Below are 112,789 nucleotides of genomic sequence, written 5' to 3' on the forward strand. Positions count from 1 at the left end.
GCGCCGGCCAGCAGGCTGACCGCGAAAAATCGTGGGAATGGCATGTCGAACATCCCGGCGACCATCGGCAGCATGGGGCGCAAGGGGCCTATGAAGCGCCCGACCAGCAGGCTGGCGATGCCGTAGCGCTGGAAATACGCCTCAGCCCCGGCGATCCATTCCGGGTGATGACGCAAGCCGGGCAGGCGCCGGATGTTCTGGTGGAAATGCCGGCCGAGGAAATACGAGACCACGTCGCCAAGCACGCCGGCGAGAAACCCCAGCAGCAGCGTTTCACTCAGCGACAGTGCGCCGCTGCCGGCCAGTACCGCCACGGCGAACAGCAACACCGTGCCGGGCACGATCAGGCCGGCAATCGCCAGGCATTCCACAAAGGCCACGATGAATACCGCTGCCGCCAGCCATTGCGGGTTGACCGTCAACCAACCGGTCACGCTATCGAGCCATGGGCCCATAAAAACAACTCCATTGAATGTTCAAATGCCCCCTGTAGGAGCGAGCCTGTGGCGAGGGGATTTATCCCCGTTGGGGCGCGAAGCGGCCCCAGAATTCCTTCAGGCAAACCGAGTTATCTGGCTCTGCGACTGCTTCGCAGTCGAGCGGGGATAAATCCCCTCGCCACACAGGCTCGCTCCCACAGGGATTTTCATTGTTCAGGACAGCACAAAATAATCGCGACCTTCGACCTGGCCCCGTCGCAGCGGGTTCCGCGTGCAATAAGCCGCGTAGGCCGCGTCGACGAAGCGGTACAGCAGGTGTTCGTCGCGCCCATGGGGAATGCCCAGGCGGGCGGCCTGGATGACATGGAGGGGTGTCTGGCCGACGTCTTCCACCAGCAGCACCTCATGGTCGAAGCGCTTGGCATCCCAGGCCGGCACCTTCAGGCCCAGGGACTTGCACAGTAGAGTTTGTCCCGCGCAGAGCTTTTGCGAAGGGCGAGGGCGCCCTTGGGCGTCGGGGTTGTTCAGCAGCATTTGCGCCAGGCTCGAAGGTCCGCTTAGTTCATCGACCCAAGGGTAGGCGGATTTGATCAGCACCGCGTTACCCGGACCCTGGGCGCTGAAGTTCAGCGAATCGCCACCGCGGGCGTAATACATATAGATGTGCCCGCCATCCAGAAACAAAGCCTTACGCTTTTCTGTGTAGCCGAGGGAGGCGTGGCTGCCTTTTTCTGCGCAATAGTAGGCTTCTGTCTCGATGATCCGGGCGCTGAGCCACAGATCGCCGACCCGATGACGGATGACTTTACCCAGTAATTCCCGGGCAAGGATTTGCGCGTCACGGTCGAAAAACGCGTCTGGAAGGCCCTTGGGCAGGCTCGCGGAGGTCGAATGAACAGGCAGCTTGGACATGATGGGCAGCGTTTATCAGGGCTGAGTGAGTCGTGATGATAACAATTTGCGGCTTAATCCCGGCTGAACGTCGGCAAATTGCCCTCGATTTCGACCATCCGCCCGTCACCGCTGTTAGTCGGCGGACGCGACAGCTATAATCTGCCGCTTTACTCTTTACCAAGACCTTATCAAAGACCACTCCAGACCATGACTGAGTCCGTTCTTGACTACATGACCCGCTTGGGTCGCGCTGCCCGCGAGGCTTCCCGCGTCATCGGCCGTGCCAGCACCGCGCAGAAAAACCGCGCGTTGCAGGCCGCTGCCAATGCGCTGGATGCAGCCCGCGGCGAATTGACCGCTGCCAATGAGCTGGACCTGGCGGCTGGCCGCGCCAATGGTCTGGAACCAGCCCTGCTCGAGCGCCTGGCGCTGACCCCGGCGCGTATCGACGGCATGATCGTGGGTCTGCGGCAGGTTGCGGCGTTGCCCGATCCGGTCGGCGCGATCCGCGACATGAGCTATCGTCCGTCGGGTATCCAGGTCGGCAAGATGCGTGTGCCGCTGGGTGTGATCGGGATCATCTACGAATCGCGACCGAATGTGACCATCGACGCTGCGAGCCTGTGCCTGAAGTCCGGCAACGCGACCATCCTGCGCGGCGGCTCCGAAGCCATTCATTCCAATCGTGCCATCGCCGCCTGCATCCAGCGCGGCCTGGCCGAGGCCGATCTGCCGGCCGCCGTGGTGCAAGTGGTGGAAACCACCGATCGTGCTGCCGTCGGCGCACTGATCAGCATGCCTGAATACGTCGACGTCATCGTGCCCCGTGGTGGCCGTGGTCTGATCGAGCGCGTCAGTCGTGAGGCCCGGGTGCCGGTGATCAAGCACCTGGACGGTATCTGCCACGTTTACGTGGGCGAGCACGCCGACCTGGCGAAAGCCCAGCGCATCGCATTCAACGCCAAGACCTACCGCTATGGCATCTGCGGCGCGATGGAAACGTTGTTGGTCGATCAAACCGTTGCCAAAGATTTCCTGCCGGCGATGGCTGCCCAGTTCCGCGAAAAAGGCGTCGAACTGCGCGGCTGCGAGCGCACCCGGGCAATCATCGATGCCGTGCCGGCCACTGAAGAAGACTGGAGCACCGAGTACCTGGACGCCATTCTGTCGATCCGCGTGGTCGACGGGCTTGACCAGGCCATCGAGCACATCAACCATTACGGCTCCCATCACACCGATTCGATTGTCAGCGAACACCAGGGCGACACCCGGCGTTTCGTGGCTGAAGTCGATTCTTCGTCGGTGATGATCAACACCCCGACCTGCTTCGCCGATGGCTTCGAATACGGATTGGGTGCCGAGATCGGCATTTCTACTGATAAGCTGCACGCCCGCGGCCCGGTCGGCCTCGAAGGTCTGACCTGCGAGAAGTACGTGGTGGTCGGTGATGGCCAATTGCGCGGACAGGAGCCGGTCTGACTTGGGCGACTTCGACCCGTCAGCCCCGGTAACCGCCAGCGCGCCTCGACCCAGACGCATTGGCGTACTGGGAGGGACCTTCGACCCGGTGCACATCGGCCATTTGCGTGGTGCGCTGGAAGTCGCCGAAACCCTGGCGCTCGATGAGCTGCGCCTGACACCAAATGCCCGGCCACCCCATCGGGGTACGCCGCAGGTGTCGGCCAAGGACCGGCTGGCGATGGTCGAGTGCGCGGTAGCCGGAGTGGCGCCGTTGGTGGTGGACGCCCGCGAATTGCAGCGGGACAAACCGTCCTACACCATTGATACCCTGGAGTCGATGCGCGCCGAAATGCCCGCCGAGACCCAGGTTTTTCTGCTTTTGGGCTGGGACGCATTTTGCGGCCTGCCCACTTGGCACCGCTGGGAAGAGTTGCTCCAGCATTGCCATATCCTGGTGTTGCAACGCCCGGATGCCGACAGCGAACCGCCGGATGCCTTGCGCAACCTGCTGGCAGCGCGCTCGGTGAGCGACCCGCTGGCCCTCAAAGGGTCGAGCGGACAGATTGCATTCGTCTGGCAGACGCCGCTCGCGGTATCCGCCACCCAGATCCGTCAACTGCTGGCCAGCGGTAAGTCGGTACGTTTCCTGGTGCCCGACGCGGTCCTGGCCTACATCGATGCGCACGGACTCTACCGTGCGTCGAACTGAATAGGAGTGCCTCAAGGCACGTGGCAACAACGTGTATTGAAGCGCCCGAACATACGAGCAAAACGAGTTTTATATGACGAGCAACAACGAAAGCAAAGTAAAACGCAAAGGCACATTCAAGAGTGCCCCGCTGCCTGAGAAAGTCCTGGCTGCCGAGCCGCCTAAAGGCGACGAACTGGTCAAGATCGCCGTTGCGGCCCTGGAAGACGTGAAGGCCCAGGACGTGCTGGTCATCGACGTTCGCGACAAGCAGAGCATCACCGACTACATGATCATCGCCACCGGTACCTCCAACCGCCAGATCGGCGCGATGCTGGACAAGGTCCGCGAAGCGGTCAAGGCCCTGGGTATCAAGCCGTTGGGTGAAGAAGGCAAGGGCGACAGCGACTGGGTACTGTTGGACATGGACGACGTGATCGTTCACATGATGACCTCCAATGCCCGCCAGTTCTACGACCTGGAGCGCCTGTGGAAAGGTGCCGAGCAGAGCCGTGCCGCCGATGGCAAGCACCACAGCCCTGAAGTTGGTCACGAGCATTTCACCAAGCTCAACAAAGACCAGGAATAAGGAACGGCTGTGCGACTGCGACTGATCGCCGTCGGTTCACGCATGCCTAAATGGGTGGAAGAAGGCTGGCATGAATATGCCAAGCGTCTTCCGTCCGAGCTGGCGCTGGAACTGGTGGAAATACCGCTCAATACCCGTGGCAAGAACGCCGACGTGGCGCGCTTCATCCGTCAGGAAGGCGAAGCCATGCTGGCCAAGGTCGGGCCCAACGAGCGCGTTGTCACCCTCGAAGTCCACGGCAAGCCCTGGAGCACCGAGCAATTGGCGGTCGAGCTCGATCGCTGGCGGCTGGACTCGCGCACGGTGAATTTCATGGTCGGCGGCCCCGAAGGGCTGGCGCCGGAAGTTTGCGCCCGTGCCGATCAGCGCTGGTCGCTTTCACCGCTGACGTTGCCGCACCCGCTGGTGCGAATCCTCATCGGCGAGCAGCTGTATCGTGCCTGGACAGTGTTGTCCGGCCACCCTTACCACAAGTAGTTCTGCCCTCATGTCCCAACCGATCCGCATTAAGGACCACGAAAAAGACGCCCGTCTGGTGCGTGGCCGCGTCGTGTTCGGGGCCATTGCAGTGGTGCTGCTGATTGGTGTGCTGATCGCGCGCCTGTATTTCCTGCAGGTCATCCAGTACGAATACCACTCGACCCTGTCGGAAAACAACCGCGTCCATGTGCAGCCGATTCCGCCGACTCGCGGGTTGATTTTCGACCGCAATGGCGTGGTGATTGCCGACAACCGGCCCAGCTTCAGCCTGAGCATGACCCGCGAACGCTCTGGCGACTGGCAGCAAGTGCTCGATGTGATCGTCGAGGTGTTGGAGCTGACGCCCGAGGACCGGGTGATTTTCGAGAAGCGCATGCGCCAGGGGCGACGGCCGTTCGAGCCGGTGCCCATCCTGTTTGAATTGACCGAAGAGCAGATCGCCCGGATTGCCGTGAACCAGTTCCGGCTGCCCGGGGTGGAAGTGGTCGCGCAACTGGTCCGTCACTATCCGCAGGGTGCGCACTTCGCGCACTCGGTGGGTTACATGGGGCGGATCAACGAGAAAGAGTTGAAATCGCTCGACCCGGTCAATTACAGCGGCACCCACCACATCGGCAAAACCGGCATCGAGCGCTTCTACGAGCCGGAATTGCACGGACAGGTGGGTTACGAGGAAGTCGAGACCAACGCTCGGGGCCGTGTATTGCGGGTGCTCAAGCGTACCGAACCGATTTCCGGCAAGGACATCGTCCTGAGCCTGGACATCAAGCTGCAGGAAGCCGCCGAAGCTGCGCTCGGTGGTCGTCGTGGCGCAGTGGTGGCGCTGGACCCGAAAACCGGCGAAGTGCTGGCGATGGTCAGCCAGCCGAGTTTCGACCCGAACCTGTTCGTCACCGGCATCAGCTTCAAGGCCTATTCCGAGCTGCGCGACTCCATCGACCGGCCGCTGTTCAACCGTGTCCTGCGTGGCCTGTACCCGCCGGGTTCGACCATCAAGCCGGCGGTAGCGATCGCCGGGCTGGATGCGGGCGTGGTGACCGCTTCATCCCGGGTGTTCGACCCGGGTTACTACATGTTGCCCAACTACGACCACAAATACCGTAACTGGAACCGTACCGGCGACGGCTTCGTCGACCTGGATACGGCGATCATGCGCTCCAACGATACCTACTTCTATGACCTGGCCCACAAGCTGGGGATCGATCGGTTGTCGGCCTACATGACCAAGTTCGGTATTGGCCAGAAGGTTTCCCTGGACATGTTCGAAGAATCGCCGGGATTGATGCCGACCCGGGAATGGAAACGTGCGACCCGCAGGCAAGCGTGGTTCCCGGGTGAAACGCTGATTCTGGGGATCGGGCAGGGCTACATGCAGTCGACGCCATTGCAGCTGGCCCAGGCCACGGCACTGGTGGCCAACAAAGGCGTGTGGAACCGCCCGCACCTGGCCAAGACCATCGAAGGCCAGAAACCGGTGGATGAAAACCCGATGCCGGACATCGTCCTGCGCGATCCGTCGGACTGGACGCGGGTCAACCATGGCATGCAGCAGGTCATGCACGGCGCCCGAGGCACCGCGCGCAAGGCCTCGATCGGCGCGCAATACCGGATTGCCGGCAAGAGTGGTACGGCCCAGGTGGTGGCGATCAAGCAAGGCGAGAAGTACGACCGTTCCAAGGTCCAGGAGCGTCATCGCGACCACGCCCTGTTCGTTGGCTTCGCGCCGGCCGACGATCCGAAGATCGTGGTGTCGGTGATGGTGGAGAACGGTGAATCCGGCTCCGGCGTGGCCGCGCCGGTGGTGCGTCAAGTCATGGACGCCTGGCTGCTGGACCAGAACGGTCATCTCAAGGCCGAATACGCCAGCCCTACTACCGCAGAGGCTTCCGCCCGTGATGAATAACTTCGATCGCATGCTCTCCAGCGAGGATGTGATGCGCCGCCGTGCCACGCTGTTGCAGCGTCTGCACATCGATGGACCGTTGCTGATCCTGTTGCTGACACTCGCCGCCGGCAGCCTGTTCGTGCTGTATTCGGCCAGTGGCAAAAGCTGGGACCTGCTGGCCAAGCAAGCCACTTCGTTCGGTATCGGCCTGGTGTCGATGATTGTCATCGCCCAGTTCGAGCCGCGTTTCATGGCGCGCTGGGTGCCGCTGGGTTATGTGGTGGGGGTGCTGCTGCTGCTGGTGGTGGACATCATGGGGCATAACGCCATGGGTGCCACACGCTGGATCAACATTCCGGGGGTCATCCGCTTCCAGCCTTCGGAGTTCATGAAGATCCTCATGCCGGCGACCATCGCCTGGTACCTGTCCAAGCGCACGTTGCCGCCGCAGCTCAAGCACGTGGGCGTCAGCCTGATGCTGATTGGCGTGCCGTTCATCCTGATCGTGCGCCAGCCCGACCTCGGCACGTCGCTGCTGATTCTGGCCGGCGGTGCCTTCGTACTGTTCATGGGTGGTCTGCGCTGGCGCTGGATTCTCAGTGTGCTGGCGGCCGCCGTGCCCGTGGCTATTGCCATGTGGTTCTTCATCATGCACGACTACCAGAAGCAGCGAATCCTGACGTTCCTCGACCCGGAAAGCGATCCGCTGGGTACCGGCTGGAACATCATCCAGTCCAAGGCCGCGATCGGTTCCGGTGGCGTGTTTGGCAAGGGCTGGTTGCTGGGTACCCAGTCGCACCTGGATTTCCTGCCGGAAAGCCACACCGACTTCATCATCGCGGTGCTGGGGGAAGAGTTCGGCCTGGTGGGCATTTGCGCGCTGCTGCTGATCTACCTGCTGTTGATCGGTCGTGGGCTGGTGATTACCGCCCAGGCGCAGACATTGTTCGGCAAGTTGCTGGCGGGCGCCTTGACCATGACGTTTTTTGTGTATGTTTTCGTCAACATCGGTATGGTCAGCGGCCTGTTGCCGGTGGTGGGGGTGCCGTTGCCGTTCATTAGCTACGGAGGAACTTCGCTGGTGACGCTGCTGTCAGCGTTTGGGGTTTTGATGTCGATCCATACCCATCGCAAGTGGATCGCGCAGGTTTGAATAAGGTGAAGAGTTCAATGCAAGCAATGCGTGGCTGGGCGACTCGATACGCGCCATGGGTCAGCCTGGTAAGCATCCTTGGTACTGCGCAGCTAGCGGTGGCCGGCGATTACGAAGGCTCGCCCCAAGTGGCCGAGTTCGTCGGCGAGATGACCCGCGACTATGGTTTCGCCGGTGAACAGCTGATGGGCGTGTTCCGCGACGCTCAGCGCAAGCAATCGATCCTCGACGCCATTTCGAAACCCGCCGAACGGGTCAAACAGTGGAACGAATACCGGCCGATGTTCATCACCGATGCCCGGATTGCCCGTGGCGTCGACTTCTGGCGGCAGCACGAGGCCGTGCTGGCCCGTGCCGAGCAGGAATACGGCGTACCGGCGCAGGTGATTGTCTCGATTATTGGCGTTGAAACCTTTTTCGGTCGTAATACCGGAAATTTCCGGGTGATCGACGCCTTGTCGACACTCGGTTTCGACTATCCTCCCCGTGCCGAATTTTTCCGCAAGGAATTGCGTGAATTCCTGCTGCTGGCCCGGGAAGAGCAGGTCGACCCGCTGACCCTCAAGGGTTCCTACGCCGGTGCCATGGGCTTACCGCAGTTCATGCCCAGCAGCTTTCGCGCCTATGCGGTGGACTTCGACGCCGACGGCCACATCAATATCTGGAACAACCCGGACGATGCCATCGGCAGCGTCGCCAGTTATTTCAAGCAACACGGCTGGGTCGCCGGCGAACCGGTGGTCAGTCGCGCCGACGTGCGGGGCGAACAGGTGGACGAAGGTTTGACCACCGGTATCGAGCCGACTAAAACCGTCGGAGAGTTGCGGGGGCTGGGCTGGTCAAGTCATGATGCGCTGCGCGATGATATGCCAGTTACCGCATTCCGCCTGGAAGGCGACAATGGCCCTGAATACTGGATGGGCCTGAAGAATTTCTACGCGATTACGCGTTATAACCGCAGCGTGATGTACGCCATGGCCGTACATCAACTGTCTGAACAGCTGGTCCAAGCACGGGGCGTCAAGTAATGCGGGCATTGCCTATGAATAAACCCCTGAAGCTGATGGCATTTGCCGCGTTGGCAGTGCTGGTCGCCAGTTGTTCGACCAGTCGCGCGCCGGCGCAGAAGTCTTCCACCGCCGTGCGCTCGACGCCGGGGCTGGACATCAACCGCGCCCACAAGGATGGCGCGCCATGGTGGGACGTTGATGTATCGCGCATCCCGGATGCCACGCCGACCCTGCACACCGGCCCGTACAAGGCCGCCCCTTACTCTGTATTGGGCAAAACCTATTTTCCGTTGCAAGAGTCCAAGACCTACGTGCAGTCAGGTACCGCTTCCTGGTACGGCACCAAGTTCCACGGTCAGAACACCGCCAACGGCGAAGTCTATGACTTGTACGGTATGAGCGCCGCACACAAGACCTTGCCGCTGCCGAGTTACGTCCGGGTGACCAACCTGGACAACAACAAGACTGTGATCCTGCGGGTCAATGACCGCGGTCCTTTCTATTCCGACCGGATCATCGACCTGTCGTACGCGGCCGCCAAGAAACTCGGCTACGCCGAAACCGGCACCGCGCGGGTCAAGGTCGAAGGCATCGACCCGCAGCAATGGTGGGCTGCCAAGGGCCGTCCGGCGCCTTTGATGCTCAATGAGCCGAAAGTCGCGCAGAATAGCGCCCCGGTGATCACGGCCTCGGCCGGCACCGTCGAGCAATGGACGCCTCCGCCGCAGCAACATGCCGCCCCCGTTGTCCCGGTACAACTGGATGCAAAAAAAAACGCTTCTGCACCAGCGTCTGGCCAGTATCTGCAGGTGGGCGCGTTCGCCAACCCGGACGCTGCCGAACTGCTGAGGTCCAAGCTCAGCGGGATGGTGAGCGCTCCGGTGTTCATCAGCTCGATCGTGCGCAATCAACAGACACTGCATCGGGTGCGCCTGGGGCCGATCGGTTCGCCGGGTGAAATCCAGCAGGTGCAGAACAGTGTGCGCCTGGCCAACCTGGGTTCGCCGAGTGTCGTGACCGAGTAATACGTAGAACTTGATTGACGGTTCATCTGCGGTTTTGGGGGGTGGACCAGGTTGTTGGCTCTTTTAAGAACAAAAACCCGGCAAGGGTTACAGAGTGAGCAGCTGAACACGCGATGGCCCGTTAGAAGGCCGTCTGAATAGTTTTGCCTTCGGGCAAGTTTCCATTAGCGATTTCGAGAGACGGATGAACATCACCACCTTTGCCAAACGCCTGTGCCTTTTAGTCCCGCTGCTCCTCTCGCCTGCCGCATTCGCGGTCGAGATGATGCCGTCGCCACCGCAACTGGCCGCCAAGGCCTACGTGCTCATGGACGCCAGCAGCGGCAACGTGCTGGTCGAGAACAATGGTGACCAGCGTCTGCCGCCAGCCAGCCTGACCAAGCTGATGACCGCGTACATCGCGACCCTCGAAATCCGTCGTGGCCAGATCGGTGAAAACGATCCTGTTACCGTCAGCGAAAACGCCTGGCGTACCGGCGGTTCGCGGATGTTCATCAAGGTCGGCTCGCAAGTGACCGTCAGCGACCTGCTGCACGGCATCATCATCCAGTCGGGTAACGACGCCAGCGTGGCACTGTCCGAACACATCGCCGGCAGCGAAGACGCGTTCGCCGACATGATGAACAAGACCGTGGCTGACCTGGGCATGACCAACAGCCACTTCATGAACCCGACCGGCCTGCCGAACCCGGAACACTACTCGTCGGCTCACGACATGGCAGTGCTGGCCCGCGCGATCATCCACGAAGATCCGGCTCACTACGCGATCTACTCGCAGAAAGAGTTTTTCTGGAACGGCATCAAGCAACCGAACCGCAACCTGCTGCTGTGGCGCGACAAGACGGTCGATGGCCTGAAAACCGGCCACACCGACGAAGCCGGCTACTGCATGGTGTCTTCGGCCGTGCGTGACGGCATGCGCCTGATCGCCGTGGTGTTCGGCACCAACAGCGAAGTGGCTCGCGCCGCCGAGACCCAGAAACTGCTGACCTACGGTTTCCGCTTCTTCGAAACCCAGACTTTCTATCAGAAAGGTGCCGAGCTGGCCCAGGCGCCTGTGTGGAAGGGCTCCACCAATCAAGTCAAGGCCGGCCTGGCTGAAGACCTGACCATGACCCTGCCGAAAGGCCAGCTGAAAAAGCTCGCCGCCAGCATGACCATGAACCCGCAACTGGTTGCGCCAATCGCCAAGGGCGACGTGATCGGTAAAGTCGAAGTCAAACTGGAAGACAAGGTGGTGCACAGCGCCGACCTGATCGCTCTGGATGGCGTCGAAGAGGGTGGTATCTTCCGTCGCATGTGGGATAGCATCCGTCTATTCTTCTACGGCTTGTTCAACTGATAGTGTGCTCCTGCAAGGCCTCGTGCTGATCCGGCGCGGGGCCTTGTCGTCGCCACGGCTTACGCTTACGAGGCCGTTACGCCATGACCGATACCGAAGTAAAGGCGCCTAAGATCGAATTCCCCAACGTTGATTACCCGGTTAAGGTGATCAGCGATACCGGTGTGGGCAACAAAGACAAGATCATCGCGATCGTCCAGAAACACGCGACGATCAACCATGACCGCGTGGATGAACGCCAGAGCACCAACGGCAAGTACACCACGATCCAGTTGCACATCGTCGCGACCGACCAGGACCAGCTGTACAACATCAACAGCGAACTGCGGGCTACCGGTTTCGTGCACATGGTGCTGTGATGTCCGGTACGTTGGGCTTTCGCGAGCTTGGCCAGATGGCTTACGAGCCCGTCTGGCACGCGATGCAGCGCTTCACCAACGAACGCGGCAGCGATGCCGCCGACGAGATCTGGCTGGTCGAGCACCCGCCGGTCTTCACCCAGGGCCAGGCCGGCAAGGCCGAGCACTTGCTGGTACCGGGGGATATCCCGGTGGTGCAGGTCGATCGCGGTGGCCAGGTCACGTACCACGGCCCCGGGCAACTGGTGGCTTACCTGTTGCTGGACGTGCGCAAGCTGGGTTTCGGCGTGCGGGACCTGGTGACTCGCATGGAGTCATGCCTGATCGAGCTGCTTGCCAGCTACGGCGTGACGGCGGCGGCCAAGCCCGATGCACCGGGTGTGTACGTCAATGGCGCGAAAATCGCTTCACTGGGTCTGCGGATCCGCCACGGTTGTTCCTTTCATGGCCTGGCCCTGAACGTGGACATGAACCTGGAACCGTTTCGACGGATTAATCCCTGCGGCTACGCCGGGCTGGCGATGACCCAGCTGAGCGATCACGCAGGATCGATTGAATTTGCCGAGGTAAGTGCCCGGCTGCGCGCGCAGCTCGTCAAACACCTCGACTATGCTGAGCAGACGACCCTCACGGGCGGAATCGACTGATATGACTACTGATGCAGTGCAAACCGTAATCCCGACGCTTGATGTCTCCGAGCGCCCGGCCCCGCGTCCCAAGGTTGAAGCCGGCGTCAAGCTGCGCGGCGCCGAGAAGGTTGCACGCATCCCGGTAAAGATCATTCCGACCACCGAACTGCCGAAGAAGCCTGACTGGATTCGTGTGCGTATCCCGGTCTCTCCGGAAGTCGACCGTATCAAGGCGCTGCTGCGCAAACACAAGCTGCACAGCGTGTGCGAAGAAGCGTCCTGCCCGAACCTGGGTGAATGCTTCTCCGGCGGCACCGCGACCTTCATGATCATGGGCGACATCTGCACCCGTCGCTGCCCGTTCTGCGACGTTGGCCACGGCCGTCCGAAGCCACTGGATGTCAACGAGCCGGAAAGCCTGGCCATCGCCATCGCCGACCTGCGTTTGAAGTACGTGGTGATCACCTCGGTAGACCGCGACGACCTGCGTGACGGCGGTGCCCAGCACTTTGCCGACTGCATCCGTGAAATCCGCAAGCTGTCGCCGAACGTGCAGCTCGAAACCCTGGTCCCGGACTACCGTGGCCGCATGGACATCGCGCTGGAAATCACCGCCGCCGAGCCGCCAGATGTGTTCAACCACAACCTGGAGACCGTACCGCGCCTGTACAAGGCAGCACGTCCTGGTTCGGACTACCAGTGGTCGCTGACCCTGCTGCAACGCTTCAAGCAGATGATGCCGCACATCCCGACCAAATCTGGCCTGATGCTGGGCTTGGGTGAAACCGACGAAGAAGTCATCGAAGTGATGAAGCGCATGCGCGAGCACGACATCGACATGCTGACCCTGGGCCAGTACCTGCAACCATCGCGCAGCCACTTGCCGGTGCAGCGCTTCGTGCACCCGGACACCTTCGCCTGGTTCGCCGAGGAAGGTTACAAGATGGGCTTCAAGAACGTAGCTTCCGGTCCTCTGGTCCGTTCTTCGTACCATGCCGACGAGCAGGCCAAGCTGGTCAAGGCCGAGTTGATGTCGTCCTGATTCGGCCATGAAAAAACAGCCCGCAACGTTCAATTGGCCTTGCGGGCTTTTTTTGTTTGTCTTACAGGGACATCAGTCTTTTCCTGCGACTGTGCAATGCTTGATCCGCTTCTGTTTGTCTGCGTTCCTGACTAATGTGTGTTCGATGTTTTCACGCAGGGAGATCCATGGATGAACGCAAGACCTGACCCGAGGCTGCTTCCTCATACGCCTGTTCCGGCCTTGCCGATGCAAGGGCTGATCGGTGTTATCGCGCCTGCGGGTCCGGCCGCGCTGGACACCAAGAAAGCCATCGCCTGGATGCGCGCTCGTGGGTATTCGCTGCGGATATTCCCCGGGGTGTTCGAGAAGGACGGCTATCTGGCCGGTAGCGACGAGGTGCGACTCAATGACCTTCACGCCGCGTTCACCGACCCAGAGGTCGATGCCATCATTTGCCTGCGCGGCGGATACGGTACGCCGCGGTTGCTTGATCGCATCGATTTTCCGCTGCTGCGCCAAAACGCCAAGCCATTCATCGGCTACAGCGACATCACCGCGCTGCATTTGGCGATCAGCCGCTACGCAGGTTTCGTAACCTTCCATGGTCCGCTGCTCAACGCCGATCTGCTGGGTGAGCGGCTGCCACCGACCGAGTCCTCGTTCTTCAACATGCTCAGAGGGCAGTGCAGGGCCGGTATGGAGCTGGCCCATCCGGTTGGCCGCCCCTTGACCACGATCGTGCCCGGTGTGGCTTATGGGCGCCTCCTGGGCGGCAACCTGTCGATGATTGCCGCGACGATGGGCACGCCTTACGAGATCGATGCCGCGGGTGTCATCCTGTTCATCGAAGACATCAACGAGCCGCTGTATCGCATCGATCGCCTGCTGACCCATCTGCGCCTGGCAGGGGTGTTGCACAAGCTGCGTGGAGTTCTGGTGGGTGACATAGCGGGGGTAGAGGCCCAAGCCCTGGACCGATTGCTCAAGCAGACCCTGGAGCCCTTGTGCATCCCGGTACTGTCCGGCTGGCGCAGCGGGCACTGCAATCCGAACCTGACGCTGCCTATGGGCGCGTTGGTGAAGCTGGATGCGGGGAGCCAGCAGCTGTTTCTGGAGCAGAATGTGGTAAGGCGCTAGAGAATCCAGGCTTTTGTAGGAGCGAGCCTGCTCGCTCCTACAAAAATCATGGTGTTCGCAGGAACTGTAGGAGCCGGCTTGCCGGCGAAGGCGGCCTTGAATCTTGTATCGGGCTTGCGGGCCTCTTCGCTGGCAAGCCAGCTCCTACAAGGTACATGGAGGCGTTTAGCGGTTACGCAATCCTTCCAACAACTTGTGCGTCGGATAACCATCCGCCGGCCAGCCAAACGACTGCTGGGCGCTGCGGATCGCCTTGCGGGTATTGGCGCCGATGATCCCGTCGGCGGTGCCCGCGTCGTAGTTCTGCGCACTCAGCAGGTTTTGTAGTTCGATCCGCTCGGAGCGGCTCAGGGGCAGATCATCCTTGGGCCACGTGCCGCTGATCAACCCTGCGCCATTGAAGCGCTCGGAGAGCAGGCTCACCGCCAGGGCGTAGGACGACGAGTTGTTGTACTTGAGAATCGCGCGGAAGTTGTCGAGCACCAGGAAGGCCGGGCCGCGATAGCCTGCCGGCAACAGCAGCGCCGCGGACAGTTGCTCGGAGCCAGCCGGGAACTGGCCACCGTTGGGCAGCACTACGCCCAGTTGCCGCCATTCGGCGACGCTCTTGCGAATCGAGCCATCGGCGAGGACGTAGTTGAAGCTGCCCGGCAGTTGCACTTCGAATCCCCAAGGCTGGCCTTTTTGCCAGCCGGAGCTTTGCAGGTAGTGGGCGGTCGACGCCAGGGCGTCGGTGGCGCTACCCCAGATGTCGCGGCGTCCGTCGCCATCAAAGTCCACGGCGTGGGTGTTGTAGGTGGTCGGGATGAACTGGGTCTGGCCCATGGCGCCCGCCCAGGAACCCAGCATTTTCTCGGGTTCGATATCGCCTTGCTGGAGGATTTGCAGGGCGGCGATCAATTGCGCATGAGCGAAACCCGGGCGGCGGCCTTCGTAGGCCAGGGTTGCCAGTGAGTTGATCACCGACTTGCTGCCCTGGAACTGGCCGAAGTTGCTTTCCATGCCCCACACCGCGACCAGCGCCTGGCGGTCGACGCCGTAGCGTTGTTCGATGCTTTGCAGGATGCCGGCGTACTGGTCGACCAATGCCTGGCCCTTGCGAACGCGCAGCGGCGACAAGGCGCCATCAAGGTATTCCCACACCGGTTTTGCGAATTCCGGTTGGCTGCGGTCGGCGCGGATCACGGCCGGGTCAAAGCTGACATTGGCGAAGGCGCGGTCGAACAGGTCTGCACGGATACCGGCGGCCAGGGCGTCCTTGCGAAAACCCGCCTGCCATTCGGCGAAGGTCTGGGTTGGCTGGATGTCGAGGTTTTCGCCGCTCGGAACCACGGGCGCTATGACCGCGGGGGCGGTGGCGACAGGGAGGGTCTGAATCGGCTGGGCGTCGGCGGCGGTGGGTTTTTCCGCGCAGGCGACGAGCAAGATGAGGCTGGAGGCAGCAATCAATTGGCGAAATTGCCAACGACGGGAAAGACAAAGGGGCATGCACGGGTCCAGGGAAAACGAATCAGGTACAGACCTTAACATGTTGAGCGGATGCTTGCCTTTCAGGCCGCCAGAAAGTAAGAAGCCTCCCAGTTGTCAGACTGGAAGGCTTCGCGGCGGTAGCTGCCTTTGCCTTTGCCGGCGCGTTCCTGGCGGCTGCGGAACAATGGCTGGGCGACGATGGATTTGGCCTTGTTGGGGCCATGTTTAGATGGCTTTTTGCACATGATTGGCGCTCGCAAGTGAGTGGTTTTTGCGGGGCAAATCATCGGCTCATGCGAGGCTTCTGTCTAGTCCCTACATTGTGTAGGACCTTTCGGACGCCATTCGCTGTAGGAGCGAGGTTTGCCCGCGAACGAACGCGCCTCGGTCAAAAGCCTTACTCTGCAGGCAGCGACAATCTCTGTCCAGCCATCAACAACGTCAACCGACTCAAGCTCATCCACGGCGAACCCGCCGCCTGGCCCTTGATCTGCGCGTCGATGCGCTGGGCTTCGAGCAACAATTGCGCCCAGCGTTGCGCCGAATAGCGCTGCAGGGCCTTGCTCATCAGCGGTTTACGCTTGTCCCAAACCGGCGGCCTGGCCTGGCTGAAGGCCTTGTCCAGTGGCGTACCCTGGCTGTACTGCAACGAAATATTGGCCAGCAGGCGCAGTTCCCGGGCCAAGGCCCAGAGAATCACCGGGGGCTCGACACCCTCACCGCGAAGCCCTTCGAGCATGCGCAGTGCATGGGCGGCCTCGCCATTGAGAATGGCGTCGGTCAAGCCGAAAACGTCGAAGCGCGCACTGTCAGCCACCGCGGCCTGCACGGTTTCGATGGTGATCTGGCCGCCTTCGGCCATCAGCTTGAGTTTTTCGATTTCCTGGGCCGCTGCCAGCAGGTTGCCCTCGACCTGGGCGGCGATCAGCTCGACGGCGTCCTGGCTGGCGGAGAGACCGGCCTGGGACAGGCGTTGACGAATCCAGCTGGGCAACTGGCTGGCATCCACCGGCCAGATCTGCACGAACTGGGTCTGTTGGCCTTCGACCAGCGCCTTGCCCCATTTGGTTTTCTGCGCGCTGCCATCGAGCTTCGGCAGGCTGATCAACAGCACCGTGTCTTCAGCCGGTCGCGAGCAGTATTCAATGAGTGCGGCTGCACCTTTATCGCCGGGCTTGCCCGAAGGCAGGCGCAGTTCCAGCAGGCGTTTTTCGGCGAACAGCGACATGCTGGCGCCGGCTTGCAGCAAGGTACCCCAGTCGAAACTGGCGTCGGCGGCGAACACCTGGCGTTCGTCGAAGCCTTGTTGGCGGGCGGCCGCGCGGATGGCGTCGGCAGCTTCCTGGCAGAGCAAAGGGTCATCGCCACTGATGACGTAGACCGGCGCGAGGGCGCCTTGCAGGTGTTTGGCGAGTTGGGCGGGAGCAAGCTTCATAGGAGGGGGCAAACGGGGCGCCAGAGCGCCCCGTAAGTCTTACTGCCGAGGCAGTTCGATGGGCGACTGACGCGGCGTGTTCGCCTCAGCCTTCTGCGCCGCTTCCAGCGCCGCGGCTTCCGCCTTGGCCTTGGCTTCGGCAGTCTGCTGCAACTGGTCCAGCTGGGCCGGGGTGAATTGCTGTAGGCGCAACATCATGCGTTGAACCAGCTCGCGACGCATTTCCTTGCGGGCGTCGCTTGCTTCCTGGTCGGAACCTACCAGGTTGTTGCCGTCATGGATGAACACCTTCTGCACTTCGAGCTTGTCGCTCAGCAGCTGCAGGTCGCCCTGGCCGCGAATGTCATAGTTGAGCACCGTGCTCAGTTGATACTCGCCAGTGCGACCGGCGCCAGCGTAGCTGAGGATGCGCTGGGATTCCTGCTGGTTGGTCAGGATGAGTTTGTAAGGGGCGCCGTTGTAAACCTTGACGCCGCTGCTTACCAGCGCCTGGCGCAGTTGCGTCACGGTATCGCCGTAAGCGTCGCGGGCGCTCAGGTCGAGTTCCTTGAGCGCCAGGTCGGTAGTGCCGGTACCACGCAGCTGGAAACCACAGGCGCTCAACAGGACCGCGAGGCCTATCACCAGCAAGTTGCGTTTGATCATTGTGTTGCTCCCCTTGAAACCATGTGGGCCAATCAAGCGGCCCGAAAGGTTTGTTCGGCGCCCGGCAGGGCCAGGCGCCTGATCCAATTAGCTGGCGACGATGTTGACCAGTTTTCCGGGCACCACGATCACTTTGCGAATGGTCAGACCATCGACGAAACGCAGCACGTTTTCGTTGGCCCGTGCGGCGGCTTCGACTTCTTCGCGAGTGGCGCTGGCCGGCATTTCGATCTGGCCGCGCAGCTTGCCGTTGACCTGGATGACCAGCGTCAGGCTGTCCTGCACCAGCGCGCTCTCGTCCAGCACTGGCCAGCCGGCATCGATCACCGGGTCGGCGTGACCCAGGCGATGCCACAGTTCGTGGCTGATGTGCGGCGTGATCGGGGCCAGCAACAGGGTCACGGTTTCCAGGCCTTCCTGAACCAGTGCGCGATCCTGTTCGGTGACTTGCGCGGCTTTTTCCAGCACGTTCATCAGCGTCATCACCTGGGCGATGGCGGTGTTGAATTTATGGTTCTGGCCGACGTCATGGCTGGCCTGCTTGATGGCCTGGTGGATCGAACGGCGGATGACTTTCTGCTCGTCGTTCAGGCTGGTGACGTCCAGTTTGCCCGGCAGGCCCTGGGTGACGTGGGCTTGAGCCAGGCGCCAGACGCGCTTGAGGAAGCGGTGCGAACCTTCCACGCCGGAGTCGGACCATTCCGCGCTCATGTCAGGTGGCGAGGCGAACATCATGAACAGGCGGCAGGTGTCGGCGCCGAACTGGTCGATCATCGACTGTGGGTCGACGCCGTTGTTCTTCGACTTGGCCATCTTCTCGGTGCCACCGATTTCCACCGGCAGGCCGTCTGCGATCAGCTTGGCGCTGATGACCTTGGCCTTGCTGTCGCGTTCGAGCTCGACGTCCGCCGGGTTGAACCAGGTGTAGGCACCGTTGGCTTCACGACGGTAGTAGGTCTCCGCGATCACCATGCCCTGGGTCAACAGGTTCTTGAACGGCTCGTTCGAGCTGACCAGGCCTTCGTCGCGCATCAGCTTGTGGAAGAAGCGCGCGTAAAGCAGGTGCAGGATCGCGTGTTCGATGCCGCCGATGTATTGATCCACCGGCAACCAGTGGTCAGCTGCGGATTTTTCTACCAGGCCACCCTCGAAGTGCGGCGAGGCGTAGCGGGCGTAGTACCACGAGGACTCGACGAAGGTGTCCATTGTGTCGGTTTCACGCTTGGCAGGCTGGCCGCATTTCGGGCAGCTGCATTCGTAGAACTCGGGCATGCGCGCCAGTGGCGAGCCAGCACCATCGGGTACGACGTCTTCCGGCAGGACGACGGGCAATTGATCTTCCGGTACCGGCACGTCACCGCAAGTGCCGCAGTGGATGATCGGAATCGGGCAGCCCCAGTAGCGCTGGCGGCTGATGCCCCAGTCGCGCAGGCGGAACTGGGTGCGCGAAGCACCGAGCTCTTTCTTGATCAGCGCGACTTCGATGGCGTCGAAGGCGCCGGCGAAGTCGAGGCCGTCGAACTCGCCGGAATTGATCAGCGTGCCGTATTCGCCGTAGGCGTCTTGCCATGGGGCCGGGTTGGTCTCGCCAGAGCTGGTGCGCACTACCGATTTGACCGGCAGGTTGTACTTGTGGGCGAACTCGAAATCACGCTCGTCGTGGGCTGGAACTGCCATGACCGCGCCGTCGCCGTAGTGCATCAGCACGTAGTTGGCGACCCATACCGGCAGTTTTTCGCCGGTCAACGGGTGCTCGACGAACAGGCCGGTTGGCAGGCCTTTTTTCTCTTGGGTGGCGACGTCGGCTTCAGCGACGCTGCCGCCCTTGCATTCAGCGATGAATGCTTGCAGCTCAGGGTTGTTCTTGGCAGCGAGGGCGGCCAGGTGGTGCTCGGCAGCCACGGCAACGTAGGTTGCGCCCATCAGGGTGTCCGGACGGGTGGTGAAGACTTTCAGGGTGCCGGTTTCGCCGATGGAATCGACGTTGTACGGGAACTGCACTTCCATGCCGCGGGATTTGCCGATCCAGTTGCGCTGCATGGTCTTGACCTGTTCAGGCCAGCCAGTCAGTTCGTCGAGGCTCTCCAGCAGCTCATCCGCGTAGGCGGTGATCTTGAAGTAGTACATCGGGATTTCGCGCTTTTCGATCAGCGCGCCGGAACGCCAGCCGCGGCCGTCGATCACTTGCTCGTTGGCCAGGACGGTCTGGTCGACCGGATCCCAGTTCACGGTGCCGCTTTTCTTGTAGATCACACCTTTTTCGAACAGGCGAGTGAACAGCCATTGTTCCCAGCGGTAGTAATCGGGTTTGCAGGTGGTCACTTCACGCGACCAGTCCACCGCCAGGCCCAGGCTGCGCAGCTGGGATTTCATGTAGGCGATGTTTTCGTAGGTCCACTTGGCGGGCGCTACGTTGTTCTTCATCGCGGCGTTTTCTGCCGGCATGCCGAAGGCGTCCCAACCCATGGGTTGCAGGACGTTCTTGCCAAGCATGCGCTGGTAGCGGGAGATCACGTCGCCGATGGTGTAGTTGCGCACGTGCCCCATGTGTAGCTTGCCGCTGGGGTAAGGGAACATCGACAGGCAGTAGTAGGTCTCCTTGCCTGGCTGTTCACTGACTTCAAAGGACTTTTGCTCGTCCCAGAATGACTGGGCGGCGGCTTCGATTTCACGGGGCTGATATTGTTCGTGCATGGCTACTTTTGAACTGAATAGGGGTGGCCTAATCCTCTTCAATGCGACGCTGGACGGTGAACACGCCAATTCGGCGTTTCGGTGCCCAGACGAGCTGGAAGTGGAGTTACAGGAAGCGCCGTAGCATACATGACCGCACTCTATCGAGGGAAACCCTGATTGCTGCCGCGCGTCTTGCGAAAACCGCTGCGAGGGCCGTTGGTCGCGGCGTCCAGCCGGTTTGTCGATGGAAGCTAAGCTCTAACTGGGGAGTAGGTCTTATCTTCCAATGAGGTGAGGGATGGTTGAGTCACGGCAAAAAGCTACAAAACCGGAGTTGTACGAAAGACTGATCGATCGTTTGGGCATGGCCCTTGATGCAGCCAAAACAGCTGGTCGGCTGCGCGATGAACGCCCTTTGGAACTGGAGTTGCGTGGCCTGAGCCCCGCAGAGTTTGCACTGGTCAAGGCGTACCTCGATCGCAGTGAGCGTGAGACGCAGGGATGCTTGTCTGAAGCAGTGAAGCAACTCGACGCACCACGTTCGGCCAAGATCATCTGGCTCAAGGACAAAATACCTGGCAGAGACGCGGTAAAGGTCCGGTCCCTGCGGTGCAAATAAGGCATAGAGCCATGCTCCACGGTTTTTTGAAGCATAGTCCTTCCGTATTTATTGTCGCATTGCGTCAACCCACTTAGGCTTCGGGCATCTTTAAGGGGATGCCCGATGCCTTTCCGTTATTTCGTGAAACACCTTCTGATGCCACCCGGCGTTCTTATCCTGTTGCTGGTGCTCGCCTGGTGGTGGCGCCGCTCAAGACCGCGGCTTGCCGGTTGCTGCTTTGCCTTGGGCGTGGGGGGCTTCTGGTTGATGAGCCTGCCGGTCATGGTGCAGTGGGGCGCCGGGCTTCTTGAGCGTGAAGCCCCATTGGCTCGCGACGAATGGGCAACGTTGGCCCGGCGCGCCGATGCGATCGTGGTGTTGGGGGCCGGGCGCGAGCGGGGTGACCTGGCCTGGGGCAGCGATCAACCCACCGGGGTGGCGCTGGAGCGCGAGCGCTATGCCGCTCGCCTGGCAAAGGCCTCGGGCTTGCCGATTCTGACCAGTGGCGGTTTGCATTACGGCACACCGCCATCCGAGGCCCAATTGATGGCTGATTCATTGCGCGATGATTTTGGCGTGGCGGTGCGTTGGCAGGAAGGGCAAAGCCGCACCACCTGGGAGAACGCGACATTCAGCGCCGAGGTCTTGTTGCCTGAAGGCATCAAGCGCGTGGTGGTGGTGACCCAGGCCTGGCACATGCCGCGAGCGGTCTGGAGCTTTCAGAAGGCCGGATTTGAAGTGGTGCCGGCGCCAGTAGGGTTCTTGAGCGTGGACAACGCCGAGCCGCTGGGCGGCTGGATGCCGGAGTTCAGGGCGATCTGGCGTAGCGGGCAGTTGCTGAATGAGGCGGCGGGGCAGATCGGGTATTCGCTGTTCTACCGCTGACTCGTTCCTGTAGGAGCCGGCTTGCCGGCGAAGGCGTCCTTCGCTGGCAACCCAATTCCTGCAGGGCTCATCCTTCCTCGGTCTAAACGGTCTTGGCCATCCGGCTGGCAATCAATGCCCAGCCAAACAACAGCACGCACATAATGATCAACGGCCATGACCGCCATTGCAGGTACGGCGTGAGGTTGTGCATCGGCACCACTTCGCCGTACAGGATGCCGCGTTCGAATTGCGGGATCTGCGTGGTGATCTGGCCGAACGGGTTGATCAGGCCGGTCACGCCATTGTTGGTGGCGCGGATCATCCAGCGACCGGCCTCAAGGGCGCGCATCTGCGCCATCTGCAAGTGCTGCAGCGGGCCGATGGACGTGCCGAACCAGGTGTCGTTGCTGATGGTCAGCAGCAGGTCGCTTTGGGCGGCGAGGCCGGCGGCGAACTCCGGATACACCACTTCGTAGCAGATGAACGGCGCAATCTGGTAGCCCTTGGCTTGCAACATCGCCTGGTCGGAAGGGCCGCGGGCAAAGTCCGACATGGGCAGGTCGAAGAATGCGATCAGGCCACGCAGCACATCCTGCAGCGGCACGTACTCGCCAAACGGCACCAGCTTTTGCTTGAGGTAGGTGCCATCGCCTTCGCCGATCACGGTAATGCCGTTGTAGAAACGTCGCTCGTGATGGACCATTTCGCGGATCGGCACGCCGGTGATCATGGCTGAATCCCGATCGGCGGCGAATTTCCCCATCATGTCCAGGTAGCCCTGGGCAGACTCCTTGAGCACCGGGACCGCGGTTTCCGGCCAGATCAGCAAGTCGACCCGCTTCGAACTGAAGCTCATGTCGCGGTACAGCTCCAATTGCGCGTTGAGCTGCGCCGGGTCCCACTTCATGCTTTGTTCGATGTTGCCCTGGATCGCCGCGACGCTCAGCGGCGCCCCGGAGGGGCTGGTCCAGGCGTGTTGCTTGAGCGCCATGCCGGCCACCCACGGGCCTGCCAGCAGCACGACACCCGCGGCGATGAAGCCTTTGCGGCCCGTGCGCACCAGGCGCATGGCGTTGTAGATCAAGGCGGCCGTCAGGGCCAGGGTGAAGGATATCAGCCACATCCCGCCGACAGGCGCGAGACCGGCCAGTGGGCCGTCGAGCTGGCTGTAACCGGAGTAGAGCCATGGGAAGCCGGTCAGGAACCAGCCGCGAAACGCTTCCTGGCCGACCCACAACGCCGCGAATGCCAGGGTGTCCGCCAGCGGTGCTTCGTTGCGCCGCAGCCAGCGCGCCCAGATCCAGGCGGGCAGGGCGAAGAACCAGGCAATCGCCGCCGTGAAGATCAGCATCAGGAAGCCGGCCAGCAGCACCGATGCACCACCGAAGTGATGGATGCTGTAGTAGATCCAGCTGGTGCCGGCGCCAAACAGGCCGAAGCCGAAACACCAGCCACGCCCCAGGGCCTGGCGTGGCGTCAGTTCACGCAAACCGGCATAGAAAAGCCCGACTGCCAGCAGTGCCAGTGGCCAGATATCGAAAGGCGCCAGGGCCAGGGTGGTGATTGCACCGGCCGCCACGGCCAGCAGGTTACCGGGCCAGCCGGGGCGGGTTGTCCAGCGCATTTCAATCCTTAGGTTTTTACCGGGCGATAGGCGTCAGTCGCAGCAAATGAATCCGCCGACTGTCGGCGTTCAGGATGCGAAAACGATAGGTGCCGATTTCAGTGATTTCGTTGCGTTTTGGCAAGTGCCCGAACGCGCTCATCACCAGGCCGCCCACGGTGTCGAACTCGTCATCGGAAAATTCGCTGTCGAAGAACTCGTTGAAGTTCTCGATCGGCGTCAGGGCCTTGATCAGGAAGTCGCCGCTGGGCAGTGGCTTGATGTAGCTGTCTTCTTCGACATCGTGCTCGTCTTCGATGTCGCCGACGATCTGCTCCAGCACGTCTTCGATGGTCACCAGGCCCGCCACGCCGCCGTACTCGTCAATGACGATGGCCATGTGGTTGTGGTTGGCGCGGAACTCACGCAACAACACGTTCAGGCGCTTGGACTCCGGCACGAAAGTGGCCGGGCGCAGCAGGTCCTTGATGTTGAAACTGTCGCCGTTCTCCCGAAGGATCAACGGCAGCAAGTCCTTGGCCAGCAGCACACCCATCACGTCATCGTGGCTTTCGCCGATCACCGGGTAGCGGGAGTGGGCCGAATCGACCACGGCGGGCAGGAACTCGCGAGGTGTCTGGGTCGCCTTGATGCTGATCATCTGCGAACGCGGGACCATGATGTCCCGTACTTGCAGGTCGGCAACCTGGATAGCGCCTTCGACGATGGCCAGCGCTTCGCTGTCCAGCAGTTTGTTCTGGTGTGCATCGCGCAGCAGCTCCAGCAGCTCCTGGCGGTTCTTCGGCTCGTGGGCAAAAGCCTGGGTGAGCTTACCCAGCCAAGACTTCTGCCCGTTGCTCGATCGATCTTCGCTCATAGCGATTACTCTGAATCCTTTGTTGTTTCGGTAGGGGGGACTTCGATTTCGTCGTCCGCGTACGGATCGGGATAGCCCAGTTCTGCAAGCAACGTTCGTTCCAGTGCTTCCATCTCTTCGGCTTCGTCATCATCTATATGGTCGTAACCCAGCAGATGCAAGCAGCCGTGAATCACCAGATGCGCCCAATGGGCCTTGAGCTCCTTGCCCTGCTCGGCGGCTTCACGCTCGACCACGGCCACGCAGATCACCAGGTCGCCCAGCAACGGGATGTCGAGAAACTCGTCTGGCACGTCGGCAGGAAACGACAGGACGTTGGTGGCGTAGTCCTTTTGCCGCCAGGTGTTATTCAGCTCACGACCCTCGGCTTCGTCGACCAGGCGAATGGTCATCTCGGAGTCGGCGGTGCGCTGGCGCAGGGCCAGTTCGCACCATTGGCGGAACGCGGCTTCGCTGGGGGCAGGCGCTTGGGTGGCGATTTGCAGATCAAGCTCAAGCATCGCGTCGGCTGTCCTTTGGCGCTTCATCGGCGGCACGATTTTCGAAGCGCTCGTAGGCTTCGACAATGCGCTGCACCAGCGGGTGGCGCACGACGTCCTTGGGCATGAAATGGGTAAAGCTGATACCCGGAACATCCTTCAGCACTTCGATCACGTGGTGCAGCCCGGACTTGGTGCCTTTAGGCAGGTCGACCTGGGTGATGTCACCGGTGATGACGGCCGTGGAGCCGAAGCCGATCCGGGTCAGGAACATTTTCATCTGTTCGACCGTGGTGTTCTGGCTTTCGTCGAGGATGATGAAGCTGTTGTTCAGCGTGCGACCGCGCATGTAGGCCAGTGGTGCCACTTCGATCACCTGGCGCTCGATCAGTTTGGCGACGTGTTCGAAACCGAGCATTTCGTAGAGCGCGTCATAGAGCGGGCGCAAATACGGGTCGATTTTCTGTGACAGGTCACCGGGCAGGAAACCGAGTTTTTCACCGGCTTCGACCGCCGGACGCACCAGCAGGATACGCCGGATCTGTTCGCGTTCCAGGGCGTCCACTGCGCAGGCGACGGCCAGGTAGGTCTTGCCGGTACCGGCCGGGCCGATGCCGAAGTTGATGTCGTTGCCGAGGATTTCTTTTACATAGCGCACCTGATTCAAGCCGCGAGGGCGAATCATGCCTTTCTTGGTGCGCAGTGCGACGGAGGCGTCGGCAGGGGAGTGGTTGTCCAGCTCTTCGACGGCCGATTCCTGCAGGAACAGGTGAACCATGTCCGGCGACAGCTCGGTACCCTTGGTTTCCCGGTACAGGCGGCGCAGGAGGTTTTCCGCGGAGGTGGTGTGTTTACGCTCGCCGATCAGTTCGAACTGGTTTCCGCGGTTGCGGATCTCGATGGTCAGGCGCTGCTCGATCAGGCGCAGGTGTTCGTCGAACTGCCCGCACAGATTAGCGAAGCGGCGAGCCTCAAAAGGCTCGAGGATGAAACGATGTGGTTCGATGGGTGCGTTCAAGGTCGTATTTAGCCGCCCTGGGGCAATAGTGATGATTCAAGGATAGCGCCAGTGGCGCGGGTGCGAAAGCTCTTAAATAAAGCAACACTGTTCCTGTAGGAGCGAGGCTTGCCCGCGAAGGCCACACCGCGGATTGCCTGACACACCGCGTTATCGTTTTTCGCGGGCAAGCCTCGCTCCTACAAGGGTTCGGCGGGGTTATTGGATCAGTGAGCCCCGCAGCGAATGCGGCTGTGCTGCATCGATGTGCACGTCGGCGAACTGGCCGATCAGGGTTGGATTGTCGCAGCGGAAGTTGACGATACGGTTATTCTCGGTTCGCCCTTGCAGCTCGCCAGGGTCTTTCTTGGAATAATCGGTTACAAGAATCCGCTGAATCGAACCGACCATTTGTCGGCTGATTTCGAACCCCTGCTGGTTCAGGCGATGTTGCAGGGCGTTCAGGCGCTCTTTTTTCAGCTCTTCCGGAGTTTCATCGGCCAGGTCGGCGGCCGGTGTGCCCGGGCGCTGGCTGTAGACGAACGAATAGGAGAAGTCGAAACCGACGTCCTGGATCAACTTCATGGTCTGTTCGAAGTCTTTCTCCGTTTCACCGGGGAAACCGACGATGAAGTCCGAACTGATGCAGATGCCCGGCACGGCAGCGCGCAGTTTGCGCAGTTTGGATTTGTACTCCAGCGCCGTATGGTTGCGTTTCATCGCCGCGAGGATACGGTCCGAACCCGATTGCACAGGCAGGTGGAGGTGTTTCACCAGTTCCGGCACTTCGGCGTGGGCCTGGATCAGGCTGTCGGAGAACTCCAGCGGGTGCGAGGTGGTGTAGCGGATGCGGTCGATGCCATCGACTGCGGCGACCACGCGAATCAGCTCGGCCAGATCCGCCAGGCGACCGTCGTGGGTCGTACCGCGATAGCCGTTGACATTCTGCCCCAGCAGCGTCACTTCGCGCACGCCGTGTTCGGCCAGGTGAATGATTTCGGCAATCACGTCGTCGAACGGGCGGCTGACTTCTTCACCGCGGGTGTAGGGCACCACGCAGAACGTGCAGTACTTGCTGCAACCTTCCATCACCGACACGTAGGCGCTCGGGCCGTCGATACGCGGCTCGGGCAGGTGGTCGAATTTTTCGATTTCGGGGAACGAGACGTCGACTTGCGGCAGCTTGCTGATGCGCGCGGCGTCGATCATTTCCGGCAGGCGGTGCAAGGTCTGCGGGCCGAATACCACGTCGACATAGGGTGCGCGATCGCGAATGGCGGCGCCTTCCTGGCTGGCCACGCAACCGCCGACGGCGATCACCATGTCCGGGTTGGCCAGCTTCAGTTCGCGCCAGCGGCCCAGCTGGGAATAGACACGGTCCTGGGCGCGCTCGCGGATCGAGCAGGTGTTGAGCAGGATCACGTCGGCGTCTTCAGCACGCGCCGTGACTTCCAGGGCCTGGTGTTCGCCCAGCAGATCGACCATGCGCGAGCTGTCGTACTCGTTCATCTGGCAACCGTGGGTTTCGATGTAAAGCTTCTTGGCCATGGATAGAGTCATCACGTGATTCAAAGAACCGCGCATTATAGGGAACATGTACTCAGGTTCCTACCGCTGCGCGTCCGGCGGCTATGCTATAGTTCGCGCCCTCATTTTTATCCCTCGATGTGTTTCGCCTGCCATGACCAAACGTGAAGCTCCAATCTACAAGGTGATTTTCCTCAATCAGGGCCAGGTGTTCGAAATGTACGCCAAGCAGATCTATCAGAGCGATCTGTGGGGCTTCCTGGAAGTGGAAGAGTTCGTCTTTGGCGAGCGCACACAGGTAGTCGTAGACCCGAGCGAAGAGAAGCTCAAGGCCCAGTTCGAAGGGGTCGTGCGCAGTTTCGTGCCAATGCATTCGATCGTGCGCATCGACGAGGTCGAGCGCCTGGGCACACCGAAAATCAGCGAAGCCCGCGGCACGGTCGGCAATGTGATGCCGTTTCCGGTGCCGATGCCTGAGAAGTAGGCAGGACGGGGCTTTTTGTGGCGAGGGGATTTAGCGAAACGTCGCACCGCCCCGTTGGGCTGCGAAGCGGCCCTCAAAGATGGGACTGCTGCGCAGTCCAACGGGGATAAATCCCCTCGCCACAAGGGCCAGCTTTCAATTCAGGGAAGAGGCGCGAACGGCGTCCGCCCATCGGCGCTCTGCAATTCCATCAGGTATTTACGGAAAATTTGCCCCAGCACCTGGGTGGCGACTTCCAGTTCCTGGCGGGGCATTTTCTCGGCGACTTCGTCGGCGGTGTCCAGCGCTTCTTCCGCACCGTTGACCGCCGCCATTTTCAGCACGATATACGCCTGGATGTTATTGGCCGGTACGCCTTCGCCGTGAAAGAACATGGTGCCGAGTTTGAATTGAGCCTGGGCGTGACCTTGCAATGAGGCCTTTTCGAAGTAGTTCAGGGCTTTGTTGAGGTCGCGTGGCGCGTTATTGCCGTCGTAGTAGAACTCACCCAACTCGTATTGCGCTTGGGCATCCCCTTCATCCGACGCTTTCTGGCAGGCAGCCAGTGCCTGGGCCAGGTCTTGCGGCTGGGTATTGAGGGTGCAGCGACCCATCGCTGGGATTAACAACGAGTTACCGCCTGCTTGTGCGAGCGCGAGCAGGGGCTGAAGGAGCAACAGGCAGCCCAGTGAAAGGGCGCGGCCGGTGCGGTTCATGGGAATCGACTTACCTCTGAGGGGCGCGCGGACCCATCGAGGGGATCCAATAAGCGCGCATTATGAAATAAGCAGGGCCAACCTTACAAAGTCTTTACTCGTTTTTCTGCTGCGTGGGAACTATATCGCCCGCTTAACGGGGATTATTAGCAGATGAGCAGGAAAAAGGGCAGGAGAGAAGGCTGACGCCGGCAATGGCCAGCGTCAGCGCACGGCGTTACTTCAGTGCAGCAAATGCGCGCTCGGCGGCATCCAGGGTCAGTTTCAGCTCGGCTTCACCGTGGGCGATCGAGGTGAAGCCGGCTTCGAAAGCGCTAGGCGCCAGGTAGACACCACCTTCGAGCATCAGGTGGAAGAAGCGGCCGAACAGGGCAGCGTCGCTGGCCATCACGTCATCGAAGGTCACGATGTCGTCGGCGCCGCTGAAGTACAGGCCGAACATGCCACCGGCCTGGGTGGTCACGAACGGAATGCCTGCCGCATCGGCACGCACTTGCAGGCCGTCGAGCAGGCGAGTGGTGTAGTCGGTCAGCTCGTCGTGGAAGCCCGGACGGCTGATCAGGCGCAAGGTGGTCAGGCCCGCCGCCATCGCCAGCGGGTTCCCCGACAATGTGCCGGCCTGATAGACCGGGCCCAGCGGGGCGATGCGCGACATGATTTCGCGCTTGCCGCCGAAGCAGCCCACCGGCATGCCGCCGCCAATGATTTTGCCGAAGGTGGTCAGGTCCGGCGTCACGCCGTAGTGAGCCTGGGCGCCGCCGAGGGCAACACGGAAACCGGTCATCACTTCGTCGAAAATCAGCACCACGCCATGCTTGTCGCACAGGGTCCGCAGGCCTTCGAGGAAGCCTGGGGCCGGCGGCACGCAGTTCATGTTGCCAGCGACCGGTTCGACGATGATGCACGCCACGTCCTGGCCGACTTCGGCAAGCATGGCCTCGACCGCATCAATGTCGTTGAACGGCAGGGTCAGCGTGTGTTTGGCGAACGCTGCGGGCACGCCCGCCGAGCTCGGCACGCCTTGGGTCAGGGCGCCGGAGCCGGCCTTGACCAGCAGGCTGTCGGAGTGGCCGTGGTAGCAGCCTTCGAACTTGATGATGCTGTCGCGACCGGTGAAGCCACGGGCCAGGCGGATCGCGCTCATGGTCGCTTCGGTGCCGGAGCTGACCATGCGCACCATTTCCATCGACGGCACCAGCGAGCAGACCAGATCCGCCATCTGTGTTTCCATCTCGGTCGGCGCGCCGTAGGACAAGCCGTGTTCAAGCTGCTTGCGCACCGCATCCAGGACGTCCGGGTGGCTGTGGCCGAGGATCATCGGGCCCCAGGAGCCGACGTAGTCCACATAGCGCTTGTCGTCTTCGTCGGTGACGTAGGCGCCTTCGGCGTGCTTGAAGAACAACGGCGTGCCGCCAACGCTCTTGAATGCACGGACCGGCGAGTTCACGCCACCGGGGATGTGTTTCTGGGCATTGGCAAACAGGGTTTCGGAACGAGACATGATCGGGCTCTCAAATCAGATTTTCAGTAATTCGTTAAAGGCGCGGGCGCGGCGGGTCACTTCAGCCGTGCTCTCGGCGCCAAACAGGCCATGCACCACGGCGAGCAGGTCGACCCCGTGGGCCACCAGCGGGGCGGCGTTGTCGAGGGTGATGCCGCCGATCGCGCAGATCGGCAGATGCAGTTTGCTGCGGGCCTGGTCGAGCAGGTCGAGACTGCACGTCGGGGCGCCGGGCTTGGTGTTGGAATTGAAGAAACGGCCGAACGCGACATAGCTGGCGCCTTCTTTGGCGGCCTGCTCGGCGAGTTCGAGTTGCGCGTGGCAGGTCGAACCGATGATCGCCTTGGAGCCGAGCAACGCGCGGGCCGGCGTGAGCGGCCCGTCAGTCTGCCCCAGGTGCACGCCGACATTCAGGCGCGCGGCCAGTTCGGCGTCGTCATTGATGATCAACCGGGTCTTGTAGCGTTCGCACAGGTCGCGCAGGGCCTCGGCTTCACGCAAACGGCGGGCTTCATCGCTACTCTTGTCGCGGTATTGCAGCAGGGTGACGCCGCCTTCCAGCGCCGCCTCCACGTACGAAAGAAATTTACCGGCCAGCAACTGGCTGTCGGTGATGGCGTACAGGCCACGTAGTTTCATCAAGCAAGCCTCACCGCAGTGCTAATGGATAGTTACGAACAGAAGTCCAGTGGCAGGCGGCGTGGCACGAACTGGCCTTTGCCCAACTGCTCCGCATCGCGCAGGGTGCGCCACGTGTAGTTAAGTGCAGTCTGTACGGCGCTGGCGAGGTTTTCACCTTGGGCCAGACGGCCGGCAAGCGCACTGGCCAGGGTGCAGCCCGAGCCGTGATAGCTGCCGGGCAGGCGTTGGCAGGTGTAGGTTTCGCGCAAGCCGTCGCGGCTGTACAGGCGGTTGTGGATTTCGGTTTCGTCGCCATGGCCGCCGGTGATCAGCAGGTGTTTGACGAATGGCAGGAGTTTTTCAGCGCACTCGTCCGCGGTGCCTTCAGGCAGTTCGGCGAGGATACGGGCTTCGGGAAGGTTGGGGGTGGCGATGATCGAGAGCGGCAGCAGGCGTTCGCGCATGGCGTAGCCGACTTCGTCCTTGCCCAGGCGACCGCCACCGCCGGCGCGCAGCACCGGGTCGCAGACCACCGGCAAGTGCGGGTGCGCCGAAAGCAGTTCGACCACGGTGTCGACCATTTCCAGGGAACCGAGCATGCCGAGCTTGACCGCCGCGACTTCGGAATCGTTGAGCACGGCATTGGCCTGGGCCAACACCCACTCACGGTCGAGGACGCGAAAGTCAGTGACATTGACAGTGTCTTGCACGGTCAGGGCGGTGACGGCCGGAGCCGCATGGCAACCCTGGGCGAGCAAGGCTTCGATATCTGCCTGCAAGCCGGCGCCACCACTTGGGTCGTGGCCGGAGAGACAGAGGACAACGGGGCGAGAGCTGTAGATATTCATGGTGCGCGAGCTTACCACCAAACATCTTTTTTCGAAGCCCGCTGCGTGACAGGCAAAAGATCGTCCGAAGGCGGTGATCTTTTGCTCTTTTTCCTCAGGTAAACAGCTCTATCTCAATAATTACCGCTGGAACGCCCGTTCTAGAGCCTTTTCTGGAAAAATTTCGGTAGTGCTCATTAGCCATCAACGGCTATGCTAGAGTGGATCCAAACCAATAACAGGTATCACCGGTTTTACGTCTGCTCAAAAGGAATGGGGGGCTTCCTGACAGGACCGGACAGGCCACGCTGGGGCATAGATGCGCTATTTGCTGATGTTTATGTTGTGTTTGCCCCTCTTGGCGAACGCCGTTGAGTTCAATGAACTCACCCGAAGCCTTCCCCTCGGGCAAAACCTGCAGGTGTTCGAAGACGTGGGCGGTCAGGCGACTGTCGCGGATGTTCGTGCGCAGGCGGCGGCCGGCAACTTCAAGGCGCATGATAAAGCCACCCTCAACGCCGGTTATTCGCGCTCGGTGTTCTGGCTGAAAATTGATCTGCATTACCGCCCTTCAAATCCGGCTGCGCAACGGACCTGGCTGCTGGAGTTGGCTTACCCACCCCTCGATCACCTTGATCTGTACCTGCCTGATGCAAGCGGCAACTATCAATTGGCCAGGCAAACCGGCGACGCCTTGCCGTTCGCCAGTCGCGAAATCCGCCAGAACAACTACCTGTTCACACTGGACTTCATGCCTGACCAGGCGCAAACCCTGTACCTGCGCCTGCAAAGCCAGGGGTCGATCCAGGCGCCGGTTACGTTGTGGTCCAGTACGGCGTATCTCGAAGACCAACCGGTGCGCCTCTATGTGTTGGGGCTGATCTACGGTGTATTGCTGGGGATGCTGGTCTACAACCTGTTCATCTACCTGAGCGTGCGCGATACCAGCTATCTCTACTACATCTTCTACATCGCCTCGTTCGGCTTGTATCAGCTGTCGGTGAACGGCGCCGCCGTGCAGTACTTCTGGCCGGACAATCCCTGGTGGGCCAACGCCGCGACGCCTTTTTTCATCGGTTGTGCCGGATTGTTCGGTAGCCAGTTCGCCCGCAGCTTCCTGCAGACCGCCACCCTCAGCCGCTGGATGGACCGCTTGTTGCTGGCGTTGGTGGCGTTCGGCGCGCTGGTGGTCGGGTTGTCCCTGATGACCAGCTATGCCCTGGCCTTGCGCCTGGCCACGACCCTGGCCCTGACCTTCACGGTGGTGATCTTTGCCGCGGGGATTTTTGCCTGGCTGCGCGGGTTGCGGGTCGCGCGCTATTTCATCATTGCCTGGTCGGCGTTTCTGCTCGGCGGCATCATCAATACGTTGATGGTGCTGGGTTACCTGCCGAATGTGTTCCTGACCATGTACTCCAGCCAGATTGGCTCGGCTATCGAAGTGGCTCTGCTGTCAATGGCCCTGGCCGACCGCATCAACGCCATGCGCGAACAGCAGGCGCAAACCCTGCTCGATGCGGGGCAAAAACTTGAAGCGCTCAACCAGCAACTGGCACACAGCAACAAGCTCAAGGACGAATTCCTCGCCACCCTGACCCACGAATTGCGCACGCCGATGAATGGCGTGATCGGTTCGCTGGAGCTGATGCAAACCGTCGAGATGGACCCTGAGCTTGAGCAATATCAGCAAACGGCCGCCGGATCGGCGCGGGACATGATGCGCATGGTCAATGGCATTCTCACCCTGACCGAGTTGCAGGCGGGCAAGCTCACGGCTTCCCCGGCCACCTTCAGCTTGCGCACTGTGGTGGAGGCATTGCGCGCCCAGTTCTACGGCAATGCCTCAAGCAAGTCGCTGGACTTCAAGGTCGACGTGGCACCGGGCGTGCCGGATCGCTTGCACGGCGACAGTGCCAAGTTGGCGCAATGCCTGGAGTGCCTGCTGGATAACGCCATCAAGTTCACCCGGGTCGGCGGGCTGGCGCTGCGGGTCACGGGGAAAACAGTCAATCCCGAACGAATGGCGTTGTCCTTTGCGGTGATCGACACCGGTATCGGCTTCACCGACCTTGGGGAGGCGACGATGTATCAGCGCTTCTTCCAGCTCGATGGTTCGATGACGCGCGAGTACGGCGGCCTGGGTGTCGGCCTGGCCATCTGCCGGCAACTGGTGGAGCTGCTCGGCGGACGCCTGACTCACCGCTCCGAGCCCGGGCGCGGCAGCCGTTTCCAGCTTGATGTCGAGTTTGACATTGCGACACCGCAGCGACCTGCCACGCCGTTCGCGACGCGGGAGTTGTCACCACAGCGCCGGCCTCAGGATTGCAGCGTATTGCTGGTGGATGACAACAACGTCAATCAGTTGGTGATGCGCGGCATGTTGCTCAAGCTCGGCTTCCGCGTGCGCACGGCCGACAGCGGCCTGGCCGCGCTCGAATTTCTACAGCGCGAAACCTTCGATGCGGTGTTGGTCGATGGTCAGTTGCAGGTCCTGGACGGTGTTTCCCTGGGTTGCCAGATCCGGGCGTTGCCCGCTTGTGCGCAAGTGCCAGTGTTCATGATCGCCCTGGGTACTGACCCGGAACGCTGCCCGAGCGGCGCGATGATTGACCATTTGAGCAAGCCGGTGAAATTCGAGGAATTGCAGGTCGCGCTCTATCGTCGAGTGCTCTGTTCTGAGCAGGGCGAAAGCGCCGACAGTTAGGCAGATATGACACTTTGATCGGCCTGGGGGCAGTGCTTAACTGAAAATCCCTTGGCTGAGCAAAGGAGCCCTGTCATGAACCTGCATCAGTTCGCCGAAACCCACGAAGTCACCAACCAGCCGCCTTCGCTGGACGGCGCCAACCTGTATCGCATCGACTTGCCCCTGCAGGAGTGGGCGCGGCGTTTCGGGGCCGGTTGGGCCGAATCACGGATCGACGCCTACGGCGCTCTCGCCGGCGGACCACTGATGGCGGCGGGGTTCCTGGCCAATCAGAACAAGCCGGTGTTCAGCAGCCATGACCGCTATGGGCATCGCATCGACCTGGTGGAATTTCACCCGGCCTATCATGAACTGATGCGCGCGGCGATCGAGCATGGCCTGACCTCGCTGCCCTGGGCGCACCCGCAGTCCGGTGCGCATGTCGCCCGTGCCGCCATGACCTACCTGCATAGCCAGGCCGAAGCCGGCAGCGGTTGCCCGTTGACCATGACCTTCGCCAGCGTCCCGGCAATGCGCCTGCAACCGGACCTGGCGGACCAATGGCTGCCGAAGATCCTGTCTACCGAGTATGACCCGCGCAATGTCGGCATGGCCCACAAGGCCGGCGTCACGATCGGCATGGCCATGACCGAGAAGCAGGGTGGCACCGATGTCCGCGCCAACACCACCAAGGCTTATCCGGTGGGCGCCGGCGGTCCTGGTCAGGCGTACGAACTGGTGGGGCACAAGTGGTTCTGTTCGGCGCCCATGTGCGATGCCTTCCTGACACTGGCACAGACCGACAAGGGGCTGACCTGTTTCCTGCTGCCGCGCCATCGCCCGGACGACACGCGCAATCAGTTCTATATCCAGCGCCTGAAAAACAAACTCGGCAACTGCTCCAACGCCTCCAGCGAAGTGGAGTTTCGCGGTGCCCTGGCGTGGATGGTCGGTGAGGAGGGGCGCGGCGTGCCGACGATCATCGAGATGGTCGCCATGACCCGTTTCGATTGCATGGTCGGCTCAAGTTCATTGATGCGCCAGGCACTGACCCAGGCCAGCCATCATTGCGCCCACCGCCAGGTTGGCGGCAAGTTGCTCAGCGAACAGCCGCTGATGCAGAACGTGCTGGCGGACCTGGCGCTGGAAAGCGAAGCCGCCCTGGCCTTGAGCCTGCGCATGGGCCGGGCGCTCGATCATCTGGACGACTCACAGGAGGCCAAATTCGCCCGGCTGGTGACGGCGGTGGGCAAGTACTGGATCTGCAAACGCGCGCCGGCCATGATCAATGAAGCCGCCGAATGCATGGGCGGAGCGGGGTACGTGGAAGACAGTATCCTGCCGCGCCTGTACCGCGAGGCACCGGTGAATTCGACTTGGGAAGGCTCCGGCAACGTGCAATGCCTCGACGTGCTGCGCGCCCTGTCCAAGGAACCGGGTGTGCTCGATGCGCTGTTCAGCGAACTGGGTGATGGTCATGGCGACAAACGCCTGGCCGCGCACATCAACCAATTGCAGGCGGCCTTCAAGGATACCGACGACATTCAATACCGTGCCCGGCAGTTGACCGAAGACATCGCCCTTGGGCTACAGGCGAAGCTGTTGCTGGAGGCGGGGAATGTGGCGGTGAGTGACGGGTTTATCGCCAGTCGGCTCAGTGGTGGCGGTCGGGTGTACGGTGCGTTGCCGCGAGGGGTGGATGTGGAGGCGCTAGTCGCCCGGTCCACCCCGCAAGGATTCTGAATGACACCGTCCCCTGTGGGAGCGAGCCTGCTCGCGAAAGCGATCTGTCAGCCACATCGATATTGGATGTGCCATCGCCTTCGCGAGCAGGCTCGCTCCCACAGGGGAGATGCGGTGCATCTTGCATTTGTGTCACCACTGTTCCCGTGAAGCGACGATACAGGCAAGATGAAGGCCTGCAAGTCAGAACACAGGATGCTGATCGTGACCGAAGCTTTTATTGTCGTTCAAACCGCCGAGCAAGCTGTAGATCGGCTTGCGCTCTTGCACAATCGTGCAACCACTGCGCTGAGCCAGGCGCTCAAGCGTTATCTCAAGGATCGTGTCGAGCCGGACGCCGAACAACGGGCGATGTTTCGTTATCCTGAACTGCGCCTGACCTACCACTGCCAGGGCGAAGTCCCGCAGACCACGCGTGCCTACGCCAAGGTCCAGTTGCCGGGCACCTACAGCGTCACCGTCACCCATCCCGCCGCTTTCCGTAAATACCTGCTGGAGCAGCTCGTGCCGTTGATGCACGACTTCACCGTGACCGTAGAGGTCGGTATCAGCCAGCAGAACATTCCTTATCCATACGTGGTCGAGCAGGGCGATGAGTTGGCCGGTTCCGGTGTCACCGCCGCCGTGCTGGCGCGGGTGTTCCCGAGTACCGACCTGTCGGCGGCGACCGACGGCATTGCCGACGGCTTGTACGATTGGGAAAACACCGATCCGCTGCCCTTGGCGCTGTTCGATGCCGCCCGGGTGGATTTTTCCCTGCGCCGGCTGGTGCATTACACCGGCAGCGACTGGCGGCATGTGCAGCCATGGATCCTGCTGACCAACTATCACCGTTACGTCGACCAGTTCATCGTCCACGGCCTGGAGCAACTGCGCAAAGACCCGCGCTTCGTGCGCATGGTGCTGCCGGGTAATGTGATCATCGAAAAGAGCATGGATCACGGCGAAGCCTCGGCAATTGCCGCGGGTGTGGTCTGGCATCGCTACCAGATGCCGGCCTACCACCTGATCGCCACGGATGGTCACGGCGTGACCCTGGTCAATATCGGCGTCGGCCCGTCCAACGCCAAGAACATCACCGACCACCTGGCGGTGCTGCGTCCGCATTGCTGGCTGATGATCGGCCACTGCGGCGGGTTGCGCCAGTCGCAGACCATTGGCGACTACGTGCTGGCCCACGCCTACATGCGCCGTGACGGAATTCTCGACCGGGTGGTGCCGCCGAACATTCCGATTCCGGCCCTGGCCGAAGTGCAGCTTGCGCTTCAGCAGGCGGCTGCCAACATTACCGGCGAGAAGGGCGACGAGCTGAAAAAGCGCCTGCGCACCGGCACCGTACTGACTTACGACGACCGTAACTGGGAGCTGCGCTGGGCCCAGGAGCGGCCGCTGATCAACCTGTCCCGTGCCGTGGCGGTGGACATGGAAAGCGGCACGATCGCGGCCCAGGGTTACCGCTTGCGGGTGCCTTACGGCACGCTGCTCTGCGTGTCGGACAAGCCTCTGCACAGCGAGATCAAGTTGCCAGGTTCGGCCAACGCCTTCTATGAGCGCGCGGTCAGCCAGCACTTGAAAATCGGTATCGAAGCCGTGGATCTGTTGCGCACCGAGCTCAACTCGTTGCACTCGCGCAAACTGCGCAGCTTCGACGAGCCGCCGTTCCGCTGATTTGGCGATGGTCATTTAACGGTCGGGCTACTAGCATTAGCAGCCCTGACCGTTAGATGTTCCTTCACCATGTCCCGTCCACAACGTCCTGTTTCCCGCCGCCCTGGCGCAAAGCCATCCCCTGCAGCCCCGCGCCGTGTCGCCAAGGCGCCACCCGCCGAGCCCAAGCTGATCCTGTTCAACAAACCCTTTGATGTGCTGACGCAATTCAGCGACGCAGAAGGGCGCGCGACCCTCAAGGACTACATCGATGTGCCGGGGATCTACCCCGCAGGACGGCTGGACCGCGACAGCGAAGGTCTGCTGCTGCTGACCAACGACGGCCAGCTCCAGGCGCGCATCGCCGACCCGAAACACAAACTGGCCAAGACCTACTGGGTGCAGGTCGAAGGCGAGCCGAGCGCCGAACAGTTGCAGCGTTTGCGTGACGGTGTCGAATTGAACGATGGCATGACCCTGCCTGCCGAGGCGCGGCAACTGGGGGAGCCTGAATTATGGCCGCGCAATCCGCCGGTGCGTTTTCGCAAGAGCGTGCCGACCAGTTGGCTGGAACTGGTGATTCGCGAAGGCCGCAATCGGCAGGTGCGGCGCATGACGGCGGCGGTCGGGCTGCCGACGTTGCGGCTGGTGCGGGTCAGGATCGGCGACTGGACGATCGAAGGGCTCGACCAGGGCCAGTGGAAGGAAGTGCCGGCGCGCTTATAAAGTGCCGGATTCGATCAAGCCGATGACTACGCTCTTGATCACAAATGCAGCGACGCCAAGGCCCAGCACGAAGAACAGGATGAACGAGCCGAAGCGTCCGGCCTTGGACTTCTTCGCCAGATCCCAAACGATGAAACCCATGAAAATGATCAGGATGCTGACCAGGCCGGTCATCATCCACTCTTCGAAAACTGCAGGATCCATTGAACATCTCCGCGCGGGCGAGGCTAAAAGGGCGCGGCGAGTATACGCCAATGGATATTGGCTGCGAGTTGATCTGCGGCAGTGTGTCGCAGCTATTCGTCGCCTGATCAGGCCCCTTCGCTGGCAAGCCAGCTCCTACAGGATTTGTGTTTGACGCGACATTGCAGTTCACGCCAACTCTGTAGGAGCTGGCTTGCCAGCGAAGGCGGTTTCAGCTGCGCAGATGAGTCAACGGCAGTTCAGTGCTGTTCAAGACCTGATTCAACACAAAACTCGACCGCACACTGGTCACCCCTTCAATCCGCGTCAAATGCCCCAGCAGCAGTTTCTGGTAGTGATCCATGTCCGGCACCACGACCTTGAGTTGATAATCGGCATCCATCCCGGTCACCAGGCTGCATTCCAGTACCTGCGGCAACGTGCGGATGGCGGCTTCGAAGTTCTCGAAGCGCTCCGGCGTGTGCCGGTCCATGCCGATCAGCACATAGGCGGTCAGGCTCAGGCCAAGCATCTTGCGGTCGAGCAGGGCGACCTGGCGGGTAATGTAACCGTCGTCTTCCAGTTGCTTGACCCGCCGTGAGCAGGGGGAAGGTGACAGGCCGATGCGTTCGGCCAGCTCCTGATTGGAGATGCGCGCGTCACGCTGCAATTCAGCCAAAATGCTCAGGTCATATCGGTCAAGTTTGCTCATCAAGCGGTCCCTTGTCATAACTATTGCGACAGATTATCTATCCAGGGTTAAAAATTGCGCAAGTGATGTTTATTTGAGCAATATTCGCAATCCTCTGCCGGCGCTCCAGGCCTATTCTTATCACCAGAATCACTGCTCGGACAAACAGTCCAATGCGGCCCGCCGAATCAGGCCCGCCGCGGTCGCCACCCCCACAGGGGATGTGCTGGCCCCCGAGCTGCACACTGTCCAGAAGACGGCGTGAGGTGAGCCGACGTCAAAAGCGTCGAGCACGGACGAAGTTCTCAAGGGGAGGCCGACGGGTCTCCCCTTTTTCTTGCCCGCGATTTGGCCCCCGCCCTCAATAAATAAGTTTCGTGACTGATAACCTGTTGCAGAACCGGCCTGTGCATTTCCAGTCTTACCTACAGGCCCTGACCCGCATAGAGGAAAAGCATGAGATCGCGCATCTGGCGTTTGGCCGGTGTTGGTGTGTTGTGTGTCAGTGTCACCGCGCAATCGCTGGCCGACCAGCCGCAGAACCGTGGCCCCGATGATGGACAACACGGGGACGGCGGCCATCAGGGCAACAATCAGGGCCATGGCGGCAACAACCCGCCGCGCCCGCAGAATGGCCAGCAACCGAATCAGCACAACGGCCAAAATCAAAACCAGAACAACGGCCAATGGCAGAGCCGCCCAGCGCCGGATTACAACAGCCGGGTGCGCTCGCCACCACCAGCGCCGCAACTGCCGGCCAATGATTTGCCCATCCAGCCTCGACCCGACACCGTACAACAGACTCAGCCGCCGCGGCGTGGATACTATCAGGACGAGCCGCGGCGCAACGATCCCGACCCGCGCTGGAATGGCTATATCGGTGCGCCGTCCAATGACAACAACCATTGGCAGGGTCGTCCCAGTGGCCACGGCAATGGCTGGGGGCCCGGCCCGCAGTATCGTCCGGGGCACGTGATCGAGCGCTTCCCGGAACGCGACTACCGTGTGCCCTACGGTGGCCGCGATTACTACTACTCCGGTGGCTACTGGTATCGCCCGCAAGGCCAGCGTTATGTGGTGGTGCAGCCGCCGCGCGGGATTCGCGTCCAGTACCTGCCCGATTACGCCCGTGAAGTCTGGATCGGGGGGGCGTTGCTGTTCCTCGCTGCCGGCTCCTATTACGCCTATCAGGAAAGCACCCAGGATTACATGGTGGTCGAGCCGCCTGGCCAGCCGTTGGCCACCGGCAATGGCTACGACGTGGAGGCTTATCCGGCCAACGGCCAGTCACCGGAACAGGTCAACCAGGACGGCTACGATTGCTATCGCTGGGCGGTCGAGCAGAGTGGTTTTGACCCGCGGGTCGATACCTATCAACCGGATCCGGCGGTGGTACAGACCTACCGTCAGGCCCAGGGCGGTTGCCTGGGCAGTCGCGGTTATCGGGTGACGTTCTGAGCCCTGGCGGCTTTGACGACTTCCTGCGGATCGGCGTGCACCAGCACTTCGGCCCGCGGGTAGGCGGCGTGAATCGCGTCGGCGGCCTGGTCGCTGATGCCGTGGGCGACTGACAGGGTCAATTCCCCCGGCAATTCCAGGTGCAGCTGCACAAACCACTGGTTGCCGGAAATCCGTGTGCGCAAGTCATGGGCGCCCAATACCCCCGGCACACTGCAGGCCAGTTCCAGCATGTGCTGGCTGACATCCGGCGGCAACTCCTCATCCATCAATACCGCAAAGCTTTCCCGGGCGATGGTGACCGCGCTCCAGAAAATGTAGGCGGCAATGCCCAGGCCGAACCAGGGGTCGACCTGGTGCCAGCCAAACCCGGCGAGCACCAGCGCCACCAGGATGCTGCCATTGAGCAGCAGGTCCGAACGGTAATGCAGGGAGTCGGCGCGCACCGCGTTGGAGCCGGTGGCCTTGACCACTCGATGCTGCACCATCAGCAGCACCATGGTCAGGAGCAGCGAGAACACGATAACCCCGATGCTGATCCATGGTGCGCCCACCGGTTCCGGATGCTTGAGCCGCTCCAGTGCCTGGAGCGCGATCAACACCGCACTGCCGCCGATGAACAGCGCCTGGGCCATGCCGGCCAGTGACTCGGCCTTGCCATGCCCGTAGCGATGATCGTCGTCGGCCGGGCGCAAGGCGTAATGCACCGCCAGCAGGTTGAGCAGCGAGGTCACGCCGTCAAGGGCCGAGTCGGTCAACCCGGCGAGCATGCTCACCGAACCGCTCAGCCACCAGGCGATGGCTTTGGCGACGATCAGCGTGCAAGCCACCGCCACCGAGGCACGGGTCGCCAGCCGCAGCAGGCGGGCGTGTTCGGAGCTGGATATCATGGGTGCGGATGTTCCTTGTCGTGCCCCGATTACGCGGCCGGTTGCAGGCCGAACATGGCCAGTTGCTGGGCGCTGCCCTTGTGCTGGATCAGGCGTGGATCGTCCAGCGGCAAGCTGCGGCCCGTTTCACGCTCCAGGATAGTCTGCAGCTTGAGGTTATCGACCTTGCCGTCGGCACCGATCGCTTCCTTGAGTTTTTCCGGCGCCACCTGTGCGGTTTCACCCGGTGCGAAGTAAATCGCGCCGGTGGCGAAGTCCACGCCAAATGCGATCAGGCCGGGGATGACGTAGAACAGCAGGCCCACGGCATCGAGCACGGCAATGGCCGGGTCGATCTTGCCGTCGATCTGGCCACGGCGATCGGGGTAGAAGATCGAACCGCACGCGGTGAGCTGGGTCAGCAGGGTCGCGACCAATACACCGCCAATCAGGCGAAAGGGAACACGCATATGAAATCTCCTTGGTCATTTCAAAACGAAGCGTAGTCGGTATGAATTAAGACCCTGACGAACGCCCCGCAGTTCGCCGTTATACTCGGCCCTCTGTTTGGGAGCCAGCATGATTTCTTTGCCGATTGATGAAGTTTTACCCGCCCTGCGTGAAGCCCTGGCGACACGCCACGAAGCCGTGCTCGAAGCACCGCCCGGTGCCGGTAAGACCACCCGTGTGCCCTTGGCCTTGCTTGACGAGCCGTGGCTGGCCGGGCAGACCATCCTGATGCTCGAACCGCGCCGCCTGGCCGCGCGCGCGGCAGCGGAGCGCCTGGCCAGTGAGCTGGGCGAGAAGGTCGGTGAAACCGTGGGTTATCGCATTCGGCTCGACAGCAAGGTCGGCCCCAACACCCGTATCGAAGTGGTCACCGAGGGCATCCTTACCCGGCGTTTGCAGGATGATCCGGCGCTTGAGGGCGTGGGCCTGTTGATCTTCGACGAATTCCACGAACGCAGCCTCGACGCCGACCTGGCGCTGGCCTTGAGCCTCAATGGCCGGGAACTGTTCCGTGACGATCAGCCGCTGAAGATCCTGTTGATGTCGGCCACCCTGGAAGGCGAACGCCTGGCCGGGTTGCTCGACGATGCGCCGATCCTGCGCAGCGAGGGCCGTATGTACCCGGTGGCGATGCGCTGGGGCCGGCCATTCCAGGCAGGCGAATTCATCGAGCCGCGATTGGTGCAGACCGTTCTCGACGCCTTGAACGATGAGTCCGGCAGCGTGCTGGTGTTCCTGCCGGGGCAGGCCGAGATCCGACGCGCGCATCAACAACTGGCCGATGCGCTGGGCGATAACACGCAAATCCTGCTCTGCCCGTTGCACGGTGAGCTGGACCTAGCCGCGCAACGGGCGGCGATCGATCCGGCGCCGCCGGGTAAACGCAAAGTGGTGCTGGCCACCAACATCGCGGAGACCAGCCTGACCATCAACGGCGTGCGCGTGGTGATCGACGCCGGGTTGGCGCGGGTGCCGCGTTTCGATCCCGGCAGCGGCATGACCCGCCTCGACACCCAGCGTATTTCCAAGGCCAGTGCTACCCAGCGTGCGGGCCGGGCAGGGCGACTGGAACCGGGTGTGTGCTACCGCTTGTGGTCACAGGATCAGCACGAACAATTGGCGGCTTACGGCAGTGCGGAAATTCTTTCGGCGGATCTCGCCGGGTTGGCGCTGCAGCTGGGTCGTTGGGGCGTGACACCGGGCCAACTGGTTTGGCTGGATGTACCACCGGCAGCCGCTTATGCACAGGCTCAGGATTTGCTGGTTCGCCTTGGCGCGCTGGAGGGCGAAGCGCTGACCCGTCACGGTCAGGCCATGGCCGAACTGCCGGCGCATCCCCGTATCGCGCACCTGTTATTACGTGGACAGGCGCTCGGCCTGGCCGACATGGCGTGCGATGTCGCGGCCTTGCTCGGGGAGCGCGATATCCTGCGTGGCGCCGGCGCCGATTTGCACAGCCGATTGGCGCTGTTGTCCGGCGAAGCGCGCGGCGCTCGTGGTGCCCAGGGCGGCGTACAACGAGCCCGGCAGCTGGCGCGGCAATATCGAGGTTACCTGCGTGCCAAGGCCTCGGAGCCGGTCGGCGATCCCGATCATCCACGCTGGCTCGGTGCGTTGCTGGCCTTGGCTTATCCCGACCGCGTTGCGCAACAACGCCGTGCCGGCGGCGCCGAGTATCGCCTGGCCAACGGTCGCGCCGCGCTGTTTGCCGAAGCCGACAGCCTGATGAAGCAGCCGTGGCTGGTGATTGCCGATCTCGGCAGTCGACAGGGCCAGCGTGAAGAGCGGATTTACCTGGCGGCGGATTTCGATCCGGCGTTGTTCGACTCGGTCCTGGCCGAACAGGTGCGGTGCGTCGATCAACTGGATTGGGATGAGCGCGAAGGTGTGCTGCGGGCCGAGCGCCAACGCAAGGTGGGCGAGCTCGTCCTCAGCCGCGAACCGTTGACCGGTCTCGATGAAAGCGCCCGCAGCCAGGCGTTGGTCAACCTGGTGCGGCGCAAAGGCCTGGAGCTGTTGCCGTGGACCCCGGAGTTGCGCCAGTGGCAGGCCCGGGTGGCGTTATTGCGCCAGCTGGACCTGGGCGCCAAGGGCGAAAGCGAGTGGCCAGATGTCAGCGATGCGGCGCTGCTGAATACCCTTGAGCATTGGCTGATGCCGTATCTGGGCAAAGTCTCGCGACTCAGTCATTTCGCCAATCTTGACCTCTCGAGCATCGTTCACAACCTGTTGCCATGGCCGCTGCCGCAACGCCTGGACGAGTTGGCGCCGCACCACTTGAGCGTGCCATCGGGCTCATCGATTCGTCTGGATTACAGTGAGCAGCCGCCGATTCTGGCCGTGCGCTTGCAGGAGCTGTTCGGCCTGGCCGAAACCCCACGCATCGCCGGTGGCCGGCAAGTGGTGAAACTGCATTTGCTGTCCCCGGCGCGGCGGCCCGTGCAGGTGACCCAGGACTTGGCGAACTTCTGGCGCAGCACCTACGCCGAGGTGAAAAAAGACTTGAAGGGACGCTACCCGAAACATTACTGGCCGGACGACCCGCTGGTGGCCGAAGCCACGGCGCGGATCAAACCGCGCAAGCAATGACGCCGGACTCTACGGCGCGGCAGGCAGCAGAAACCGCGCAATCACCGGCAGGTGATCGGAGATGCGCAGGGTATCGTCTTGCCGTACCGTCGCCTCGACCCGCTTGATCCGCGGGCTGTAGAACAGATAGTCGACGGTCCGGTCCGGGCCGTTCAAGCCGGCATCGTTCGGGTAATGGGTCAGCCAGCGCGCGCGGTCGATGCCGCTGGATTCGTTGTTGGTGGGGATCATCGGGTACTTGTCCCACAACAGATGCAGGGCGCTGTCGGCGGAGTAGGGGGTGCGCTGTTCGCTGGGCAGGCGCTGGTATTGACCCAGCGGCAGCAGGTTGAAGTCGCCACCGATCAGCCAGGGCGTACCGCGGCTTTCGAACTTGTCGAGGGTCTTGGCCACGGCCGCGACTTGTGCCTGCAACGTCTCGTCAGGTTGGGTCGCTCGGTCCAGATGGGTGTTGAGGACCGCGAGCTGGCCACCGTCGCTCAATGGCAGGTAGGTGACCAGCAGCGCGTTTTTCGGTTGGAACTGGCGACTGATCGGGTTGGCCGATGCGATTGGCAATTGCAGACGTTCGGCGTGCTCGATCTGATAGCGACTCAGGGTCGCCAGTTGCCGGCCGACGCTGCCGAATATGTGCGGGTTGGGCACGAAGTCGGCCTTCCAGTCGAAGGCATGGGCGCTGCACGGATACAGGTCGGTGAGCCGTTCCTGCAGCAGTTTGAGCTGGTTCTGGTAGTCGCTGGCCTTGGCGCCGTCATCGAGCTCCTGCAGCAGCACGACGTCCGGTTGCTCGTCGCGAATCACTCGCGCCACTTCGTCGAGGCTGAAGGCCATGTCTTCCGGCGTGGGGGAATCGTCGGCGCCGGCGGCCAGGTCATTCCAGAACACGTAGCGCTTGCCCGCCAGGTACTGGACGTTCCAGGTCATGACCTTCAGTGCCTGGCCGGGTGCCAGGACTGGCGCCTGGGTATTGCACGCGACAGGCGCTGTTTCCCTGGCCTCGGGGCGCCAGGTCAGGCTGTAGGTCATCACAGAGATCAAGCCGATGACGATCAACAATCCCAGCAAGGTGTAGCGCAGCAGTCGGGTCATGGCTCGGCTTATCGCGTTACGGAAATTGTCTCCGAGCATACCCGACTGACGAGCGGTCGCCCACGGTCAACGTGGGTCGTCGATTTTTTCCGGTACTTCGCTGATCAGCATGAACAGGCGGAACAGCACCACGCTGGTGAACAGTTGCAAGAAGCTGTGGGCACTGTCGATCAACAGCGAGATCGCCGGGTTCTGCGGCTCGGGGTACGCGGCCAGCGTTGCGCCCTTGAGCAACCACAAGGGGCCCATCACACACAGGATGCACACCAGGATGCGCATGAAGTGGCCACGGGTCAGGCGCAGGCTTTCCTTCATGGCCTGCAACGGCGCCAGGCCCCGCAGTACCAGCAAATATTCGCCGAAAGCCAGGGTCACCATCAGCCAGATGCCCGGCAGGAAGTACAGCGACAAGCCCAGCAGGATCAGCAGTGTGTTAAGGGCGGTCAGCAAGGCGAAACGCGGCCACAGATAGGCGGACCTCGACAGCAGCTCGCGGTTACTGGGCGATTCGCCACGGCTACGGGCGTCGAGGAACAGGATCAGGGCGGCGGTGTACAGCGGATAGACCAGCAGGCCGACGATCACACTGATACCGGGGAAACTGTCCGGCTCGGTGGAGTGGTCGACCACTTGTTGCAACAGGGCCTCGATGATCACCAGTGGCAGGCACAGCTGCACGATCTGGCCCAGATTGCGTTTGAAGAAATACAAGGAGTCGCGCAGTACATCGAACGGATTCATCAGTAGATATCGCAGGTTGAAAGCAGTGGCCCACTTTAACCGATGATGCGCGCAAGGGCGCAAACGTAAACGTTCGGTAAAGCTCATTGAAACAACTTGTTTCAGCCTCCATTAAGGTCGGGCACCTTATCCTTTATGGGTAAAGGCAACGATTTTCCAGGCAATCTACGAGGTCGCCATGAACAGCGAAGAACAAACCCTGATCGATGGACTGTTTTCCCGGCTGCAACAGGCCGAGACGGATTCAGCCCCGCGCGACGCCCAGGCCGAGGCGCGGATCAAGGAACACCTGGCACGCCAACCGGCGGCGGGTTATTTCATGACCCAGGCGATTCTGGTGCAGGAGGCGGCGATCAAGAGCCTCGACGGGCAGAACCAGCAGCTGACGGCGCAAATCCAGAAACTGCAGGCCGAATTGCAGCAGGCCAAGGCGCAAACGCCAGCCCCGGTGCCGAGCAGCGGTGGCTTTTTGTCGAGTATCTTTGGTGGTAACAGTCGTGATCCGCAGCCTGCGCCCACGCAAAGTGCGCCGGTGTCTGGCGGTGGCGGCTGGCGCGAGCCGGCGCGGCCGTCGTTCAACACGCAGCCGCCACAGCAGAACTTCGGTGCAGCGCCACAGCAAGGCTATGCGCCCCAGCAACAGGCTCCGGTGGCAGGCAGCGGCTTTCTCGGTGGCGCGCTGAAAACCGCGGCCGGTGTGGCAGGTGGCGTGATGCTGGCACAAGGCATCAGCAGTCTGTTCCACCACAACCAGGCTCCCCAGGAAGTCGTCGAAGTCATCAAGGAAGAACCGGCCCAGGTCAACGACCAGGGCAACAATGGCTGGGGCGATGACCAGCGCATGGCCGGCAACGATAACTATGCCGACAACCAGGGCGGTTTTGCCGACGCCGACTACAGCGATGACAGCTCATCGTTCTTCGGCGGCGACGACGACTCGTTCATCTGACACACCATTCGTCCGGGGCGCTGCGGCGCTTCGGGCCGATTATTCGCGAAACTCTGCTTTTGGCTGGCATACTGGGCGACTTTTCGGGCCTGGTGCCTGACCCTGCCTGCGCTTTATCGAGGTGTCCGGTGAAAAAAATCGCAGTGTTCGCCGATGTCCAGAACCTCTATTACACCGTGCGCCAGGCTTATGGTTGCCACTTCAACTATGCCGCGTTGTGGGCTGATATCAGCAAGCAAGGCGAGATCGTCGAGGCCTATGCCTACGCGATCGATCGTGGCGACAGCAAACAGCAGCAGTTCCAGCAGATCCTGCGCAACCTCGGTTTCACCGTGAAGCTCAAGCCCTACATCCAGCGCAGCGACGGCTCGGCCAAGGGCGACTGGGACGTGGGCATTACCCTCGACATCATGGACGCCGCCGACCATGTCGATGAAGTGGTGCTGGCCTCTGGCGACGGTGATTTCGACATGCTGCTGGAGCGCATCATCAGCAAGCACGGCGTGCAAGCGGTGGCCTACGGGGTACCGGGCCTGACGGCCAACTCGCTGATCCGCGCCGCCAGCCGCTACGTGCCGATCGAAGGCGCGTTGCTGCTCAAAAATTGATTTTTTCGGAGTTCAAACAGGTTTGGAACGCATAGCAGTCATCGACTTTGAAACCACCGGGATCTCTCCGAGCAGCAGTTGCCGGGCCACGGAAATTGCCGTGGTGATCCTTGAGCAAGGGCGCATCGTCGAGCGTTACCAGAGCCTGATGAACGCCGGTGTGCGCGTCCCGGGCTTCATCGAACAGCTGACCGGAATCAGCAATGCGATGCTGCGCACCGCCCCTTCGGCCGAGCAGGTGATGAACGAGGTCAACGAGTTCGTCGGCACCACGCCCTTGCTGGCCCACAACGCCGCGTTCGACCAGAAGTTCTGGGATTTCGAACTGGGGCGGATCAAACGCACGCGCCTGCAGAACTTTGCCTGTTCACTGTTGCTGGCCCGGCGCCTGATGCCCGCGGCACCGAACCACAAGCTCGGCACCCTCACCACCTTCGCCAACCTGCCCCACACCGGCAAGGCTCACCGGGCCATGGCCGACGCCGAAATGGCGGCCAACCTGACGGTGCACCTGGCCGAAGAACTGCGGCACAAGCATGGCTTGAGCGAGCTGTCCCATGATCTGTTGTGCAAATTGCAGAAAGTGCCGGCGGCGAAAGTGGGCGAACACCTCAAGCGCTATCGCTGATCCCGAAAACACCGCAAATCCCCTGTAGGAGCCGGCTTGCCGGCGAAAGCGGCGTAAAAACCAACATAGATGTTGAATGTAAGTCCCTCTTCGCTGGCAAGCCAGCTCCTACATGGGATTTATTTGCCGTTCCCCTCGATGTGCCCCAACGGCACCCGCTTCTCTATCGCACTCGACAACACAATCGATGTCTTGCTGAAGCCAAACGTGGCAATCCGGTTGATCAAATCTTCCAGCTCCGGCATCGAACCCACCGCCGCTTGCATGATCACGCACGGGTCACCGGTCACGCGGTGGCATTCGGTCAGTTGCGGGATCTTGATCAGGTCGTCGTAGGCTTTCTGGTTGCCGTGCTGGTTCAAGCGCAGTTCGATCACACACTGGATCGGCAAGCCGAGCTTGGCCATGTCGACTTTCGCCTGGTAACCGGTAATCACGCCGCTGGATTCGAGTTTGGCCACGCGTTCGGCCACGGCCGGGGCGGAGAGGTTGACCTTGCGCGCGAGGTCCGCGTAGGACGCGCGACCGTTTTCCAGCAGGGCGCTGAGCAGCATGCGGTCGTACTTATCCATCGAGGCAACTCCTGAAAGTGACGGACTTTCGAAAACACGGTTTATAGCGCTGAACTCCGTGTTTTGAAAAGTGTACCGGCGGTTTAAACAGGTTTTGTAACTTATTTTATCGCGTCAGCCTTTCTAGAATAGCCGTTCACCTGTTCTGCCTGTGAGCTGCCCATCATGTCCGGCCTACGTCGCTTTCCCCTACCGTTAATCGCTGCCTTTTTCGCGCTGTACGTGATTTGGGGCTCGACCTACCTGGTGATCCGCATCGGTGTGGAGTACTGGCCGCCCTTGCTGCTGGCGGGTATTCGCTTCGTCATCGCCGGGACCTTGATGTACGCCTTCCTGCGCTGGCGCGGGGCGCCGGCCCCGACCTGGGCGCAATGGAAAGCCGCCGGGATCATCGGTGTGTTGCTGCTGGCGTGCGGCAACGGCGCGGTCAGCGTGGCCGAGCACACTGGCGTGGCCTCCGGCGTGGCCGCGCTGGCAGTGGCGACGGTGCCGCTGTTTACCTTGCTCTGTGGCTATTTCTGGGGCGCGCGTAATACCCGTCTTGAATGGGCGGGCGTTGCGCTCGGGATGATTGGCATCGTCATGCTCAACCTCGGCTCCAACCTGCAATCGAGCCCGCTGGGTGCGGCGTTGCTGATCTTCGCCGCGGCCACCTGGGCATTCGGCTCGGTGTGGAGCAAACACTTGCCGTTGCCTCAAGGCGCAATGGCCAGCGCCGTGGAAATGCTGGTCGGCGGCGTGGTGTTGCTGATCGCCAGTGCGCTGAGCGGAGAGCACCTGGAAAAGGTCCCACCCATCGAGGGCTGGGCGGCGCTGGCGTACTTGACCGTGTTCGGTTCGATCATTGCCTTCAACGCCTACATGTATCTGCTCAAGCATGTGCGTCCGGCGGCGGCCACCAGCTATGCCTACGTCAACCCGGCGGTGGCCGTGTTGCTGGGGATCGTGTTTGTTGGCGAAACCATTGGCATCGAGGAAGCGCTGGCGATGCTGGTGATCATCAGTGCCGTGGTGCTGATTGGCCTGCCGCAATGGCGCCGTTCACCGCAGCGGCCAGTGGTGAAGGTCGAGCCGACAGTGGTGCCGACAGAATCCCGTGTGAATTAGGGTAAACTGCGCGCCATTGCATACTTGTTTCGCACAATCGCGCTGATTTTTCCTACGGTACTCCCATGACTTTCGCCACCCTTGGCCTGATCGAACCCTTGCTGCGCTCCCTTGAGACGCTCGGCTACCAGACTCCGACGCCGGTTCAGGCACAAGCCATTCCAGCGGTGCTGGCCGGTCGCGACCTGATGGCCGCGGCCCAGACCGGCACCGGCAAGACCGCCGGTTTCGCCTTGCCGCTCCTGCAACTGCTGGCCATGGAAGGGCCGAAAGTCGCCGCCAACTCGGTGCGTGCGCTGATTCTGGTGCCGACCCGAGAGCTGGCCGAGCAGGTTCACGAAGCGGTGCGCCAATATGCCGAGAACCTGCCGCTGCGTACCTACGCGGTGTACGGCGGTGTCAGCATCAACCCGCAAATGATGAAGCTGCGCAGCGGTGTCGACCTGTTGGTGGCGACCCCGGGCCGTTTGCTCGACCTGTTCCGCCAGAACGCACTGAAGTTCAATCAGCTGCAAACCCTGGTGCTGGACGAAGCCGATCGCATGCTCGACCTGGGTTTCTCCGAGGAGCTGGCGAACATCTATAAGGCGCTGCCGAAGAAACGTCAGACGCTGCTGTTCTCCGCGACCTTCTCCGACGACATCCGCTTGCTGGCCGGGCAAATGCTCAATGACCCGCTGAGCATCGAAGTCAGCCCGCGCAACGTCGCCGCCAATACGGTCAAGCAGTGGATCGTGACGGTGGACAAGAAGCGCAAGCCGGAGCTGTTCGTGCACTTGATGCGCAAGGGCAAGTGGAAGCAGGTGTTGGTGTTCGCCAAGACCCGCAACGGCGTGGACGCGCTGGTGGAAAAACTCCAGGGCCTGGGCATCAACGCCGATGGCATCCATGGCGACAAGCCCCAGGCGACCCGTCAGCGCGCGCTGGATCGTTTCAAGCTCAGTGAAGTGCAGATCCTGGTCGCCACCGACGTCGCGGCCCGGGGCCTGGATATCGAAGACCTGCCATTGGTGGTCAATTTCGATTTGCCGATCGTGGCCGAGGATTACATCCATCGCATCGGTCGTACCGGGCGTGCCGGTTCCACCGGCGAGGCGATTTCCCTGGTGTGTGCCGATGAAGTGAATCTGCTGTCGGCCATCGAGATGTTGACCCGCCAGACGCTCAAGCGTCAGAACGAGCCGGACTTCGAGCCAGAGCATCGCGTTCCGGACACCGATGCCAGTGGCCAGGTGATCAAGAAGCCGAAGAAACCGAAGAAGCCCAAAGCGTCGGGTGGTGGTGGCGGTAAACGCAATCTCGGCAAGTGGGTCGATAGCGGGGAAGCTGCGCCAGCGGAGCCTTCGATCAAGCCTGTGCGCAAGGTGCCTGTGTTCAACACTGGGCCGCGTAAGCGCAAACCTTGATTAGCAGCGGCGTCCGTTAGGCCCTCATCGCCAGCAGGCTGGCTCCCACAGGTTTTTGTGAACGACACAAATCCCCTGTGGGAGCCAGCCTGCTGGCGATGAGGGCGGCGCGGTCTTCAGCTCATACGCTGCAGCCACTCCACCATCCCAAGTCCCGCCGCACGCCCACTGGCGAAACACGCCGTCAACAGATAGCCACCGGTTGGCGCTTCCCAGTCGAGCATTTCCCCCGCGCAGAAAACCCCAGGCATTTGCTTGAGCATCAATCGCTCATCCAGTGCTTCGAACAACACACCACCGGCACTGCTGATGGCTTCGTCCAGCGGGCGGGTTTTCACCAGTATCATGGGTAGCGCCTTGATCGCTTTGGCCAGCAATGCCATGTCGGTAAAGGTTTCGGCAGATGTCAGCTCTCGCAATAACGCCGCTTTCACGCCATCAATACCCAACTGACTGTGCAAATGTTTAGCCATCGAGCGTGAGCCGCGCGGTTTGCTCAATGCCGCCTGGATTTTATCCACAGGTCGGCCGGGCAGCAGGTCCAGATGAATGGTCGCCGAGCCGTGCCGGTTGATCGCTTCACGGATCGGTGCGGACAAGGCGTAGATCAGGCTCCCTTCAATCCCGGTCGCGGTGATCACGCATTCACCCAGCCTTGGCACGTCATCATCGAGGCCGATGGCAATGTTTTTCAGCGGTGCGCCGGCGAATTTGCTGACCATCAAATCGCTCCAGGCCTGCACCTCGAAGCCGCAATTACTCGGCTGCAGCGGCGCGAGTCCTACCGACTTTTGCTCCAGCGGCAGCATCCACGCGCCGTCCGAACCCAGGCGCGCCCAACTGCCGCCACCGAGGGCGAGGAGGGTGGCATTGGCTTGAACGGTTTTTTCGCCGTCGGGGCTGTCGATGCGCAAACCGCCGTGATCATCCCAGCCGAGCCAGCGGTGGCGGGTGTGGATAACTACGCCGCTGTCGCGCAGGCGTTTGAGCCAGGCACGCAGCAGGGGCGCGGCTTTCATGTCGGTGGGAAAGACCCGGCCGGAACTGCCGACAAAGGTGTCGATGCCCAGTTCATGAATCCACTGGCACAGCGCATCGGCACCGAAGGCGCGCAGCAGCGGTGCAATCTGTGGTGCGCGTTCGGCATAGCGCGAGAGGAACGCCGGGTAGGCTTCGGAGTGGGTGATGTTCATGCCGCCGACGCCCGCCAGGAGGAATTTTCGCCCCACTGAAGGCATGCCATCGTACAGGTCGACCTTGATCCCGGCCTGACTCAACACTTCAGCCGCCATCAGACCGGCGGGGCCGCCGCCGATGATGGCGACATTATGGGAACGGGCTGACGAGGATTGAGTCATGGAATGCGCTGCGGTCTGACGGGATAAGCCGGGCATTCTAGCAGCCCCGTCCTCTGTAGGAGCGAGCCTGCTCGCGATTGCGGCGCTACATTCAACATCTGTGGCCCTGACAGACCGCTATCGCGAGCAGGCTCACTCCTACAGGGTTTACAGGTGAATCTAGTGGCTGGTTAAAAAACAACCACCACTCTGCAGCCCACATCCGACATGGCCTGCAGTCCCTTTCCCGCAGGTTATCCACAGGCGGCTCCACAGGCATTGTGGGTAAAGCATCCACAACTCAGTGACAGCCTGATGACTGCCAGACCCGCTGGGCACTGTGATGGAGGATGCCATGACGGCGGGCGAGGGCATGACGGTCCTTGCTGTAGCCGCCGCCGATCACGCCGACCACCGGAATATCGCGGCCCAGGCAATGGCGCATCACGCTTTCATCGCGGGCGGCGACACCGTTGTCGGTCAGCTTCAGGTAACCCAACGCGTCGTCTTTATGCACGTCGACCCCCGCGTCGTACAGCACCAGGTCTGGCTGATAGAGGGGCAAGAGGTAGTTGAGCGCATCGTCCACCACCTTCAGGTAATCGGCATCGCCCATGCCGTTGGGAAGCGGGATGTCCCAGTCACTTTCGGCTTTGCGTGCAGGAAAGTTCTTCTCGCAGTGCAGGGAAACGGTCACTGCTTCCGGTGTGTTGTGCAGAATGCGTGCAGTGCCGTCGCCCTGATGCACATCGCAGTCGAAGATCAGCACCCGATTCACCCGGCCACTCTCCAGCAGGAAATGGCTGATCACCGCCAGGTCATTGAAGATGCAGAACCCTGCAGGGTAATCGTAATGCGCATGGTGGGTGCCGCCGGCCAAGTGGCAGGCCAGGCCATGCTTCAGCGCCTGCTCCGCCGCCAGCAGCGAGCCGCCGACCGCACGCACCGTGCGCCGGGCCAGGGCTTCGCTCCAGGGCAGGCCGAGGCGTCGCTGGTCTTCGCGGGACAGATCGCCACTCATGTAGCGCTCGATATACGAAGGGTCATGGGCGAGGGCGAGAATGTCCGCCGGGCACAACTGTGGGCGCAGCAGGTCGGCGTCGCGCGTCAGGCCGCTGTCCACCAGGTGATCGCGCAGCAGGCGAAACTTGTCCATGGGGAAGCGGTGATCCGCCGGGAACTCGGGACTGTAGTCTTCGTGGTAGATCAGCGGCAGCGGCATGATGATTTCGTAGCGGAATGAGTGAAGGATCCTACCAGCGTTGTAGACTGGCGGCATGGAATTGGGGGAGGGGCACGATGGAGCCGATACTCGAACTGGCGAGCGCGCGATTGCTGTTGCGGCAGTGGCGTGATGAGGATTTGCCAGAGTTTGCCGCGATGTGCGCCGATCCACAGGTCATGCGCTATTTTCCCGCACCCTTGAGTCGATTGGAAAGTGCGGCGTTGATTGGCAGGGTTCGCGAGCACTTTGCCGAGCATGGCTTTGGCTTCTGGGCGCTGGAGCGCAAAGACACCGGCCAGTTCATCGGTTTTACCGGTCTGGGCGTGGTCGGTTTCGACACGCCTTTCACCCCGGCCATTGAAATCGGCTGGCGCCTGGCGCGCGAGCACTGGGGCCTGGGCTATGCCAGCGAAGCGGCATGGACCGCTCTGCGTTGCGGGTTTGATCGCCTGGTACTGAATGAAATCGTGTCCTTTACCGCGACCAGCAACCTGCCGTCGCAGAAAGTCATGCAGGCGATCGGCATGCATCACGATCCGGCCGATGACTTCGATCACCCCAGGCTTGCCCTCGATCATCCCCTGCGCCACCACGTGCTGTATCGCATCAGCCGTGAACAATGGCTGCAAACCTTGCATGGATAACCTGGCACGGACGTTTACAATGGCCCCTATATCGGCACGGGCCAGATACTGAATCGACCGACGCAGCCAGGACTGCGCGGCATTGCGTTGTGTGAGGAGAGTCTGAATGAGCCAAGTGTTGGATGATCTGGTCGACCTGCTGAGCCTGGAATCGATCGAAGAAAACCTGTTCCGTGGCCGCAGCCAGGACCTGGGGTTTCGTCAATTGTTCGGTGGCCAGGTGCTCGGTCAGTCGCTGTCGGCGGCCAGTCAGACCGTGGAAGAGGCGCGCCATGTGCACTCGATGCATGGCTATTTCCTGCGCCCGGGCGATGCCAAGTTGCCGGTGGTTTACTCCGTTGACCGCGTGCGCGACGGCGGCAGTTTCAGCACGCGCCGGGTGACGGCGATCCAGAAAGGCCAACCGATCTTCACCTGCAGTGCCTCGTTCCAGTACGACGAACAAGGTTTCCAGCACCAGGGCGAAATGCCACAAGTGGTCGGGCCGGAAAACCTGCCATCGGAACTGGAGCTGACCCAGCAACGCGCTCACCTGATCCCCGAGCACATGCGTGAAAAACTGCTGTGTCCGAAACCGATCGAATTTCGGCCCGTCACCGAGGAAGATCCCTACAACCCGCAAGCCAGCGATCCGGTCAAATATGTCTGGTTTCGCGCCGACGGCGCCTTGGCCGACTCCCCGGCATTGCACAAGTATTTGCTGGCCTACGCGTCGGACTTCGGTTTGCTGACCACCTCGATGTTGCCTCACGGCAAATCGGTCTGGCACAAGGACATGCAGGTGGCCAGCCTCGACCACGCGTTGTGGTTCCACGCTGACCTGCGCGCCGATGACTGGTTGCTGTATGCGATGGACAGCCCATGGGCCGGCAATTCCCGCGGGTTCTCCCGTGGCAGCGTGTTCAACCGCGCCGGTCAACTGGTGGCCTCGGTCACCCAGGAAGGCCTGATTCGCCATCGCAAGGATTGGGCATGAGCCTGGCCGACATACGCCACTGGGTGTTCGACATGGACGGCACCCTGACAGTGGCTGTGCATGATTTCGCGGCGATTCGCGTGGCGTTGGCGATCCCGGCGGAAGCCGACATCCTCACGCATCTGGCGGCACTGCCGGTCGAGGAAGCCAGTGCCAAGCACGCCTGGTTGCTCGAGCACGAGCGCGATCTGGCGCTGGGCTCGAAACCGGCACCGGGGGCCGTGGAGCTGGTGCGTGAATTGGCTGGCCGCGGTTATCGCCTGGGCATTCTCACACGCAATGCCCGGGAACTGGCGCATGTCACGCTGGAGGCGATCGGCCTGGCCGACTGCTTTGCGGTAGACGATGTGCTGGGCCGCGATGAGGCACCGCCGAAGCCACACCCTGGGGGATTGCTGAAGCTGGCCGAAGCCTGGAAGGTGTCGGCCAGCGAGATGGTGATGGTCGGTGATTACCGTTTTGACCTGGATTGCGGTCGTGCGGCGGGAGCGCGGACGGTGTTGGTCAATCTGCCGGATAATCCGTGGCCGGAGTTGACCGATTGGCATGCGGCCGATTGTGTCGAATTGCGGCAGATGCTGTCGGCTTGAGGGCCCTGCGCGGGCCCCGCCCTCGCGGCTACTGGAACAACGCCTGCTGCCCCTGCGGCGACGTAAACATCCCATCCCCGTCATGCCCGACCCCGGGCACTTCAATCAGTTGCTGCTGCAACCCTTGCGGTTGCAGCCGCTTCAGGTAAGCGAAGTAGTAGCGACCCCGGGCCAGTCGATTCGGCCCCTGGGCTTTTGCCTCACAGGTTTTATCCAACGCCGGATGGTTCGGGTCGACGTCCTGTTGCCCCAGCAGATAAACGATGTCGCGCTTGAGGTACTTTTCCTGCAGCAGCGCGGCAGTTTGTCCTTCTGCGTAGGCAGGCAAATCGGTCAGCCCGTATTTCCAGCGGTTGAATTGCGGACAACCCGCATGACTGAAGGCCACGGGCCGACGCTCATCGAAGTAGGTGTAGGAAGAGGGATTGGCGATCACGTAGCGCAACTGCACGCCGGCGGCTTCCAGGGCCGGTTTGTCGTGGCCCAGCAAGGCGTAGCGCTGAACTACTTGAGCGCCCCCCGAGTGACCGGCAATGACGATCTGCTTCAAGTCCGGAAACTGCTGGCGATCACTCAGGCGGGCGATGATTTCGTCCAGCGCGTCGTAGGAACTCAGACGGAAGGGGGCGGTGGATTCACCGCCAGCCATCCACTCATTACCCTGCCAGCGCAAGACGGTGTCCGCCACCGGGTGCTGCGCAACGTCGGTTTCATTGAGGAATTGCGGGGCGATCACCAGGGTCGTGGCGCTTTGTCCGGCCAGTTCGACCGCGCTTTTGCCGCTCTGGAGATAGGTTTGCGCGTTGCGCAAGCGACCATGGACGATGATCAATACCCGCTCGATTTTTGCCGGGGCCGGGCTGATGCCCACCGCTATTTCACCGGATTTCAACAGCAGGCGCCCGGGGCTGAGTTCCTTGACTCCGTGCTCGGCCGCTTGGGAGGTTGCACAGGTGAACAGTACGACTAACCACCACTTCTTCATTTACAAATTTTTCGCCGCAAAGGTATCGCACTGGCCAACCTGGCCCTGGGCGAATCCGGTTTTGAACCAGCGCACCCGTTGCGCTGACGTACCATGGGTAAACGAGTCCGGCACCACACGGCCCTGACCTTGTTGCTGCAAGCGGTCGTCGCCAATGGCGTTCGCCGCGTTCAACGCTTCTTCGATATCGCCCGGCTCCAGCCAGTTCAGACGCTTCTGCGCATTGTTGGCCCAGACCCCGGCCAGGCAATCGGCTTGCAGTTCCTGGCGCACCAGCAAACCGCCATCGCCTTCCATCTGCCGGCCTTGCTGGCGAGCGGCCTGGATCTTCGCCGAAACACCGAGCAAGGTTTGTACGTGGTGACCGACTTCGTGAGCGATCACATAGGCCTGGGCGAAGTCGCCCGCGGCCGCAAAGCGCTGGGACATCTCCTGGAAGAAGGCCATGTCCAGATAAACCTTCTGGTCTGCGGGGCAGTAGAAGGGGCCGGTTGCCGATGTCGCCAGTCCGCAGGCCGAATTGACCCGGTTGCTGAACAACACCAGGGTCGGGTCCTTATATTGCCGGTCCGCCTGCTGGAAAATCTGGCGCCAGGTATCCTCGGTATCACCCAGGATCGAGCGGACGAACTCGGCCCCTTCATCGTTGGCCGGTGGTGCCTGGCGTGTCTGGGAGGTGGTGGGTGCCGATTGTTGACCCATCTGCCCGGTCAGTTGTCCGAGGATCTGCAGCGGGTCCTGGCCGGTGATCCAGCCGATGCCTACGATCAGCAGGATCGCCGTCAGGCTCAGGCCCTTGCCGCCACCAAACCGCATCCCGCCGCCACCGCCGCCGACCTCATCGCCACGGGCATCGACCACGTTGTCGCTGCGTCGGCCTTTTTTCCATAGCATGTGGGAATCCTCTGATGTTGCGGGTGAAGAACCGTGCGATGAGTGTTGCTGCTGAGTAGGACCGGCGCCAGTCCGGTCGTCAGACAGCCAGAAGCGGCAGCGGTTCTATCCAGGCGGCGACATCAGGGGATTCATTGATGGGCGGGTATCACAGCGCATCGGCGGCGAAGGTGTCACAGGCCTCAGGTTTGCCTGTGGCGAATCCTGTCTTGAACCAGTGCACGCGCTGGAGGGACGTGCCGTGGCTGAAGGTCTCAGGCCGGATCTGGGCATTGCGCGATGCTTGCAGCTGGTCGTCTCCGAACATTGCCGCGGCATTCAGGGCGGCTTCGATATCCCCCGGCTCCAGCCAGTCCAGGCGCTGTTGCGCATGGTGCGCCCAGACCCCGGCCAGGCAATCGGCCTGCAATTCCGAACGCACTTCCAGCCCGCCATCGCCGCTGACCGGTTGTTGCTCGAGCAAGGCTTTTTCGAAGGGTTCGGAAAGGCCCAGTTCAAGTTGCACGTGATGCCCGATTTCGTGGGCGATGATGTAGGCCCGTGCGAAGTCACCGACCACGGCAAACTGCTGCTCAAGCGTGCGGAAAAACTCGAGGTCGAGATACACCTGCCGATTGCCCGGGCAATAGAACGGGCCAATGCCGGAGCTGGCGAAACCACAGCCCGAGACCACGCCGTTGTTGAACAGCGTCAGGGTCGGGTGTGGATATTGCCGGCCCATTTGCGCGAACAGTGGGTTCCAGGTGTCTTCGGTGTCGCCCAGCACTGACTGGACAAACATCAACTGCAGATCTTCTTCAGGCTCGATCGATGGCTGAGGGAGAGGGCGATCCAGGGTGTACGAGGGTTCGAGCGGAGTAACGTCTGCTGGCGTGTCCAGCGTCGAATAGAGTCCGCCGCCGGCCAGGGCGACGGCGGCCAGCCCAGCGGCCAGTGTTGTCCCTGTAAGTGTGCGGGCATCCTTGCCCTCGCGTATGTCGTTCACGTTTTTGCTGCGTCTTGCCTTGTTCCATAGCATGTTGGCGGTCTCTCATAGATTGATGGGGCGCATGGCGCCGGGTCTATGAATAACCGCACTGGCAAAGGCGTGTGGGGGAAATGTGTAAGGTTTGGTAAGGCCACAGTCATTGCGACGGGTGTCGCACATCAACAGTGGCCCTTTCGTACTTATAAATCGAACGCGTCCCACACCGGCGCAAAGTCCGGACTGACCAGGCGCTCGCGCTTGGACAGGCCGGCGATCAGCGCACGGTCCTGATCATCCAGGTTGACGGTGAGCGCTGCCAGGTTGGCCAATTGGTTGGCCTCGCTGCTGGCCTTGGGGATAGCCGCTACGTTCGGCTGATCCAGCAGCCATTTGAGTGCGACCTGGGTCGGCAATACCCCGTGTTTGGCGGCGATCTGCTGGATAACCGGAACATCCGAGACCTTGTTGCGTGCCAGCGGCGAATAAGCCGTCAGTGCCATGTCGTGTTGACGGGCGTAGTCCAGCAGTGCGTTTTGTCCGAGCAGCACGTGGTACTCGACCTGAATGGCTGACAGCGGCGCGCCCAGTTCCTCGACCACAGTGCGCAGCAGGGGCAGCGGGAAATTTGCCACGCCGATGTTGCGCGCCAGCCCCTGCTCCTTGAATGACACCAGGGTTTCGATCGTACGCGGCAAGTCCCAATCGGTGCTGGGCCAGTGGATCATGAAGAGATCGATGTAATCGCTGTGCAAGGCCTTGAGGCTGCGATCCATGGAATGGCGCATGGCGTCGGGTTGCAGCTGGTCCCACCAGACCTTGCTGGTGACGTGGATGTGTTCGCGGGGTGTCGGACTGTTCAGCAACGCCTGACCGACAGCGTCCTCGTTGTTGTAGGCCGCAGCGGTATCGATGTGTCGATAACCCAGCGCCAGGGCCTGTTCCACTGCTCGCGTGCACTCTTCACCGAGCATCGGCCAGGTGCCGAGGCCGAGCTTGGGCATGTTCAAACCCTGTGCGTTAACGATGTGCGTCATGGTCGATCTCCTTTTCATAAGCAGTGATGCCGGCGATATGGCGCGCGGCGATGTAGCCGAACGTCAGCGCCGGCCCCAGGTTGATGCCGCCAGCGGGGTAGTGGCCGCCCATGATGCTGGCCATGTCGCCTCCCGCCGCATACAAGCCAGTGATGGCCTGGCCCGAGTCGTCGAGGACCTGGGCGTGTTGATTGACCTTGAGCCCGGCAAAGGTGCCGAAACAACCCGGTTCGACTTTCACGGCATAGAACGGTCCTTGCTCGATCGGTGCGACGCAGGGGTTGGGTTGCTGCAGTGCATCTCCCTGTTTGCGGTTGTAGGGCGTTGAGCCGCGGCCGAACTGCGGGTCCTGGCCATTGCGCGCGTGGCGGTTGTAGTCCGACACGGTGGTGCGCAAGCCGGCCGGGTCGATACCGCAGGCCTGTGCCAATTCCTCCAGGGTTTTGCCGCTTTTCAGATAACCGCTGCGGATAAAGGATGACAGCGGCACCGGAAACGGCCGGGAAATACCCAGGCCATAACGTCGCTGGAAGCCATGGCTGCAGATCAGCCAGGAGGCTACTGCTTCGCCGGGCGGGGCGCTGGCGACCATGGCCGTCACATAGTCGTAGTAGCCGTTGGCTTCGTTGACGAAGCGCTGGCCATTGCTCAGCACCCCGATGATCCCCGGCTTGCCACGCTCGATGATGTGCGGGAAGTGGCCGCTGCTGCCATCACTGTATGGCACTCGCGAAACCGGTGCCCAGGCCACAGGCGATACCTGATGGGTGTCGACTCGGGCGCCGGCGCTCTCGCCCAGCCGCAGGCCGTCGCCAGACACGCCGAGGGGGGGCAGGGCCAGGTGTTCGTGACCGGTCGGCGTACGGGGGAACAGGGCCTTGCGCCGTTCGATGTCATTGGCGAAACCGCCAGCCGCGAGCACCACCGCCTTGCGGGCCTTGATGCGGATCGAACCTTTGGCGGTGCTAACCACCGCGCCCTGCACCTTATTGTTCTCGCGCAACAATTCGGTGACCGGTGCCGACTCCCACAGCAATACGCCAAGATCGTCGGCGGATTTCGCCAGGCGCGCGACCAGCGCCACGCCGTTCACCAGTTGCATCGCCCGGCCATGCACGACGAGGTCGAGCAAATGGCGAGTGAAACGCCGTGTAACGTGCCAGGCCGCCGACAACGAGCGGGTCAGGTTGAGGAACGCGCTAAGGTCTGCGCCCGCCATGATCGGCATGCCCATGAAGGAGGTTTCGCGCATGGTCTTGCGCAGGCGCTTGAGCAGCTTGCCGACGTTGCGCGCGTCATACGGCGCGGCGATGACCGAACGCCCACCGGTACCGGCGCCCGGCGTGTCGCCATGAATGTCGGCAATCGCGTTGCCATCGGCAAATTGCAGCGAGGTGTGCTGTTCGAAGAACGCCACCATGCGCGGAGCGGCCTCAAGGAAGGCATCGATCATCAAAGGGTCGTAGTGATCACCCAGTTCGTGTTTCAAGTAAGTGCGCGGTTGTTCAACGTCTTCGACGATGCCGGCCCGCCGGGCCAGCGGATTGCACGGTACCCACGCCCAGCCACCTGACCAGGCGGTGGCGCCGCCAAAAACCGGGTCTTTTTCCACCACGATCACTTTCAGGCCATGCCATGCGGCCGTCACGGCCGTTGCCAGGCCGGCCGCACCGGAGCCGACGATCAACACATCGCAGTCGATGTCGGGAAGGCAGTACGGTTGGGCAGGCATGGCTTGAACTCCGGTGTTTATTATTTTGGAATCTGATTCCAGAAAATATATGAGGCTGGAAGAGGGTCGGCAAGTCGATGCTGCGTAAAGCGGGCGGTTATCGGACAGGCAGTTCCAGATTTCGCATTCCGCGGGTTGTCTTCTAGAATCGAAAAAATTTTGTGTGGATACCCCCATGGCCGGCAGTCAGATCGAACGTGTTTTCAGTGTGCTTGAAAGCCTCACCAGCGACCCTCGTGGCCTGCCGATGCAGGTGCTGGCGGAGCAGCTGGGCATCCCCAAGAGTGCCACCCACCGGCTACTGGCCGAGCTGATCCGGCTTGGCTACGTGCGGCAGAATCCAGAGAACTTGCGTTATCACTTGTCGACCCGGCTGGTGGCGATGGGTTTCCGTTATCTGTCGAGCAGCGGTGCCGATATCGTGCAACCGGTGCTTGACCGACTGGCTCAGGAAACCGGCGAACTGGTACGCCTGGGGGTCGTCGAAGGCGAGCGCCAGACCTGGATTGCCAAGTCCCAAGGGGCTCGTTCCGGCCTGCGCTATGACCCGGACATGGGCCGGGATGCGCCGCTGTTCTACACCGCCTCCGGCCATGCCTGGCTGGCGTGCATGAGCGATGCCGAAGCCTTGTCGCTGGTGGAACGCCAGGCGGCGGACCGGCCGCTGGAGCTGGGACCGAATGCCCCAAGGTCCAACATTGAATTGCTTGAACGCTTGCGCCTGGCACGGGAGCAGGGCTACGCCTGTGTCGAGGAAAGTTCGGCGGTGGGCACCTCGGCGATTGCCGCGGTGGTGCGCCATCCCGGTGATGGCCGGGTGATCGGCGTGCTCAGCATCGCCGGGCCGAGTGCGCGGATGCCGGGGGCGCGGCTGCATGAGTTGGCGCCGTTGTTGTTGGCGTTTACCGATGAGTTGTCGGCCGCGAGTCTGGCATCGGAGCTATTTAGCTAAAGCCTCTACAAAACCCCTGTGGGAGCGGGCTTGCTCGCGAATGCGGAGTGTCAGTCAACATTTAAGTTGCATGTCACACCGCATTCGCGAGCAAGCCCGCTCCCACATTTTGATCGCTGTGAACTCAATAAAGTTGTGCGCTGTTCGAACACTTTCAATGCACGCCTGTGTAAGAATCTGGAACCGGGTTCTAAATTGTTGATGATCATCTCCCAACAATAACCACAAGAGGACCGCTGCATGAGTTCGCCCCCCCTTCGAATAGCCCTTATCGGTGCAGGCACCATGGGCCAGCAGCATTACCAGCATCTGAAAACCCTGACTGAAGCGACCTTGTGTGCCGTGGCCGACCCCGGCCCGCAAGCGCCGGGTCTGGCGAAGGAATGGGGTGTGGAGTATTTCGCCGATCATCGTCAGATGCTGGAGCAGGCAAAGCCTGAGGCCGTCATAATCGCCAACCCGAATGCGCTGCACGTCAGCACCGCGCTCGATTGCCTGGCTGCCGGCGTCCCGGTGTTGCTGGAAAAGCCGGTGGGCGTGCACCTGGATGAGGCCCGCAAGCTGGTGGCTGCCTCGAAGTCGAGCGGCGTTGCGGTGTTGGTCGGCCATCATCGACGCCACAATCCCTTGATCGTGCGCGCCCATGAGCTTGTCAAAAGCGGCGCGTTGGGCCGGTTGAGCACCGTCACCGCGCTCTGGCAATTGCGCAAGCCCGACAGTTATTTCGAAACGGCCTGGCGCCGCGAGCCCGGTGCGGGCATGTTGTTGACCAACCTGATCCATGACCTCGATCTGCTCAGGCACCTGTGCGGTGAAGTTCGCCAGGTGCAGGCGATCACCAGCAACGCCGTGCGTGGGTTTGCCAACGAGGATTGCGCCGCCGTACTGCTGCAATTCGACAGCGGTGCGCTGGGCAGTCTGACCGGGTCCGATGCGGTGGCGGCACCCTGGAGCTGGGAGCTGGACTCCGGGGAGAACCCGGTGTATCCACGCCAGGCCGACCAGCCGTGCTATTTGCTGGCGGGCACCGCGGGGGCGCTGAGCATCCCGCAGCTCAAGCGCTGGCACTACACGCAAGCGGATGGCGGGTGGCATCAACCCCTGATGTCGGCTGACGAGCCTTTCAGTGTCGATCAAGCGCTGCGCTTGCAGTTGCAGCACTTCGTGCGCGTTGCGCGTGGGGAAGTCGAACCGCTGGTCAGCGCCGCCGACGCAGCCCGCACCCTGGCGTTGGTCGAGGCGATTCGCCAAGCCGCAGAAACCGGGCGCGCCTGCGCACCTGCATTGATCGAGGGTTGAACATGAGTGAACGAATTTTTTCCCTGGCCAGTCTGACTGTGCTGGAGTTGTCACCGCCGGACATGGTCGAGGTTGCGGCGCGGGCCGGTTACAGCCATGTCGGCTTGCGCCTGGTGCCGGCGACGCCAGAGGAACACCATTTTGCGTTGGTGGCCGATGACGATCTGCGGCGCCAGACCCTGGCACGTCTGCGCGATACCGGCATTCATGTATTGGATGTTGAGATCCTGCGGCTCAAACCGGACACCGTTGTTGCCGATTTCGAGCGGGTGCTGGCAGTGGGGGCCGAATTCGGTGCCAGTGAGTTGCTGGTGGCGGGTAACGATCCTGACGAGCAGCGGCTGACAGAAAATTTTGCCCGCCTGTGTGATCTGGCGGCGCCTTACGGACTGCATCCGCACCTGGAGTTCATGCCCTGGACCGACGCGCGGGATCTGCAGCAAGCCGTGCGCATCGTTGAACGGGCCGAGCGTGAAAACGCGGCGGTGCTGGTCGATGCCTTTCACTTCGATCGCTCTGGGTCGCGGCTGGAAGATCTGGCCAGGGTTGCCCCCTCACGGTTACGGTATGCGCAGTTGTGTGACGTGGCGGGGCCCAGGCCGCAAGACATGGCAGAGATCTTGCGGCAGGCGCGTAACGAACGGCGTTTTCCCGGTGATGGCGATTGTGATCTGCCGGGGCTGTTGCGGTGTTTGCCAGCTAACATTCCATTGAGCCTGGAGATTCCCACCGTGCAACTGCTGGAGCAGGGCGTGAGTGGGCTGGACCGGGCGCAGATGGCATTGAGTAAAACCCGAGAGTTGCTCGCGCGGCTGACCTAGGCCCCGCGAAGTGTTGTTTTTGAACAAGGAACCCCAATGACCGTCAGCACACCGCTTTCCGGCGTCAATCAGCCCTTCAAAGGGATTCTGCTGATCGTTGTCGCAACCTTCCTGTTTTCCAGTCATGACGCTTTGTCGAAGTACCTTTCCGGGTTCTATCCGATTGTCATGGTGGTCTGGGCGCGTTATGTGGTGCATACCTTGCTGATGGCCGGAATATTCCTGCCGCAATCCGGGCTGCGCGTGCTGCGTACCAAGCGGCCGCTGCTGCAACTGGTTCGCGCGTTGTGCCTGCTGGGCACCAGCCTGTTTTTCACCACGGGGTTGATGTACATCCCGCTGGCCGAGGCAACGTCGGTCAACTTCCTCGCTCCGGTGCTGGTGACTGCGTTGTCGGTGCCGTTGCTGGGGGAGAAGGTCACACGTGGCCAATGGCTGGCGGTGATTTGCGGTTTTATCGGGGTGCTGATCATCGTCCACCCCGGTGGTGATTTGTTCACCCCGGCGGTGTTGCTGCCGCTGTGTTCGGCATTGTTTTTCTGCTTCTACCAGTTGCTGACTCGCAAGCTCAGCGAGATCGACAGCCCGACCACCAGCAACTTCTTTGCCGGGCTGTGCAACACCCTGGTCATGAGTGCGCTGGTGCCGTTCTTCTGGCAGGTGCCGACCTTGGTGCACGGCGCAATGATGCTCGCGCTGGGCGCCTGCGGCATGACGGCGCACCTGTTCCTGACCCAGGCCTTCCGGCATGCGGCGCCGGCCTTGCTGGCGCCCTTCAGCTATTGCCAGATCGTATTTGCCGGCCTGCTGGGCTGGCTGCTGTTTTCCCACACGCCGACCCTGACCACCATCGTCGGGATCGCGATCATTTGCTGCAGTGGCCTGGCGGCGGCATGGCAACAAAGCCGCCGCTGAGCTCACTCAGAACCTGAAGCGCAGCACCAGGTTTTGCAGGCCTACGGCCAATTGCGACAATTGCTGGCTGGTGGCGCTGGTGCGGGTCGAGGCGTCGGCACTTTGCAGCGACAGGTCGCGGATGTTCAGCAGATTCCTGTCCACCTCGCGGGCCACGGCGGCTTGCTCTTCCGATGCGCTGGCGATCACCAGGTTGCGCTCGTGGATCTGCTCCATGGCCCGGGTGATTTGCGCCAATGCAATGCCGGCCTGTTCGGCGATCGACAGGGTCTGGGCGACGCGCTGACTGTTGCCGTGCATCGACAACACCACGCTCTCGGTATCGCCCTGGACCCGGCCGATCATCAATTCGATTTCCCGGGTCGATTGCTGCGTGCGATGGGCCAGTGCGCGCACTTCATCGGCGACCACCGCAAAACCACGCCCGGCTTCCCCGGCCCGGGCCGCTTCGATCGCGGCGTTGAGCGCCAGCAGGTTGGTCTGCTCGGCGATTGCGCGAATCACGTCCAGCACCTTGCCGATTTCCCGGGATTGCTCGGCCAGGGTTTGCACCTGTTGCAGGGCTATTCCGGCATCGGCGCTCATGGCCTGGATCGAATCCAGTGTCTCGATGACGCGTGCCTGGCCCTGGCTGGCCTGCTGTGTCGACTGGCGCGTGCTGTCAGATGTCGAGACGGCATTGCGTGCGACTTCTTCCACAGCGACGGTCATCTCGTTGACCGCGGTGGCGGCTTGTTCGATTTCGTTGTGTTGCTGCTGCAGTCGCCCGGAATCTTGATGAGTGCTCTGGTTCATTTGCTCGGCAGCCGCGTTCAGTTGGTTCGATGCGGCGCTGATCCGTTGCAGGGTATCGCGCAGGCTGTTCTGCATGATCGACAGGGCGTTGAGCAAGCGCGCCGTTTCATCGCTGCCCTGGCTCTGTATCGGCGTGCCGAGATCGCCGGCGGCGACTTGCTCGGCCACTTCCACGGCCTGGCGGATGGGCACCACGATGCTGCGAATCAACAGCCAGGCGAGGAGGGCGGTCAGCAGCGACACGCCAAGCAAGGCTCCGATCACCGTGACCTTCACCTGGCCATAGAGCGTGTCGGCTTGCGCTGCGGACTGGCTGACTTCGTTGGCGGTGAGCGCCACCAGTTCGGCGAACTGGTCTCCGCTGCGGGTCGAGTAATCCTGGATTTCGCCATTGAGCAGCGCGGTCATTTCTTCGAGGCGGTTTGCCTGCGACAGGCTTTCGTATCGCGCCAGCGCCTCACGGTAGCGGGTGACCGTCTCGACGAAGTTTTCGTACGGCGCCCGGTTGTAGTCGCCTACGAGCGGGGCGAACTTGTCCAGTGCCTGTGCAAGCCATCCCTGCACCTGATGCAGGCGCGTGACGGTCGCGTCGAGCACCTTGGGCTCGCGATTGAGCGCCATGCGCAGGCTGAGCACGCGAATGCTCAGGACGTAGTCGCGAATTTCGCCCAGATAACGGGTGCTGGGCAGGGAGACGTTCTCGGTATGCTGGCCGGTGGCGCGCACTTGCGCGACTTGCTTGAGGGCGAACAAACCTTGCAACAGGACCAGCAAGGCGATGAGGCCGAAGCTGATCATGGCGCGCTTGGCGATGCTCAGGTGACCTGGCGACATGGTTTCACCTCCTTGGCGATGTGTGGACATTCAGGAATTCATAAAAAGCAGGCACAAAAAAAGCGCAGGCCCGAAAACGGGCCTGCGCCGAGGGAACATCAGTCTTCTACTTTCGGAATCTTGCGCGGTGCCATGAAGTACAGCCAGGTCAGCGCGATGAAGTACATCGCCGGGATCAGGGTGAACAGCACGGTGTAGTTGTTGTTGGTCACGGTCAGGATGTGGCCGACCAGCTGGGTCATGAACATCCCGCCAATCGCCGCACACATGCCACCGAAGCCGAACACCGTACTCATCATGTGCTTGGGCGTGTAGTCCATCACCAGGCTCCAGATGTTCGCGGTCCAGGCCTGGTGCGCGCCGATGGCCAGGGAAATCGCGGCTACTGCCACCCACAGGTTGCTGGAGCCGGCGGCCATGATCACGCCGATGATGCAGCAGGCGAACAGGAACATGGACATCAGGCGCGCCTTGATCGGGTTGACGCCGCGACCGATCAGGAACGAGGACAGGATCCCGCCACCGACACTGCCGAAGTCGGCGGTGAGGTAGATGATGATCAGCGGAATGCCCATCTGGGTCACGTTGATGCCCAGGTTGTATTGCTGATTGAGGAACGGTGGCAGCCAGTACAGGTAGAACCAGAACACCGGCGCCGTGATCGAGTAGGCGAGGGCGAAGGCCCAGGTGCCGCGCATGCGCAGGATCTTCGAGAACGGTACGCGGGTTTGTTCCGGTTCCACTTCGTTCTGGATGTAGTCCAGTTCCGACTGTTTGACGCTTGGGTGATCTTCCGGGTTGAAGTACTTCAGGCCCCAGAACAGCAGCCAGATCCCGCCCAGTGCCGACATGCACAGGAACGCAGCCTGCCAGCCCCACACGTGGAGGATCAGCGGCAACAGCATCGGGGTGAACATTGCACCGACGTTGGTACCGGCGTTGAAAATGCCGGTGGCCACGGCGCGTTCGCCGGCCGGGAACCACAGGCGCGTGGTTTTCACACAGGCCGGGTAGTTGGCGGCTTCGGTCAGGCCGAGAATGAAGCGGCAGACCATGAAGCCGACCGCCGAGGTGGCCAGGCCGTGGGCACCGGTCGCCAGGCTCCAGAGCAGCACGGCGCAGAAGAACACGCGCTTGACGCCGACCCGGTCGATTAAGCGGCCTTGTATCACGAAACCGATGGCGTAGCCGACCTGGAACCAGAAGTTGATGTTGGCGTAGTCCATCGCCGTCCAGCTCATTTCCTTGGCCAGGATGGGTTGCATGACGCCGAGGGCGGCGCGGTCGATGTAGTTCAGGGTGGTGGCGAAAAACACCAGCGCCAGCATGCCCCAACGGGTTTTGCCGACAGCCATGGCGCCGCGGATTTTGTCGCCGATGCCGCCAGAGGCAGCGCTCATGGCCGGAGCCATGCGTGAGCTAGGTGTAGGATTCATGTGTGCCATCCGTTCAATGACTGACAAGCAAGGCTCGTCGGGACTTCAAGGGCGCGTGATCAATCGATGGCGATGGGCGCAGGACTGATCGGCTGGTTTCGTCGTCTGACGGTTTATTCAGCGAGCGGCACGTGAGTGCCGGCGGTGCGCAAGGTTCGGATGGACGCCAGGCAGGGCGTAATGACGGTGGTTCGAGTGAGCAAGGCGTTGAATGAGCGCATGAGCATATACCCGGTTTTTGAAATTTTTATGTGGTGTTCAGGGTCTTTGTTAACTGAGGCCGTCGGTTGATGACCGGACTCAATGTGGTGTTGATGTTGCGCATTGAGCAAAAAATCGTCAATTCGCTAAAGTCCATTGTGTTCGATAATCGCACGCAAAACTAACTGGGTAGTACACTTTAAATTGCTGTGTGGGATCGCGCAGCCAATAATTCACTCAAAGCTAAACGCGATCCCTGTAGGAGCCCGGCTTGCCGGCGATGGCGTCCGCGAGATCGCCATCGCCGGCAAGCCGGGCTCCTACAGGGATTGTCAGTGCCCCTTACAAGATTGCCTCCACCACCGGGAGTCGAAAAAATGCAGCGTTCCATTGCCACCGTGTCCTTGAGCGGTACCCTGCCGGAAAAACTCGAAGCCATTGCCGCCGCCGGTTTTGATGGCGTCGAGATTTTCGAGAACGACCTTCTCTACTACGACGGCAGCCCGCGGGAAATTAAACAGATGTGCGCCGATCTCGGAATCGCCATCACCCTGTTTCAACCGTTCCGGGATTTTGAAGGCTGCCGCCGTGACCGCTTGTCGCGCAATCTGGAGCGGGCCGAGCGCAAGTTCGACCTGATGCAGGAACTGGGCACCGACCTGGTGCTGGTGTGCAGCAACGCCTCGGCCGATTCCATCGGTGATGAACAGATTTTAGTCGATGATTTGCGTCTGCTGGCTGAGCACGCTGGCGCGCGCGGTCTGCGCATCGGTTACGAAGCACTGGCCTGGGGCCGGCATGTGAACACTTGGCAACAGGTGTGGAACATTGTCCGTCAGGCTGATCATCCGAGCCTCGGCGTGTTGCTCGACAGCTTCCATACGCTGTCGCTCAAGGGCGACCCGAGCGCGATCGCCGAGATTCCCGGCGACAAGATTTTCTTCGTGCAAATGGCCGATGCACCGATCCTGGCCATGGATGTGCTCGAGTGGAGCCGGCATTTCCGTTGCTTCCCGGGCCAGGGCGAATTCGATTTGCCTGGCTTCCTCGCGCCGATCATCAAGAGTGGCTACACCGGGCCGCTGTCGCTGGAGATCTTCAACGACGGTTTCCGCGCCGCGCCGCCACGGGCCAACGCTGCTGACGGCTTGCGCTCATTGCTGTACCTGGAAGAAAAAACCCGCGAACGCCTGGCCCAGGAGGCCAAGCCAGCCGGCAACCCCGAGATTCTGTTCGAGACCCCGAAGGCCAGCGAATACAACGGCATCGAGTTTCTCGAATTCGCCGTGGACGAAAGCCTCGGCGCCAAGCTCTCCCATTGGCTGGAGCGGCTCGGTTTCGTCAAGGCCGGGCAGCATCGCTCCAAGAGCGTCAGCCTGCTGCGCCAAGGCGATATCAACCTGATCCTCAACTCCGAACCTTACTCCTTCGGCCACAGTTTCTTCGAGGCGCATGGTCCATCGCTGTGCGCCACTGCCGTGCGCGTCAAGGACAGCGCCAGCGCGCTGGCCCGGGCGGTGGCCTACAAAGGCCAGCCGTATCGCGGATTGGTCGGCCCCAATGAACTGGAACTGGCCGCCGTGCGCGCGCCGGATGGCAGCCTGATTTACCTCGTCGATCAAGACGCCGATGTCTATGGTACCGACTTCAACCTGGAGCCGGCCGCGGTGAGCAGCGGTGGCCTCAAGCGCATCGACCACATGGCCATGGCGCTGCCCGCCGACAGCCTCGACAGTTGGGTGCTGTTCTACAAGAGCCTGCTGGATTTCGAGGCCGACGACGAAGTGGTGCTGCCTGACCCCTATGGTCTGGTGAAGAGCCGTGCGCTGCGCAGCCGTGACAGTTCGATCCGCCTGCCGCTGAATATTTCCGAAAACCGCAACACCGCCATCTCACACGCGTTGTCGAGTTATCGCGGCTCCGGCGTGCACCACATCGCTTTTGATTGCGACGACATCTTTGCCGAAGTCAGTCGCGCCAAAGCGGCGGGCGTGCCGCTGCTGGATATTCCGCTCAACTACTACGATGACCTGGCGGCACGCTTCGATTTCGATGACGAATTCCTCAGCGAACTGGCCTATTACAACGTGCTGTACGACCGTGATGCCCAGGGCGGTGAACTGTTCCACGTGTACACCGAGCCGTTCGAAGGGCGGTTCTTCTTCGAGATCATTCAGCGCAAGAACGGGTATGCCGGTTACGGTGCGGCCAACGTGGCGGTGCGCCTGGCGGCCATGGCCAAATCCCGTAGCGGCGCCTTGCGTCAGGCAAAGTTGTAGGAAAATCGTAACGACGCCGACAAACCGCTGCCGCACGGCTTCCTTCACTGTGCGGCGCGGCTCATAATCGCCAGCCTGTGCAGTGATGGCCGTGAGCCCGCAATGACAATGACTTCAGAACTCTCCGCAGCACCTGATCAAGCGATTGCCGAGCCGCGCAAGAGTCGCAAGAACAACCCGGAAAAAACCCGGGAAAACATCCTGCAGGAAGCGATTGTCGAGTTCGTTCAGCAAGGGCTTTCCGGGGCTCGAGTCGACGCCATCGCCGAGCGCATCCACACGTCCAAGCGCATGATCTATTACTACTTCGGCAGTAAGGAACAACTCTACGTCGAGGTGCTGGAAAAGCTCTACGGCGATATCCGCAGCACCGAAAACCGTCTGCACCTGGCGGAGCTGGCACCGGTGGAGGCGATTCGGCGGTTGGTGGAGTTCACCTTCGATCACCATGATCGCAATGTCGATTTCGTGCGTATCGTCAGCATCGAGAACATTCACAACGCTGAATTCGTGAAACGCTCCGATGCGATCAAGGCGATGAACAACACCATCCTCGATTCACTGGGCGAGATCCTGCGTCGCGGTGCCGAACAGGGGCTGTTCCGCACCGGCCTTGACCCGTTGGACGTGCACTTGCTGATCAGTTCGTTCTGCTTCTATCGCGTGTCGAACCGCCACACCTTCGGCGAGATCTTTCAGATCGACTTGCCGGACGAAAGCATCAAGCAGCGTCATCGGGAGATGATTTGCGAGTCGGTTTTGCGCTACCTGCAAGCCTGATCTGTGGCGAGGGGATTCATCCCCGTTGGGCTGCGAAGCAGCCCCCCGCATTTTTTCAACCTATCCATTCATGCTCTGAAAGTGCTCCAGCATCCGCTGCGCATCCGGCACCACGCCGCTGAACAATTCGAATGCCTTCACCGCCTGGAACACCGCCATGTTCCCGCCATCGAGCGTCCGGCAACCCAGCGCACGGGCATTGCGCAGCAGTTCGGTTTCCAGCGGGAAGTAAACGATCTCCGCCACCCACAATTGAGCCCGAAGCAACTCAACCGGCACCGGCATGCCTGGCAGTTTTTTCATGCCCATGGGCGTGGTGTTGACCAGGCCATCAGCCTCACCCAGGGTCAGTGCCAGATCATGGCCGGCCACCGCGCGGTTACTGCCGAAATGCTGGTTGAGATTATCCGCCAGGCTCTGCGCGCGGCTGATTTCCACATCGAAAATGCTCAGTTGGCGTACGCCTTCGCTTAACAACGCATGGGCCACGGCCGCGCCAGCGCCACCGGCGCCCATTTGTACGACGCGCTCAACGGCAACGCCCTGCAGGCCACGGCGAAAACCTTCGGCAAAACCCAGGCAATCGGTGTTGTGGCCGATGCGTTTGCCGTCTTTCAGCACCACGGTGTTCACCGCGCCAATGCCCCGGGCTTCTGGCGACAACTCGTCGAGCAGCGGGATGATCGCCTGCTTGCACGGAAAGGTAATGTTCAGGCCGGTGAAATTCATGCGCTCGGCGGCCGTCAACAGGTCGGGCAGGGCGTTGCTGTCGAGTTGCAACTGATCGAGGTCGATCAGCCGATAGAGGTAACGCATGCCCTGGGCATCGCCCTCGTGCTCGTGCAGCGCCGGGGTGCGGGAGGCCTGGATGCCGGCGCCGATCAGTCCGGCCAATACCGTTTGATTCTGATTCATGCTGCTTGCCCCTTCAGACGTTGACTGAAATGCTCCAGGGCCAGGCGATAGCCATGGCTGCCGAAACCGGCCATCACCGCCGTGGCAATGGCCGAGACGAAAGAGTGGTGGCGGAAAGGCTCGCGGGCGTGAACGTTGGACAGGTGCACTTCGATCACCGGTAGTTCGCTGGCGACCAGCGCGTCGCGGATCGCCACCGAGGTGTGCGTCCAGGCAGCCGGGTTGATCACGATCCCGGCACAACGGCCGCGGGCGGCGTGAATCCAGTCGAGCAGTTCGCCTTCATGGTTGGTCTGGCGGAATTCCACCGCCAGGCCGAACTCTTCGGCGGCTCGGCCGCACAGCGCGGAAACATCTGCCAGGGTTTCATGGCCGTAGGTCGCCGGTTCACGGGTGCCAAGCAGGTTCAGATTCGGGCCGTTGAGCACCAGAATGATGGGGGACATTGGTTTTCTCCACGTATTATTTTTGGCATTGGCCGAGGTTTCAGCCTGTGGAGATAAAATGTACCAGATGGTTAATATGGTCAATTGAACAGCCCGCTGGTGGGCGTATTGTGTGCGGTGATCGGACAGAAAAGATCGCAGCCTATGGCCGCTCCTACATTTGAAACCTGTTCCCTGTAGGCGCTGCCGCAGACTGCGATCTTTTAACGAGGCAAATTCTCGACCAGGAAATCAATGAATGCCCGCAACCGCAGGGGCATGTGGCGACTTTGCGGATATAGCAAGGTAAACGGCCGTGAACGCCCCCCAAAAGGTTTGAGCACCTCCACCAGCGAGCCATTGGCCAGTTCTTTCTCGACGATAAATCGATAGGTCTGAAACAACCCTGCACCATGCTTCGCCAGGGTGACGCCACCCAATACATCGTCGGAACAAACGAAGTTGCCCTCGGCCAGAATCTCCCGTTGCACGCCGTTGTCGCTGAACAACCAGGCAATGCGCCGGCCACTGCTGGGCAGTTCGTATTGAATGCATTCGTGCTGTTGCAGGTCGTCGAGGGTTTGCGGCGTACCGGCATGCTTGAGGTATTCAGGGCTGGCAATCATCACCAGCGCGGCGTCTTCCAGCTGCCGGGCGATCAGGCCGGAATCGGGAATCGCGCGCACGCGAATCGCCATGTCATAGCCTTCGCCGACGAAATCGATGTTGCGGTTACTGATGTGCGACTCGACCTTCACCGCCGGAAAACGCGCGCGAAAGGCCGGCAGCAACGGCAGGATGCGGTGGTGGGCATAGGTGGTCGGGATGCTGATGCGCAGGGTGCCAGAAGGCACCTGTTGCTGGCCCATGACTTCGCGTTGGGCTTCCACCAGTTGCGCCAATGCCTGGCGGCATTCTTCGTAGTAACGCCGACCACTGTCGGTCAGCTTTACGCTGCGCGTGGTGCGCGCAAACAGCCGCACGCCAAGGCGTTCTTCCATGCGCGACACCGAGCGGCTCACCGCGGCCGGCGTGACCCCCGCCACCAGCGCTGCGGCCGTGAAGCTGCCGGCTTCGGCAGCCAGGCAAAACAGCTCGATGCTGCCCAGTTGAAGATCGTCGAATTGTCGCTGCATGATTGATTACACCGGGGATCAAATGAAGTCTGAGAATCAGTATTTATCAAATGCCCGTACGCAGATACAGTCAGCCTCACTTAATGAGCGAGCAGGAGAAGCAGCATGCCTTTCGTCAGCGTACGCATCACCCGAGACGGCGTAACCCGTGAGCAGAAAGCCCAGGTCATCGCCGAAATCACCGAGACCCTGCAACGCGTCCTCGGCAAGCCGCCGGAGCTGACCCACATCGTGATCGAGGAAGTCGATACCGATAACTGGGGGTATAAGGGGATTACCACGACTGAGTATCGAAAAAATCTGCCGGGATGATTACAGCTAAAACAAAAAGCCGTCTGAACGACGGCTTTTTTGTGGGCGTGGTGAAAGCAATGCTTACGATTTCACCAGGGGCGTTGTCGGTACAGGACGCTAGCGGGCGCTAGTCTCAGAGGCGTGTTGACGATTCGGGCGTGGCACCGGTCGTCAGGATTTCCAGGGAATGTCGAATCTATCGATTCAATAACCTAACGGATGGGTTAGCATGAAAGTATGCAGCTACAAAGGGCTCTCGGTGGTGATCATGTTGCGTGACGAGCATTGTCCGCCCCATGCGCATGTCGATGGAGGAGGCTGGAATGCGCGGTTCAAGTTCAGCTTCTGGCACAACAGTGTTGAGCTCTGGGACGTTGTTCCACTCTCGCGTCGACCACCGTTGGCGGTGCTTGAAGGACTGCGTCAGTCGCTCAAGCAACCGGTCCACTTGCTGCGTGCCCGTGGCATCTGGTGGCGAAAGCTGCAAACGGTCTGCCTTGATAATCAATTGTGGGACTGGCAAAGCAACGAAGTCGTTGTGGTGAACAGGATTGCCAGCACCACCAACATGATTGGCTCGGCTTGCTACGAACCCGAAACGAACACGACGCGGTTATTCCTGATAAGTACACGGGAAGCTGTGGAGATCGAGCTATGAAAACGGTAAAAGCCAAGGTCCAGGCAGACACCCCGATAACGGAACATGGCCTGGACGAAGCGATTGAGCGTGGGAAATTACGCAGTAACAAAGGCCTGCACGCGACGGCAGTTGCCTTCCGGGCACCTTGTCTGGCGGTAAGCTTCGAAGATGGCAGCGGCGTATTGCTGCCCGTGGTGAATTATCCTGAATTCGATGGTTTCGACGTCGAGGATTTCGCAGGCCTGACCGTTGGCTACGCGGGTACGGCACTGTGCCATGAAGGAAAGGATCTGCATGTATCTCTCGCCGGCATGATCTCGGCGAGCAAGCCATTGATGGCCATGGCCGCATCGGTGATTGCCTCGCGCAATGGCCGCCAGAGCAGCGCTGCCAAGGCCGAGGCAGCGAGGGCCAATGGCAGGAAAGGTGGGCGTCCACGCAAGGTCGACGTTGTCGTTTGAACAGGCACAAAAAAGCCGTCGTGATGACGGCTGATTTGTTTGTGGCTTCTGCAATCACCGGCGGGTCAACAACACCCCGGATTCCATGTGATGCGTCCACGGGAACTGGTCGAACATCGCGCATCGGGTGATGCGGTGGGTGTCGTGCAGTTGGGCGATGTTAGCCGCCAGGGTTTGCGGATTGCAGGAAATGTAGAGGATGTTGTCGAAGCGTCGGGTCAGCTCGCAGGTGTCCGGGTCCATGCCGGCGCGGGGCGGGTCGACGAAGACACTGCCGAACTCGTAGCTCTTGAGGTCGATGCCGTGCAGGCGGCGGAACGGGCGCACTTCGTTCAGCGCTTCGGTCAGTTCTTCGGCGGACAGGCGCACCAGGGTGACGTTATCCACAGCGTTTTCACTGAGGTTGCTCAGCGCTGCATTGACCGAGGTCTTGCTGATTTCGGTCGCCAGCACTTTGCGCACGCGGGTGGCGAGCGGCAGGGTGAAGTTGCCATTGCCGCAATACAGTTCGAGCAAATCGTCCGCGCGATCACCCAGCGCGTCGTACGCCCAGTTGAGCATCTTCTGGTTCACGGTGCCGTTTGGCTGAGTGAAGGCGCCTTCGGGCTGGCGATAGCTGAAGGTGCGGCCGCCGACTTCAAGTTTCTCGACGACGTAATCGTGACCAATGACTTCGCGCTTGCCCTTCGACCGGCCAATCACGCTGACGTTGAGGTCGGCCGCCAGTTTCGAGGCCGCCGTGTGCCAGTGCTCGTCCAGCGGGCGGTGGTAGCACAGGGTGATCATCGCATCGCCGGCCAGGGTGGTCAGGAACTCCACTTGGAACAGCTTGTGGCTCAGGGCTGCACTGGCTTGCCACGCGGCCTTGAGCTGCGGCATCAACTGGTTGATGCGTTGGCTGGCGATCGGGAATTCTTCGATCAGGATCGGCGTGCGCTTGTCTTCCTGGGAAAACATTGCGTAGTGGCGCTCGCCGGCTTCGCGCCACAGGCGGAACTCGGCGCGCAGGCGGAAATTCTGCAGTGGCGAGTCGAAGACGACCGGCTCCGGTGCATCGAATGGCGCCAGCAGGTCACGCAAACGCGTGACCTTGTCTTCGAGCTGGACGGCGTAGGCCTGGGAATCAAAAGTCATGCGTTGAACCAACCGAGCTTGATCACGAACAGAATCGACAGGATTACCAGCGCCGGATTCAGCTCACGGCCACGACCGGACATCAGTTTGATGGCGGTCCAGGCGATGAAACCAAAAGCGATGCCATTGGCAATGGAATAGGTAAACGGCATGGCCAGCGCGGTGATGACGACCGGCGCGGCGACGGTGATGTCGTCCCAGTCTATTTCGGCCAGGCCGGATGTCATCAGTACGGCGACGAACAGCAGTGCCGGTGCCGTGGCGAACGCAGGCACGCTGGCGGCCAGCGGCGAGAAGAACAGCGCGAGCAGGAACAGGATCGCCACGACGATGGCGGTCAGGCCGGTGCGGCCGCCCGCACTCACGCCAGCGGCGGATTCGATGTAGCTGGTCGTGGTCGAGGTGCCCAGCAGGGACCCGGCCATTGCGGCGGTACTGTCAGCGATCAGCGCGCGGCCCATTTTCGGCATGTGGCCGTCCTTGCCCATCAGCCCGGCGCGCTTGGCGACGCCGATCAGGGTGCCGGAGTTGTCGAACAGGTCGACGAACAGGAAGGCGAAGATCACGCTGACCAGACCGATGTCCAGTGCGCCCTTGATGTCCAGTTGCAGGAAGGTCGGGGCCAGCGATGGCGGCATCGACATCACGCCGCCGAACGGAGTGAACCCCATCAGGATGGACACAATGGTCACCACCAGGATACCGATCAGCACCGCACCACGCACGGCGAGGGCTTCAAGGGCAACAATCAGGGCAAAGCCCAGGGTCGCGAGAATCGGTGCCGGTTGTTTCAGGTCACCGAGGCCGACCATGGTCGCCGGGTTGCTGACCACGATGCCGGCGTTGTGCAGGGCGATCAGCGCCAGGAACAGGCCGATACCGGCGGCAATGGCCGAACGCAACGGCAGCGGGATACTGTTGATGATCCATTCACGGATGCGGAAGATCGACAGCAGGAAGAAGCACACGGCCGAGATGAACACCGCACCCAGCGCCACTTGCCAGGTATGGCCCATGTGCAGGACCACGGTGTAGGTGAAGAAGGCATTCAGGCCCATGCCCGGCGCGAGCGCGATCGGGTAGTTGGCAATCAGGCCCATGACCGCGGAGCCGATGGCGGCTGCCAGACAGGTGGCGACGAACACCGCGCCCTTGTCCATGCCCGTCTCGCCGAGGATGCTCGGGTTGACGAACAGAATGTAGGCCATGGCCAGGAAGGTGGTGACGCCCGCCAGAATCTCGGTCCGCACGTTGGTGTTGTGTGCCTTGAGTTGAAACAGCCTTTCCAGCATGTCTGCTCCCCGTGGCGCGCCCGGCGCCGTGAATGTATCGACCTCAACAGCAAAGCACAGAGCGCTGAACGCGCCTGTGAAATTACAGTGGGCCGGAAAAAGCCGCGCATCATACCAGCAGCGTGGGGTTATGGCTGCTTATGGCGGTGATCGTCGTCGATGTTTTGCGTTTAATCCAAACCGGCCATACTGCGCGCTGGTTTTTCGCGGTGGTAACGGGATGAAAAAGCGTCTGATGATCATGTCCGGTGTCTTGATGGCGTTGTCGCTGGCGGCACAATCCGCCTCGGCGGCATCGGCGCCGCCCTTGACCCAGGTAAAAGTGCTCAAGGTCGAGTCGCCAGGCTGTGGTTTCGAGACGATTGAAGAAGGGCAGGCACAGACCCGCTGCAACCACGCGGGCCCGAACATCCGGATCTACGTGCTGGAAGTGGGCTATGGGCGCAGCCAGCCCCATGTCGCGCTGGATGGTTTCGAAGTGGATGGCACCCGTACGCCGGTCTGCGCCTACGACAACGGCAACCTGACCGACTGCACGCAAAGGACCAAGGTCGTCGGCAACCTGTACATTTTCAATCTGGTGGGTAAGCAGGAAGGTACGTTCACCTTCAGCAACACTTCGATCAACGCGCCGGGCAACACGATGTCGACCCAGCTTTACATCAAGTAACGACAGGGGCCCGAACAAGCGTCAGGAAAGCTGACTACGCTTTAAGAACCATTCCGTGGATCGTTCCCATGACCTTTCGAGCCTTGATTACCCTCGCCGAGGGCGCAGATGACCTGCAGACAGTGACCTTGATCGATGTATTGCGCCGCGCCAAGGTCGAGGTGGTGGTCGCCAGCATCGAGGGGCGGCGCATGCTCACCTGTGCCCGAGGCACGCGCTTGACGTGCGATGCGATGCTGGTGGATTTGCTGGCCCAGCCGTTCGATCTGATCGTCCTGCCTGGCGGAGCCGTAGGCACGCAACACCTGACTGCCCACCAACCCTTGCAACAACTGGTCAAGGACCAGGCCGCGGCGGGCCGCCTGTTCGCCGGCATTGCCGAAGCGCCCGCGGTAGCACTGCAAACCTTCGGCGTGCTGCGCCAGCGACGCATGACTTGCCTGCCTTCGGCCAGCCATCAACTGTCGGGCTGCAACTTCGTCGATCAACCGGTGGTGGTCGACGGCAATTGCATCACCGCCCAGGGTTCAGGTGGTGCCTTGGCATTTGCGTTGACGCTGGTGGAACAGCTCTGCGGCAAAGCCACGCGGGCGATGGTGGCGGGGGAGTTGTTGGTATAGACGGCGTCAGGCGTGAGCGGCGATGGGTTTGATGGGAGGTTGCTCACGCTGCTCCGCTTGCCACAGATCATAATCGGTCTGTACCCCTAACCACATGCGGGCCTTGCCGATCCCTGCGCGCTCCAACCGTACGGCCAAATCCGGACTGACTGGCGCATGTCCATGCAGCACCCGCGACAGATGCGGGCGCGCAAACCCAAGGTGCCGGGCGAGTTCTGCGACGCTGATGCCCAGTTCAGGCAATACATCCATCAACAGTGTTTCGCCAGGGTGCGGCGGGTTGTGCATGGGCATGTCCTGCCTCCTGTCAGTGATAGTCCAGATAGTCGACCAGTTCGATATCCGATCCGGTAAATCGAAAAATGACCCGCCAGTTTCCGGAAACGGTCAGTGACCAGTACTCGGCCAACTCTCCCTTGAGTGGATGTAACCGCCACCCTGGAAGGTCGAGGTCGCCGGGTACCGCTGCGCGATCCATGAATTGCAGCATACGGCCCAGACGTTTCGCATGATCTGTGCGAATTCCCCGAGTCGAGCCTGTTTCATAGAAGCCACGAAGGCCTTTGTGCTGAAAGGATCTGATCATCGGGGAAGTGTAAGGCGATACATTACACTCTATGCGTTAACTATGTATTGCACCTGGTCGGCAAATTTGTGATCGGCAGCTGCCTCAGGCCTTCACCTCTTCCACCGGCACATGCATCCGGTCGCGGTTGGCCAGGGTCGGGAACAGTTTGATCCAGGTCCCGGTGACCACCAGCGTGCCGATACCGCCCATGACCACCGCCGGCACGGTGCCGAACCAGTGGGCGGTCAGGCCGGATTCGAATTCGCCCAATTGGTTTGAGGCCCCGATGAACAGGCCGTTCACGGCGCTCACCCGGCCGCGCATTTCGTCCGGGGTTTCCAGTTGCACGAAGGATGCGCGGATCACCATGCTGATCATGTCGGCCGCCCCCAGGACGACCAGCACGGCCAACGAAAACCAGAACGAGGTCGACAGGCCGAACGCGATCGTCGCCACGCCGAATACACCCACGGCGGTGAACATCACCCGTCCAACATTGCGTTCCACGGCAAAGCGCGCCAGGAACAGCGACATCAGCAGCGCACCCACCGCCGGTGCCGACCGCAACAGGCCCAGTCCCCAGGGCCCGGTCAGCAGAATGTCCTTGGCAAACACCGGCAGCAACGCCGTCGCCCCCCCCAGCAGGACAGCGAACAGGTCGAGGGAAATGGCCCCGAGAATGTCCGGGCGACTGCGAATGAAACGGATGCCCGCCAACAGTGAGTCCAGGGTGGCCTTGCCCTTGTTCAGGGGCGTTTGCCGGGCGGGCAGGTTAAGCATCAGCGTGCAGGCGATGATGTACAGGATCACTGTCGGGCCATACACCCAGACGCTGCCGAAGGCGTAGAGCAAGCCACCGAGGGCCGGGGCGACGATGGTCGCCGATTGCTGGGCCGACTGCGCGGCGGCCACGGCCCGGGGAAACAGGGCGCTGGGCACGATGCTCGGGAGCAATGCTTGGGTGGTCGGCATTTCAAAGGAGCGCGCGGCGCCGAGCAGGAACGCGAGGATGAAGATCATTTCCCGGGTGACATGGTCGGTCGCGCTGCCGATCGCCAGCGACAGGGCGATCAGCGCTTGCAGCGACTGGCAGATGGCCGCGACCTTGCGCCGGTCATAGCGATCGGCGACATGCCCGGTGTGCAGCATGAACAGCACGCGCGGAGCGAACTCCACGAGCCCGACCAGGCCCAGGTCAAGCACGTTGCCGGTCAGTTGGTAGAGGTTCCAGCCGATGGCCACGGTGAGCATCTGGAAGCCGCTGGCGGTAAACACCCGGGCCAGCCAGAAGGCGATGAAAGGACGATGGCGACGTAACAGCAAGGGCTCTTGGCTGGGCATTTGAAGGCAAGTCTGGGGAGGGAAAGGGCGAGACTATCATCAACCTGTAACAGGAAGTTGCCGCGGCAGAAAATTTCGTTAGCCAAGCATCGATTTCACTGACTGTTTGCCCGGTGCCCCTCGGGAATTCATTTCAACCTGTGACTAAAGCCGTGAGGCAACTTGTCACGCGGCAAACGACCACGCGGGTCATCCCTGCAAATGGGACTACTCTTTCATCGTTGCTTGATCCAGATCAAAACCCACAAAAGGAATTGATCCGGCGGCCGGTTGGCCAGACTCCCTGCGTTGTGATGCGTGCAAAAAAAAGAACAAACAGAGATTCGCCACACTCCATATCCGTGGGGGCCGTGGGTGCAGGCTTCCAGCCCGCAGCCGTACTACCTGACAGAGGAAGACTTATGTTCGGTTTAGAGGCACTTGATCTCGCCCGAATTCAGTTCGCGTTCACTATCTCGTTTCACATCCTGTTTCCAGCCATCACCATCGGCCTGGCGAGTTACCTGGCGGTACTCGAAGGCTTGTGGCTGAAAACCCATAACGACACCTACCGAGACCTCTACCATTTCTGGTCGAAGATCTTCGCCGTCAACTTCGGCATGGGTGTGGTCTCCGGACTGGTCATGGCCTATCAGTTCGGCACCAACTGGAGCCGCTTTTCGGACTTCGCAGGTTCCGTAACCGGGCCGCTGCTGACCTATGAAGTACTCACGGCATTCTTCCTTGAAGCCGGTTTCCTCGGCGTGATGTTGTTCGGCTGGAACAAGGTCGGGCGCGGCTTGCACTTCTTCGCCACCGTCATGGTCGCCATCGGCACGTTGATCTCGACCTTCTGGATTCTTGCCTCCAACAGTTGGATGCAGACCCCGCAGGGCTTCGAAATCGTCAACGGCCAGGTCATACCAACCGACTGGCTGGCGGTAATCTTCAACCCGTCGTTCCCTTATCGCCTGATGCACATGGCCACGGCGGCGTTCGTCGCAACAGCATTCTTCGTCGGTTCCTCGGCGGCCTGGCATTTGCTGCGCGGCAAGGACAATCCGGCAATCCGCAAGATGCTGTCCATGGCGATGTGGATGGCGCTGATCGTCGCGCCGATCCAGGCGGTCATCGGTGACTTCCACGGCCTCAACACGCTTGAACATCAACCAGCAAAAATCGCCGCGATCGAAGGCCACTGGGAAAATCATGGTGACGAGGCGACTCCGCTGATCCTGTTCGGCTGGCCGGACATGAAGGAAGAGAAGACCAAGTTCGCCGTCGAGATTCCGTACCTGGGCAGCCTGATCCTGACCCACTCGCTGGACAAGCAGGTGCCGGCGCTCAAGGAGTTCCCGCCCGAAGACCGGCCGAATTCGACCATTGTGTTCTGGTCCTTCCGGATCATGGTCGGCCTGGGCTTCCTGATGATCTTCACCGGTCTGTGGAGCCTGTGGCTGCGTAAACGCGACACGCTCTACACCTCGCGGCCGTTCCTGTACTTGGCGTTGTGGATGGGGCCGTCCGGCCTGATCGCGATTCTGGCGGGCTGGTTCACCACTGAGATCGGCCGTCAGCCCTGGGTGGTCTACGGGCTGATGCGCACGGCGGACGCGTCCTCCAACCATAGCGTGATGCAGATGAGCATCACCCTGATCCTGTTCGTCGTGGTGTATTTCGCCCTGTTCGGTGCCGGCCTCGGCTACATGATGCGCCTGGTGCGCAAGGGGCCGAAGATCGACGAAGGCAAGGAAACCAACGACGGTGGTCCCGGGCAGAAACGCACGCCGGCACGTCCGCTCTCCGCAGCCGACGACGATCATGCCGATGCCGACCACATCGTGACCAAGGAGATTTGAATCATGGGTATTGATCTTCCGCTGATCTGGGCCGTGATCATCATCTTCGGCATCATGATGTACGTGGTCATGGATGGGTTTGACCTGGGTATTGGCATTCTTTTCCCGTTCATTCCCGGCAAGACCGACCGCGACGTGATGATGAACACCGTCGCGCCGGTCTGGGACGGCAACGAAACCTGGCTGGTACTGGGTGGTGCGGCATTGTTCGGGGCTTTCCCGCTGGCCTATTCGGTGGTGCTCTCGGCGTTGTATCTGCCGCTGATTTTCATGCTGATCGGGCTGATTTTCCGCGGCGTGGCGTTCGAGTTCCGCTTCAAGGCCAAGGATGACAAGCGTCACCTGTGGGACAAGGCGTTCATCGGTGGTTCGATTGCCGCAACGTTCTTCCAGGGCGTGGCGCTGGGGGCGTTCATTGATGGCTTGCCGGTGGTCGATCGGCAGTTTGCCGGTGGCTCGCTGGATTGGCTGACACCCTTCACCCTGTTCTGCGGTGCGGCGCTGGTGGTGGCGTATGCGCTACTGGGATGTACCTGGCTGATCATGAAGACCGAAGGCAAGTTGCAGGAACAGATGCACGACCTGGCGCGACCCTTGGCGTTCGTGTTGTTGGCGGTGATTGGTATCGTCAGCATCTGGACCCCTCTGGCCCACGCCGAGATCGCCGCCCGCTGGTTCACCTTGCCGAACCTGTTCTGGTTCCTGCCCGTGCCGATCCTGGTACTGGTGACGCTCTATGGCCTGATCCGCGCCGTGGCCCGCAACGCGCACTACACGCCATTTTTGCTGACACTGGTGCTGATTTTCCTCGGTTACAGCGGCCTGGGGATCAGCCTGTGGCCCAACATCGTGCCGCCGTCGATCTCGATCTGGGACGCTGCCGCGCCGCCGCAGAGCCAGGGCTTCATGCTGGTGGGCACGCTGTTCATCATCCCGTTCATCCTGGGTTACACCTTCTGGAGCTATTACGTGTTCCGCGGCAAGGTTACCCATGAAGACGGTTACCACTAGAGCACGCATCAAACCTGAAGGAGCAAAGCTTGCTCGCGATGGCGTCTTCACAGGCGCCATTTTTCCCAGGAGTACTAAGAAATGTCCGGTAAACACTCCCTGCACGACATTGAAGAAGCCGAAAAAAAGCCGCTGTGGCAGCGGCTCGGCTGGTTGGCCATGATCTGGGCTGGCAGCGTCGGTGCGCTGTTCATCGTGGCCAGCCTGATGCGGATGTTCATGAACGCCGCAGGCCTGAGCACTCACTGAAACAATCGACATTCCATCGCGCAGCCTCCGGGCGTGAAATAAAAAACCCTCCAGCTGGAGGGTTTTTCTTGCGCGTTACTTGCGCGCCTTGAGGATCACGAATTTCGGGGTGGCCGCCACTTGCTCGACCCCGCGGAACAACCGCGCCAACTTGCTGTGATAGCCCAAATGACGGTTGCCGACGATGTACAGCGCACCGCCCACCACCAGTGCCTCCCGGGCTTGCTGGAACATCCGCCAGGCGAGGAAGTCGCCGACGACCTGTTGTTGGTGAAACGGTGGATTGCAGAGCACCACGTCCAGTGACTGGGGTTCCTGTCCGGCCAAACCATCGCCGGCCCGCACGATCACCTCCCGTTCACCCAGCGCGGCGCGCCAGTTTTCGGCGGCCGATTGCACCGCCATGAAGGATTCATCTACCAGCGTGTAGCGGGCCTCGGGGTTCTGCAGGGCACTGGCGATGGCCAGCACGCCGTTACCGCAACCCAGATCGGCGACCCTGGCGCTGCCAAGGTTCTTCGGCAGGTGCGGCAGGAAGGCTCGCGTGCCGATGTCCAGGCCTTCACGGCAGAACACGTTGGCGTGATTGAGCAGTTCGATCGCTGGTTCATCAAGTCGATAGCGGGTCGGGTAGGGCGACACGACGGGGGCCTTGGCTTGAGCCGTGGCGATCAGCAGACGGGCTTTCTTTACCGCCAGCGAGGCCTGCACCGGGCCGATATAGCGCTCAAGCAGATCGCCGGCCGCGCGCGGCAGGTGCTTGATCATTGCCCCGGCAATCACCTGGGCGCCGGGTGTCAATTGGCCTTGCAGGCGGATCAGTTGTTCTTCCAGTAATGCCAGTGTCTTCGGCACCCGGACCAGTACCCGGTCGAACGGACCCGTGAAGGGTTCGCTGGCCGGTACGTGGTGCACGGCATCAAATGCCTGGCCATTACGGACCAGGTTCTTTTCCAGCCCCTGCAAGGCCAGGAACGAATCGCCGCTGCTGGTCACATTGACCTTCCCTGCCAGGCTGACGGCCAGCGCGCCAAAACTGTCGTTCAGCACCAGCACCCGGGTACTCGCCGGGGGCAGCTGTTCAGCCAGGTGATTGAGCAAGTACTCATCTGCAGCATCAAAGGCTTGCAGCGGTTCGTTCTGCTGTTCGGGCTGGCGGACCAGGTCGAGCTGGGCGAATGGGGTTTCGAGCAAGGGCATCGGGCAGGGGGCTCTGAATGGTGTACGAGGATGCTCCGCGGCCTTGGGGCGTTGTTGCGGGCGGGACCGTCCGAGTGAACTGCGGCATGATGTTTAACACGTCATCACTCAAGGGCGATGCAAATGGTACGTTTTTTTCTTTTGGATTACTCGCAGGTTTTTTGATCAGCGTAGAGGGTCGCTGCTGAGATAACCGGCCTTGGCCGCGGCAATGACTGCCGAAATCTTGTTGTTGACGCCCAGTTTTGCAATCGCACTGCACACATGGAAATTGATGGTGCGTGCACTGAGATTGAGAATCCTGGCGCTCTCGTAGGCCGTCTTGCCATCGGCTGCGAGCTTCAGCACGGCGATTTCCCGCAGCGACAACTGCGCCGCAGCCGATTTTTTGGGTGGGGGGCTTGGAAGTGATTGTGCGGCCAGTGCATGCAGATGCCGTCCCATAAAGACGGAAAAGCCGAGATTCTCGTACAGCTCAAACGCACTGATTGGACAATGGCTCCTGGCCAGGCTCAGGATGCTGCACAGACCGTTATCATCGTCCTGCACCGATTGCGACCAGCCATGCTGAATTCCTTGCTGGCCAAGCGCCTCCCACATTGAGGGGACCTTGGAAAACAGCTCTTCACTCCAAAGAACAGGCAGCATGGTTTGATTGCAATGAGCCACTATTGGGTCGATGTCACTGAATTTTTTTTGTTCGTACTCGGTGTTCCAGCTTGCAGGATAATTGTTGAGTTTCAGCGTGTTTTCTTGCCCCGATATGGTTTGGTAAGTAGCTGAAAATTCGAAAAATTTATATCCGATATTTTTTGCGAAACGCAGCGATACCTGATAAGCAGTGTCGATCTCCTTTGCGCTGGCTAACTCTCTGAGTTGCGACTCCTTCCACCTTTCCATCTTCGAGCTCCCACGTTTATTACATCTGGGGGTGTATGGATCCAATGTCCAGTACGCACGGATTGTAGGATGTTTCATACATGGTGGTGAGATTTTTTTGTTTTGTTTGAATTTCTTAATTAGGTTTATGGTTCTAATGTGGTTGAGTTCAAAAGATATATTAGATGTCGAGGTTAATGTGATTGCCTGCACCTTATTGTATTAACCAGACGGTTAAATATGCATTTGGTCTTTGGGAATATTATGCATTCAACAACGTTTTCCTAAAGACATTACAAATCGCCGGTGTTTATGGGAACCGCTTTGCGAGACACTGCGGTCATGCGTTGAAGGAGCATCCGATGACCGCCAGTGAAGAGAAATTTACCCGTCAAACCTTGCTCGACGTCCAGCCGTTGACGCCGAACCTGTTCACCCTGCGCGCTACGCGGGACGTAGGTTTTCGCTTTCGCGCAGGACAATTCGCCCGGTTGGGCGTAGTCAAGGCAGACGGCAGTACGGTGTGGCGCGCCTATTCCATGGTGTCTTCACCCTACGACGAGTTTCTCGAGTTCTTTTCCATCGTCGTACCCGGCGGCGAATTCACCAGCGAGCTCAGCCGGCTGGGCGTTGGCGACACGCTGCTGGTCGATCGGCAGGCGTTTGGCTACCTGACACTCGACCGCTTCGTCGACGGGCGTGACCTGTGGCTGTTATCCACCGGTACAGGTCTGGCGCCGTTTCTATCGATCCTGCAGGACTTCGAGGTGTGGGAAAAATTCGAGCGAATCATCCTGGTGTACAGCGTCCGGGAGACCAGGGAGCTGGCTTATCAGGCACTGATCGCAGGCTTGGCGCAGCGTGATTACTTGCAGGAATTTGCCCACAAATTGCAGCTGATCAACACAGTGACCCGCGAGCGGCACCCGGGAGCGCTGAACGGACGGATCACCACTTTGATTGAAAACGGCGAACTGGAGCGGGCGGCCGGCGTGGCGCTGACGCCAGAGCATTCGCGGGTGATGTTGTGCGGTAACCCGCAAATGATTGATGACACCCGCAAATTGCTCAAGCAGCGCGACATGCACTTGAGCCTCAGCCGGCGGCCCGGTCAGGTGGCGGTGGAGAACTTCTGGTAAAAAAAAACGGCGCCTTAAGGGCGCCGTTTGATTCAGGGGCGGTTGTTCTGGGCCTTGAGCAGGTCGCGAATCTCACCGAGCAACTCTTCTTCCTTGGTCGGAACCGGCGGCAGGGTGGGGGCGACGGCTTCTTCGCGCTTGAGCCGGTTGATGGCCTTGACGCCCATGAAGATCGCGAAGGCGACGATGACGAAGTCAATCAGGGTCTGGATGAACTTACCGTACGCCAGGACCACTGCCGGGACATCGCCTTGGGCGGCCTTGAGCGTAATGGCCAGGTCACTGAAGTCCACGCCACCGATCAGCAAGCCGATGGGGGGCATGATCACATCGCCGACGAACGACGTCACGATCTTGCCGAACGCCGCGCCGATGATGATACCGACGGCCATGTCGATCACATTGCCTTTGACCGCGAAGGCCTTGAACTCGTTTAACACGCCCATAGGTCATTTCCTTGTTACAGATGAGGTTGGTGAACGCAGTGTAATTCAGCAAATCGCATCCTGCTCGAAACGACTGCGTGCGGGGTCCGCCTGCAAAGGACCGAACCTGTGGCAAAAAGTTTACAAAATGCCACTTCTCCATGGGACATTGTTTTGCAACTGGCCTCTCGGCGCCTGGCAATCTGGCGAGTGGTCGGCAATGGGTTGTAATGTGTGATTTGAATTTTTCGACGCCTTTCAGCTGGGTGTCTTGGTTTTTAGATCGGCGTGTCCATTTTATAACCAGCTCGATCGGCGTCGAGGCAAGTAGTTATATTCGCATGGCGTTTTTCAAGGTGTAATTGTTGTACATCTTGAAAGTTCATGGTTAATGTTTGTACAGATTTTTCTCTGTGATTGTTGGGGGGGTCAGAAGTTTTGGGTGGGTGTGTATAAGTAATTCGTGATTTGTTTAAATGTTGTGCCTGTTGTTTATAGGTGTGTGTTTGAGTTCTGTCGAACAAGATTTGAAGTATTCAGATGTAACTATCCATTTGAGATTGCCGGACATCAATCGCAACGGACCCAGGCAGCTGACCTGAGCTATCATCGCGTTTTTTTGCCGGGAGTTCAGATGGCCAAGGCCAAGCGCATGTACGGCTGCACCGAGTGCGGCTCAACCTTTCCCAAATGGGCCGGGCAATGTGGCGAATGCGGCGCCTGGAACACCCTCACCGAAACCATGGTGGAAAGTGGCGGGGCAGCGGCGCCCAGCGGTCGCACCGGCTGGACCGGCCAGCAGGCGCAAATCAAGACCCTGGCTGAAGTCAGTGTCGAGGAAGTCCCGCGTTTCTCCACCGCTTCCAGTGAGCTCGACCGGGTGCTGGGGGGGGGCTTGGTGGATGGCTCGGTGGTGCTGATCGGCGGTGATCCCGGCATCGGCAAGTCCACCATTCTGTTGCAAACCTTGTGCAATCTCGCCAAGAGCATGCCGGCGCTGTATGTCACGGGTGAAGAGTCGCAACAGCAGGTGGCCATGCGAGCCCGACGCCTGGGACTGCCACAGGATCAGCTGCGGGTCATGACCGAAACCTGCATTGAAACCATCATTGCTACCGCCCGGCTGGAAAAGCCCCGGGTCATGGTCATCGACTCGATCCAGACGATTTTCACCGAGCAACTGCAATCGGCACCGGGCGGTGTGTCTCAGGTTCGCGAAAGTGCGGCACTGCTGGTGCGTTACGCCAAGCAGAGTGGCACCGCGATTTTCCTGGTGGGGCACGTGACCAAGGAGGGCGCCCTGGCAGGGCCTCGAGTGCTGGAGCACATGGTCGACACCGTGCTGTATTTTGAAGGCGAATCGGATGGGCGCCTGCGCCTGTTGCGGGCGGTAAAAAACCGTTTCGGTGCGGTCAACGAACTGGGCGTGTTCGGGATGACCGACAAGGGCCTCAAAGAAGTCTCCAATCCTTCGGCAATTTTTCTGACCCGTGCCCAGGAAGAAGTCCCGGGCAGCGTGGTCATGGCGACATGGGAAGGCACGCGGCCGATGCTGGTGGAGGTCCAGGCGCTGGTGGATGACAGTCATCTGGCCAATCCGCGCCGGGTAACCCTGGGCCTGGATCAGAACCGGCTGGCAATGTTGTTGGCCGTCCTGCACCGGCACGGCGGTATACCCACCCACGATCAGGACGTGTTTCTCAACGTGGTCGGTGGGGTGAAGGTACTGGAAACGGCCTCTGACCTGGCTTTGATGGCAGCCGTCATGTCCAGTTTGCGTAATCGGCCGCTGCCCCATGATCTGCTGGTGTTCGGCGAGGTCGGTCTGTCCGGCGAAGTGCGACCGGTGCCAAGCGGTCAGGAGCGCCTGAAGGAAGCGGCCAAGCATGGTTTCAAACGTGCCATCGTGCCCAAGGGCAATGCACCGAAAGAGGCGCCGCCGGGTTTGCAGATCATCGCTGTCACCCGCCTGGAACAGGCCCTCGACGCTCTCTTCGAATAACGCAAATCCTTGTAGGAGCGAGCCTGCTCCGGGCGGCGTTCCGACGATGGTCGTCAACGAAAACGCTGGGAGCCTGACACTCCACAGCGTTCTCGAGTCCATCGCGAGCAGGCTCGCTCCTACAGGGGGGGATTCAGACTTCGATCAGGGCACCCAATTCCCGCTCAAGCTCCTGTGGATCACCCAGATTGAATTCAATCAGCCGGCGCAGGCGCTCAATGGACTCCAGGCTGATATGCCTGCACACGAAACCCAATTGTCCATGGTCTTCATGGGTCAACTGCACATCCATTGCGATGTCGATTTCGTCGCTCAGATGGATGTCGACAAAAAAATCCTGCTGCGAGTTGCCAAGCCACGGTTCCGGTCGCTCGATCAGCAAGCCCTTGAGCGACAGATCGATCAGCTTCACCGGCCAGAGGAACTCTCCCTGGCCCAGTTCGGTTCTGGCATCGAACGCAATACGTTTGAAGCGGCGACGTTCGGCAGGGTGCTCGCTCATGGCACGGTCCTCGGAAATGTACGCTGACTATAGACTGGCATTGCAAAAGGCTGCCAGCGCCGCCAGGTGTCTAGACCAATGTCGGGTATGGCCTTTGCTGTCAGGCGAGCTAAACTCGAGGTGGCTGTCTTTCTTGTCCACTCTGGCTGGAATAATAAAATGAAAAATAATAATAGCCCGCTACGCCACTTACCCTGGCTGTTGCTGGCAATCGTTGGGGCGTGCGCCCTGGGCGTAGTGGCACTGCGCCGAGGTGAGGCGATCAACGCTTTGTGGATTGTGGTCGCTGCCGTGGCCATCTATCTGGTGGCGTATCGTTACTACAGTCTGTTCATCGCCAATAATGTCATGCAACTCGATGCGCGACGGGCTACCCCCGCGGTGCTCAACAATGACGGTCTGGATTATGTCCCGACCAACAAGCATATCCTCTTCGGTCACCATTTCGCGGCTATCGCTGGCGCGGGGCCACTGGTCGGCCCGGTCCTGGCGGCGCAGATGGGCTACCTGCCCGGCACGCTGTGGCTGATTGCCGGGGTGGTGCTGGCCGGTGCGGTGCAGGACTTCATGGTCCTGTTCATGTCCACCCGCCGCAACGGCCGCTCTCTGGGCGACATGGTCCGTGAGGAAATGGGCCGCATTCCCGGCACCATCGCGCTGTTTGGCTGCTTCCTGATCATGATCATCATCCTGGCCGTGCTGGCGCTGATCGTGGTGAAGGCCCTGGCCGAGAGCCCGTGGGGGATCTTCACGGTGATGGCGACCATCCCGATCGCGATGTTCATGGGCATCTACATGCGCTACATCCGCCCGGGTCGCATCGGTGAAATTTCGGTGATCGGCGTACTGCTGCTGCTGGGGTCGATCTGGCTCGGCGGGCAGATTGCCGCTGATCCGGTTTGGGCCAAGGCCTTTACCTTCACTGGCGTGCAAATTACCTGGATGCTGATTGGTTACGGTTTCGTGGCAGCCTCGTTGCCAGTGTGGCTGATCCTGGCACCGCGTGATTACCTCTCCACCTTCCTGAAAATCGGCACCATCGTGGCCCTGGCGATCGGCATCCTTATCACCATGCCTGAGCTGAAAATGCCGGCCCTGACCCAATTCGTCGACGGCACGGGCCCGGTGTGGAAGGGCGGTCTGTTCCCGTTCCTGTTCATCACCATCGCCTGTGGCGCGGTGTCCGGTTTCCATGCACTGATTTCTTCCGGCACCACGCCGAAGCTGCTCGATAACGAAGTCAACGCCCGTTACATCGGCTACGGCGGCATGCTGATGGAGTCCTTCGTGGCGATCATGGCCATGGTGGCGGCCTCGGTGATCGAGCCAGGCGTTTACTTCGCGATGAACAGCCCGGCCGCCGTGGTCGGCGGTGATGTGGTGGCGGTGGCGACCGCGGTCAGCAACTGGGGCTTTGCGATTACCCCTGAAGCGCTGCAAGCGGTGGCTCACGATATCGGTGAAACCACCATCCTGGCCCGTGCCGGCGGTGCGCCGACCCTGGCCGTAGGTATCGCGCAGATCCTGCACAGTGTGCTGCCGGGTGAAAACACCATGGCGTTCTGGTACCACTTCGCGATCCTGTTCGAAGCACTGTTCATCCTGACCGCAGTGGACGCCGGTACCCGTGCCGGGCGTTTCATGCTGCAGGACTTGCTCGGCTCCTTCGTGCCGGCGCTGAAACGTACCGAGTCCTGGGCTGCCAACTTCCTCGCCACCGCCGGTTGCGTGGCCATGTGGGGCTGGTTGCTGTATCAGGGCGTGATCGATCCGCTGGGTGGCATCAACACCCTGTGGCCGCTGTTCGGTATCTCCAACCAGATGCTGGCCGGTATCGCGCTGATGCTCGGCACGGTGGTGCTGATCAAGATGAAACGCCAGCGTTATGTCTGGGTCACCATGCTGCCTGCCGTGTGGCTGCTGATCTGCACCACCACCGCCGGCTTCATCAAGCTGTTCGACGCCAACCCGGCCATTGGCTTCCTGTCGCTGGCGAAAAAATACAGCGATGCCCTGGCCAACGGTCAGATCCTCGCCCCGGCCAAGGACATCACGCAAATGCAGCACGTGATCTTCAACGCCTACACCAACGCTACGCTGACCGCGCTGTTCCTGTTCGTGGTGTTTAGCATCCTGTTCTACGCGCTCAAGGTCGGTATTGCCGCCTGGGGCAAAAAAGAGCGCACGGATAAAGAATCGCCCTTCCAGGCGCTGCCGGATGCGTAACCAGAGGATTGCAGCATGTTCAATGACCTGAGTCGCCTCGGTAAGTACCTCGGTCAGGCCGCGCGCCTGATGGTCGGCATGCCCGATTACGACAACTACGTCGAGCACATGCAAAGCAAGCACCCGGACAAACCGGTGATGAGCTACGAGGCGTTCTTTCGCGAACGCCAGGAGGCACGTTACGGTGGCAAGGGTGGGCCGAAGTGCTGTTGATGCACCACGTCTAGGCAACACACTACTGTAGGAGCCGGCTTGCCGGCGAAAGCGATCTTGAGGACGCCTTCGCCGGCAAGCCGGCTCCTACAGTTTTATCAGCACATAGGAGATTTCGTTTTGCTCACTCCAATCCCGGTCACGATCCTCAGCGGCTTTCTCGGCGCAGGTAAAACCACCTTGCTGCGCTACCTGCTCAAAGCCGAGCACGGTCTGAAAATCGCCGTGATCGAAAACGAATTCAGCGACGCCGGCATCGACACCCAGCTGTTGGGCGATGAGCCGGTGCAAGTGATGACGCTGTCCAACGGCTGCGTCTGTTGCACCATCCACACTGACTTGACCAAGGCCCTGTACCTGCTGCTCGAGCGCCTCGACAGCGGTGACATCGCCTTCGACCGCCTGGTGATCGAATGCACCGGCCTCGCCGATCCGGCTCCGGTGGCACAAACCTTCTTCATCGACGAGGAGCTGCGCGAGCGCTACATCCTCGATGGCATCATCACCCTGGTGGACGCGGCACACGCCGAACAGCACCTGACCCAGACCATCGCCCAGGCGCAGATCGGTTTCGCCGACCGCTTGCTGGTGAGCAAGCGCGATCTGGTGGACGAACCTGCGTTCACGGCGTTGAGCGAGCGCCTGACCCGTATCAATCGTCGTGCACCGATCCGCGTGGTCGACCACGGCAAGATCGACCTGGCCGAACTACTCGACGTGCGTGGGTTCAATCTCAACGCCGATCTGGGCGGCGGCGTGAGTTTGCGCCCAGTGAGCCAGGCCCCGTCCATCGACCGAATTTCCAGCCTGGTGCTGCGCACCGAAAAACCGCTGGATATCGACAAGCTCAGCGAGTTCATGAACGAACTGCTGGAGGAGCACGGCAAGCATTTGCTGCGCTACAAAGGCGTATTGAACATCCTCGGCGAGCCGCGCCGCATGGTGTTTCAGGGTGTGCTGAAGCTTTACGGTTTTGACTGGGACACCGAGTGGGCGGCCGATGAAACCCGTGAAAGCGTGATCGTGTTCATTGCCGATGATTTGCCGCAGGAAAAGATTCGCCAAGGGTTCGCGCGAGTGGCGGCGAGCTAACCGGCGATACGCTTCTGATTGGAGTGCGGTTGAGCGTTCAGCAAGACCGCCTCCAGATGATCCAGGTGCTGGTTCAGTAACGTCACCGCCTTCGCGACATTCCTTCGCGTTAGCGCGTCCACTATTTGCTCGTGCAGCTGCCAAGCGCAATAGTCATCCAAGGCAGCGTCAAACTGCGCAATCGCCAATGAGGTCAGAGGTACCAGGCTGCCGAGAAAATGCGCCAACGGTGCATTGCCCGCCATTTCTGCCAGCTGCAGGTGAAACTCTCCCGACAAGCGAATCGCCTGACCACGCTCGGTGCATTGGCGCTCGCTATCGACAAGTGCCCGCAGTCGCTCCAAGGCAAGCGGGCAGGGGCGCTGGCAGGCCAACCGCACCAGCATGAGCTCGGTCAGTCGCCTGGCATGCAACGCCTGCCGGGTTTGCTCGGCATTCAGCTCAGCGACGCGAGGTCGATGGTTGGCCCGAAGGACAATGACCTGCTGGTGGGACAGCCGCGTCAGCACGTCACGCATGGCGCTGCGTCGAGAGCCAAACATCTGCGCCAGGCTTTCTTCGGTAAAGCGACTGGCCGAATGGATGCGCTGTTCGAGAATGGCGTTGAAGACCCGCGAGTACAGATCATCCGCCGCCTGTGGAAAGGGCAGGGTGTTAAGCGCTTGTGGTGAAACGAAGCTGTTCATGGCCTGTCTCCGGTTCGATGAAGGTTCAACTGCCGAGGTTGTCTTCCGGGATGTTCAGTTCGATGCCCATCCGCTGTCCTTCGCGAAGAATGTGCCGGCGCATCTCGGCGCTGGCCTGGGCGCTGTTCTTGCTACGGATCGCGCGCACCACGGCTTCGTTTTCTTCAAGGCGTTCAGCCAGGTGTTCCGGGGAGTTGCGCAATACGTCGGCGCTCTGCTTGAGGGCATTGCTGGTCTGCTGGACCACGCTCTGGAAAATCGGATTCGACGTCAGCGTGAACAGCTCTTCATGGAACGCGATGTAGGCATTCACGCCGGCCTCACTGTCGTTGGCTTCCAGGGCTTCGCGCATGTCCATCAGGGTCAGGCGCAGTTGCCCGACTTCCTTGCTGCTGATGGACTGCGCCACGAGGCCGACGATGAACGGTTCAAGGGTGTAGCGCAGTTGCAGGACGTCTTCCAGGCTCGCCCCGGCCACTGCGCTGTCGTGGCTTTGGCTGTCGCTGAGATTCGCGTCCAGCACCACCACGCCTTTGCCCGGCATGGAACGCACCAGGCCGAGGGTTTCCAGCACGGTCACCGCTTCACGCAGGCTCGGGCGGCTAATACCCAGTTGCTCGGCCAATTCACGTTGCCCCGGGAGCATTTCACCGGAGCGCCACTGACCGCGGGCCAGAGCGGCCCGCAGTTTTTCTACGACTGAATTTACGACGGTCGACGAGGTAATCACTGTTCGCTCCATGAGCATCCATAGCGTTGTTGGCCGTGCCTGCCCGTAGGCAGGCACGGCGTTTGTTCAAAATTCCTGCTGATGGGCCGGGGCCACAGGTTTTCTCGGCTGGAAGGTATAACCCACCTGGCCGGACAGTACCTTGTTCGCCCGTTGCACATCGATGTCCTTTTCCCATCGGGCGATGGCCACGGTCGCCACGCAATTGCCGATCAGGTTGGTCAGCGCCCGGCCGATGCCCATGAACCAGTCCACCGCCAGCACCAGCACCAGGCCCACCACCGGAATCGCCGGAATCGCCGTCAGGGTGGCTGCCAGAATGACCAGCGCCGAACCCGGAATACCGTGCGCGCCCTTGGAGGTAATCAACGACACCAGCAGAATCGTCAGCAGGTCGGTCATCGCCAGTGGCGTGCCGGTAGCATTGGCGATGAACACAATGGCCAGGGTCAGGTAGATCGAGAAACCATCGAGGTTGAATGAGTACCCGGTTGGAATCACCAGCCCGACCGTCGAGCTGCCGATGCCCAAATGCTCAAGCTTGCGCATGATTTGTGGCAGCACGGCATCGGACGAAGCGGTACCCATGACGATCAGCAACTCTTCGCGCAGGTACTTGAGCAGCGGCCACATCCGCAGGCCGGACAGGCGCATCACCAGGCCGAGAATCAGCGCAACGAAGGCCACGCAGGTCAGGTAGAACAAACCGACCAGGCTGCCCAGGTGCTGCAGCGAGTCCAGGCCATATTTGCTGGTGGTGAAGGCGATTGCGCCGAACACACCGATCGGCGCCAGGCGCACGATCATGCCCATGATGCGGAAGATGACGTGGCTGAGCTCATTGATCAGGCGCGAGATACCGGAGGCGGCTTCGCCCACCAAGTTCAGCGCACTGCCGAACAGCACCGAAAACAGCAGCACTTGCAGGATATTGTTGTCTGCAAAGGCACCTATTACCGAGGTCGGGATCAGGTCCATCAGGAACTGCGTGGTGGTGTGCATGTGCTGGCTGCGTTGGGCGATATCGCCCATGTCTGCGGCGGAAAGCTGATCCAGATGAATGTTCGCGCCGCTGCCGATGCCGGTACTGAAGGCGAACACCAGCCCGATCACCAGGGCAATGGTGGTGAGGATTTCAAAGTAGATCACTGATTTCAGGCCGATGCGGCCGACCTTCTTCAGGTCGCCGGCACCGCTGATGCCGCTGACCACTACGCAGAACACAATCAGGCCGATGAGCATTTTGATCAGCTTGATAAAACCGTCACCAAGCGGTTTGAGCTGAGCGGAGTATTCGGGAAGGGTCAGCCCGCAGACGATGCCGAGCACCAGTCCGAGAACCACTTGGAGGAAGATTGAACGCGAGCACCATCTGAGCATGGGAGGAATCCTGGTCGGTGTCCTGGCTGCCGTGCGCGTCGCGCATCAGATTCAGGACTTAATTATTGTGGTCTTACCGGTATGTCCAGTGCAGGCGCAGTCTACGCTGAGTTTTTTCGGGATTACAAGTGAAAATCTAAAAATTGGCATGACCGGTCTGACCAGTAATGCTGGTCCTGTAGGAGCTGGCTTGCCAGCGAAGGCTTCCGAAAGGCCGGTGCAATCTCAAAGACCGCCTTCGCCGGCAATCCGGTTCCCACCAAATGGATGTATTCAAAATGCAGACGAAAAAAAACCGGCCATCGCTGACCGGTTTTTTTGCTGCGATCTAGCGGGGCTGATTAAGCGCCGTACACCGGCAGCTTCTTGCAGATGGCCTTGACCTTCTCACGAACGGCATCGATCACCGCTTCGTTGTTCAGGTCTGCCAGGATGTCGCAGATCCAGCCGGCCAGTTCCTTGCACTCTGCTTCCTTGAAGCCGCGAGTGGTCACAGCCGGAGTGCCGAAGCGCAGGCCGGAGGTGACGAACGGGGAGCGTGGGTCGTTTGGCACGGAGTTCTTGTTCACGGTGATAAACGCCTTGCCCAGGGCGGCGTCGGCATCTTTACCGGAGATTTCCTGCTTGATCAGCGACAGCAGGAACAGGTGGTTTTCAGTACCGCCGGAAACCACGTCGAAACCGCGCTCGATGAATACGCTGGCCATGGCCTGGGCGTTTTTCACCACTTGTTGCTGGTAAGCCTTGAACTCAGGCTGCAGAGCTTCCTTGAAGCAGATCGCTTTAGCAGCGATCACGTGCTCCAGCGGGCCGCCTTGGGCGCCCGGGAATACCGCGGAGTTCAGCTTCTTCTCGATGTCGGCGTTGGCGCGAGCCAGGATCAGGCCGCCACGTGGACCGCGCAGGGTCTTGTGGGTGGTGGTGGTCACCACGTCAGCGAATGGCACCGGGTTCGGGTAGACGCCAGCGGCGACCAGACCGGCCACGTGGGCCATGTCGACGAACAGGTAGGCGCCTACCTTGTCAGCGATTGCGCGGAAACGCGGGAAGTCGAGGATCTGCGAGTAGGCGGAGAAACCGGCCACGATCATTTTCGGCTTGTGCTCAACGGCCAGGCGCTCGACTTCGTCGTAGTCGATCAGGCCATTGGCGTCGATGCCGTACTGGATGGCGTTGTACAGCTTGCCGGAGGACGAAACGCTGGCACCGTGGGTCAGGTGACCGCCGTGGGCCAGGCTCATGCCCAGGATGGTGTCGCCAGCCGACAGCAGGGCCAGGTAAACGGCGCTGTTGGCTTGCGAACCGGCGTGCGGCTGAACGTTGGCGTAGTCGGCACCGAACAGCTCTTTGGCGCGGTCGATAGCCAGCTGCTCGACGATGTCTACGTACTCGCAACCACCGTAGTAGCGCTTGCCCGGATAGCCTTCGGCGTACTTGTTGGTCAGTACCGAGCCTTGAGCTTCCATCACCGCAGGGCTGGTGTAGTTTTCCGAAGCGATCAGCTCAATGTGCTCTTCCTGGCGCTGAGCTTCTTGCTCCATGGCGGCAAAGAGATCGGCGTCGTACTTGGCAATAGTCAAATCACGGCTGAACATGGCGGTCCTCAAGGATCGGGGGCGGAAAAGGGGGGCATTCTACCCCATCGGGTTTTGGAAGGCATATGAAAGGACATCATGTCGCAGACAAGTGGGCTTCATGAGGGGATTAGCGGTGATCGTGCGGGCCTCTTCGCGGGCAAGCCTCGCTCCTACAGACCGTATGGACCGTAGGAGCGAGGCTTGCCCGCGAAGGCGTCATGGCAGGCGCCGCAGAGGCTCAGTCGAACATGAACAGGGCATCATTGCTGAATTGCCCTTCAAACGTGTGGGCCGGCATCGGACGGCCGAACAGGTAACCCTGGACCTCGTCGCAACCGTGTTCCCTGAGGAAATCAAGTTGCTCCTGGGTTTCCACACCCTCGGCGATAACCGCCAGGTTGAGGCTGTGGGCCATGGCGATGATCGCCCGGGCGATCTGTGCATCCTGTTCACCCGATGGCAGGCCATCGACGAAGGTGCGGTCGATTTTCAGTACGTCGATCGGAAACTGCTTGAGGTAGTTGAGCGATGAGTAGCCCGTGCCGAAGTCGTCGACCGCGATGCTCAGGCCCAGGTTTTTCAACCCGGCGAGAATCTGCATGGCTTCGCTGACTTCGCGCATCAGGATACTTTCGGTCAGCTCCAGCTCAAGGCACGCCGGTGGCAGGCCGGTGTCCCTCAGGATGGTGGCAATCCGCGTGCCGAGCTGGCCGTCGGAGAACTGCCGGGCGGAGATGTTCACCGACACCTTCGGCACGCGCACCTTGGCCTGATGCCAGGCCTTGAGCTGACGGGAGGCTTCGCTGATCACCCAGTCGCCGACATCCACCACCAGGCCCAGCTCTTCGAGCACCGGGATGAAGTCCCCCGGCGGTACCAGGCCACGACGCGGATGACGCCAGCGCAGCAAGGCTTCGGCGCCGGTCAGGCGTTTGCCATCGCCGCTGAACTGCGGTTGGTAATACAGCACGAATTCGTTTTGTTCCAGGGCATGGCGCAAGTCGCTTTCCAGTTCCAGGCGCTCCAGGGCGCTGGCGTTCATGTCCGCCTGATAGAACTGGAAGTTGTTCTTGCCGCGCTCCTTGGCGTGGTACATCGCGGTATCGGCGTTCTTCATCAACTGGCTGAGCTCATTGCCGTCCTGCGGGCTCAAGGCGATGCCGATACTGGCCGTGACGAAGAACTCGCGACCTTCGAGTACGAAGGGTTTGACCAAGCTGGCGAGGATCTGCTCAGCCACGTGAATCGCCCGGGTCAAGGCAATTTCACGGTTGGCCCGCGGTTGCAGGAGCAAGGTGAATTCATCGCCGCCCATGCGCGCGACCGTGTCGTCGTCGTCGACGCAACCGAGCAGGCGCGTGGCCATTTCCTTGAGCATGCGATCACCGGCGGCATGGCCCAGGGAATCGTTGATCGGTTTGAAGCGGTCCAGGTCGAGGAACATCAACACCACCCAGGACTTCTGTCGTTCAGCCGCTTGCAGCGCCGTGTGCAGGCGATCCTGGAACAGTGTGCGGTTGGGCAGGTGGGTCAGGGCGTCGTAGTAGGCCAGGCGGTGAATCCGTTGCTCACTGGCCTTGCGTTCGCTGATGTCGCTGAAGAAACACACGTAACTGGCCAGGTCGCCTTCGTCGTCCAGTACCGCGGTAATACCGACCCAGGCCGGATAATGTTCGCCATTGCGCCGCCGCAGCCACACTTCGCCCTCCCAGGTGCTGTGCTGGTTCAGCTGCTTGAGCACGTAGCGCAAATGGGCTTCCTGCTGCTCGTCGACGGTGAGCATGTTCGGCAACTGGTCGAGTACCTGTTCCACGGCATAACCGCTGACCCGGCTGAAGGCTTCGTTGGCCTGGACGATATAGCCGGCCGGGTCGGTGATGAGGATCGCCGAGGTCGAGTGTTCGAATACCGTGGCGGCCATTCGCAGGTCTTTTTCGGCCCGGCGTTGCTGGCTGATGTCGCGACCGACCCCCAGCACGCCTTCGAACGTGCCGTGTTCGTCCCATACCAGCACCAGTCGCAGTTCGATGGGAATCTTGCGTCCGTCGGCGCGCAGGCAGTCGAACAGGAACAGCTGGGTTTGCACCTGGCTGCGTAACAGGGCCAGCTGTTCGGGTTTATCCAGCGCTTTGCTGACGCGATCCATCAGTTGGTAGATGCCACTCAACTGTTGCGGATTGGCAATGGTCGATTGCCAGCCGTTCTGGAAAATCCATTCGACTTCGTAGCCCAGCACCGCCTGCACCGAAGGGCTGACATAGTTGAGTGCCATGCGGCTGTCGGTGGAAATGATCACGTCGCTGATGCTTTCGGCGAGCATGCGGTAGCGCTGCTCGCTGTCGCGCAGCGACTCACTGGCCTCGATCTGCTCGGTAACGTCCTTGGCCACACCGATGATGCGGGTGACCTGGTCATGCTTGTCCCGTGCCAGTGCCTGCTCGCGAATGTCGAAACGCCGCCATTGCCCGTCACGGTGGCGGAAGCGCAACTGGCACTGCATCAACTGGCTGTAACCGCCTTGCCGTTGGCTCTGGCGCGAGCGGTGGTAGTAGTCGGCATCGTCGGGGTGCAGGAGGATTTCCCAGAAGTACTCGCCCATCTGCTGCAGTTCGGTGCGGTTGTAGCCCAGCGTCTGGCCCAGGTGGTGGTTGCTGAAGATCATTCGCTGGCTGATCACGTCTTGCACGTACAGGTGATCGGGCACGGTCCGCACGACGTCGGACCAGAAACCTTCGCGCTCCTGCTGCGACAACTCGATGAGCTTGCGGCTGGTGATATCGGTGATGCTCAGGATCACCGCCTTGAAGTCATCAGGGTTTTGCGGCAAGCGCAACACCAGCCACAAGTGTTGGTCACGTCCCGTGGCATCCTGGAGTTTGATTTCCAGCTCAAGCTGTTGCTGTTGCCTGTGCACCGCTTGGAGTACCTGATTGCCAATGGCGCTGCCCTCCACGGGGTTGCCATCGATCAGCAGTCTCCAGACTTGATCACAGGTATTGACGTTGAGCAGTTGCAGGGCGACCTGGTTGACCTCGGTAACGCGTAGCTCCTGCAACAACTGCCGGCGTTGTTCCGGGGCTGCGAGCCATGCTTGCAGCTGCTCGTCGCGCAGCAGTTGGGCCTTGTCGAATACGCTTCGCAGGCCGGACATGTCGAGTACGCACAGGGCCACGCCGGAGCCTTCGAAGATTTCCTGGTAGCGTCGGCGACCTTCGTGCAGCTGTCGCTGGCGACGGCGCATGTTCAGCAGGACGATGAACGGCAGCATGGAAAAGGCCAGGCATAGCAGGCATTTGCCGATGAACGCCGGCAGCAGTTCCTCGAGCACTCGCTGGCGATCGAACAGTCCACGTAACTGCCAGTCGCTGCTGCTCAGTGCAACGGTCAGTACGCTGTTGGCCACATCGTCCTGGGTCAAGGTGCCGGGATTGACCTGTGGCAGCGCCTCGTCGCGGCTGATGATCTGGTGATTGAGGCGATTTTCCACCAGCCACAGCGGGGCAGTGCCCGTATCGTTCAGCTTGGTCAGTGAGGCGAAAAACGTCGGCTTGAAGCGCAAGGCCCAATAGCCACGATTGCTGCCGCTGGCTTGATGCAGCAGCAAATACACCCGCGAGCCGTCGATGGCATTGCTGTAATAGTGGGGTTGGGAGCGACTGCGTCGCACCAGATCCCCCAGATAGTCGGCATCGTCGCGGGTGCCGGCTGTGTCGCTGATAATTCTTCCAGAGGGGCTGAGCAGTGCCAGGCTTAGCAGGTCGGGCAAGGACTTCTGCACCTTGCGCAGCAAGTCCTGCAGCTCGTCATCACTTTGCGGCTGCTCGACGATCGGCAGCAGGTTGAGGGCGATCTGGGCGTTGAGCGCCATGTTCAGGCTGACTTGTGCGGCCTGGTCGGCGGTGTGGTCGATGGTGGCCTGGCGTTGGCTTTTCTGGGTTTCCCGCAGCTGATCGAAGAGTTGCCAGAACAACAGGGCGAGCAGCAGCAACACGAGTATCGCCAAAGCGCCCTTGAGCGTGCCGCGCATGGGCGATCCGGGTGCAACAGTCGGTGCACGGGTGATCAGGGACGGAGGGACACTGGGCAAACTGTAATCCTGCGGTTTGGCTGGACTGGCGCGACGTGCACTATAAGCCGGACGCCCGAAGGGCGGCTAGCATGCCTTGAGTTGTGGCGAAGTGCCAGTCCCACTCGGCTGGACTGCCATCGGTCATTAAGGTAGCTTTGCCGGTTACGCGGGAGCGTTCCAGCTCCTAGAATCAGACTTTTTTCAGCGCCTGCGCATTGGCTTCGCCAAGCGTACGACGCGCATGGTCTGGCCGGGCATCGCCTGCGCTCTATTCATTCATCAGTCACTGACCCTAGGTTCTCCATGGCTCAATACGTATTCACCATGCATCGGCTGGGCAAAGTTGTTCCGCCGAAGCGGGAAATCCTGAAAAACATCTCCTTGTCGTTCTTTCCGGGCGCCAAGATCGGCGTACTCGGCCTTAACGGTTCGGGTAAGTCCACCCTGCTGAAAATCATGGCGGGCGTCGACACCGAGTTCGACGGTGAAGCCCGTCCGATGCCGGACCTGAACATCGGCTACCTGCCGCAAGAACCACAGCTGGACCCGACCAAGACCGTGCGTGAAGTGGTCGAGGAAGCGGTCAGCGTGATCAAGGACGCCCAGGCGCGCCTGGACGAGGTCTACGCGGCCTACGCCGACCCGGATGCCGACTTTGACAAGCTGGCTGCCGAACAGGCCAAGCTCGAAGCCATCCTGCAAGCCAGCGATGGCCACAACCTGGAGCGCCAGCTGGAAGTCGCCGCCGATGCGCTGCGTCTGCCGGCCTGGGATGCCAAGGTTGAAGTCCTCTCCGGTGGTGAAAAACGTCGTGTGGCCCTGTGCCGCCTGCTGCTGTCCGCACCGGACATGCTGCTGCTCGACGAACCGACCAACCACCTGGACGCCGACTCCGTTGCATGGCTTGAGCACTTCCTGCACGACTTCCCGGGCACCGTGGTCGCGATCACGCACGACCGTTACTTCCTGGACAACGTCGCTGGCTGGATCCTGGAACTCGACCGCGGCGCGGGCATTCCTTACGAGGGCAACTATTCGGGTTGGCTGGAAGCCAAGTCCGATCGTCTGGCCCAGGAATCCAAGCAACAGTCGGCTCACGAAAAAGCCATGAAGGAAGAACTGGAGTGGGTGCGCAAAGGCGCCAAGGCCCGCCAGTCGAAATCCAAGGCTCGTCTGCAACGCTTCGAAGAAATGCAATCGCAGGAATTCCAGAAGCGCAGCGAAACCAACGAGATCTACATCCCGGCCGGTCCACGCCTGGGCGACAAGGTCATCGAATTCAAGAACGTCACCAAGGGCTACGGCGATCGCGTGCTGATCGACAACCTGTCGTTCTCCATGCCTAAAGGCGCCATCGTCGGCGTGATCGGCGGTAACGGTGCCGGTAAGTCGACCCTGTTCCGCATGCTGATGGGCAAGGAAACTCCGGATTCGGGCAGCATCGAAGTCGGCGAAACCGTGCAACTGGCTTGCGTGGACCAGAGCCGTGAAGACCTGGACGGCAGCAAGACCGTGTTCCAGCAGATCTCCGACGGTTCCGACCAGATCCGCATCGGCAACTACGAGATCCCGTCGCGTACCTACGTCGGTCGCTTCAACTTCAAGGGCGGCGACCAGCAGAAGTTCGTCAAGGACCTGTCCGGTGGTGAGCGTGGTCGCTTGCACCTGGCCCTGACCCTGAAAGAGGGCGGCAACGTCCTGCTGCTCGACGAACCGTCCAACGACCTCGACGTCGAAACCCTGCGTTCCCTGGAAGAAGCGCTGCTCGACTTCCCGGGCGCCGCCATTGTGATCTCTCACGATCGGTGGTTCCTTGACCGCGTCGCGACTCACATCCTGGCGTACGAAGATGACTCGCAAGCAGTGTTCTTCGAAGGCAACTACACCGAGTACGAAGCCGATCGCAAAAAACGTCTCGGCGAAGCCGCTGCCCAGCCGCACCGGGTACGCCACAAGAAACTGGCCTGATCTCTGGTTGGTTGCATGAAAAAACGGAGCCTTCGGGCTCCGTTTTTTTTTTGCGTGGGGTTTCGCTGATGTAGGAGCGGTGCTTGCCCGCGAACCAGACGCCTCGGTATATCAGTTGCACTGCGTTATCGTTCTTCGCGGGCAAGCCTCGCTCCTACAGGGTGCAAGGTCTGATTTGTAAATCCCTTTTTAGGTGCAGAAGTAGCCGATAATCGGACTGAATTTATATCCAGCGCACCATTTAATTTCATAAAGGCGACATTCTGCTCTATTCCTGTGCGCGATTCGTTTGTTAAAGTCCGGCCCAATTTCTTCCAACGACAATAATTTGCCGAGACTTTTCCATGATCGAATCCGTCGAGTCCTTCCTTGCCCGCCTGAAAAAACGCGACCCGGACCAGCCTGAATTCCACCAGGCAGTCGAAGAGGTGCTGCGTAGCCTGTGGCCCTTTCTCGAAGCCAACCCGCACTACCTGACCTCGGGCATCCTGGAGCGCATTTGCGAGCCCGAGCGAGCCGTGGTGTTCCGCGTGTCCTGGGTCGACGATCACGGCAAGGTGCAGGTCAATCGCGGTTTCCGTATCCAGATGAACAGCGCCATCGGCCCGTACAAGGGCGGTCTGCGCTTCCATCCGTCGGTGAATCTGGGCGTGTTGAAGTTCCTCGCCTTCGAGCAAACCTTCAAGAACTCGCTGACGTCGTTGCCCATGGGTGGCGGCAAGGGTGGTTCGGACTTCGACCCCAAAGGCAAAAGCGACGCCGAAGTCATGCGCTTCTGCCAGGCTTTCATGAGCGAGCTGTATCGCCACATCGGCGCCGACGTTGACGTGCCGGCCGGTGACATCGGTGTTGGTGCCCGCGAGATCGGCTTCCTGTTCGGCCAGTACAAGCGCCTGAGCAACCAGTTCACCAGCGTGTTGACCGGCAAGGGACCGAGCTACGGCGGCAGCCTGATTCGCCCTGAGGCCACCGGTTTCGGTTGCGTGTACTTCGCCGAGGAAATGCTCAAGCGTCGCGGTGAAACCGTCGAAGGCAAGCGCGTGGCGATCTCGGGTTCCGGCAACGTTGCGCAATACGCCGCGCGTAAGGTCATGGACCTGGGCGGCAAAGTGATTTCGCTGTCTGACTCCGAAGGCACGCTGTACTGCGAAAGCGGGCTGACCGAGGAGCAATGGCAAGCCGTGCTCGAACTGAAAAACGTCCAGCGCGGACGCATCAGCGAACTGGCGGGTCGTTTTGGCCTGGAGTTCCTGGCTGGCCAGCACCCATGGGGACTCAGCTGCGACATCGCGCTGCCGTGCGCCACGCAAAACGAACTGGATACCGATGCGGCACGTGCGTTGCTGCGCAATGGCTGCATCTGCGTGGCGGAAGGCGCGAACATGCCAACTACCCTCGAAGCCGTGGACCTGTTTATCGACGCCGGCATCCTGTTCGCTCCGGGCAAGGCCTCCAATGCCGGCGGTGTTGCCGTCAGCGGTCTGGAGATGTCGCAGAACGCCATGCGCCTGCTATGGACCGGTGGTGAGGTGGACAGCAAGCTGCACGCCATCATGCAGTCGATCCATCACGCCTGCGTGCATTACGGTGAGGAGAATGGCCAGGTTAACTACGTCAAGGGCGCGAACATCGCCGGCTTCGTCAAGGTCGCCGACGCCATGCTGGCCCAGGGCGTGGTTTAAGCCGGTTCGATACGGATGATCTCGATCAACTGATCACCAGCCGGGCGTTGCCACAGCACCTCGTCACCGAGTTGCGCCCCGAGCAACGCCCGACCCAGCGGCGATCCCCAATTGATCAGGCCTTTGGTCGCGACGGCCTGGTCTTCACCGACCAGCTGCACACGGTGCTCGGTGCCGTTTTCATCCGCATAGGTGACCCAACTGCCGATCTGGACTTTCCTGGTTGAGGTCGCGGACGGCACCACCTGGGCACTTTGCAGGCGTTGATGGAAGTAGCGCAAATCGCGCTCAAGGTTGACCAACAGCTGCTTGTCAGCCTGATCGCCAAGGGCTGATTGTTGGTTGTGCAGCGCCTGCAACTCGGCGACCTTCTCCTGCAGCAAGACAAGGCCGGCGGGTGTGACGTAGTTGGGCTGCGCACTGACCTGCCGTTCGACCGGCTGATCGGTTTGCGCGGCGGCGTTATCTTCGTTGACGAAGGCGCGACTCATGGTTTCCTCCCGTTATAGGGTTTGGGCCATGGTTGCAGGGTTTTGGCTTCGCTGGCTATCTGTAAGCGACCTATTGCGAGCGATAGGCACGGGCGGCGTCTTGATCCTTTTGCCGTTGCCAGGCTTCATCGCGCTCGTCCCAATGACTGTTGCGATAGCTCTCGCGGTCCTGGCTTTCGCGCATGGCCTGACACTGACGGAAACCATCACTCCAGCCTTCGGCGTAATTCTTGTCCTTCAGGTAGCGCGGGACGTTCTTGCGAAACTCGCCGGTGATAGCTCCGGCGGCCTGGCGACCACTGCTGCAACCATCATCGAACCCATCGGCGAACGCTGGTGGATAACCCTTGGCGATCAGATCTTCGTGGGTTGTCTGGCAACCTGCGATCAACAGCAACAAACTAAACACACCTGCGCAACGCCACATCTCGGACTCCCGGGCCGCAATACGGCCTATAGGGAAAGTCTAGGTGTGGGTTCGTCAGCGGGACGTGAAAGAAAGATCAAAAGATCGCAGCCCCTGTAGGAAGCACAGCTTGCTGGCGATGGCATCTATGCGGTCATTCAGACATACCGAGGGGATGCCATCGCCAGCAAGCTGTGCTCCTACAGGTTATGGGTTAGTAGTGATACCACTTAACCTCAAGCATCACTTCATTCTCGGGCGTGGCCAGGTGGCTGAACTCGCGCTGGGCACTCAGGCGCAACCCGAGGTTGCGCGACAATTCCCACTGCTGATTCAGACTCAGGCGACGACGCACTTCTCCATTGGTGAAGAAATCACCTTTTGCCTCAAGGCTCAGATTGCCCAGCGGGTTTTTCCACAGCAGGCCTGTGTTGAAACCCGCCGCCGGCGATATGAATTCGGCGAAGTCATTGTTGTGCTCCACGCGCACGGTGCCTAGGGCAAAACCGAGCATGTCGTCGCTCAATTGCCAGGTCCCACCGCCACCGCCATTGACGTGGCTGACCAGGTTTTCATCGTCATGCTTGCCCGGCACTCGTTCCAGGCCCCCGGTGACCTGCCACGACAGGGGCTGCAGCAATTCATTGCGTGGGGTCAGGGAGCGAATCGTCGCCAGGTCCAGTTGCTGCACTTGCCAGTCATTGCCTTCGTACTGGCGCAGTTTCAATTGCAGGATTTCGATCTGTGCGCCGAGGGGGAAGCTTTCGGCGTTGTCATTGAGGTCGTGATAGGCCATGCGCAGGCCGTATTCGCCAAAGGCACGGTCGCCGCGGGTGCCGAGACCGGCCTGCCAGGTGCGCGATTCGTGGCCATCCTCGGGCAGGCCAGGCTGTGGGATGTCCAGTTCCGGTGCGGGATTGCGGTTGATCGCCCGCAGCAACTCGAAGCTGCGCTGGGCCCGTTGCGGATCGCGCTCCTGGCCGTTGGCGCGGTAGCGCTCCAGGCGATAGGCCGCGTCGATGATCAGTGCCTGACGGTCACGGTGTAGTGCATTGAATTCGGCCGTTTGCAGTTGCTTCTGGTCGGCGCTGACTTTCAGTACCCACTGTTGTTCTTCATCGGTCAGTGGCTCGGCGCGACTCAGCAATTCCCGTTCGCGAGACGGGCGATACTGGATGGATTCCACCAGCCCGGCCTCTTTCACGGCCTTGACGGTGTCGGTGGGAATGGCCGTCAGCGGAAATTGCTCGGTCAGGCGCAGGCTCGGACGCGCCACTTGCAGCAGTTCCAGCAGGCGATAGGAGCAGTTTTCGTCGAAAAAGAAATAGTCGAACTGAATCTGTTTCAGCTCCCAGACGTGCTCGACCATGCGCGCGGTTTCTTGCTGGGTCAGGTTCAGGCGGTACTCCCACAGGTCACGGTTCTCGAGACTGCGGTATTCCGAGAGCTTTTCCTGGTAAGGCACCAGCGCAAACAGCCCCGGATAGCCACCCATCAAGCCTTTCCAGGCGTATAGGATGCTGTTGTCGGACCCCTCGATGTAAGCGCCGAAGTTGATCGCGTAACTGAGCAGCGAGGTCTTGTCGCTTTGTACGTCGGCCTGATCGATGCGCAGCAAAGTGTGGCCGAACATTGACGACGGGCTGTTCAGGTAGGCCGCTGGAAAGATCATCACCGCGCTGTGGGGCGAGACGTCCTTGAACCATTGCGTGAACTCGGCGCAGGGAAGCGTCGGCAAATCGGTCAGGTTGAGTTGCGCCTTGAGCCAGCGGGTACGAGCCGGGTAGACGCACTGCGCATGCTGCTCGCCCGCACCGGCCGGGGCGTACAATGCTTGCACGGTGGCCGCCAGCTCATGGTCCGGGTGTTCGTTGCCATCGGCGGCAAGGAAGAACTTCTTGTCGCTGACATAGCTGCGCCAGCCGCCGAGCTTGGCGGTTTCGTAATGACCCAGGGAAATCCAGAAGGGGTCGTTGGCCAGTTGCTGCAAACGTTGAGGATCGATGTGAGGCGCGGCGGACAGCGGGGCGCAGACACAGAGCGCCAGCCAGGCAAGGCGTTTGAGCATAGTCAGCAACTTGAACAGGAAAAAATAAAGACCCAAAAGGGCACGGGTCAAAAAAACAAAACCCGCTTCCCGAAAGAAGCGGGGCGGGTCGAGCTTATGCCTGAGTCGCGTACTTGGCCAGGCGAGGATCGTTCTTCAGAACGGCCAGGGTGTTGGTATGCACATCTTCGGCGGTCACATCAGCCTTGCTGAAGATCTGTTGGAAGTGCTCATGAGTGACGGCGGCGAAATGCGCACGGTCTTCCGGCGCCACGCCCAGTACCACGGCGTAGGTGGTCAGCGCTTCGCCCTGGCCTTTAGCCATGTCTTCGGACAGCTCGTTCATCATGCCATTCATGGCAAACCAGGATTTGCCGCCATAGGTCAGTGACGCGTTGGTCGCGCAACCGTTGGTACCGGAGGTCATGCCAAACGTTGCGTTGCCGGAAGTACCGTTGGTGGTGGATGCCAGGAAGTGAGCCGGGGTGCCACGCTGACCTTCGAACAGCATGTTGCCCCAACCGCAATCCGGGCCGCCTGGGGCCTGAGCCATGGCGTTGATGGATACAGCGGTGAAGAGAGTACCAAGAAGAATCCGTTTCATAGCTTTGTTCTCTTTATGTGCAAACCAATGGACAAGGGGTTCTGGCGCCTATCTCGCCAGTTTGGACTGGTTATTAATCCAGTCGCGCAATTTGGAGTTTAGGCACGATCATGGGGTTCCGTGATTTTTTGCCTGACATTCGCACAAAACAGCGATTTGGCAGCGCTCAACGCCGGGGTTTGGGCTTGTCTATGCTTTGACCTGAGGCGCTCCTTGCCAGTCAGGCATGGGCAGCGCCAGAATGCCGCTATCTGCCCCGCCTGATTGTTAAGGAAGCCCGATGCCTGATCCTGTTGCTGCCAGCTTGCGTCTAGCGCCTGAAGCGCTGACCCGTCCGTTTTCCGCTGAACAGTTCAGCTTCTCTACCACCAATGATCTGGAGCCCTTTCGCGGTGTGCTTGGCCAGGAACGCGCGGTCGAAGCCTTGCAGTTCGGTGTGGCCATGCCACGCCCCGGTTACAACGTATTCGTCATGGGCGAGCCTGGCACCGGTCGCTTCTCGTTCGTCAAACGCTACCTGAAGGCCGAAGGCAAACGCCTGCAGACCCCGGCGGACTGGGTCTACGTCAATAATTTCGATGAGCCGCGCGAACCGCGTGCCCTGGAATTGCCGTCGGGCACCGCTGGCGCCTTCATCGGTGACATCAACGGCTTGATCGACAACCTGCTGGCGACCTTTCCGGCGGTGTTCGAGCACCCGTCCTACCAGCAGAAAAAAAGCGCCATCGACCGCGCCTTCAATCAGCGCTACGACAAGGCACTGGACGTGATCGAGCGCCTGGCGCTTGAGAAGGATGTCGCGCTCTATCGCGACGCCAGCAACATCGCATTCACGCCGATGCTCGAAGGCAAGGCGCTGGATGAGGCGGAATTCGCCCAGTTGCCGGAAGCCGAGCGTGAGCGCTTCCACGAGGACATTTCCAACCTCGAAGAGCGCCTGAACGAAGAGCTCGCCAGCCTGCCGCAATGGAAGCGCGAGTCGAGCAATCAACTGCGCCATCTCAACGAAGAAACCATTACCCTGGCCCTGCAGCCTTTGCTGTCGCCGTTGTCGGAAAAATACGCCGAGAACGCGGCGGTGTGCGGTTACCTGCAAGCGATGCAGGTGTACTTGCTTAAAACCGTGGTCGAGCAATTGGTCGACGACAGCAAGACCGATGCGGTCGCCCGCAAGCTGCTGGAGGAGCAATACGCGCCGAGCCTGGTGGTCGGGCATTCGGCCAGTGGTGGTGCCCCCGTCGTGTTCGAGCCGCATCCGACCTACGAGAACCTGTTCGGCCGCATCGAATACAGCACTGACCAGGGCGCGCTCTACACCACGTATCGGCAGCTGCGACCGGGTGCGTTGCACCGGGCCAACGGCGGTTTCCTGATCCTTGAAGCGGATAAAATGCTCAGCGAGCCGTTCGTGTGGGATGCGCTCAAGCGCGCCCTGCAATCGCGCAAACTGAAAATGGAATCGCCACTGGGCGAGATGGGCCGTTTCGCCACCGTCACCCTGACGCCGCAGCACATTCCCTTGCAAGTCAAAGTCGTCATCATCGGCGCCCGCCAGCTCTACTACACGCTGCAGGACCTCGATCCGGACTTCCAGGAAATGTTTCGCGTCCTGGTGGATTTCGATGAAGACATTCCGATGGTCGACGAGAGCCTGGAGCAGTTCGCTCAGTTGCTCAAGACCCGTACTTCCGAGGAGGGCATGGCGCCGTTGACCGCCGATGCGGTGGCGCGCCTGGCCACCTACAGCGCGCGTCTGGCCGAGCATCAGGGGCGTTTGTCGGCGCGCATCGGCGACCTGTTCCAGCTGGTCAGCGAGGCGGATTTCATTCGTCACCTGGCCTCGGATGAAATGACCGACGCCGGTCACATCGAGCGAGCCCTCAAAGCCAAGGCCACCCGTACGGGACGGGTTTCGGCGCGGATTCTCGATGACATGCTGGCGGGGATCATCCTGATCGACACCGCGGGCGCGGCGGTCGGCAAGTGCAACGGCCTGACAGTGCTGGAAGTCGGCGACTCGGCCTTCGGTGTACCGGCGCGGATTTCCGCTACGGTGTATCCCGGTGGCAGCGGCATCGTCGACATCGAGCGTGAGGTCAACCTCGGCCAGCCGATCCACTCCAAAGGGGTGATGATTCTCACCGGTTACCTGGGCAGCCGTTACGCCCAGGAGTTTCCGCTGGCGATCTCCGCGAGCATTGCGCTCGAGCAGTCCTACGGCTATGTCGATGGTGACAGTGCTTCCCTGGGCGAGGCGTGCACCCTGATTTCGGCATTGTCGAAAACCCCGCTCAAGCAGTGCTTTGCGATTACCGGTTCGATCAACCAGTTCGGTGAAGTGCAGGCCGTGGGTGGCGTCAACGAGAAGATCGAAGGTTTCTTCCGTCTCTGCGAAGCCCGCGGGCTGACGGGCGAACAGGGCGCGATCATTCCCCACGCCAACGTCGCCACGCTGATGCTCGATGAGAAAGTGCTGGCGGCCGTACGCGCCGGTCAGTTCCACGTCTACGCCGTGCGTCAGGCCGACGAGGCGCTGAGTTTGCTGGTGGGTGAGCCGG

The 112,789-nt window shown here is 60.9% G+C and carries 105 protein-coding genes (2 of these 105 only partly in view); 52 read left to right on the forward strand and 53 right to left on the reverse strand.

Features of this window, described 5'->3' with window-relative positions; translation table 11 throughout:
- Together HFK74_RS17000 and HFK74_RS17005 are read right to left on the reverse strand one after the other, a co-directional pair.
- Window positions 1-455, reverse strand: partial view of a bifunctional DedA family/phosphatase PAP2 family protein gene (locus tag HFK74_RS17000; protein ID WP_180204467.1) — the 5' portion only. The gene continues 862 nt to the left of window position 1, outside the view; only the first 455 of its 1,317 coding nucleotides appear in the window; the start codon lies at window positions 453-455; the stop codon falls past the left edge of the window.
- Window positions 456-653: 198 nt separating this feature from the next.
- On the reverse strand, window positions 654-1,352 hold the full coding sequence (locus HFK74_RS17005) for a DNA-3-methyladenine glycosylase (RefSeq protein ID WP_180204468.1): 699 nt from the start codon (window positions 1,350-1,352) through the stop codon (window positions 654-656).
- A gap of 189 nt (window positions 1,353-1,541) precedes the next feature.
- On the opposite strand from HFK74_RS17005, the gene HFK74_RS17010 reads away from it, so the two are divergent.
- The 13 genes from HFK74_RS17010 to HFK74_RS17070 all read left to right on the forward strand — a co-directional run bounded on the left by HFK74_RS17010 (window position 1,542) and on the right by HFK74_RS17070 (window position 14,116).
- On the forward strand, window positions 1,542-2,813 hold the full coding sequence (locus HFK74_RS17010) for a glutamate-5-semialdehyde dehydrogenase (RefSeq protein ID WP_180204469.1): 1,272 nt from the start codon (window positions 1,542-1,544) through the stop codon (window positions 2,811-2,813).
- 1 nt (window position 2,814) lies between these two features.
- Window positions 2,815-3,504 (forward strand): nicotinate-nucleotide adenylyltransferase, encoded by a 690-nt coding sequence (gene nadD, locus HFK74_RS17015; protein WP_180204470.1) that lies wholly within the window; start codon window positions 2,815-2,817, stop codon window positions 3,502-3,504.
- Between the two features lie 73 nt (window positions 3,505-3,577).
- A complete protein-coding gene (rsfS, locus tag HFK74_RS17020; RefSeq protein WP_008065972.1) occupies window positions 3,578-4,072 on the forward strand; it encodes a ribosome silencing factor in 495 nt (164 codons plus the stop codon).
- 9 nt (window positions 4,073-4,081) lie between these two features.
- The gene (rlmH, locus tag HFK74_RS17025) at window positions 4,082-4,549 is read left to right on the forward strand and encodes a 23S rRNA (pseudouridine(1915)-N(3))-methyltransferase RlmH (protein ID WP_007937439.1); all 468 of its coding nucleotides are present in this window, start codon (window positions 4,082-4,084) and stop codon (window positions 4,547-4,549) included.
- Window positions 4,550-4,559: 10 nt separating this feature from the next.
- Complete coding sequence (mrdA, locus tag HFK74_RS17030; protein WP_180204471.1) at window positions 4,560-6,455, forward strand: penicillin-binding protein 2; 1,896 nt, start codon at window positions 4,560-4,562, stop codon at window positions 6,453-6,455.
- 31 nt (window positions 6,456-6,486) lie between these two features.
- Window positions 6,487-7,590, forward strand: coding sequence for a rod shape-determining protein RodA (gene rodA, locus HFK74_RS17035; RefSeq protein WP_050562653.1), 1,104 nt, complete (start codon window positions 6,487-6,489; stop codon window positions 7,588-7,590).
- Between the two features lie 17 nt (window positions 7,591-7,607).
- Window positions 7,608-8,618, forward strand: coding sequence for a lytic murein transglycosylase B (gene mltB, locus HFK74_RS17040; RefSeq protein ID WP_180204472.1), 1,011 nt, complete (start codon window positions 7,608-7,610; stop codon window positions 8,616-8,618).
- Entirely contained in the window at window positions 8,618-9,625 is a 1,008-nt protein-coding gene (locus tag HFK74_RS17045) for a septal ring lytic transglycosylase RlpA family protein (protein ID WP_180204473.1), read from the forward strand. Before mltB ends, HFK74_RS17045 begins: the two co-directional genes overlap by 1 nt.
- 184 nt (window positions 9,626-9,809) lie before the next feature.
- A complete protein-coding gene (locus HFK74_RS17050) occupies window positions 9,810-10,967 on the forward strand; it encodes a D-alanyl-D-alanine carboxypeptidase family protein (protein WP_008065981.1) in 1,158 nt (385 codons plus the stop codon).
- An 83-nt stretch (window positions 10,968-11,050) separates the two neighbouring features.
- Complete coding sequence (locus tag HFK74_RS17055) at window positions 11,051-11,326, forward strand: DUF493 domain-containing protein (RefSeq protein ID WP_008065984.1); 276 nt, start codon at window positions 11,051-11,053, stop codon at window positions 11,324-11,326.
- The gene (gene lipB / locus HFK74_RS17060; RefSeq protein WP_008065985.1) at window positions 11,326-11,973 is read left to right on the forward strand and encodes a lipoyl(octanoyl) transferase LipB; all 648 of its coding nucleotides are present in this window, start codon (window positions 11,326-11,328) and stop codon (window positions 11,971-11,973) included. Before HFK74_RS17055 ends, lipB begins: the two co-directional genes overlap by 1 nt.
- Before the next feature lies 1 nt (window position 11,974).
- A complete protein-coding gene (gene lipA / locus HFK74_RS17065) occupies window positions 11,975-12,997 on the forward strand; it encodes a lipoyl synthase (protein WP_178131831.1) in 1,023 nt (340 codons plus the stop codon).
- A gap of 171 nt (window positions 12,998-13,168) precedes the next feature.
- On the forward strand, window positions 13,169-14,116 hold the full coding sequence (locus tag HFK74_RS17070) for an LD-carboxypeptidase (protein WP_180204474.1): 948 nt from the start codon (window positions 13,169-13,171) through the stop codon (window positions 14,114-14,116).
- 165 nt (window positions 14,117-14,281) lie between these two features.
- Here the strand turns inward: HFK74_RS17070 and HFK74_RS17075 are convergent, their stop codons facing one another.
- The 5 genes from HFK74_RS17075 to leuS form a co-directional block, all read right to left on the reverse strand.
- Window positions 14,282-15,604, reverse strand: coding sequence for a lytic murein transglycosylase (locus HFK74_RS17075; protein WP_180204475.1), 1,323 nt, complete (start codon window positions 15,602-15,604; stop codon window positions 14,282-14,284).
- A 62-nt stretch (window positions 15,605-15,666) separates the two neighbouring features.
- Window positions 15,667-15,831: an alternative ribosome rescue factor ArfA gene (gene arfA / locus HFK74_RS17080; protein ID WP_180204476.1), complete on the reverse strand. Its 165-nt coding sequence runs from the start codon at window positions 15,829-15,831 to the stop codon at window positions 15,667-15,669.
- 152 nt (window positions 15,832-15,983) lie between these two features.
- Window positions 15,984-17,021, reverse strand: a complete 1,038-nt coding sequence (gene holA, locus HFK74_RS17085) for a DNA polymerase III subunit delta (RefSeq protein WP_180204477.1) — start codon at window positions 17,019-17,021, stop codon at window positions 15,984-15,986.
- A 39-nt stretch (window positions 17,022-17,060) separates the two neighbouring features.
- Entirely contained in the window at window positions 17,061-17,666 is a 606-nt protein-coding gene (gene lptE, locus HFK74_RS17090) for an LPS assembly lipoprotein LptE (protein ID WP_180204478.1), read from the reverse strand.
- An 87-nt stretch (window positions 17,667-17,753) separates the two neighbouring features.
- Window positions 17,754-20,360, reverse strand: a complete 2,607-nt coding sequence (gene leuS, locus HFK74_RS17095; RefSeq protein WP_180204479.1) for a leucine--tRNA ligase — start codon at window positions 20,358-20,360, stop codon at window positions 17,754-17,756.
- 280 nt (window positions 20,361-20,640) lie between these two features.
- Here leuS and HFK74_RS17100 point away from each other — a divergent pair, with 280 nt between their 5' ends.
- Together HFK74_RS17100 and HFK74_RS17105 are read left to right on the forward strand one after the other, a co-directional pair.
- Window positions 20,641-20,961, forward strand: a complete 321-nt coding sequence (locus tag HFK74_RS17100) for a hypothetical protein (RefSeq protein ID WP_180204480.1) — start codon at window positions 20,641-20,643, stop codon at window positions 20,959-20,961.
- A 105-nt stretch (window positions 20,962-21,066) separates the two neighbouring features.
- On the forward strand, window positions 21,067-21,828 hold the full coding sequence (locus tag HFK74_RS17105; RefSeq protein WP_180204481.1) for a YdcF family protein: 762 nt from the start codon (window positions 21,067-21,069) through the stop codon (window positions 21,826-21,828).
- Between the two features lie 82 nt (window positions 21,829-21,910).
- Here the strand turns inward: HFK74_RS17105 and lnt are convergent, their stop codons facing one another.
- From lnt to miaB, 5 genes are all read right to left on the reverse strand, one after another.
- Entirely contained in the window at window positions 21,911-23,434 is a 1,524-nt protein-coding gene (lnt, locus tag HFK74_RS17110) for an apolipoprotein N-acyltransferase (RefSeq protein WP_180204482.1), read from the reverse strand.
- Between the two features lie 16 nt (window positions 23,435-23,450).
- Window positions 23,451-24,290, reverse strand: coding sequence for an HlyC/CorC family transporter (locus HFK74_RS17115; RefSeq protein ID WP_008066006.1), 840 nt, complete (start codon window positions 24,288-24,290; stop codon window positions 23,451-23,453).
- Window positions 24,291-24,295: 5 nt separating this feature from the next.
- A complete protein-coding gene (gene ybeY, locus HFK74_RS17120) occupies window positions 24,296-24,790 on the reverse strand; it encodes an rRNA maturation RNase YbeY (RefSeq protein WP_180204483.1) in 495 nt (164 codons plus the stop codon).
- Window positions 24,783-25,787, reverse strand: a complete 1,005-nt coding sequence (locus HFK74_RS17125) for a PhoH family protein (protein WP_008066010.1) — start codon at window positions 25,785-25,787, stop codon at window positions 24,783-24,785. The genes ybeY and HFK74_RS17125 overlap by 8 nt, the downstream gene beginning before the upstream one ends.
- A gap of 198 nt (window positions 25,788-25,985) precedes the next feature.
- A complete protein-coding gene (gene miaB, locus HFK74_RS17130; protein ID WP_032832166.1) occupies window positions 25,986-27,314 on the reverse strand; it encodes a tRNA (N6-isopentenyl adenosine(37)-C2)-methylthiotransferase MiaB in 1,329 nt (442 codons plus the stop codon).
- Window positions 27,315-27,447: 133 nt separating this feature from the next.
- Here miaB and HFK74_RS17135 point away from each other — a divergent pair, with 133 nt between their 5' ends.
- The gene (locus HFK74_RS17135) at window positions 27,448-27,777 is read left to right on the forward strand and encodes a DUF1820 family protein (RefSeq protein ID WP_008066015.1); all 330 of its coding nucleotides are present in this window, start codon (window positions 27,448-27,450) and stop codon (window positions 27,775-27,777) included.
- A gap of 140 nt (window positions 27,778-27,917) precedes the next feature.
- Here HFK74_RS17135 and HFK74_RS17140 read toward each other — a convergent pair whose 3' ends face one another.
- From HFK74_RS17140 to HFK74_RS17155, 4 genes are all read right to left on the reverse strand, one after another.
- Window positions 27,918-28,472: a tetratricopeptide repeat protein gene (locus HFK74_RS17140; RefSeq protein ID WP_180204484.1), complete on the reverse strand. Its 555-nt coding sequence runs from the start codon at window positions 28,470-28,472 to the stop codon at window positions 27,918-27,920.
- Window positions 28,473-28,689: 217 nt separating this feature from the next.
- Window positions 28,690-29,973, reverse strand: coding sequence for a glutamate-1-semialdehyde 2,1-aminomutase (gene hemL / locus HFK74_RS17145; protein WP_008066019.1), 1,284 nt, complete (start codon window positions 29,971-29,973; stop codon window positions 28,690-28,692).
- Between the two features lie 15 nt (window positions 29,974-29,988).
- On the reverse strand, window positions 29,989-30,612 hold the full coding sequence (gene thiE / locus HFK74_RS17150; RefSeq protein ID WP_180204485.1) for a thiamine phosphate synthase: 624 nt from the start codon (window positions 30,610-30,612) through the stop codon (window positions 29,989-29,991).
- 32 nt (window positions 30,613-30,644) lie between these two features.
- On the reverse strand, window positions 30,645-31,442 hold the full coding sequence (locus tag HFK74_RS17155; protein WP_008052407.1) for a hydroxymethylpyrimidine/phosphomethylpyrimidine kinase: 798 nt from the start codon (window positions 31,440-31,442) through the stop codon (window positions 30,645-30,647).
- 298 nt (window positions 31,443-31,740) lie between these two features.
- Between HFK74_RS17155 and HFK74_RS17160 the strand changes: the two genes are divergently transcribed.
- The 4 genes from HFK74_RS17160 to HFK74_RS17175 all read left to right on the forward strand — a co-directional run bounded on the left by HFK74_RS17160 (window position 31,741) and on the right by HFK74_RS17175 (window position 38,223).
- Complete coding sequence (locus HFK74_RS17160) at window positions 31,741-34,125, forward strand: hybrid sensor histidine kinase/response regulator (protein ID WP_180204486.1); 2,385 nt, start codon at window positions 31,741-31,743, stop codon at window positions 34,123-34,125.
- A 75-nt stretch (window positions 34,126-34,200) separates the two neighbouring features.
- A complete protein-coding gene (locus tag HFK74_RS17165) occupies window positions 34,201-35,850 on the forward strand; it encodes an acyl-CoA dehydrogenase family protein (RefSeq protein ID WP_180204487.1) in 1,650 nt (549 codons plus the stop codon).
- A gap of 168 nt (window positions 35,851-36,018) precedes the next feature.
- Complete coding sequence (amn, locus tag HFK74_RS17170) at window positions 36,019-37,518, forward strand: AMP nucleosidase (RefSeq protein ID WP_180204488.1); 1,500 nt, start codon at window positions 36,019-36,021, stop codon at window positions 37,516-37,518.
- 69 nt (window positions 37,519-37,587) lie between these two features.
- Window positions 37,588-38,223, forward strand: a complete 636-nt coding sequence (locus tag HFK74_RS17175) for a pseudouridine synthase (protein WP_257230349.1) — start codon at window positions 37,588-37,590, stop codon at window positions 38,221-38,223.
- Here HFK74_RS17175 and HFK74_RS17180 read toward each other — a convergent pair.
- The gene (locus HFK74_RS17180) at window positions 38,218-38,427 is read right to left on the reverse strand and encodes a DUF2788 domain-containing protein (RefSeq protein ID WP_007937369.1); all 210 of its coding nucleotides are present in this window, start codon (window positions 38,425-38,427) and stop codon (window positions 38,218-38,220) included. The genes HFK74_RS17175 and HFK74_RS17180 overlap by 6 nt on opposite strands.
- A gap of 211 nt (window positions 38,428-38,638) precedes the next feature.
- Complete coding sequence (locus tag HFK74_RS17185; RefSeq protein WP_007894448.1) at window positions 38,639-39,118, reverse strand: Lrp/AsnC family transcriptional regulator; 480 nt, start codon at window positions 39,116-39,118, stop codon at window positions 38,639-38,641.
- Between the two features lie 435 nt (window positions 39,119-39,553).
- On the opposite strand from HFK74_RS17185, the gene HFK74_RS17190 reads away from it, so the two are divergent.
- Window positions 39,554-40,555, forward strand: coding sequence for a DUF6515 family protein (locus HFK74_RS17190; protein ID WP_180204489.1), 1,002 nt, complete (start codon window positions 39,554-39,556; stop codon window positions 40,553-40,555).
- Here the strand turns inward: HFK74_RS17190 and HFK74_RS17195 are convergent.
- On the reverse strand, window positions 40,537-41,445 hold the full coding sequence (locus tag HFK74_RS17195) for a cation diffusion facilitator family transporter (RefSeq protein ID WP_180204490.1): 909 nt from the start codon (window positions 41,443-41,445) through the stop codon (window positions 40,537-40,539). The genes HFK74_RS17190 and HFK74_RS17195 overlap by 19 nt on opposite strands.
- Before the next feature lie 29 nt (window positions 41,446-41,474).
- Window positions 41,475-41,894 (reverse strand): polyribonucleotide nucleotidyltransferase, encoded by a 420-nt coding sequence (locus HFK74_RS17200; protein WP_180204491.1) that lies wholly within the window; start codon window positions 41,892-41,894, stop codon window positions 41,475-41,477.
- Between the two features lie 109 nt (window positions 41,895-42,003).
- On the opposite strand from HFK74_RS17200, the gene hrpB reads away from it, so the two are divergent.
- A complete protein-coding gene (hrpB, locus tag HFK74_RS17205; protein WP_180204492.1) occupies window positions 42,004-44,523 on the forward strand; it encodes an ATP-dependent helicase HrpB in 2,520 nt (839 codons plus the stop codon).
- A gap of 9 nt (window positions 44,524-44,532) precedes the next feature.
- Here the strand turns inward: hrpB and HFK74_RS17210 are convergent, their stop codons facing one another.
- Window positions 44,533-45,612, reverse strand: a complete 1,080-nt coding sequence (locus tag HFK74_RS17210; RefSeq protein ID WP_180204493.1) for an endonuclease/exonuclease/phosphatase family protein — start codon at window positions 45,610-45,612, stop codon at window positions 44,533-44,535.
- A gap of 66 nt (window positions 45,613-45,678) precedes the next feature.
- On the reverse strand, window positions 45,679-46,353 hold the full coding sequence (locus HFK74_RS17215; RefSeq protein ID WP_180204494.1) for a YciC family protein: 675 nt from the start codon (window positions 46,351-46,353) through the stop codon (window positions 45,679-45,681).
- A gap of 178 nt (window positions 46,354-46,531) precedes the next feature.
- On the opposite strand from HFK74_RS17215, the gene HFK74_RS17220 reads away from it, so the two are divergent.
- From HFK74_RS17220 to HFK74_RS17230, 3 genes are all read left to right on the forward strand, one after another.
- A complete protein-coding gene (locus tag HFK74_RS17220; RefSeq protein ID WP_180204495.1) occupies window positions 46,532-47,302 on the forward strand; it encodes a DUF2076 domain-containing protein in 771 nt (256 codons plus the stop codon).
- Between the two features lie 128 nt (window positions 47,303-47,430).
- Window positions 47,431-47,910, forward strand: coding sequence for an NYN domain-containing protein (locus tag HFK74_RS17225; protein WP_007946629.1), 480 nt, complete (start codon window positions 47,431-47,433; stop codon window positions 47,908-47,910).
- Between the two features lie 22 nt (window positions 47,911-47,932).
- Window positions 47,933-48,538 carry a PolC-type DNA polymerase III gene (locus tag HFK74_RS17230; RefSeq protein WP_008066034.1) on the forward strand — a complete coding sequence of 202 codons (606 nt, stop codon included), beginning with the start codon at window positions 47,933-47,935 and terminating at the stop codon, window positions 48,536-48,538.
- 119 nt (window positions 48,539-48,657) lie between these two features.
- Here the strand turns inward: HFK74_RS17230 and HFK74_RS17235 are convergent, their stop codons facing one another.
- A complete protein-coding gene (locus tag HFK74_RS17235; protein WP_180204496.1) occupies window positions 48,658-49,110 on the reverse strand; it encodes an Lrp/AsnC family transcriptional regulator in 453 nt (150 codons plus the stop codon).
- Window positions 49,111-49,275: 165 nt separating this feature from the next.
- Here HFK74_RS17235 and yedA point away from each other — a divergent pair, with 165 nt between their 5' ends.
- Both yedA and HFK74_RS17245 read left to right on the forward strand, forming a co-directional pair.
- A complete protein-coding gene (gene yedA / locus HFK74_RS17240) occupies window positions 49,276-50,217 on the forward strand; it encodes a drug/metabolite exporter YedA (protein ID WP_180204497.1) in 942 nt (313 codons plus the stop codon).
- A gap of 65 nt (window positions 50,218-50,282) precedes the next feature.
- On the forward strand, window positions 50,283-51,623 hold the full coding sequence (locus tag HFK74_RS17245; protein WP_180204498.1) for a DEAD/DEAH box helicase: 1,341 nt from the start codon (window positions 50,283-50,285) through the stop codon (window positions 51,621-51,623).
- A 116-nt stretch (window positions 51,624-51,739) separates the two neighbouring features.
- Here the strand turns inward: HFK74_RS17245 and HFK74_RS17250 are convergent, their stop codons facing one another.
- Both HFK74_RS17250 and HFK74_RS17255 read right to left on the reverse strand, forming a co-directional pair.
- A complete protein-coding gene (locus tag HFK74_RS17250; protein WP_180204499.1) occupies window positions 51,740-52,981 on the reverse strand; it encodes a TIGR03862 family flavoprotein in 1,242 nt (413 codons plus the stop codon).
- Window positions 52,982-53,261: 280 nt separating this feature from the next.
- Window positions 53,262-54,182, reverse strand: a complete 921-nt coding sequence (locus HFK74_RS17255) for a histone deacetylase (protein WP_180204500.1) — start codon at window positions 54,180-54,182, stop codon at window positions 53,262-53,264.
- Between the two features lie 77 nt (window positions 54,183-54,259).
- Between HFK74_RS17255 and HFK74_RS17260 the strand changes: the two genes are divergently transcribed.
- From HFK74_RS17260 to HFK74_RS17270, 3 genes are all read left to right on the forward strand, one after another.
- Window positions 54,260-54,829, forward strand: a complete 570-nt coding sequence (locus tag HFK74_RS17260; protein WP_180204501.1) for a GNAT family N-acetyltransferase — start codon at window positions 54,260-54,262, stop codon at window positions 54,827-54,829.
- Window positions 54,830-54,935: 106 nt separating this feature from the next.
- Window positions 54,936-55,805 carry an acyl-CoA thioesterase II gene (gene tesB / locus HFK74_RS17265; RefSeq protein ID WP_180204502.1) on the forward strand — a complete coding sequence of 290 codons (870 nt, stop codon included), beginning with the start codon at window positions 54,936-54,938 and terminating at the stop codon, window positions 55,803-55,805.
- Window positions 55,802-56,395, forward strand: a complete 594-nt coding sequence (locus tag HFK74_RS17270) for an HAD family hydrolase (protein WP_180204503.1) — start codon at window positions 55,802-55,804, stop codon at window positions 56,393-56,395. The genes tesB and HFK74_RS17270 overlap by 4 nt, the downstream gene beginning before the upstream one ends.
- Before the next feature lie 28 nt (window positions 56,396-56,423).
- Here HFK74_RS17270 and HFK74_RS17275 read toward each other — a convergent pair whose 3' ends face one another.
- The 5 genes from HFK74_RS17275 to HFK74_RS17295 all read right to left on the reverse strand — a co-directional run bounded on the left by HFK74_RS17275 (window position 56,424) and on the right by HFK74_RS17295 (window position 62,007).
- A complete protein-coding gene (locus HFK74_RS17275; RefSeq protein ID WP_180204504.1) occupies window positions 56,424-57,380 on the reverse strand; it encodes an alpha/beta hydrolase in 957 nt (318 codons plus the stop codon).
- A complete protein-coding gene (locus tag HFK74_RS17280) occupies window positions 57,381-58,274 on the reverse strand; it encodes a neutral zinc metallopeptidase (protein ID WP_180204505.1) in 894 nt (297 codons plus the stop codon).
- 148 nt (window positions 58,275-58,422) lie between these two features.
- Window positions 58,423-59,292 carry a neutral zinc metallopeptidase gene (locus tag HFK74_RS17285; protein WP_180204506.1) on the reverse strand — a complete coding sequence of 290 codons (870 nt, stop codon included), beginning with the start codon at window positions 59,290-59,292 and terminating at the stop codon, window positions 58,423-58,425.
- A 149-nt stretch (window positions 59,293-59,441) separates the two neighbouring features.
- The gene (locus tag HFK74_RS17290; protein ID WP_180204507.1) at window positions 59,442-60,275 is read right to left on the reverse strand and encodes an aldo/keto reductase; all 834 of its coding nucleotides are present in this window, start codon (window positions 60,273-60,275) and stop codon (window positions 59,442-59,444) included.
- Complete coding sequence (locus HFK74_RS17295) at window positions 60,259-62,007, reverse strand: FAD-dependent oxidoreductase (protein WP_180204508.1); 1,749 nt, start codon at window positions 62,005-62,007, stop codon at window positions 60,259-60,261. The genes HFK74_RS17290 and HFK74_RS17295 overlap by 17 nt, the downstream gene beginning before the upstream one ends.
- Window positions 62,008-62,182: 175 nt before the next feature.
- Between HFK74_RS17295 and HFK74_RS17300 the strand changes: the two genes are divergently transcribed.
- The 4 genes from HFK74_RS17300 (at window position 62,183) to HFK74_RS17315 (ending at window position 65,994) form a co-directional block, all read left to right on the forward strand.
- Window positions 62,183-62,959, forward strand: coding sequence for an IclR family transcriptional regulator (locus tag HFK74_RS17300; RefSeq protein WP_180204509.1), 777 nt, complete (start codon window positions 62,183-62,185; stop codon window positions 62,957-62,959).
- A 240-nt stretch (window positions 62,960-63,199) separates the two neighbouring features.
- Window positions 63,200-64,258 carry a Gfo/Idh/MocA family protein gene (locus tag HFK74_RS17305; RefSeq protein WP_180204510.1) on the forward strand — a complete coding sequence of 353 codons (1,059 nt, stop codon included), beginning with the start codon at window positions 63,200-63,202 and terminating at the stop codon, window positions 64,256-64,258.
- 2 nt (window positions 64,259-64,260) lie between these two features.
- Window positions 64,261-65,079, forward strand: coding sequence for a sugar phosphate isomerase/epimerase (locus HFK74_RS17310; protein WP_180204511.1), 819 nt, complete (start codon window positions 64,261-64,263; stop codon window positions 65,077-65,079).
- A 36-nt stretch (window positions 65,080-65,115) separates the two neighbouring features.
- Window positions 65,116-65,994 (forward strand): DMT family transporter, encoded by an 879-nt coding sequence (locus HFK74_RS17315; protein ID WP_180204512.1) that lies wholly within the window; start codon window positions 65,116-65,118, stop codon window positions 65,992-65,994.
- A 6-nt stretch (window positions 65,995-66,000) separates the two neighbouring features.
- Here the strand turns inward: HFK74_RS17315 and HFK74_RS17320 are convergent, their stop codons facing one another.
- On the reverse strand, window positions 66,001-67,623 hold the full coding sequence (locus tag HFK74_RS17320; protein ID WP_180204513.1) for a methyl-accepting chemotaxis protein: 1,623 nt from the start codon (window positions 67,621-67,623) through the stop codon (window positions 66,001-66,003).
- A 98-nt stretch (window positions 67,624-67,721) separates the two neighbouring features.
- Window positions 67,722-69,035: an MFS transporter gene (locus HFK74_RS17325; RefSeq protein WP_257230351.1), complete on the reverse strand. Its 1,314-nt coding sequence runs from the start codon at window positions 69,033-69,035 to the stop codon at window positions 67,722-67,724.
- A gap of 602 nt (window positions 69,036-69,637) precedes the next feature.
- Between HFK74_RS17325 and quiC the strand changes: the two genes are divergently transcribed.
- On the forward strand, window positions 69,638-71,539 hold the full coding sequence (gene quiC / locus HFK74_RS17330; RefSeq protein ID WP_008066075.1) for a 3-dehydroshikimate dehydratase QuiC: 1,902 nt from the start codon (window positions 69,638-69,640) through the stop codon (window positions 71,537-71,539).
- Window positions 71,540-71,641: 102 nt separating this feature from the next.
- Window positions 71,642-72,319: a TetR family transcriptional regulator gene (locus HFK74_RS17335; RefSeq protein ID WP_180204515.1), complete on the forward strand. Its 678-nt coding sequence runs from the start codon at window positions 71,642-71,644 to the stop codon at window positions 72,317-72,319.
- A gap of 60 nt (window positions 72,320-72,379) precedes the next feature.
- On the opposite strand, the gene HFK74_RS17340 is transcribed toward HFK74_RS17335, so the two are convergent.
- From HFK74_RS17340 to HFK74_RS17350, 3 genes are all read right to left on the reverse strand, one after another.
- Window positions 72,380-73,234 carry a shikimate dehydrogenase gene (locus HFK74_RS17340; protein ID WP_180204516.1) on the reverse strand — a complete coding sequence of 285 codons (855 nt, stop codon included), beginning with the start codon at window positions 73,232-73,234 and terminating at the stop codon, window positions 72,380-72,382.
- Complete coding sequence (gene aroQ / locus HFK74_RS17345) at window positions 73,231-73,680, reverse strand: type II 3-dehydroquinate dehydratase (protein ID WP_180204517.1); 450 nt, start codon at window positions 73,678-73,680, stop codon at window positions 73,231-73,233. Before aroQ ends, HFK74_RS17340 begins: the two co-directional genes overlap by 4 nt.
- Before the next feature lie 203 nt (window positions 73,681-73,883).
- Window positions 73,884-74,795, reverse strand: a complete 912-nt coding sequence (locus HFK74_RS17350) for a LysR family transcriptional regulator (protein ID WP_180204518.1) — start codon at window positions 74,793-74,795, stop codon at window positions 73,884-73,886.
- Between the two features lie 105 nt (window positions 74,796-74,900).
- On the opposite strand from HFK74_RS17350, the gene HFK74_RS17355 reads away from it, so the two are divergent.
- The 3 genes from HFK74_RS17355 to HFK74_RS17365 all read left to right on the forward strand — a co-directional run bounded on the left by HFK74_RS17355 (window position 74,901) and on the right by HFK74_RS17365 (window position 76,190).
- Window positions 74,901-75,107: a 4-oxalocrotonate tautomerase family protein gene (locus HFK74_RS17355; protein ID WP_008066080.1), complete on the forward strand. Its 207-nt coding sequence runs from the start codon at window positions 74,901-74,903 to the stop codon at window positions 75,105-75,107.
- A gap of 211 nt (window positions 75,108-75,318) precedes the next feature.
- Window positions 75,319-75,747, forward strand: a complete 429-nt coding sequence (locus HFK74_RS17360; protein ID WP_180204519.1) for a DUF4160 domain-containing protein — start codon at window positions 75,319-75,321, stop codon at window positions 75,745-75,747.
- A complete protein-coding gene (locus HFK74_RS17365; protein WP_180204520.1) occupies window positions 75,744-76,190 on the forward strand; it encodes a DUF2442 domain-containing protein in 447 nt (148 codons plus the stop codon). The genes HFK74_RS17360 and HFK74_RS17365 overlap by 4 nt, the downstream gene beginning before the upstream one ends.
- 54 nt (window positions 76,191-76,244) lie before the next feature.
- Here HFK74_RS17365 and trmA read toward each other — a convergent pair whose 3' ends face one another.
- Together trmA and HFK74_RS17375 are read right to left on the reverse strand one after the other, a co-directional pair.
- Entirely contained in the window at window positions 76,245-77,324 is a 1,080-nt protein-coding gene (gene trmA / locus HFK74_RS17370; RefSeq protein ID WP_180204521.1) for a tRNA (uridine(54)-C5)-methyltransferase TrmA, read from the reverse strand.
- Window positions 77,321-78,616, reverse strand: a complete 1,296-nt coding sequence (locus HFK74_RS17375; RefSeq protein WP_008066092.1) for an NCS2 family permease — start codon at window positions 78,614-78,616, stop codon at window positions 77,321-77,323. Before HFK74_RS17375 ends, trmA begins: the two co-directional genes overlap by 4 nt.
- A gap of 220 nt (window positions 78,617-78,836) precedes the next feature.
- Between HFK74_RS17375 and HFK74_RS17380 the strand changes: the two genes are divergently transcribed.
- Together HFK74_RS17380 and HFK74_RS17385 are read left to right on the forward strand one after the other, a co-directional pair.
- Entirely contained in the window at window positions 78,837-79,286 is a 450-nt protein-coding gene (locus HFK74_RS17380) for a DUF4879 domain-containing protein (protein ID WP_180204522.1), read from the forward strand.
- A gap of 68 nt (window positions 79,287-79,354) precedes the next feature.
- Complete coding sequence (locus tag HFK74_RS17385) at window positions 79,355-79,906, forward strand: DJ-1 family glyoxalase III (protein ID WP_008066096.1); 552 nt, start codon at window positions 79,355-79,357, stop codon at window positions 79,904-79,906.
- Window positions 79,907-79,912: 6 nt separating this feature from the next.
- On the opposite strand, the gene HFK74_RS17390 is transcribed toward HFK74_RS17385, so the two are convergent.
- The 3 genes from HFK74_RS17390 to HFK74_RS17400 form a co-directional block, all read right to left on the reverse strand.
- The gene (locus HFK74_RS17390) at window positions 79,913-80,200 is read right to left on the reverse strand and encodes a HigA family addiction module antitoxin (RefSeq protein WP_180204523.1); all 288 of its coding nucleotides are present in this window, start codon (window positions 80,198-80,200) and stop codon (window positions 79,913-79,915) included.
- A 13-nt stretch (window positions 80,201-80,213) separates the two neighbouring features.
- Entirely contained in the window at window positions 80,214-80,492 is a 279-nt protein-coding gene (locus HFK74_RS17395) for a type II toxin-antitoxin system RelE/ParE family toxin (protein ID WP_180204524.1), read from the reverse strand.
- 84 nt (window positions 80,493-80,576) lie between these two features.
- The gene (locus HFK74_RS17400) at window positions 80,577-81,815 is read right to left on the reverse strand and encodes an MFS transporter (RefSeq protein ID WP_008066098.1); all 1,239 of its coding nucleotides are present in this window, start codon (window positions 81,813-81,815) and stop codon (window positions 80,577-80,579) included.
- 401 nt (window positions 81,816-82,216) lie between these two features.
- Between HFK74_RS17400 and HFK74_RS17405 the strand changes: the two genes are divergently transcribed.
- From HFK74_RS17405 to HFK74_RS17415, 3 genes are all read left to right on the forward strand, one after another.
- Window positions 82,217-83,653: a cytochrome ubiquinol oxidase subunit I gene (locus HFK74_RS17405; RefSeq protein WP_180204525.1), complete on the forward strand. Its 1,437-nt coding sequence runs from the start codon at window positions 82,217-82,219 to the stop codon at window positions 83,651-83,653.
- A 3-nt stretch (window positions 83,654-83,656) separates the two neighbouring features.
- Window positions 83,657-84,664, forward strand: a complete 1,008-nt coding sequence (gene cydB, locus HFK74_RS17410) for a cytochrome d ubiquinol oxidase subunit II (protein ID WP_008066100.1) — start codon at window positions 83,657-83,659, stop codon at window positions 84,662-84,664.
- An 81-nt stretch (window positions 84,665-84,745) separates the two neighbouring features.
- Complete coding sequence (locus tag HFK74_RS17415; RefSeq protein WP_081504875.1) at window positions 84,746-84,913, forward strand: DUF2474 domain-containing protein; 168 nt, start codon at window positions 84,746-84,748, stop codon at window positions 84,911-84,913.
- Window positions 84,914-84,988: 75 nt separating this feature from the next.
- Here HFK74_RS17415 and HFK74_RS17420 read toward each other — a convergent pair whose 3' ends face one another.
- Together HFK74_RS17420 and HFK74_RS17425 are read right to left on the reverse strand one after the other, a co-directional pair.
- A complete protein-coding gene (locus tag HFK74_RS17420) occupies window positions 84,989-86,113 on the reverse strand; it encodes a methyltransferase (protein ID WP_180204526.1) in 1,125 nt (374 codons plus the stop codon).
- A gap of 165 nt (window positions 86,114-86,278) precedes the next feature.
- On the reverse strand, window positions 86,279-87,013 hold the full coding sequence (locus tag HFK74_RS17425) for a LuxR family transcriptional regulator (protein WP_180204527.1): 735 nt from the start codon (window positions 87,011-87,013) through the stop codon (window positions 86,279-86,281).
- Window positions 87,014-87,354: 341 nt separating this feature from the next.
- Here HFK74_RS17425 and HFK74_RS17430 point away from each other — a divergent pair, with 341 nt between their 5' ends.
- Window positions 87,355-88,131 (forward strand): ferredoxin--NADP reductase, encoded by a 777-nt coding sequence (locus tag HFK74_RS17430; protein ID WP_180204528.1) that lies wholly within the window; start codon window positions 87,355-87,357, stop codon window positions 88,129-88,131.
- 32 nt (window positions 88,132-88,163) lie between these two features.
- On the opposite strand, the gene mscL is transcribed toward HFK74_RS17430, so the two are convergent.
- Window positions 88,164-88,577 carry a large-conductance mechanosensitive channel protein MscL gene (gene mscL / locus HFK74_RS17435; RefSeq protein WP_180204529.1) on the reverse strand — a complete coding sequence of 138 codons (414 nt, stop codon included), beginning with the start codon at window positions 88,575-88,577 and terminating at the stop codon, window positions 88,164-88,166.
- Between the two features lie 613 nt (window positions 88,578-89,190).
- Between mscL and radA the strand changes: the two genes are divergently transcribed.
- Window positions 89,191-90,558 carry a DNA repair protein RadA gene (gene radA / locus HFK74_RS17440; RefSeq protein WP_180204530.1) on the forward strand — a complete coding sequence of 456 codons (1,368 nt, stop codon included), beginning with the start codon at window positions 89,191-89,193 and terminating at the stop codon, window positions 90,556-90,558.
- Between the two features lie 133 nt (window positions 90,559-90,691).
- Here radA and HFK74_RS17445 read toward each other — a convergent pair whose 3' ends face one another.
- Window positions 90,692-91,060, reverse strand: a complete 369-nt coding sequence (locus HFK74_RS17445) for a PilZ domain-containing protein (protein ID WP_180204531.1) — start codon at window positions 91,058-91,060, stop codon at window positions 90,692-90,694.
- Window positions 91,061-91,219: 159 nt separating this feature from the next.
- On the opposite strand from HFK74_RS17445, the gene HFK74_RS17450 reads away from it, so the two are divergent.
- From HFK74_RS17450 to yjiA, 3 genes are all read left to right on the forward strand, one after another.
- The gene (locus HFK74_RS17450; RefSeq protein WP_180204532.1) at window positions 91,220-93,286 is read left to right on the forward strand and encodes a carbon starvation CstA family protein; all 2,067 of its coding nucleotides are present in this window, start codon (window positions 91,220-91,222) and stop codon (window positions 93,284-93,286) included.
- A 15-nt stretch (window positions 93,287-93,301) separates the two neighbouring features.
- Window positions 93,302-93,499 carry a YbdD/YjiX family protein gene (locus tag HFK74_RS17455; protein WP_008058222.1) on the forward strand — a complete coding sequence of 66 codons (198 nt, stop codon included), beginning with the start codon at window positions 93,302-93,304 and terminating at the stop codon, window positions 93,497-93,499.
- Window positions 93,500-93,619: 120 nt separating this feature from the next.
- Entirely contained in the window at window positions 93,620-94,591 is a 972-nt protein-coding gene (yjiA, locus tag HFK74_RS17460; protein WP_180204533.1) for a GTPase, read from the forward strand.
- Here the strand turns inward: yjiA and HFK74_RS17465 are convergent.
- The 5 genes from HFK74_RS17465 to HFK74_RS17485 all read right to left on the reverse strand — a co-directional run bounded on the left by HFK74_RS17465 (window position 94,588) and on the right by HFK74_RS17485 (window position 103,051).
- The gene (locus HFK74_RS17465) at window positions 94,588-95,277 is read right to left on the reverse strand and encodes a GntR family transcriptional regulator (RefSeq protein ID WP_180204534.1); all 690 of its coding nucleotides are present in this window, start codon (window positions 95,275-95,277) and stop codon (window positions 94,588-94,590) included. The genes yjiA and HFK74_RS17465 overlap by 4 nt on opposite strands.
- Window positions 95,278-95,302: 25 nt before the next feature.
- On the reverse strand, window positions 95,303-96,007 hold the full coding sequence (locus HFK74_RS17470; protein ID WP_180204535.1) for a FadR/GntR family transcriptional regulator: 705 nt from the start codon (window positions 96,005-96,007) through the stop codon (window positions 95,303-95,305).
- A 66-nt stretch (window positions 96,008-96,073) separates the two neighbouring features.
- Window positions 96,074-97,387, reverse strand: a complete 1,314-nt coding sequence (locus HFK74_RS17475) for a C4-dicarboxylate transporter DctA (RefSeq protein WP_008058234.1) — start codon at window positions 97,385-97,387, stop codon at window positions 96,074-96,076.
- Window positions 97,388-97,728: 341 nt separating this feature from the next.
- On the reverse strand, window positions 97,729-98,982 hold the full coding sequence (gene glyA, locus HFK74_RS17480; protein WP_180204536.1) for a serine hydroxymethyltransferase: 1,254 nt from the start codon (window positions 98,980-98,982) through the stop codon (window positions 97,729-97,731).
- A 220-nt stretch (window positions 98,983-99,202) separates the two neighbouring features.
- Complete coding sequence (locus HFK74_RS17485; RefSeq protein ID WP_218953722.1) at window positions 99,203-103,051, reverse strand: bifunctional diguanylate cyclase/phosphodiesterase; 3,849 nt, start codon at window positions 103,049-103,051, stop codon at window positions 99,203-99,205.
- Window positions 103,052-103,336: 285 nt separating this feature from the next.
- Here HFK74_RS17485 and ettA point away from each other — a divergent pair, with 285 nt between their 5' ends.
- Window positions 103,337-105,001, forward strand: coding sequence for an energy-dependent translational throttle protein EttA (ettA, locus tag HFK74_RS17490; protein ID WP_180204537.1), 1,665 nt, complete (start codon window positions 103,337-103,339; stop codon window positions 104,999-105,001).
- A 344-nt stretch (window positions 105,002-105,345) separates the two neighbouring features.
- Window positions 105,346-106,683, forward strand: coding sequence for an NADP-specific glutamate dehydrogenase (gene gdhA / locus HFK74_RS17495; RefSeq protein ID WP_180204538.1), 1,338 nt, complete (start codon window positions 105,346-105,348; stop codon window positions 106,681-106,683).
- Here gdhA and HFK74_RS17500 read toward each other — a convergent pair.
- The 4 genes from HFK74_RS17500 to HFK74_RS17515 all read right to left on the reverse strand — a co-directional run bounded on the left by HFK74_RS17500 (window position 106,680) and on the right by HFK74_RS17515 (window position 110,231).
- Window positions 106,680-107,174: a GreA/GreB family elongation factor gene (locus HFK74_RS17500; RefSeq protein ID WP_180204539.1), complete on the reverse strand. Its 495-nt coding sequence runs from the start codon at window positions 107,172-107,174 to the stop codon at window positions 106,680-106,682. The two genes, gdhA and HFK74_RS17500, sit on opposite strands and share 4 nt — an antisense overlap.
- A 70-nt stretch (window positions 107,175-107,244) precedes the next feature.
- Entirely contained in the window at window positions 107,245-107,601 is a 357-nt protein-coding gene (locus tag HFK74_RS17505; RefSeq protein WP_180204540.1) for a hypothetical protein, read from the reverse strand.
- A 193-nt stretch (window positions 107,602-107,794) separates the two neighbouring features.
- Window positions 107,795-109,648 (reverse strand): DUF4105 domain-containing protein, encoded by a 1,854-nt coding sequence (locus HFK74_RS17510; protein WP_180204541.1) that lies wholly within the window; start codon window positions 109,646-109,648, stop codon window positions 107,795-107,797.
- A gap of 94 nt (window positions 109,649-109,742) precedes the next feature.
- A complete protein-coding gene (locus HFK74_RS17515; RefSeq protein WP_057400492.1) occupies window positions 109,743-110,231 on the reverse strand; it encodes a DUF3015 domain-containing protein in 489 nt (162 codons plus the stop codon).
- A gap of 280 nt (window positions 110,232-110,511) precedes the next feature.
- On the opposite strand from HFK74_RS17515, the gene HFK74_RS17520 reads away from it, so the two are divergent.
- Window positions 110,512-112,789, forward strand: partial view of a Lon protease family protein gene (locus HFK74_RS17520; protein ID WP_180204542.1) — the 5' portion only. 161 nt of this gene lie beyond the right edge of the window; the window shows 2,278 of its 2,439 coding nt (coding positions 1-2,278); its start codon is at window positions 110,512-110,514; its stop codon lies beyond the right edge, outside the window.

It is taken from the genome of Pseudomonas sp. SbOxS1 (assembly GCF_013416725.1).
Classification (GTDB): domain Bacteria; phylum Pseudomonadota; class Gammaproteobacteria; order Pseudomonadales; family Pseudomonadaceae; genus Aquipseudomonas.

Excerpts from the sequence above, each read along its gene's own strand:
- HFK74_RS17475 (WP_008058234.1), bottom strand. The coding sequence starts at position 97,387 with ATGCTCAGATGGTGCTCGCGTTCAATCTTCCTCCAAGTGGTTCTCGGA.
- HFK74_RS17340 (WP_180204516.1), bottom strand. The coding sequence starts at position 73,234 with ATGAATCAGAATCAAACGGTATTGGCCGGACTGATCGGCGCCGGCATC.
- HFK74_RS17465 (WP_180204534.1), bottom strand. The coding sequence starts at position 95,277 with ATGAACAGCTTCGTTTCACCACAAGCGCTTAACACCCTGCCCTTTCCA.
- arfA (WP_180204476.1), bottom strand. The coding sequence starts at position 15,831 with ATGTGCAAAAAGCCATCTAAACATGGCCCCAACAAGGCCAAATCCATC.
- HFK74_RS17310 (WP_180204511.1), top strand. The coding sequence starts at position 64,261 with ATGAGTGAACGAATTTTTTCCCTGGCCAGTCTGACTGTGCTGGAGTTG.
- HFK74_RS17195 (WP_180204490.1), bottom strand. The coding sequence starts at position 41,445 with ATGATATCCAGCTCCGAACACGCCCGCCTGCTGCGGCTGGCGACCCGT.
- HFK74_RS17300 (WP_180204509.1), top strand. The coding sequence starts at position 62,183 with ATGGCCGGCAGTCAGATCGAACGTGTTTTCAGTGTGCTTGAAAGCCTC.
- HFK74_RS17285 (WP_180204506.1), bottom strand. The coding sequence starts at position 59,292 with ATGCTATGGAACAAGGCAAGACGCAGCAAAAACGTGAACGACATACGC.
- lnt (WP_180204482.1), bottom strand. The coding sequence starts at position 23,434 with ATGCGCTGGACAACCCGCCCCGGCTGGCCCGGTAACCTGCTGGCCGTG.
- HFK74_RS17070 (WP_180204474.1), top strand. The coding sequence starts at position 13,169 with ATGAACGCAAGACCTGACCCGAGGCTGCTTCCTCATACGCCTGTTCCG.
- cydB (WP_008066100.1), top strand. The coding sequence starts at position 83,657 with ATGGGTATTGATCTTCCGCTGATCTGGGCCGTGATCATCATCTTCGGC.
- hrpB (WP_180204492.1), top strand. The coding sequence starts at position 42,004 with ATGATTTCTTTGCCGATTGATGAAGTTTTACCCGCCCTGCGTGAAGCC.
- HFK74_RS17140 (WP_180204484.1), bottom strand. The coding sequence starts at position 28,472 with ATGAACCGCACCGGCCGCGCCCTTTCACTGGGCTGCCTGTTGCTCCTT.
- lipA (WP_178131831.1), top strand. The coding sequence starts at position 11,975 with ATGACTACTGATGCAGTGCAAACCGTAATCCCGACGCTTGATGTCTCC.
- HFK74_RS17200 (WP_180204491.1), bottom strand. The coding sequence starts at position 41,894 with ATGCGTGTTCCCTTTCGCCTGATTGGCGGTGTATTGGTCGCGACCCTG.
- mscL (WP_180204529.1), bottom strand. The coding sequence starts at position 88,577 with ATGGGCGTGTTAAACGAGTTCAAGGCCTTCGCGGTCAAAGGCAATGTG.
- ybeY (WP_180204483.1), bottom strand. The coding sequence starts at position 24,790 with ATGCTTGAGCTTGATCTGCAAATCGCCACCCAAGCGCCTGCCCCCAGC.
- HFK74_RS17045 (WP_180204473.1), top strand. The coding sequence starts at position 8,618 with ATGCGGGCATTGCCTATGAATAAACCCCTGAAGCTGATGGCATTTGCC.
- miaB (WP_032832166.1), bottom strand. The coding sequence starts at position 27,314 with ATGGCCAAGAAGCTTTACATCGAAACCCACGGTTGCCAGATGAACGAG.
- HFK74_RS17320 (WP_180204513.1), bottom strand. The coding sequence starts at position 67,623 with ATGTCGCCAGGTCACCTGAGCATCGCCAAGCGCGCCATGATCAGCTTC.
- HFK74_RS17315 (WP_180204512.1), top strand. The coding sequence starts at position 65,116 with ATGACCGTCAGCACACCGCTTTCCGGCGTCAATCAGCCCTTCAAAGGG.
- HFK74_RS17400 (WP_008066098.1), bottom strand. The coding sequence starts at position 81,815 with ATGCCCAGCCAAGAGCCCTTGCTGTTACGTCGCCATCGTCCTTTCATC.
- lipB (WP_008065985.1), top strand. The coding sequence starts at position 11,326 with ATGTCCGGTACGTTGGGCTTTCGCGAGCTTGGCCAGATGGCTTACGAG.
- HFK74_RS17335 (WP_180204515.1), top strand. The coding sequence starts at position 71,642 with ATGACAATGACTTCAGAACTCTCCGCAGCACCTGATCAAGCGATTGCC.
- HFK74_RS17290 (WP_180204507.1), bottom strand. The coding sequence starts at position 60,275 with ATGACGCACATCGTTAACGCACAGGGTTTGAACATGCCCAAGCTCGGC.
- radA (WP_180204530.1), top strand. The coding sequence starts at position 89,191 with ATGGCCAAGGCCAAGCGCATGTACGGCTGCACCGAGTGCGGCTCAACC.
- HFK74_RS17135 (WP_008066015.1), top strand. The coding sequence starts at position 27,448 with ATGACCAAACGTGAAGCTCCAATCTACAAGGTGATTTTCCTCAATCAG.
- HFK74_RS17385 (WP_008066096.1), top strand. The coding sequence starts at position 79,355 with ATGACCTTTCGAGCCTTGATTACCCTCGCCGAGGGCGCAGATGACCTG.
- HFK74_RS17010 (WP_180204469.1), top strand. The coding sequence starts at position 1,542 with ATGACTGAGTCCGTTCTTGACTACATGACCCGCTTGGGTCGCGCTGCC.
- HFK74_RS17165 (WP_180204487.1), top strand. The coding sequence starts at position 34,201 with ATGAACCTGCATCAGTTCGCCGAAACCCACGAAGTCACCAACCAGCCG.
- thiE (WP_180204485.1), bottom strand. The coding sequence starts at position 30,612 with ATGAAACTACGTGGCCTGTACGCCATCACCGACAGCCAGTTGCTGGCC.
- HFK74_RS17430 (WP_180204528.1), top strand. The coding sequence starts at position 87,355 with ATGACCGCCAGTGAAGAGAAATTTACCCGTCAAACCTTGCTCGACGTC.
- tesB (WP_180204502.1), top strand. The coding sequence starts at position 54,936 with ATGAGCCAAGTGTTGGATGATCTGGTCGACCTGCTGAGCCTGGAATCG.
- HFK74_RS17505 (WP_180204540.1), bottom strand. The coding sequence starts at position 107,601 with ATGTGGCGTTGCGCAGGTGTGTTTAGTTTGTTGCTGTTGATCGCAGGT.
- mrdA (WP_180204471.1), top strand. The coding sequence starts at position 4,560 with ATGTCCCAACCGATCCGCATTAAGGACCACGAAAAAGACGCCCGTCTG.
- HFK74_RS17260 (WP_180204501.1), top strand. The coding sequence starts at position 54,260 with ATGGAGCCGATACTCGAACTGGCGAGCGCGCGATTGCTGTTGCGGCAG.
- HFK74_RS17305 (WP_180204510.1), top strand. The coding sequence starts at position 63,200 with ATGAGTTCGCCCCCCCTTCGAATAGCCCTTATCGGTGCAGGCACCATG.
- trmA (WP_180204521.1), bottom strand. The coding sequence starts at position 77,324 with ATGACTTTTGATTCCCAGGCCTACGCCGTCCAGCTCGAAGACAAGGTC.
- HFK74_RS17220 (WP_180204495.1), top strand. The coding sequence starts at position 46,532 with ATGAACAGCGAAGAACAAACCCTGATCGATGGACTGTTTTCCCGGCTG.
- HFK74_RS17115 (WP_008066006.1), bottom strand. The coding sequence starts at position 24,290 with ATGAGCGAAGATCGATCGAGCAACGGGCAGAAGTCTTGGCTGGGTAAG.
- rodA (WP_050562653.1), top strand. The coding sequence starts at position 6,487 with ATGCGCCGCCGTGCCACGCTGTTGCAGCGTCTGCACATCGATGGACCG.
- amn (WP_180204488.1), top strand. The coding sequence starts at position 36,019 with ATGAAGGCCTGCAAGTCAGAACACAGGATGCTGATCGTGACCGAAGCT.
- HFK74_RS17390 (WP_180204523.1), bottom strand. The coding sequence starts at position 80,200 with ATGCCCATGCACAACCCGCCGCACCCTGGCGAAACACTGTTGATGGAT.
- HFK74_RS17375 (WP_008066092.1), bottom strand. The coding sequence starts at position 78,616 with ATGCTGGAAAGGCTGTTTCAACTCAAGGCACACAACACCAACGTGCGG.
- HFK74_RS17245 (WP_180204498.1), top strand. The coding sequence starts at position 50,283 with ATGACTTTCGCCACCCTTGGCCTGATCGAACCCTTGCTGCGCTCCCTT.
- aroQ (WP_180204517.1), bottom strand. The coding sequence starts at position 73,680 with ATGTCCCCCATCATTCTGGTGCTCAACGGCCCGAATCTGAACCTGCTT.
- HFK74_RS17155 (WP_008052407.1), bottom strand. The coding sequence starts at position 31,442 with ATGAATATCTACAGCTCTCGCCCCGTTGTCCTCTGTCTCTCCGGCCAC.
- HFK74_RS17180 (WP_007937369.1), bottom strand. The coding sequence starts at position 38,427 with ATGGATCCTGCAGTTTTCGAAGAGTGGATGATGACCGGCCTGGTCAGC.
- glyA (WP_180204536.1), bottom strand. The coding sequence starts at position 98,982 with ATGTTCAGCCGTGATTTGACTATTGCCAAGTACGACGCCGATCTCTTT.
- HFK74_RS17185 (WP_007894448.1), bottom strand. The coding sequence starts at position 39,118 with ATGAGCAAACTTGACCGATATGACCTGAGCATTTTGGCTGAATTGCAG.
- HFK74_RS17360 (WP_180204519.1), top strand. The coding sequence starts at position 75,319 with ATGAAAGTATGCAGCTACAAAGGGCTCTCGGTGGTGATCATGTTGCGT.
- gdhA (WP_180204538.1), top strand. The coding sequence starts at position 105,346 with ATGATCGAATCCGTCGAGTCCTTCCTTGCCCGCCTGAAAAAACGCGAC.
- hemL (WP_008066019.1), bottom strand. The coding sequence starts at position 29,973 with ATGTCTCGTTCCGAAACCCTGTTTGCCAATGCCCAGAAACACATCCCC.
- HFK74_RS17455 (WP_008058222.1), top strand. The coding sequence starts at position 93,302 with ATGTTCAATGACCTGAGTCGCCTCGGTAAGTACCTCGGTCAGGCCGCG.
- HFK74_RS17175 (WP_257230349.1), top strand. The coding sequence starts at position 37,588 with ATGTCCCGTCCACAACGTCCTGTTTCCCGCCGCCCTGGCGCAAAGCCA.
- HFK74_RS17325 (WP_257230351.1), bottom strand. The coding sequence starts at position 69,035 with ATGGCTCCGGCCATGAGCGCTGCCTCTGGCGGCATCGGCGACAAAATC.
- HFK74_RS17215 (WP_180204494.1), bottom strand. The coding sequence starts at position 46,353 with ATGAATCCGTTCGATGTACTGCGCGACTCCTTGTATTTCTTCAAACGC.
- HFK74_RS17055 (WP_008065984.1), top strand. The coding sequence starts at position 11,051 with ATGACCGATACCGAAGTAAAGGCGCCTAAGATCGAATTCCCCAACGTT.
- HFK74_RS17105 (WP_180204481.1), top strand. The coding sequence starts at position 21,067 with ATGCCTTTCCGTTATTTCGTGAAACACCTTCTGATGCCACCCGGCGTT.
- HFK74_RS17405 (WP_180204525.1), top strand. The coding sequence starts at position 82,217 with ATGTTCGGTTTAGAGGCACTTGATCTCGCCCGAATTCAGTTCGCGTTC.
- HFK74_RS17510 (WP_180204541.1), bottom strand. The coding sequence starts at position 109,648 with ATGCTCAAACGCCTTGCCTGGCTGGCGCTCTGTGTCTGCGCCCCGCTG.
- HFK74_RS17295 (WP_180204508.1), bottom strand. The coding sequence starts at position 62,007 with ATGCCTGCCCAACCGTACTGCCTTCCCGACATCGACTGCGATGTGTTG.
- HFK74_RS17280 (WP_180204505.1), bottom strand. The coding sequence starts at position 58,274 with ATGCTATGGAAAAAAGGCCGACGCAGCGACAACGTGGTCGATGCCCGT.
- HFK74_RS17450 (WP_180204532.1), top strand. The coding sequence starts at position 91,220 with ATGAAAAATAATAATAGCCCGCTACGCCACTTACCCTGGCTGTTGCTG.
- HFK74_RS17515 (WP_057400492.1), bottom strand. The coding sequence starts at position 110,231 with ATGAAACGGATTCTTCTTGGTACTCTCTTCACCGCTGTATCCATCAAC.
- HFK74_RS17395 (WP_180204524.1), bottom strand. The coding sequence starts at position 80,492 with ATGATCAGATCCTTTCAGCACAAAGGCCTTCGTGGCTTCTATGAAACA.
- HFK74_RS17275 (WP_180204504.1), bottom strand. The coding sequence starts at position 57,380 with ATGAAGAAGTGGTGGTTAGTCGTACTGTTCACCTGTGCAACCTCCCAA.
- HFK74_RS17425 (WP_180204527.1), bottom strand. The coding sequence starts at position 87,013 with ATGGAAAGGTGGAAGGAGTCGCAACTCAGAGAGTTAGCCAGCGCAAAG.
- HFK74_RS17160 (WP_180204486.1), top strand. The coding sequence starts at position 31,741 with ATGCGCTATTTGCTGATGTTTATGTTGTGTTTGCCCCTCTTGGCGAAC.
- HFK74_RS17350 (WP_180204518.1), bottom strand. The coding sequence starts at position 74,795 with ATGCAGCGACAATTCGACGATCTTCAACTGGGCAGCATCGAGCTGTTT.
- rsfS (WP_008065972.1), top strand. The coding sequence starts at position 3,578 with ATGACGAGCAACAACGAAAGCAAAGTAAAACGCAAAGGCACATTCAAG.
- holA (WP_180204477.1), bottom strand. The coding sequence starts at position 17,021 with ATGAAGCTTGCTCCCGCCCAACTCGCCAAACACCTGCAAGGCGCCCTC.
- HFK74_RS17270 (WP_180204503.1), top strand. The coding sequence starts at position 55,802 with ATGAGCCTGGCCGACATACGCCACTGGGTGTTCGACATGGACGGCACC.
- HFK74_RS17415 (WP_081504875.1), top strand. The coding sequence starts at position 84,746 with ATGTCCGGTAAACACTCCCTGCACGACATTGAAGAAGCCGAAAAAAAG.
- HFK74_RS17235 (WP_180204496.1), bottom strand. The coding sequence starts at position 49,110 with ATGGATAAGTACGACCGCATGCTGCTCAGCGCCCTGCTGGAAAACGGT.
- HFK74_RS17380 (WP_180204522.1), top strand. The coding sequence starts at position 78,837 with ATGAAAAAGCGTCTGATGATCATGTCCGGTGTCTTGATGGCGTTGTCG.
- HFK74_RS17075 (WP_180204475.1), bottom strand. The coding sequence starts at position 15,604 with ATGCCCCTTTGTCTTTCCCGTCGTTGGCAATTTCGCCAATTGATTGCT.
- HFK74_RS17250 (WP_180204499.1), bottom strand. The coding sequence starts at position 52,981 with ATGACTCAATCCTCGTCAGCCCGTTCCCATAATGTCGCCATCATCGGC.
- lptE (WP_180204478.1), bottom strand. The coding sequence starts at position 17,666 with ATGATCAAACGCAACTTGCTGGTGATAGGCCTCGCGGTCCTGTTGAGC.
- HFK74_RS17420 (WP_180204526.1), bottom strand. The coding sequence starts at position 86,113 with ATGCCCTTGCTCGAAACCCCATTCGCCCAGCTCGACCTGGTCCGCCAG.
- ettA (WP_180204537.1), top strand. The coding sequence starts at position 103,337 with ATGGCTCAATACGTATTCACCATGCATCGGCTGGGCAAAGTTGTTCCG.
- leuS (WP_180204479.1), bottom strand. The coding sequence starts at position 20,360 with ATGCACGAACAATATCAGCCCCGTGAAATCGAAGCCGCCGCCCAGTCA.
- HFK74_RS17210 (WP_180204493.1), bottom strand. The coding sequence starts at position 45,612 with ATGACCCGACTGCTGCGCTACACCTTGCTGGGATTGTTGATCGTCATC.
- HFK74_RS17190 (WP_180204489.1), top strand. The coding sequence starts at position 39,554 with ATGAGATCGCGCATCTGGCGTTTGGCCGGTGTTGGTGTGTTGTGTGTC.
- HFK74_RS17445 (WP_180204531.1), bottom strand. The coding sequence starts at position 91,060 with ATGAGCGAGCACCCTGCCGAACGTCGCCGCTTCAAACGTATTGCGTTC.
- HFK74_RS17100 (WP_180204480.1), top strand. The coding sequence starts at position 20,641 with ATGGTTGAGTCACGGCAAAAAGCTACAAAACCGGAGTTGTACGAAAGA.
- HFK74_RS17355 (WP_008066080.1), top strand. The coding sequence starts at position 74,901 with ATGCCTTTCGTCAGCGTACGCATCACCCGAGACGGCGTAACCCGTGAG.
- HFK74_RS17500 (WP_180204539.1), bottom strand. The coding sequence starts at position 107,174 with ATGAGTCGCGCCTTCGTCAACGAAGATAACGCCGCCGCGCAAACCGAT.
- HFK74_RS17365 (WP_180204520.1), top strand. The coding sequence starts at position 75,744 with ATGAAAACGGTAAAAGCCAAGGTCCAGGCAGACACCCCGATAACGGAA.
- HFK74_RS17005 (WP_180204468.1), bottom strand. The coding sequence starts at position 1,352 with ATGTCCAAGCTGCCTGTTCATTCGACCTCCGCGAGCCTGCCCAAGGGC.
- yedA (WP_180204497.1), top strand. The coding sequence starts at position 49,276 with ATGTCCGGCCTACGTCGCTTTCCCCTACCGTTAATCGCTGCCTTTTTC.
- HFK74_RS17255 (WP_180204500.1), bottom strand. The coding sequence starts at position 54,182 with ATGCCGCTGCCGCTGATCTACCACGAAGACTACAGTCCCGAGTTCCCG.
- mltB (WP_180204472.1), top strand. The coding sequence starts at position 7,608 with ATGCAAGCAATGCGTGGCTGGGCGACTCGATACGCGCCATGGGTCAGC.
- HFK74_RS17050 (WP_008065981.1), top strand. The coding sequence starts at position 9,810 with ATGAACATCACCACCTTTGCCAAACGCCTGTGCCTTTTAGTCCCGCTG.
- quiC (WP_008066075.1), top strand. The coding sequence starts at position 69,638 with ATGCAGCGTTCCATTGCCACCGTGTCCTTGAGCGGTACCCTGCCGGAA.